Annotated in this window: 100 protein-coding genes and 1 tRNA gene; 56 read left to right on the top strand and 45 right to left on the bottom strand. The window is 72.1% G+C overall.

The features are described 5' to 3' along the window. Positions 1–171: 171 nt before the first annotated feature. The gene (locus JJI54_RS28615) at positions 172–1,689 is read right to left on the bottom strand and encodes an ABC transporter substrate-binding protein (RefSeq protein WP_318987604.1); all 1,518 of its coding nucleotides are present in this window, start codon (positions 1,687–1,689) and stop codon (positions 172–174) included. A 41-nt stretch (positions 1,690–1,730) separates the two neighbouring features. Here JJI54_RS28615 and JJI54_RS28610 point away from each other — a divergent pair, with 41 nt between their 5' ends. The 14 genes from JJI54_RS28610 (at position 1,731) to JJI54_RS28545 (ending at position 15,515) form a co-directional block, all read left to right on the top strand. Further along, positions 1,731–2,879: an NAD(P)/FAD-dependent oxidoreductase gene (locus tag JJI54_RS28610; RefSeq protein WP_226382200.1), complete on the top strand. Its 1,149-nt coding sequence runs from the start codon at positions 1,731–1,733 to the stop codon at positions 2,877–2,879. Next, the gene (locus JJI54_RS28605) at positions 2,863–3,165 is read left to right on the top strand and encodes a (2Fe-2S)-binding protein (RefSeq protein WP_203076839.1); all 303 of its coding nucleotides are present in this window, start codon (positions 2,863–2,865) and stop codon (positions 3,163–3,165) included. Before JJI54_RS28610 ends, JJI54_RS28605 begins: the two co-directional genes overlap by 17 nt. Next, the gene (locus JJI54_RS28600; RefSeq protein WP_318987603.1) at positions 3,162–4,538 is read left to right on the top strand and encodes an FAD/NAD(P)-dependent oxidoreductase; all 1,377 of its coding nucleotides are present in this window, start codon (positions 3,162–3,164) and stop codon (positions 4,536–4,538) included. The genes JJI54_RS28605 and JJI54_RS28600 overlap by 4 nt, the downstream gene beginning before the upstream one ends. Then, a complete protein-coding gene (locus tag JJI54_RS28595) occupies positions 4,535–5,650 on the top strand; it encodes an NAD(P)/FAD-dependent oxidoreductase (RefSeq protein ID WP_203076838.1) in 1,116 nt (371 codons plus the stop codon). Before JJI54_RS28600 ends, JJI54_RS28595 begins: the two co-directional genes overlap by 4 nt. Positions 5,651–5,790: 140 nt before the next feature. Beyond that, positions 5,791–8,151: a DUF3141 domain-containing protein gene (locus JJI54_RS28590; RefSeq protein ID WP_203076837.1), complete on the top strand. Its 2,361-nt coding sequence runs from the start codon at positions 5,791–5,793 to the stop codon at positions 8,149–8,151. Between the two features lie 116 nt (positions 8,152–8,267). Next, the gene (locus tag JJI54_RS28585) at positions 8,268–8,480 is read left to right on the top strand and encodes a hypothetical protein (RefSeq protein ID WP_203076836.1); all 213 of its coding nucleotides are present in this window, start codon (positions 8,268–8,270) and stop codon (positions 8,478–8,480) included. 107 nt (positions 8,481–8,587) lie between these two features. Beyond that, a complete protein-coding gene (locus tag JJI54_RS28580) occupies positions 8,588–9,505 on the top strand; it encodes an ABC transporter substrate-binding protein (protein ID WP_203076835.1) in 918 nt (305 codons plus the stop codon). Beyond that, a complete protein-coding gene (locus JJI54_RS28575) occupies positions 9,502–10,584 on the top strand; it encodes an ABC transporter permease subunit (RefSeq protein ID WP_203076834.1) in 1,083 nt (360 codons plus the stop codon). Before JJI54_RS28580 ends, JJI54_RS28575 begins: the two co-directional genes overlap by 4 nt. Continuing rightward, positions 10,581–11,516 (top strand): ABC transporter ATP-binding protein, encoded by a 936-nt coding sequence (locus JJI54_RS28570; RefSeq protein ID WP_203076833.1) that lies wholly within the window; start codon positions 10,581–10,583, stop codon positions 11,514–11,516. Before JJI54_RS28575 ends, JJI54_RS28570 begins: the two co-directional genes overlap by 4 nt. After that, the gene (locus tag JJI54_RS28565) at positions 11,513–12,220 is read left to right on the top strand and encodes an ABC transporter permease (RefSeq protein ID WP_318987602.1); all 708 of its coding nucleotides are present in this window, start codon (positions 11,513–11,515) and stop codon (positions 12,218–12,220) included. The genes JJI54_RS28570 and JJI54_RS28565 overlap by 4 nt, the downstream gene beginning before the upstream one ends. A gap of 58 nt (positions 12,221–12,278) precedes the next feature. Beyond that, complete coding sequence (locus JJI54_RS28560) at positions 12,279–13,217, top strand: 3-hydroxyacyl-CoA dehydrogenase (RefSeq protein WP_203076832.1); 939 nt, start codon at positions 12,279–12,281, stop codon at positions 13,215–13,217. Between the two features lie 181 nt (positions 13,218–13,398). Continuing rightward, positions 13,399–14,322: a BKACE family enzyme gene (locus JJI54_RS28555; protein WP_203076831.1), complete on the top strand. Its 924-nt coding sequence runs from the start codon at positions 13,399–13,401 to the stop codon at positions 14,320–14,322. 9 nt (positions 14,323–14,331) lie between these two features. After that, a complete protein-coding gene (locus JJI54_RS28550) occupies positions 14,332–14,724 on the top strand; it encodes a hypothetical protein (protein WP_203076830.1) in 393 nt (130 codons plus the stop codon). Next, positions 14,721–15,515, top strand: coding sequence for a hypothetical protein (locus JJI54_RS28545; protein WP_203076829.1), 795 nt, complete (start codon positions 14,721–14,723; stop codon positions 15,513–15,515). The genes JJI54_RS28550 and JJI54_RS28545 overlap by 4 nt, the downstream gene beginning before the upstream one ends. Before the next feature lie 6 nt (positions 15,516–15,521). On the opposite strand, the gene JJI54_RS28540 is transcribed toward JJI54_RS28545, so the two are convergent. The 5 genes from JJI54_RS28540 to JJI54_RS28520 form a co-directional block, all read right to left on the bottom strand. Then, a complete protein-coding gene (locus JJI54_RS28540) occupies positions 15,522–15,986 on the bottom strand; it encodes a GNAT family N-acetyltransferase (protein ID WP_203076828.1) in 465 nt (154 codons plus the stop codon). Positions 15,987–16,058: 72 nt separating this feature from the next. Beyond that, on the bottom strand, positions 16,059–17,036 hold the full coding sequence (locus tag JJI54_RS28535) for an ABC transporter ATP-binding protein (RefSeq protein WP_203076827.1): 978 nt from the start codon (positions 17,034–17,036) through the stop codon (positions 16,059–16,061). Next, entirely contained in the window at positions 17,033–17,995 is a 963-nt protein-coding gene (locus JJI54_RS28530) for an ABC transporter ATP-binding protein (RefSeq protein WP_203076826.1), read from the bottom strand. The genes JJI54_RS28535 and JJI54_RS28530 overlap by 4 nt, the downstream gene beginning before the upstream one ends. Continuing rightward, positions 17,992–18,852 carry an ABC transporter permease gene (locus JJI54_RS28525; RefSeq protein WP_203076825.1) on the bottom strand — a complete coding sequence of 287 codons (861 nt, stop codon included), beginning with the start codon at positions 18,850–18,852 and terminating at the stop codon, positions 17,992–17,994. The genes JJI54_RS28530 and JJI54_RS28525 overlap by 4 nt, the downstream gene beginning before the upstream one ends. Then, positions 18,849–19,826, bottom strand: a complete 978-nt coding sequence (locus tag JJI54_RS28520; protein WP_203076824.1) for an ABC transporter permease — start codon at positions 19,824–19,826, stop codon at positions 18,849–18,851. The genes JJI54_RS28525 and JJI54_RS28520 overlap by 4 nt, the downstream gene beginning before the upstream one ends. 83 nt (positions 19,827–19,909) lie before the next feature. Here JJI54_RS28520 and JJI54_RS28515 point away from each other — a divergent pair, with 83 nt between their 5' ends. The 4 genes from JJI54_RS28515 to JJI54_RS28500 are packed head-to-tail and all read left to right on the top strand — an operon-like array spanning position 19,910 to position 24,577. Further along, a complete protein-coding gene (locus JJI54_RS28515; protein WP_203076823.1) occupies positions 19,910–21,499 on the top strand; it encodes an ABC transporter substrate-binding protein in 1,590 nt (529 codons plus the stop codon). Next, positions 21,496–22,203: a creatininase family protein gene (locus JJI54_RS28510; protein WP_203076822.1), complete on the top strand. Its 708-nt coding sequence runs from the start codon at positions 21,496–21,498 to the stop codon at positions 22,201–22,203. Before JJI54_RS28515 ends, JJI54_RS28510 begins: the two co-directional genes overlap by 4 nt. Continuing rightward, positions 22,188–23,207 carry a ketopantoate reductase family protein gene (locus JJI54_RS28505; RefSeq protein ID WP_203076821.1) on the top strand — a complete coding sequence of 340 codons (1,020 nt, stop codon included), beginning with the start codon at positions 22,188–22,190 and terminating at the stop codon, positions 23,205–23,207. The genes JJI54_RS28510 and JJI54_RS28505 overlap by 16 nt, the downstream gene beginning before the upstream one ends. Next, entirely contained in the window at positions 23,204–24,577 is a 1,374-nt protein-coding gene (locus JJI54_RS28500) for a M20/M25/M40 family metallo-hydrolase (RefSeq protein WP_203076820.1), read from the top strand. The genes JJI54_RS28505 and JJI54_RS28500 overlap by 4 nt, the downstream gene beginning before the upstream one ends. Here JJI54_RS28500 and JJI54_RS28495 read toward each other — a convergent pair. The 11 genes from JJI54_RS28495 to JJI54_RS28445 all read right to left on the bottom strand — a co-directional run bounded on the left by JJI54_RS28495 (position 24,574) and on the right by JJI54_RS28445 (position 40,977). Further along, positions 24,574–25,959, bottom strand: coding sequence for a bifunctional serine/threonine-protein kinase/universal stress protein (locus JJI54_RS28495; RefSeq protein WP_226382199.1), 1,386 nt, complete (start codon positions 25,957–25,959; stop codon positions 24,574–24,576). The genes JJI54_RS28500 and JJI54_RS28495 overlap by 4 nt on opposite strands. 1 nt (position 25,960) lies before the next feature. Next, positions 25,961–26,701 (bottom strand): metallophosphoesterase family protein, encoded by a 741-nt coding sequence (locus JJI54_RS28490; RefSeq protein ID WP_203076819.1) that lies wholly within the window; start codon positions 26,699–26,701, stop codon positions 25,961–25,963. A gap of 83 nt (positions 26,702–26,784) precedes the next feature. Beyond that, entirely contained in the window at positions 26,785–27,684 is a 900-nt protein-coding gene (locus tag JJI54_RS28485; RefSeq protein ID WP_203076818.1) for a dihydrodipicolinate synthase family protein, read from the bottom strand. Next, positions 27,681–28,187 carry a gluconokinase gene (locus tag JJI54_RS28480; RefSeq protein WP_203076817.1) on the bottom strand — a complete coding sequence of 169 codons (507 nt, stop codon included), beginning with the start codon at positions 28,185–28,187 and terminating at the stop codon, positions 27,681–27,683. Before JJI54_RS28480 ends, JJI54_RS28485 begins: the two co-directional genes overlap by 4 nt. Positions 28,188–28,320: 133 nt before the next feature. Further along, positions 28,321–29,298: a phosphogluconate dehydrogenase (NAD(+)-dependent, decarboxylating) gene (gene gnd, locus JJI54_RS28475; protein ID WP_203076816.1), complete on the bottom strand. Its 978-nt coding sequence runs from the start codon at positions 29,296–29,298 to the stop codon at positions 28,321–28,323. Between the two features lie 67 nt (positions 29,299–29,365). Next, positions 29,366–30,286, bottom strand: a complete 921-nt coding sequence (locus JJI54_RS28470; protein ID WP_203076815.1) for an MBL fold metallo-hydrolase — start codon at positions 30,284–30,286, stop codon at positions 29,366–29,368. 54 nt (positions 30,287–30,340) lie between these two features. Beyond that, on the bottom strand, positions 30,341–32,635 hold the full coding sequence (xdhB, locus tag JJI54_RS28465; protein WP_203076814.1) for a xanthine dehydrogenase molybdopterin binding subunit: 2,295 nt from the start codon (positions 32,633–32,635) through the stop codon (positions 30,341–30,343). Further along, positions 32,635–34,032, bottom strand: coding sequence for a xanthine dehydrogenase small subunit (locus tag JJI54_RS28460; RefSeq protein ID WP_226382198.1), 1,398 nt, complete (start codon positions 34,030–34,032; stop codon positions 32,635–32,637). Before JJI54_RS28460 ends, xdhB begins: the two co-directional genes overlap by 1 nt. A gap of 38 nt (positions 34,033–34,070) precedes the next feature. Further along, positions 34,071–36,518, bottom strand: coding sequence for a calcium-binding protein (locus JJI54_RS28455; protein WP_203076813.1), 2,448 nt, complete (start codon positions 36,516–36,518; stop codon positions 34,071–34,073). Positions 36,519–36,645: 127 nt separating this feature from the next. Further along, a complete protein-coding gene (gene treS, locus JJI54_RS28450) occupies positions 36,646–39,930 on the bottom strand; it encodes a maltose alpha-D-glucosyltransferase (RefSeq protein ID WP_203076812.1) in 3,285 nt (1,094 codons plus the stop codon). 336 nt (positions 39,931–40,266) lie between these two features. Continuing rightward, a complete protein-coding gene (locus tag JJI54_RS28445) occupies positions 40,267–40,977 on the bottom strand; it encodes a response regulator transcription factor (RefSeq protein ID WP_203076811.1) in 711 nt (236 codons plus the stop codon). Positions 40,978–41,287: 310 nt separating this feature from the next. Here JJI54_RS28445 and JJI54_RS28440 point away from each other — a divergent pair, with 310 nt between their 5' ends. From JJI54_RS28440 to JJI54_RS28430, 3 genes are all read left to right on the top strand, one after another. Beyond that, positions 41,288–42,487, top strand: coding sequence for a response regulator (locus JJI54_RS28440; protein ID WP_203076810.1), 1,200 nt, complete (start codon positions 41,288–41,290; stop codon positions 42,485–42,487). A gap of 67 nt (positions 42,488–42,554) precedes the next feature. Continuing rightward, complete coding sequence (locus tag JJI54_RS28435) at positions 42,555–43,391, top strand: hypothetical protein (protein WP_203076809.1); 837 nt, start codon at positions 42,555–42,557, stop codon at positions 43,389–43,391. Positions 43,392–43,428: 37 nt separating this feature from the next. Continuing rightward, positions 43,429–44,646: a glycosyl hydrolase family 8 gene (locus JJI54_RS28430; protein WP_203076808.1), complete on the top strand. Its 1,218-nt coding sequence runs from the start codon at positions 43,429–43,431 to the stop codon at positions 44,644–44,646. Between the two features lie 48 nt (positions 44,647–44,694). On the opposite strand, the gene araD is transcribed toward JJI54_RS28430, so the two are convergent. After that, on the bottom strand, positions 44,695–46,425 hold the full coding sequence (gene araD / locus JJI54_RS28425; protein ID WP_203076807.1) for an L-arabinonate dehydratase: 1,731 nt from the start codon (positions 46,423–46,425) through the stop codon (positions 44,695–44,697). Between the two features lie 145 nt (positions 46,426–46,570). Between araD and JJI54_RS28420 the strand changes: the two genes are divergently transcribed. The 21 genes from JJI54_RS28420 (at position 46,571) to hemN (ending at position 76,856) form a co-directional block, all read left to right on the top strand. Next, entirely contained in the window at positions 46,571–47,854 is a 1,284-nt protein-coding gene (locus JJI54_RS28420) for a glycosyltransferase family 4 protein (protein ID WP_203076806.1), read from the top strand. A 246-nt stretch (positions 47,855–48,100) separates the two neighbouring features. Further along, a complete protein-coding gene (gene rfbC, locus JJI54_RS28415) occupies positions 48,101–48,724 on the top strand; it encodes a dTDP-4-dehydrorhamnose 3,5-epimerase (protein WP_226382197.1) in 624 nt (207 codons plus the stop codon). Beyond that, a complete protein-coding gene (gene rfbD, locus JJI54_RS28410; RefSeq protein WP_203076805.1) occupies positions 48,724–49,632 on the top strand; it encodes a dTDP-4-dehydrorhamnose reductase in 909 nt (302 codons plus the stop codon). The genes rfbC and rfbD overlap by 1 nt, the downstream gene beginning before the upstream one ends. Continuing rightward, the gene (gene rfbA, locus JJI54_RS28405) at positions 49,629–50,513 is read left to right on the top strand and encodes a glucose-1-phosphate thymidylyltransferase RfbA (protein WP_203076804.1); all 885 of its coding nucleotides are present in this window, start codon (positions 49,629–49,631) and stop codon (positions 50,511–50,513) included. Before rfbD ends, rfbA begins: the two co-directional genes overlap by 4 nt. After that, the gene (locus tag JJI54_RS28400) at positions 50,513–53,953 is read left to right on the top strand and encodes a glycoside hydrolase family 99-like domain-containing protein (protein ID WP_203076803.1); all 3,441 of its coding nucleotides are present in this window, start codon (positions 50,513–50,515) and stop codon (positions 53,951–53,953) included. The genes rfbA and JJI54_RS28400 overlap by 1 nt, the downstream gene beginning before the upstream one ends. 429 nt (positions 53,954–54,382) lie before the next feature. Continuing rightward, positions 54,383–54,946 carry a calcium-binding protein gene (locus JJI54_RS28395; protein ID WP_203076802.1) on the top strand — a complete coding sequence of 188 codons (564 nt, stop codon included), beginning with the start codon at positions 54,383–54,385 and terminating at the stop codon, positions 54,944–54,946. A gap of 143 nt (positions 54,947–55,089) precedes the next feature. Further along, positions 55,090–57,228 carry a glycosyltransferase gene (locus JJI54_RS28390; RefSeq protein ID WP_203076801.1) on the top strand — a complete coding sequence of 713 codons (2,139 nt, stop codon included), beginning with the start codon at positions 55,090–55,092 and terminating at the stop codon, positions 57,226–57,228. Positions 57,229–57,363: 135 nt separating this feature from the next. Then, a complete protein-coding gene (locus tag JJI54_RS28385; RefSeq protein WP_203076800.1) occupies positions 57,364–58,689 on the top strand; it encodes a glycosyltransferase family 4 protein in 1,326 nt (441 codons plus the stop codon). After that, on the top strand, positions 58,673–59,359 hold the full coding sequence (locus JJI54_RS28380) for a hypothetical protein (RefSeq protein WP_203076799.1): 687 nt from the start codon (positions 58,673–58,675) through the stop codon (positions 59,357–59,359). The genes JJI54_RS28385 and JJI54_RS28380 overlap by 17 nt, the downstream gene beginning before the upstream one ends. Further along, entirely contained in the window at positions 59,359–61,116 is a 1,758-nt protein-coding gene (locus JJI54_RS28375) for an ATP-binding cassette domain-containing protein (RefSeq protein ID WP_203076798.1), read from the top strand. The genes JJI54_RS28380 and JJI54_RS28375 overlap by 1 nt, the downstream gene beginning before the upstream one ends. Then, positions 61,113–62,798 (top strand): ATP-binding cassette domain-containing protein, encoded by a 1,686-nt coding sequence (locus JJI54_RS28370; protein WP_203076797.1) that lies wholly within the window; start codon positions 61,113–61,115, stop codon positions 62,796–62,798. The genes JJI54_RS28375 and JJI54_RS28370 overlap by 4 nt, the downstream gene beginning before the upstream one ends. Continuing rightward, positions 62,795–64,147, top strand: coding sequence for an HlyD family type I secretion periplasmic adaptor subunit (locus JJI54_RS28365; RefSeq protein ID WP_203076796.1), 1,353 nt, complete (start codon positions 62,795–62,797; stop codon positions 64,145–64,147). The genes JJI54_RS28370 and JJI54_RS28365 overlap by 4 nt, the downstream gene beginning before the upstream one ends. A gap of 24 nt (positions 64,148–64,171) precedes the next feature. Continuing rightward, positions 64,172–65,374 carry an FAD-dependent oxidoreductase gene (locus JJI54_RS28360; RefSeq protein ID WP_203076795.1) on the top strand — a complete coding sequence of 401 codons (1,203 nt, stop codon included), beginning with the start codon at positions 64,172–64,174 and terminating at the stop codon, positions 65,372–65,374. 102 nt (positions 65,375–65,476) lie between these two features. Then, complete coding sequence (ugpB, locus tag JJI54_RS28355; protein WP_203076794.1) at positions 65,477–66,823, top strand: sn-glycerol-3-phosphate ABC transporter substrate-binding protein UgpB; 1,347 nt, start codon at positions 65,477–65,479, stop codon at positions 66,821–66,823. Between the two features lie 86 nt (positions 66,824–66,909). Further along, on the top strand, positions 66,910–67,791 hold the full coding sequence (gene ugpA / locus JJI54_RS28350; protein WP_203076793.1) for a sn-glycerol-3-phosphate ABC transporter permease UgpA: 882 nt from the start codon (positions 66,910–66,912) through the stop codon (positions 67,789–67,791). Beyond that, a complete protein-coding gene (gene ugpE / locus JJI54_RS28345) occupies positions 67,791–68,684 on the top strand; it encodes a sn-glycerol-3-phosphate ABC transporter permease UgpE (protein WP_203076792.1) in 894 nt (297 codons plus the stop codon). The genes ugpA and ugpE overlap by 1 nt, the downstream gene beginning before the upstream one ends. Next, a complete protein-coding gene (ugpC, locus tag JJI54_RS28340; protein WP_203076791.1) occupies positions 68,684–69,748 on the top strand; it encodes a sn-glycerol-3-phosphate ABC transporter ATP-binding protein UgpC in 1,065 nt (354 codons plus the stop codon). The genes ugpE and ugpC overlap by 1 nt, the downstream gene beginning before the upstream one ends. Before the next feature lie 37 nt (positions 69,749–69,785). Next, positions 69,786–70,721 carry a bifunctional helix-turn-helix transcriptional regulator/GNAT family N-acetyltransferase gene (locus tag JJI54_RS28335; protein WP_203076790.1) on the top strand — a complete coding sequence of 312 codons (936 nt, stop codon included), beginning with the start codon at positions 69,786–69,788 and terminating at the stop codon, positions 70,719–70,721. A 37-nt stretch (positions 70,722–70,758) separates the two neighbouring features. Continuing rightward, positions 70,759–72,936, top strand: coding sequence for a glycosyltransferase (locus JJI54_RS28330; RefSeq protein WP_203076789.1), 2,178 nt, complete (start codon positions 70,759–70,761; stop codon positions 72,934–72,936). A gap of 258 nt (positions 72,937–73,194) precedes the next feature. After that, positions 73,195–75,207 carry an ATP-binding protein gene (locus JJI54_RS33055; RefSeq protein WP_203076788.1) on the top strand — a complete coding sequence of 671 codons (2,013 nt, stop codon included), beginning with the start codon at positions 73,195–73,197 and terminating at the stop codon, positions 75,205–75,207. A 287-nt stretch (positions 75,208–75,494) separates the two neighbouring features. Continuing rightward, positions 75,495–76,856: an oxygen-independent coproporphyrinogen III oxidase gene (gene hemN / locus JJI54_RS28320; protein ID WP_203076787.1), complete on the top strand. Its 1,362-nt coding sequence runs from the start codon at positions 75,495–75,497 to the stop codon at positions 76,854–76,856. Between the two features lie 79 nt (positions 76,857–76,935). Here hemN and JJI54_RS28315 read toward each other — a convergent pair whose 3' ends face one another. The 10 genes from JJI54_RS28315 to JJI54_RS28270 all read right to left on the bottom strand — a co-directional run bounded on the left by JJI54_RS28315 (position 76,936) and on the right by JJI54_RS28270 (position 87,243). Then, complete coding sequence (locus JJI54_RS28315; RefSeq protein WP_203076786.1) at positions 76,936–77,694, bottom strand: cache domain-containing protein; 759 nt, start codon at positions 77,692–77,694, stop codon at positions 76,936–76,938. A gap of 99 nt (positions 77,695–77,793) precedes the next feature. Beyond that, positions 77,794–78,156 carry a response regulator gene (locus JJI54_RS28310; RefSeq protein WP_203076785.1) on the bottom strand — a complete coding sequence of 121 codons (363 nt, stop codon included), beginning with the start codon at positions 78,154–78,156 and terminating at the stop codon, positions 77,794–77,796. Positions 78,157–78,291: 135 nt separating this feature from the next. After that, positions 78,292–78,666, bottom strand: coding sequence for a gamma-glutamylcyclotransferase family protein (locus JJI54_RS28305; protein ID WP_203076784.1), 375 nt, complete (start codon positions 78,664–78,666; stop codon positions 78,292–78,294). Continuing rightward, positions 78,653–80,065: a phosphoglucomutase/phosphomannomutase PgmG gene (gene pgmG / locus JJI54_RS28300; protein WP_203076783.1), complete on the bottom strand. Its 1,413-nt coding sequence runs from the start codon at positions 80,063–80,065 to the stop codon at positions 78,653–78,655. The genes JJI54_RS28305 and pgmG overlap by 14 nt, the downstream gene beginning before the upstream one ends. Positions 80,066–80,089: 24 nt before the next feature. Continuing rightward, positions 80,090–80,959, bottom strand: a complete 870-nt coding sequence (locus tag JJI54_RS28295) for a UTP--glucose-1-phosphate uridylyltransferase (RefSeq protein ID WP_203076782.1) — start codon at positions 80,957–80,959, stop codon at positions 80,090–80,092. Between the two features lie 66 nt (positions 80,960–81,025). Then, positions 81,026–81,715, bottom strand: a complete 690-nt coding sequence (locus tag JJI54_RS28290; RefSeq protein ID WP_203076781.1) for a J domain-containing protein — start codon at positions 81,713–81,715, stop codon at positions 81,026–81,028. After that, positions 81,715–82,413: a VWA domain-containing protein gene (locus JJI54_RS28285; protein WP_203076780.1), complete on the bottom strand. Its 699-nt coding sequence runs from the start codon at positions 82,411–82,413 to the stop codon at positions 81,715–81,717. Before JJI54_RS28285 ends, JJI54_RS28290 begins: the two co-directional genes overlap by 1 nt. Before the next feature lie 55 nt (positions 82,414–82,468). Further along, the gene (locus JJI54_RS32870) at positions 82,469–85,864 is read right to left on the bottom strand and encodes an autotransporter outer membrane beta-barrel domain-containing protein (protein ID WP_203076779.1); all 3,396 of its coding nucleotides are present in this window, start codon (positions 85,862–85,864) and stop codon (positions 82,469–82,471) included. A gap of 78 nt (positions 85,865–85,942) precedes the next feature. Then, positions 85,943–86,674 carry an endonuclease/exonuclease/phosphatase family protein gene (locus tag JJI54_RS28275; RefSeq protein ID WP_203076778.1) on the bottom strand — a complete coding sequence of 244 codons (732 nt, stop codon included), beginning with the start codon at positions 86,672–86,674 and terminating at the stop codon, positions 85,943–85,945. Next, on the bottom strand, positions 86,674–87,243 hold the full coding sequence (locus JJI54_RS28270; RefSeq protein ID WP_203076777.1) for a hypothetical protein: 570 nt from the start codon (positions 87,241–87,243) through the stop codon (positions 86,674–86,676). The genes JJI54_RS28275 and JJI54_RS28270 overlap by 1 nt, the downstream gene beginning before the upstream one ends. A gap of 78 nt (positions 87,244–87,321) precedes the next feature. Here JJI54_RS28270 and JJI54_RS28265 point away from each other — a divergent pair, with 78 nt between their 5' ends. The 4 genes from JJI54_RS28265 (at position 87,322) to JJI54_RS28250 (ending at position 89,128) form a co-directional block, all read left to right on the top strand. Beyond that, entirely contained in the window at positions 87,322–87,807 is a 486-nt protein-coding gene (locus JJI54_RS28265; protein ID WP_203076776.1) for a hypothetical protein, read from the top strand. After that, positions 87,792–88,520 (top strand): metallophosphoesterase family protein, encoded by a 729-nt coding sequence (locus tag JJI54_RS28260; RefSeq protein ID WP_203076775.1) that lies wholly within the window; start codon positions 87,792–87,794, stop codon positions 88,518–88,520. Before JJI54_RS28265 ends, JJI54_RS28260 begins: the two co-directional genes overlap by 16 nt. A 144-nt stretch (positions 88,521–88,664) precedes the next feature. Continuing rightward, entirely contained in the window at positions 88,665–88,844 is a 180-nt protein-coding gene (locus JJI54_RS28255) for a hypothetical protein (protein WP_203076774.1), read from the top strand. Then, entirely contained in the window at positions 88,841–89,128 is a 288-nt protein-coding gene (locus JJI54_RS28250; protein WP_226382195.1) for a type II toxin-antitoxin system RelE/ParE family toxin, read from the top strand. The genes JJI54_RS28255 and JJI54_RS28250 overlap by 4 nt, the downstream gene beginning before the upstream one ends. 99 nt (positions 89,129–89,227) lie before the next feature. Here the strand turns inward: JJI54_RS28250 and JJI54_RS28245 are convergent, their stop codons facing one another. Both JJI54_RS28245 and JJI54_RS28240 read right to left on the bottom strand, forming a co-directional pair. After that, on the bottom strand, positions 89,228–89,386 hold the full coding sequence (locus JJI54_RS28245; protein ID WP_203076773.1) for a hypothetical protein: 159 nt from the start codon (positions 89,384–89,386) through the stop codon (positions 89,228–89,230). 380 nt (positions 89,387–89,766) lie between these two features. Continuing rightward, entirely contained in the window at positions 89,767–92,046 is a 2,280-nt protein-coding gene (locus JJI54_RS28240) for an NADP-dependent malic enzyme (protein ID WP_203076772.1), read from the bottom strand. Between the two features lie 132 nt (positions 92,047–92,178). Between JJI54_RS28240 and JJI54_RS28235 the strand changes: the two genes are divergently transcribed. Beyond that, complete coding sequence (locus JJI54_RS28235; RefSeq protein WP_203076771.1) at positions 92,179–92,847, top strand: glutathione S-transferase family protein; 669 nt, start codon at positions 92,179–92,181, stop codon at positions 92,845–92,847. Continuing rightward, positions 92,847–93,338: a VOC family protein gene (locus tag JJI54_RS28230; protein ID WP_203076770.1), complete on the top strand. Its 492-nt coding sequence runs from the start codon at positions 92,847–92,849 to the stop codon at positions 93,336–93,338. The genes JJI54_RS28235 and JJI54_RS28230 overlap by 1 nt, the downstream gene beginning before the upstream one ends. Positions 93,339–93,400: 62 nt before the next feature. On the opposite strand, the gene JJI54_RS28225 is transcribed toward JJI54_RS28230, so the two are convergent. Further along, positions 93,401–93,486, bottom strand: a tRNA-Leu gene (locus tag JJI54_RS28225). Between the two features lie 29 nt (positions 93,487–93,515). Here JJI54_RS28225 and lipB point away from each other — a divergent pair. After that, positions 93,516–94,199, top strand: coding sequence for a lipoyl(octanoyl) transferase LipB (lipB, locus tag JJI54_RS28220; RefSeq protein WP_203076769.1), 684 nt, complete (start codon positions 93,516–93,518; stop codon positions 94,197–94,199). Between the two features lie 19 nt (positions 94,200–94,218). On the opposite strand, the gene JJI54_RS28215 is transcribed toward lipB, so the two are convergent. Together JJI54_RS28215 and JJI54_RS28210 are read right to left on the bottom strand one after the other, a co-directional pair. Beyond that, the gene (locus JJI54_RS28215) at positions 94,219–95,121 is read right to left on the bottom strand and encodes an alpha/beta hydrolase (RefSeq protein WP_203076768.1); all 903 of its coding nucleotides are present in this window, start codon (positions 95,119–95,121) and stop codon (positions 94,219–94,221) included. Between the two features lie 17 nt (positions 95,122–95,138). Next, on the bottom strand, positions 95,139–96,107 hold the full coding sequence (locus tag JJI54_RS28210) for a Bug family tripartite tricarboxylate transporter substrate binding protein (protein ID WP_203076767.1): 969 nt from the start codon (positions 96,105–96,107) through the stop codon (positions 95,139–95,141). A 215-nt stretch (positions 96,108–96,322) separates the two neighbouring features. Between JJI54_RS28210 and JJI54_RS28205 the strand changes: the two genes are divergently transcribed. Continuing rightward, positions 96,323–96,832: a toll/interleukin-1 receptor domain-containing protein gene (locus JJI54_RS28205; RefSeq protein WP_203076766.1), complete on the top strand. Its 510-nt coding sequence runs from the start codon at positions 96,323–96,325 to the stop codon at positions 96,830–96,832. A gap of 23 nt (positions 96,833–96,855) precedes the next feature. Then, positions 96,856–98,262 (top strand): leucine-rich repeat domain-containing protein, encoded by a 1,407-nt coding sequence (locus JJI54_RS28200; RefSeq protein ID WP_203076765.1) that lies wholly within the window; start codon positions 96,856–96,858, stop codon positions 98,260–98,262. A gap of 139 nt (positions 98,263–98,401) precedes the next feature. Here JJI54_RS28200 and JJI54_RS28195 read toward each other — a convergent pair whose 3' ends face one another. The 7 genes from JJI54_RS28195 to def form a co-directional block, all read right to left on the bottom strand. Then, positions 98,402–98,584, bottom strand: coding sequence for a hypothetical protein (locus JJI54_RS28195; RefSeq protein ID WP_203076764.1), 183 nt, complete (start codon positions 98,582–98,584; stop codon positions 98,402–98,404). A gap of 372 nt (positions 98,585–98,956) precedes the next feature. Then, positions 98,957–100,378, bottom strand: a complete 1,422-nt coding sequence (locus JJI54_RS28190; RefSeq protein WP_203076763.1) for a DEAD/DEAH box helicase — start codon at positions 100,376–100,378, stop codon at positions 98,957–98,959. A 320-nt stretch (positions 100,379–100,698) separates the two neighbouring features. Beyond that, positions 100,699–100,974, bottom strand: a complete 276-nt coding sequence (locus JJI54_RS28185; protein WP_203076762.1) for an acylphosphatase — start codon at positions 100,972–100,974, stop codon at positions 100,699–100,701. Then, entirely contained in the window at positions 100,971–101,675 is a 705-nt protein-coding gene (locus tag JJI54_RS28180; RefSeq protein WP_203076761.1) for an ATP12 family chaperone protein, read from the bottom strand. The genes JJI54_RS28185 and JJI54_RS28180 overlap by 4 nt, the downstream gene beginning before the upstream one ends. A gap of 19 nt (positions 101,676–101,694) precedes the next feature. Then, the gene (locus JJI54_RS28175; protein ID WP_203076760.1) at positions 101,695–102,228 is read right to left on the bottom strand and encodes a hypothetical protein; all 534 of its coding nucleotides are present in this window, start codon (positions 102,226–102,228) and stop codon (positions 101,695–101,697) included. Positions 102,229–102,514: 286 nt separating this feature from the next. Then, positions 102,515–103,111 carry a COQ9 family protein gene (locus tag JJI54_RS28170; RefSeq protein WP_203076759.1) on the bottom strand — a complete coding sequence of 199 codons (597 nt, stop codon included), beginning with the start codon at positions 103,109–103,111 and terminating at the stop codon, positions 102,515–102,517. Next, positions 103,108–103,638, bottom strand: a complete 531-nt coding sequence (gene def / locus JJI54_RS28165; protein ID WP_203076758.1) for a peptide deformylase — start codon at positions 103,636–103,638, stop codon at positions 103,108–103,110. Before def ends, JJI54_RS28170 begins: the two co-directional genes overlap by 4 nt. Positions 103,639–103,849: 211 nt before the next feature. Between def and rpsU the strand changes: the two genes are divergently transcribed. From rpsU to JJI54_RS33050, 4 genes are all read left to right on the top strand, one after another. Beyond that, positions 103,850–104,053: a 30S ribosomal protein S21 gene (gene rpsU, locus JJI54_RS28160; protein ID WP_007006360.1), complete on the top strand. Its 204-nt coding sequence runs from the start codon at positions 103,850–103,852 to the stop codon at positions 104,051–104,053. A 270-nt stretch (positions 104,054–104,323) separates the two neighbouring features. Next, positions 104,324–105,610 (top strand): aspartate aminotransferase family protein, encoded by a 1,287-nt coding sequence (locus JJI54_RS28155; protein WP_203076757.1) that lies wholly within the window; start codon positions 104,324–104,326, stop codon positions 105,608–105,610. A 90-nt stretch (positions 105,611–105,700) separates the two neighbouring features. Beyond that, a complete protein-coding gene (locus JJI54_RS28150) occupies positions 105,701–106,117 on the top strand; it encodes a BLUF domain-containing protein (RefSeq protein WP_203076756.1) in 417 nt (138 codons plus the stop codon). Positions 106,118–106,210: 93 nt separating this feature from the next. Next, the gene (locus tag JJI54_RS33050; RefSeq protein ID WP_203076755.1) at positions 106,211–106,642 is read left to right on the top strand and encodes a BLUF domain-containing protein; all 432 of its coding nucleotides are present in this window, start codon (positions 106,211–106,213) and stop codon (positions 106,640–106,642) included. Between the two features lie 96 nt (positions 106,643–106,738). On the opposite strand, the gene JJI54_RS28140 is transcribed toward JJI54_RS33050, so the two are convergent. From JJI54_RS28140 to JJI54_RS28130, 3 genes are read right to left on the bottom strand one after another with little or no spacing between them, the layout of a single operon-like run. Then, a complete protein-coding gene (locus JJI54_RS28140) occupies positions 106,739–108,148 on the bottom strand; it encodes an NAD(P)(+) transhydrogenase (Re/Si-specific) subunit beta (protein ID WP_203076754.1) in 1,410 nt (469 codons plus the stop codon). Positions 108,149–108,152: 4 nt separating this feature from the next. Further along, on the bottom strand, positions 108,153–108,548 hold the full coding sequence (locus JJI54_RS28135) for an NAD(P) transhydrogenase subunit alpha (protein WP_203076753.1): 396 nt from the start codon (positions 108,546–108,548) through the stop codon (positions 108,153–108,155). 11 nt (positions 108,549–108,559) lie between these two features. After that, a complete protein-coding gene (locus JJI54_RS28130) occupies positions 108,560–109,690 on the bottom strand; it encodes a Re/Si-specific NAD(P)(+) transhydrogenase subunit alpha (protein ID WP_203076752.1) in 1,131 nt (376 codons plus the stop codon). A gap of 133 nt (positions 109,691–109,823) precedes the next feature. Between JJI54_RS28130 and JJI54_RS28125 the strand changes: the two genes are divergently transcribed. Next, positions 109,824–110,594, top strand: coding sequence for a DUF3891 family protein (locus JJI54_RS28125; protein ID WP_203076751.1), 771 nt, complete (start codon positions 109,824–109,826; stop codon positions 110,592–110,594). 5 nt (positions 110,595–110,599) lie between these two features. Here the strand turns inward: JJI54_RS28125 and JJI54_RS28120 are convergent, their stop codons facing one another. Further along, positions 110,600–111,190: a papain-like cysteine protease family protein gene (locus tag JJI54_RS28120; protein ID WP_203076750.1), complete on the bottom strand. Its 591-nt coding sequence runs from the start codon at positions 111,188–111,190 to the stop codon at positions 110,600–110,602. After that, the gene (locus JJI54_RS28115; protein WP_203076749.1) at positions 111,187–112,077 is read right to left on the bottom strand and encodes a hypothetical protein; all 891 of its coding nucleotides are present in this window, start codon (positions 112,075–112,077) and stop codon (positions 111,187–111,189) included. Before JJI54_RS28115 ends, JJI54_RS28120 begins: the two co-directional genes overlap by 4 nt. Between the last annotated feature and the right edge of the window lie 224 nt (positions 112,078–112,301).

The following is a 112,301-nucleotide window of genomic DNA, read 5'->3' as shown; positions in this document are numbered from 1 at the left end:
TTAGGACCGAAGGGCCGACGGCCTCGAGATCGCGCCGCCGGTGCAGGGCTGCAGCCCTGCACCGGCGGTCACACTATGCATCATCGCCAAGACACAAGGGGCCGCTGCCCCTCGGCGGGGAAGGGGTTCGGGGAAGGGGCGGAGCCCTTTCCCCGAAAGGCCACAAGCCCCTCACTCCACCCGCGTCTGGAACGTCACCGCCGGCCCCAGGTTGAGGGCGCCGGTCAGGGTGTAGCCGAGGTTCACGGTCGCGCGGCGGACCCAGACCTGCTTCAGGTCGAAGAGGGGGATGCTGCAGCCGGCGTCGAGGATCTTGCGTTGCGCGGTGGCCCAGAGGGTCATCTGCCGGGCTTCGTCGGGTTCGGCGCGTGCGGCGTCGATCTCCTCGTCGGCCGCGCTGCAATGCGCGAAGTTCAGCGACATGGTGGGCAGGCCGGGGGCGCTGCGGGAGTGGTAGAACTGGCTCAGGTAGCTGTCCGCCACGGGGTAGCGCGCGGCGCCGTAGAAGGTGAGCTGGGACAGGTTCTCCCGGATGCGGGCGTGGTAGGTCGGGTGTTCGACCACGTCCATCTCCAGCCGGATGTTGGCGCGGCGGAGTTGCGCCTGCACGACTTCCATGATGGGGAGCTGGGAGTTGATGGAGGAGACGACGGCGCGGAGCGTGATGCCGTCGCGGTGGCCGGCTTCGGCCAGCAGGGCGCGGGCGCGGGCGGGATCGGCGGCGAAGCGCGGCACGTCCTGCGTGGCGCCGAGGTAGCCGGGCGGCACGGGGCTGACCCAGGGGGTCGCGACATCGAGGCCGACGAAGCGCGCGATGCCGGGCACGTCGAGCGCGTGCTGCAGGGCGCGGCGCACGCGGGGATCGGTCAGCGGCGCGGAGCGCGTGTTGATCAGCAGGGTGCGGAATTCGCCGGGGGAGAAGACGTCCACCACGGTGTTGGGCTGGGCGCGCATGCGTTCCACCCAGCGCTGTTCGCGCCGGCCGCTGATCAGGTCGAGCTCGCCGGCGGTGAAGGCGAGTTCGCGCGTGGCGTCGGAGTTGATGAAGCGGATGTCGATGGCGCGCAGCGCCGGGCGGCCGCGCCAATGGTCGTCGAAGGCCACCATCCGGGCCTGGGCGCCGCCGTGGCTCGCGAGGCGGAAGGGGCCTGTGCCCTGCTGGTAGCCCGCGGCATCCGCGCGGCGGGAGACGATGAGCCCGCCATGGTAGTTGGCGAAGAGGCCCTGCGCCCCGGCCACGGGTTCGCGCAGCGTGACGCGGATGGTGCGGGCGTCCACGACCTCGACCCCCGTCATCGCGGCGTAGTCGCCGGCGAAGCTGCTGCGGCGCGCATCGGCGGCGCGGCGGAGGGAGAAGGCGACATCCTCCGCCTCCAGCGGCGTGCCGTCATGGAAGCGGACGCCGGGGCGCAGGTGGAAGGTGAAGGTGCGGCCATCGGCGGAGCGTTCGAAGCGCTCGGCCAAATCCGGTTCGATGGCGGCGGGGTCGGCGCTGCCGGGCGGGAAGCGCAGCAGCCCGTCATGCGCCCAGGACATCGGCGCCTTGTCCTGGGATGCGGTGGCGCGGTGCGGGTCCGTGGTGCCCATGGTGTCGGCGATCATGCCGACGCGAAGGGTCTGCGCCTCGACGGGGGTTGTTGCCAGCAATGGCAGTGTTGCCGCCAGCGCCAGCCATGCCTTCGATGTCACCGCGTTCTTCCCCACCCACTGGTGGCTTGCAGGATGGGGCCATGCGGGCCACGCTCGCAACCATGGAGCGCTTCGACGTCGCGGTGATCGGTGGCGGCATGGTCGGCACGGCCATCGCCTATGGCTGCGCGGTCCAGGGCGCGCGCGTGGCGCTGCTGGATGAGGGTGATGTCGCGCTGCGGGCGGCGCGCGGCAATTTCGGCCTGGTCTGGGGCCAGTCCAAGGGCGATGGCATGCCCGCCTATGGCGACTGGACGCGGCAGAGCATCCGGCTGTGGCCCGACCTGGCGGAGCGCGTATCGGGCCTGGCGGGGCGGGACGTGCATTACCGCGCGACGGGCGGGCTCGGCTTCTGCCTGGATGAGCGGGAGCTGGAGGCCAAGGCCGCCTTCGTCAGGCGCCGGCACAATGACGGCCACGCGACGCTGCGGATGCTGGACCGGCGGGAATTGCTGGACCTGATGCCGGGCTGCCCGCTGGGGCCGGAGGTGCTGGGCGCGAGCTTCGATCCCTCCGACGGGCATGCCGATCCGCTGGTGCTGCTGCAGGGCATGCAGGCGGGGCTGCTGCGGGCGGGCGGGCAGCACCGGCCGGGGGCGCGGGTGACGGGGATCGACGGCGCCGCGGGGGCCTGGCGGATCGCGCGGGCGGATGGCAGCGCGGTGGAGGCTTCGCGCGTGGTCGTCGCGGCGGGGGTGGCGACGACGCCGATCGCGGCGATGGTCGGGATCGACGTGCCGGTGCGGCCCGTGCGCGGACAGAACATCGTGACGGAAAGGCTGGACCCGATCCTGCCTTTGCCCGCCAGCGCGCTGCGCCAGACCGGGGATGGCACCATCCAGATCGGCGTGACCAACGAGGATGACGGCAGCTTCGAGATCGCGACGACGACCGCGGCGCTCGCGCGCATGGCCGCGCGGGCGATCCGCGTGCTGCCCGCCATCCGGGGTGCGCGCATGAACCGCGCCTGGGCGGCGCTGAGGCCGATGACGCCGGATGGCTTCCCGGCCTATGCGGAAAGTGCGACGCATCCCGGCTGCTTCGTCGCCACCTGCCATTCCGGCGTCACGCTGGCCGCCGTGCATGCGGGGCCGCTGGCGGCGGGGATCCTGGCTGGGCGGCTGCCCGACTTCGCCATAGACCTGCATCCGGAGCGCTTCCGGGGGATGACCCATGTTTCGTCGCACTGAGCCCACCGACTGCACCATCCGATGGGAGGGGCGGGAGATTCCCGCCCGCGCGGGGGAAAGCCTGGCGGTGGCGCTGCTCGCCGCCGGTGTCGCCGCCTTCCGGCAGACGCCGGTGACGGGGGCGGAGCGCGGGCCGCTCTGCCTGATGGGGGCCTGCTTCGATTGCCTGGTGGAACTCGACGGGCAGCAGAACGTGCAGGCCTGCCTGGCGCCGGTGCGGCCGGGGATGGTGGCGGCGATGCAGCGCGGCGCGCGCCATTTTCATGAGTCGGAGGATGCGGCGTGACGCAGGTGGATATCCTGGTCCTCGGCGCCGGCCCGGCGGGCATGGCGGCGGCGACGGAGGCGCGGGCGCGTGGCTTTTCCGTGCTGGTGCTGGACGAGAATGCGCAGCCGGGCGGGCAGGTGCATCGCGCCGTCGAGGCGCGTCTGAAGAAGAGCGCGGTGGAAGCGCGGCCCGCGAAGGATGGGCAGGACCGGGATGGGGCGAGGCTGGCCGCGGCGTTCCGGGCCTCCGGTGCGGATTACCGGCCGGATGCTACGCTCTGGGCGGTGGAGCCGGAGGGGAAGGTCTTCTGGTCCGAGGGCGGCGCGGCGCGCAGCGCCAGCGCCAGGCGGCTGATCCTCTGCGCCGGCGCGACGGAACGGCCGGTGCCGATCCCGGGCTGGACGCTGCCGGGGGTGATGACGGTCGGCGCCGCGCAGATCGCGCTGAAGACGGCGGGGCTGCTGCCGGAGGGCAAGGCGTGGATCGCGGGCCAGGGGCCGCTGCTGTGGCTCTATGCCAACCAGGTGGTGGCGAAGGGCGGCCGGGTGGAGGGGATCATCGACCTCTCCCCGCCCGGCGGTCTGGCGCGGGCGGCCTGGCACCTGCCGAATGCGCTGCGGGCGCCGGAATACCTGGCGAAGGGGCTGGCCTGGCAGCAGCGCATCCGCAATGCCGGCATCCCGATCCGCCGCGCGACCAGGCTGGTGGCGGAAGGCGATGGGCGGCTGGAGCGCATCGTCATCGATGGCTGGTCGCGCCCCGCCGAGCTTCTGCTGCTGCATGACGGCGTGGTGCCGAACACGCAGGTGACGCGCGCCATCCCGGGCTGCGCGCATGACTGGGATGCGGGCCAGCGCTGCTGGAAGCCGCGCCTCGACGACTGGGGCAACACGACGGTCGAGGGCGTGATGGTCGCGGGCGATTCCGGCGGCATCGGCGGCGCCAGGGTGGCGGCGCTGGCCGGGCGGCTGGCGGCGATCGAGGCGGCGCGGGCGCTGGGCAGGCTGACGGCGGACCAGCGCAACGCGGAAGCCGGGCGCATCCGGCTGGAATGGAAGCGGCAGCGCGCGCCGCGGCGCTTCCTGGACGCGCTGTTCCCGCCCTTGCCGGAAGCGGCGATCGAGGACGGCACCATCGTCTGCCGCTGCGAGGAAGTGACGGCGGGCAAGCTCCGCGGCGCCGTCGCGCTGGGCTGCCTCGGCGCCAACCAGACCAAGGCCTTTACCAGGGCCGGCATGGGCGCGTGCCAGGGGCGCATCTGTGGGCCCGCCGTGCATGGGGTGATCGCGCAGGCGCGGGGCGTCGATCCCGCCACCGTCGATCCCTTCCGCACGCGCTTCCCGACCAAGCCACTGACGCTCGGCGAACTCGCGGCGCTGGCGGAGGCGTGAGACAGGCCGTCGTCATCGGGGGCGGGCTGCACGGGCTCTCCACCGCGCTGCACCTGCAACGCACGCCCGGCTGGCAGGTCACGCTGCTGGAGCGCCGGCATGTCGGGCGGCATTCCTCCGGCGTGAATGCGGGGGGCGTGCGCCGGCTGGGGCGGGACCTCAGGGAGATCGCGCTCTCCGTCGTCTCCGCGGAGATGTGGGCCGGGATCGGGAAGATCGTCGGCGATGATTGCGGCTTCCGCGCCACCGGGCAGGTGAAGGTCGCGGAAAGCCCCGCCGACATGGCGAAGAACGAGGCGCGGGTCGCCGCCGTGCGGGCGCTGGGCTGGACGCATGAGGAGGTGGTGGACCAGGCGGAGGCGCGCCGCCTGCTGCCGGCCGTGGCGCCGCATGTCGTCGGCGCGCTGGTGGTGCGGGATGACGGGTCGGCGGACCCGATGCGCACCGTCATGGCCTTCCGCCGCGCGGCGGAACAGGCGGGGGTCACGATCCTGGAGGGCGTGGCCGTGACCGGCCTGCGCGCCACCGCCGCCGGCACCATCATCGTCGAGACCGACCAGGGCGCGCATGAGGCCGAGCGCGTGGCCAATTGCGCCGGCGCCTGGGCGACGCGGATCGCCCGGATGGTGGGGGAGGAGATCCCCTGCGGCGTGAAGGCCAGCATGATGATCGTGACGGAACGCCTGCCGCGCTTCTGCGAGCCGACGGTCGGCGCGACCTCCCGCTCCCTCTCCTTCAAGCAGGTGGCGAACGGGACGGTGGTGATCGGCGGCGGGCACCAGGGGCGGAACGACGTGGTGGCGGAGACCTCCACCGTGCTGTTCGGCAGCCTGGCGCATGCGGCGCGGATATCCTGCGAGCTGTTCCCGATGATGCGGGGCGCGCGGATGGTGCGGAGCTGGGCGGGGATCGAGGCCCGGACGCCCGACGAGGTGCCGGTCATCGGGGAAAGCCGCGCCCTGCCCGGGCTGTTCCATTCCTTCGGCTTCTCCGGCCACGGCTTCCAGCTGAGCCCGGCCGCGGGGGCGGCGGTGGCGGAATTGCTGGCGCGGGGCGCGACCAACCTGCCGATCGCGGCCTTCCATCAGGATCGGTTCACACTCGCGGCCTAAGGCTTTCACGGAATTATGTTGCGGCGCAGCAAGTTGCACGGCAGAAGCCCGGAGGCTGGCGAACCGGCGGCCTGCCCGCCCCGTTGGGGCGGCACCACGCCCGGGCAAGACCGGACGCCACACGGCAAGGAAAAGCACGGATGAGCACGTCCACCACGCGCCCCGGGATGCCCCCCGGCCCTGACCTCCTGTCCCGGGGCGTGGAGACCATGGCCCGCTTCCTGGACCAGGCGCGGCAGATGGGCGACGTGGCGGCGCGGCAGATGGCGGCGCTGGCCCCCGTGATGCGGCCGAGCTTTTCCGCCCCCGGGGACCGCAACCCGGCCGCGGCGCTGGCCGGCAAGTCCCCGGCGGCGCTGGCGCAGGATGCCATGGCCTATGCGGTGGATGCGACGCAGCGCTCCATCCTGTTCTGGGACACGATGCGCCAGGCCGGCAATGCCTTCGTGGAGCATGAGAAGGCGGGCTGCCCGCCGGTGCTGGTCTTCGACTGGGACATGGTGGTGGATGGCCGCACCCTGCCGCGGCGCTGCAACTACGCCCTGGTGCGGATCAGGCCGCCGGAGGGCTTCAAGCCCACCGACCCCACCATGCGCCCCTTCGTCATCATCGACCCGCGCGCGGGCCACGGGGCGGGGATCGGCGGCTTCAAGTCCGACAGCCAGGTGGGCGTCGCGCTGCGGCGCGGCCACCCCGTCTATTTCGTCATCTTCTTCCGGGACCCGGAGCCGGGGCAGACCATCCTCGACATCACCAGCGCGGAGGCGACCTTCCTCCGCACCATCCATGAGCGCCACCCGGAGGCGCAGAAGCCGGTCGTGATCGGCAATTGCCAGGGCGGCTGGGCGGTGATGATGCTGGGCGCCAGCGAGCCCGACCTGACCGGGCCCCTGGTGCTGAACGGCGCGCCGCTGTCCTACTGGGCGGGGGAGAAGGGGCGGAACCCGATGCGCTACACCGGCGGCCTCGCCGGCGGGTCCTGGCCCGCGGCGCTGCTGGCCGACCTCGGCAACGGGACCTTCGACGGCGCCAACCTGGTGGCCAACTTCGAGAGCCTGTCGCCGGGCAACACCTGGTTCCGCAAGTACTACAACCTCTACGAGAAGGCGGACACCGAGGCCGAACGCTTCCTGGAATTCGAGAAGTGGTGGGGCGGCTACTTCCTGATGACGCGGGACGAGATCCGCTGGATCGTCGAGAACCTGTTCATCGGCGACCGCTTCGCGCGCGGCGAGATCAGCGCGGGCAAGGGCGCCAGCTTCAACATGCGGTCGGTGAAGTCGCCGATCGTGGTCTTCGCCTCCGCCGGCGACAACATCACGCCGCCCGGCCAGGCGCTGCGCTGGATCGCCGACGTCTATCGCGACGAGCAGGAGATCAAGACGCTCGGCCAGACCATCGTCTATCTCGTGCATGACGATATCGGCCATCTCGGCATCTTCGTCTCCGGCAAGATCGCCAACAAGGAACACACGGAGATCGCCAATACCCTCGACCTGATCGAGAGCGTGGCGCCAGGCCTCTATGAGATGCGGATCACGGGGGCGGAAGGCTCCGGGCTGAATGCCGGCTACCAGGTGGAGCTGGTGGAGCGGACGGTCGCCGATATCCGCGCCGTGAGCGGCGAGGCGGCGAACGAGGCCTTCCCGGCGGTGGCGCGCATCTCCGCCATGAACCAGATGGCCTACGACACCTTCGCGAGCCCGGTGATCCGGCAATTCGCGACGGAGAAGACGGCCGAGGCGCGGCGGCAGATGAACCCGATGCGGGCGCGGCGCTACATGGTCAGCGACCAGAACCCGCTGATGGCGCCGCTGGCCGGGCTGGCGGCGCAGGTGAAGGAACACCGCGCGCCGGTCGCGCCGGACAATCCCTTCATCGCGCTGGAACGCGCCTGGGCCGACACGGTGGAGCAATCGATCGACCGGTGGCGCGACATGCGCGACGCCTGGCAGGAAAGCGCCTTCCACGCGGTCTATGGCAGCCTGGCGGCCTTCGGCGTCGCCTCCACGCCGGATGTGGCGGTGCAGGATGGCGTGACGGGCATGCTGGACGACACGCCCGATGTGCGTGCCGCCCTGTCCCGCATCGCGGAGGGCGGCTACGCCGAGGCGGTGGTGCGGATGATGATCCTGCTGGCCAAGGCCCGCGGCGGCGTGCGGCGCAACCGGCTGGAACGGTCCAACGCGCTGCTGACGGGGGAGGAGCCCTTCGCCTCCCTCTCCTCCGCCGCGCGGCAGGCGCTGATCCGGGAGCAGACGGTGGTGGTGGAGATGGCGCCGGAGGAAGCGCTGGCGACGCTGCCGGCGCTGCTGCCCGATCCCGCCGACCGCACCCGCGCGCTGGCGACGGTGGGCGACGTGGCGGGGCCGGAGGAGGAGATGGGGGAACGCGCCCAGGCCATGCTGGCGCGGCTGCGCCAGGTGCTGGCGGCGCCCCCTGCCCTGCCCGCGCCCGAGGCACCGGCCGCGCCGCGCCGCAACGGCCGCGCGAAGCGGTAACGCGGCGGCGGAACATTGTCGGGTTGCGTCGGCGATTCACGAAGGCGCAACCGAGACAGGCCAAGCTGTTGCCAGAGGCCGCGAAAATCACGGCGAGACGGCAAGAGGGCCACCCCATGACGCCGAAAAACACCGGCCACGCACGCGCGCCGGCACGCCGCGAGTCCCCCGCCCCCGAATTGATCGCGGCATCGCTGCTCACCTCCGACCAGGGTTCCGAAATCCACCTGATGTCCCGCGACGGCCGGCTGCTGCGCCTGACCGCGGATGCGGAAACGGCACGCTCCGCCATCATCGGGCTGTGGAAGGCACTCGACAGCCGGCGATAGGGCGCGCGCCGCGGCGCGCTTCGGCCCGGGCCATCCGCAAAGGATCGTGTGGAGGGTAACCGCCAGCGGGTTCCGCACGATGTTCCCCGCGAATGGGAGCATCGGCGATGGCGGGCATGCGGAACTGGGGACGGCGCGGGTTGGGGCTGGCGGCGGCGGGCGTGCTGGCCGCGCCCCGCATCGGCGCGGCGCAGGGGCGGGACCAGCGGATCACCGTCTCCTCCAAGATCGATACCGAGGGCGCGCTGCTGGGCCACCTGATCGTGCAGGCGCTGCGCCGCGCCGGGCTGACGGTGGAGCCGCGCCTCTCGCTCGGCCCGACACGCATCGTGCGCGGCGCGCTGCTGGCCGGGGAGATCGACCTCTATCCCGAATACACGGGCAATGGCGCCTATTTCTTCGAACGGCTGGAGGACCCGGCCTGGCGCGATGGCGACCAGGGCGCGGCGCTGGTGGCGCGGCTGGACCTGGCGGCGAACCGGCTGGTCTGGCTGGATCGCGCGCGGGCCAACAACACCTGGGCCATCGCCGTGCGGCGGGACGTGGCGCAGCGGGAAGGGCTGACGACGCTGGAGCAGTTCTTCGCCAAGGCGGGGCAGCTGCGGCTCGCGGCCTCGGCCGAATTCGTGGAAAGCCCGGTGGCGCTGCCGGCCTTCGAACGCGCCTATGGCGCCACCTTCCCGCGCGAGCGCATCACCATCCTGCCCGGCGGCGACACGGCGGTGACGATGCGCGCGGCGGCGCAGGGGCTTTCGGGCGTCAATGCCGCGATGGTCTATGGCACGGATGGCGCGATCCAGCCGCTGGGGCTGGTGGTGATGCAGGACAACAAGCAGGCGCAGATCGTCTATGAGCCCGCCCCCGTGGTGCGGCAGGCGGTGCTGGAACGTTTTCCCCAGATTCGCAACGCGCTGGCGCCGGTCTTCGCTGGCCTGACGCAGGAGGTGCTGCAGCGCCTCAACGGCCAGGTGGCGGTGGAGGGGCGGACGCCGGAGGCAGTAGCGCGGGCGCATCTCGGCACGTGATCCCCGCGCTGGTTGCGATCGCGGCGCTGCTGCTGCCCCTGCCCTTCCTGGGCGTGGCGCCGAACCGGCTGCTGCCGGGGGAAGGCGTTTCGGCCATCGCGGCGCTGGGCGCCTGGGTCGCGGTGCCGGTGGCGCTGCTGGCGCTGGGTGCCTGGCGGCGACTGCCGGGCTGGGCGGGTGCCGCGAGCGCCGGGCTGGCGGTTCTGGCGCTGCTGGCGCTGGCGGGGATGGCGGCAGGCGAACGGCTGGCGGGGCTTGCCCCCGCCGCGCGGGCGAGCCTCGGCGCGGGGTTCTGGCTGGCCATGGCGGGGGCGCTGGCGCTGCTGGCGATGCGCGGTGCCTGGATGGGCGTGGCGGTCGCGGCCGGCGCGGCGCTGCTGCTGGCGGGCGGGTGGCTCGACCATCTCTCGCTGGTGGTGGAAGGGCATGCGCGGGCGGAGGCGCTGCGCGGCGCGGTGCTGACGCATCTGGCGCTGGCGGGCGCGGCGCTGGGGCTCGCCCTGCTGGTGGCGGTGCCGCTGGCCTGGGCGGGGTTCCGGCGGCCGCGGCTCCGCGCCGCGCTCGGCGCCGCGCTGGCGGGGGTGCAGGTGGTGCCGGCCATCGCGCTCTTCGCCCTGCTGATCCCGCTGCTGGCGGCGCTGCTGCGGGCGGTGCCGGCGCTGCGGGACCTGGGACTGGGCGCGGTCGGCTGGCTGCCGGCGGTGCTGGCGACCGCGGCCTACCTGGCGCTGCCGCTCTGGCGCAGCGTCTCCGGCGGCCTCGCTTCCGCCGATCCGGCTGCGGTGCAGGCGGCGGAGGCGATGGGCATGACGGAAGGCCGCATCCTGGCCGAGGTGCGGCTGCCCCTCGCGCTGCCGGTCTTCGCCGGCGGACTGCGCGTCGCGGTGGTGCAGGCGATCGGGCTGGTGACGCTCGGCGGCCTGGTCGGCGCGGGCGGGCTCGGCGCGCTGGTCTTCGAAGGCCTGGCGCAATTCGCGACGGACCTGATGCTGCTGGGCGCGCTGCCCATCATGGCCCTGGCGCTGGCGGCGGATACGCTGGCGCGGGCGGCGGAAACCCGGCTGGGGAGGCCCGCATGATCGCGCAGCCCGTCATCGCGATCGAGGGCGTGACCGTCCGCTTCGGCGCGACCGAGGCGCTGCGGGATGTGACGCTGCATGTGAATGCCGGCGAGTTCTGCGCGCTGGTCGGGCCCTCGGGCTCCGGCAAATCGACGCTGATGAAGCTGGTGAACCGCCTGGTGGTGCCGAGCGCAGGCGCGGTGCGGGTGCGCGGGCGCGATGTGGGGCAGGAAGCCGCGCCGGTGCTGCGGCGGTCCATCGGCTACGCCATGCAATCCGTGGGGCTGTTTCCGCACCGGACGGTGGCGGAGAATATCGGCACGGTCCCGCGGCTGCTGGGCTGGGACGCTGCGCGGATCGCGCGCCGCGTGGAGGAGTTGCTCGCGCTGCTGCGGCTCGACCCCGGCATGGCCACGCGGCTGCCGCGGGCGCTGTCGGGCGGCCAGGCGCAGCGGGTCGGCATCGCCCGCGCGCTGGCGGCGGACCCCGACATCCTGCTGATGGACGAGCCCTTCGGCGCCGTCGATCCCATCACGCGGCGGGAATTGCGGGCCGAGATGCGGCGCATCCATGCGGAGACCGGCAAGACCATCCTGCTGGTGACGCATGACCCGGAGGAGGCGCTGGAACTCGCCACACATGTCGTGGTGCTGCGCGATGGCCGGATCGAGGCCGATGGGCCGCCGGCGGAGCTGGTGGCGCCGGATGCCGCGCCCTTCGTGCGGGAATTGCTGGGCGGCGGGCAGCCCGGGCTGCGCTGGCTGTCGCTGCGGCCGGCGCGGGGGGCGCTGGACCCTCGCCCGGCACCGCCGGGCGCGCCGGTGCTGGCGCGGGATGCGAGCCTGGCGGATGCGCTCTCCCGCCTCGCGGAATCCGGCGACGAGGCGCTGGGCCTGGAGGGGGAGCGGGGTTCCCTCCGCGCCGAGGGCATCCTGGGCGCGCGGCGGTGATCCGGCTGCGGCGGGGCCTGCCAGCGCTACTGCTGGCGCTGGCGCTGGCCGTGCTGGCGCTGCCCGGCGTCGCGGCCTGGCTGATGGGCGGCACGCAGGGCCCCTACCCGATGGCGCGGCTGCGGGACCTGGCGCTGGACCATGCGGCGCTGTCCCTGGCCGGCGTGCTGCCGGCGGCGCTGATCGGCCTGGCACTCGGCGTCATGGTCACGCGGCCGGGCGGGCGCGGGCTGCGCGGCGCGGCGGATGCGGCGGCGGCGGTGGCGCAGGCGGTGCCGCCGGTGGTGGTGGTGGCGCTGGCGGTGCCGGCCTTCGGCTTCGGCTGGGCGCCGACCGTGCTGGCGCTGATGCTCTACGGCATCATGCCGGTGATGCGGGCGACGGTGGGCGCGCTGGAGGCGGTGCCGCCGGAAACGCGCCTGGCCGCGGAGGCGGTCGGGCTTTCGCCGCGCCAGGTGCTGGCGGAGGTGGAACTCGCCCTCGCCTGGCCGCTGGTGCTGGACGGGTTGCGGGTGGCGCTGGTGCTGGCGGTCGCGACCACCGCCGTGGGGGCGCTGGCCGGAGCCTCGACGCTCGGCACGCCCATCGTCATCGGGCTGCAGAACCAGAACCAGGCGCTGGTGCTGCAGGGCGCGGCCGCCACGGCGGCGCTGGCCTTCCTGGCGGATGCCATCCTGCTGATGGCGGCGCCGGCCCGGGACTGAGGTTGCGGCTCGCCCCGTGCGGGGTATCGTGACCCCAAGCAGTGGGGGGACTGGCCGCATGGCGCGGAAGATGGCGGTGGTGGGGGCGGGGCTGATCGGCCGCGCCTGGGCGATGGTCTTTGCCCGCGCGGGCTGGGAGGTTGCGCTCTACGACCCCGTGGCCGCGGCGCTGGAGGCCGCGCCGGCGCTCTGCGCCGAGGGGCTGGCGGAGCAGCATCGCCAGGGGCTGTGCGAGGACCCCGCCGGCGCCGCCGCGCGTATCCGCGTGGCGCCCGACCTGGCCGAGGCCCTGGCAGGCGCCGACTACGTGCAGGAGAACGGGCCGGAACGCCTGCCGGAGAAGATCGCGATCTTCGCGGAGTTGGACAGGCTGGCGGCGCCCGATTGCATCCTGGCGTCCTCCACCAGCGGCATCCCCTGCTCCGCCTTCACGGAAAAGCTCGCGGGCCGGGCCCGCTGCCTGGTCGCCCATCCGGTGAACCCGCCGCATCTGGTGCCCGTGGTGGAGTTGTCCGGGGCGCCCTGGACCTCCGCCGGCACGATCGCCGCGGCGCGCGCGATCCATGACAGCGTGGACCAGGCGCCGATCACGGTGCTGAAGGAGATCGAGGGCTTCATCCTCAACCGTCTGCAGGGCGCGCTGCTGGCGGAGGCCTTCCGGCTGGTGCAGGAGGGCTATGTGACGCCGCGAGACCTCGACGTGACGGTGGCGGAGGGGCTCGGGCTGCGCTGGTCCTTCCTCGGCCCCTTCGCGACCATCGAGCTGAATGCGCCGGGCGGCATGGCCGATTACTGTTCGCGCTATGCCGGGCTGTTCCAGCGCATGATCGAGAAGCCGCCCTCCCCGGCCGTCTTCGGGGCGGAGGGATGTGCCAAGGTGGTGGAGGCGTGGGGCGAGACGCCGTCGCGCGAGGAGATCGCGGCGCGGAGCGCGCGGCGCGACAAGCGGCTGGCGGCGCTGGCCGCGCATAAGCGGAAGCAGGAGAAGTCGCTGTGACCGTCGACGTTCAGTACAGCATGCGGATTGCGCTCTCGCGCAATCCGAGCGGCCGAATGGCCGCCGCCGCCTATGCGTCACGCCGGAGGCGTGCCTTCGGCACGACGAAGCCAAGCCGGCGGAGCCGGCGCGTCACGCCGCAGGCGTGCCTTCGGCACGACGCGTTTGAGGGAATGAAGCTATGAGCCGCAAAGTCATCATCACCTGCGCGGTGACGGGTGCGATCCACACGCCCTCCATGTCGCCGCACCTGCCCGTGACGGCGCAGGAGATCGCCGATGCCGCGATCGGCGCGGCGGAGGCGGGCGCGGCCATCGTCCACCTGCATGCGCGCGATCCCGTGGATGGCCGCCCGGACCAGACGCCGGAGGCCTTCGCGCCCTTCCTCCGCGTCATCAAGCAGCGCACCGACGCCGTGCTGAACCTGACGACGGGCGGCGCGCCGACCATGACGATCCAGCAGCGCGTCTCCCCCGCCGCGACCTTCCGGCCAGAGGTGGCGTCGCTGAACATGGGGTCGATGAATTTCGGCCTGTTCGGGATGCTCAACCGCTTCAAGAGCTTCAAGCACCAGTGGGAGGCCGACTACCTCGCCAACAAGGACATCGTCTTCCGCAACAGCTTCGCGGATATCGAGTACATCCTGACCACCTGCGCGGAGAACGACACGCGCTTCGAGTTCGAGTGCTACGACACCGCGCACCTCTACAATCTGAAGTACTTCCTGGACCAGGGCCTGGTGAAGGCCCCGCTCTTCATCCAGACGGTCTTCGGCATCCAGGGCGGCATCGGCGCGCATCCCGAGGATGTGCTGCACATGAAGCGCACCGCGGACCGGCTGTTCGGCGACCAGTATCGCTGGAGTGTGCTGGGCGCGGGCGCCTCGCAGCTGCGCATCGCGGCGATGGCGGCGGCGATGGGGGGCAATGTGCGCGTGGGCCTGGAGGACAGCCTCTGGGCCGGGCCGGGCAAGCTCGCGGAGAGCAACGCGCAGCAGGTGCGGCTGGCGCGGCAGATCATCGAGGGCCTGGGCATGCAGGTCGCGACCCCCGATGAGGCGCGGGAGATCCTGAGCCTCAAGGGCGGGGACAAGGTGGCGTTCTGAGGAGGCGCCGTGCCGATCGAGCCCGAGCCCTTTCCCTGGGCGTGGCGCGCGGCCTTCGCCGCGATCCAGGTCGCGATCGCGGCGGTGGCGCTGCTGGGATGGCGCAGGGGCGGCGCGCTCGATCCCCGGCATGGGGCGGGGCTGCGGCTGGTTCTGTGGTTGTGCAGCCTGCATGGCCTGGCCATCCTGGTGCTGGTCGCGGGCCATGCCGTCGCGCCCGCGAGCCCCGGCATCTGGCGCATGCCCGTCTATCTCGGGGTCTGGACGCTGGTGGTTGCATCCTTCCTGCCGCAGATCGCCCTGACACGGGATGAGGCCGCGCGGGTGCAGAGCTTCGGCAAGGTCCTTCCGCTGCATCCCGTGGGGTGCCTGATCCTGGCCGTGGCGGCGGTGGCGCTGTGAGGCCGGCGGGGCTCGGTTCCGCCCGCCTGTGGCTCGCGGCGCTGGCGGCCTTGCTGGCGGCCTTCGCGCTGCTGATCCCCTTGCGGATGGCGACGCACGCCATCCTGCCCGCGGTGCTGCCGGAGGTCTTCGCGGGCCCCTGGCTGGACGCGGCCTATCTGCTGGAAGTCGCGCTGGTGGAAGGCTGCAAGCTGGCCGCGCTGTGGTGGCTGCTGCGGCGGGACACCGGGCGCTGGTTCGCACTCGGCATCGCCTGCGGCACGCTCACCGGCGGATGGGACCTCTGGCTGGGGATCGCGAATGCGTTCCGCTTCCCGGGCTTCGTCACGCCGTCCCTCGGCTGGGGCGTCACCTTCGCCGCGACCGTCCTGCTGCATGGCACGCTGGGATTGCTGGCGCAGGGCCTGGCGCGCGAAAGGGCCTGGTGGGGCTGGGCGGGGGCCAGCGTGATGGCCTTCCTGCTCGTCGCATGGCGTTCCATCGCGATGCAGATCGTGCCCGTGCCGGGCATGGAAGGGCTGGACGAACGGCACCTCACCTGGCTGGCCTTCGGCATCGCGACCTGGGCGGTGTACCGCTATGGCCCTCGGCACCTGGCGGTGCTGTGCCTCGGCGTCGTCTGCAGCGCGGTGGCGCTGCTGGCGGTGGCGCACCAGCTGGTGCCGGTCGCGGGCGTGCGGCGCGGCGATCCCGTCGCGGTCGCGGTGGTGGTGCTGGGGATCGGCTTCCTGGCGGCGATGGTGGCGCAGCGCAGCGTGCTGCCCTGGATGCGGGGCAACCCGTCCGCCTGACGGCGGCTACGCCGCGCCCCGCGCCAGCGCCTTGGCGAAGATGACCTTGGCCTCGCCTGCCTTGTAGTAGTCGCGGATGCGGCCTTCCTCCGCGAAGCCGAGCGCGCGGTAGAAGCCGCGCGTCGGCTCGAACTCATCGAGGCCGGAGGTCTCGACCAGCAGCAGGCGCGCGCCTGCCTCCCGCAGCCGCGCCTCGACCGCCGCGACCAGGGCCGCGCCGATACCCTGGCGCTGGCGGTCGGGATGGACCGCGATCAGCAGCAGGTTCCAGGTGCCTTCCGTCATACGCTCCGCCGCCCCATAGGCGAGGGCCGTGGTGTCATGGGTGGTGAGCCAGATCTCGCCGGGCGCCTCGCCGGCCAGGAAGGGCCGGGCCATCTCGTCCAGGAGGTCGCCGGGGAAGAGGCCCGTGGCATCGATCACGGCCCGCAGCGGTGCCAGGTCGGCGGGGGATAGCAGGCGGATGGTCATCGGTGGTGTCGCATCGCGGTGGTGGAGCGGGTGCTTCGTCCCGGCGCGCGCCAGGGTTACGCGGGCCCGTCTTCAGGCGTGATGGCAGGCCACCAGCGTGCCGTCATCCCGCGCCGTCAGCGCCGGGCGTTCCGCGCGGCACAGCGCCGTGGCCTTCGGGCAGCGCGGGTGGAAGGCGCAGCCGCTCGGCGGTGACAGCGGCGAGGGCAATTCACCGGCGATGGGCTTGAAGCTGGCCACGTCATCGATGGAGAGCCGCAGCTTCGGGACACTGTCGAGCAGGCCCTGGGTGTAGGGATGGCGCGGGCGCGCATAGACCTTGGCGGCGCTGCCGGCCTCCACGATCCGGCCGAGATACATGATGGCCACGCGGTCGCTGACATGGCGGACCACGCTGAGGTCGTGGGAGATGAAGAGGCAGGTCAGGCCGAGGTCGCGCCGCAACTCGAGAAACAGGTTCAGGATCTGCGCCTGGATCGACACATCCAGCGAGGCGACGGGTTCGTCGCAGACCAGCACATCCGGCTGCATGGCGAGTGCGCGGGCGATGGCGACGCGCTGGCGCTGGCCGCCGGAGAACTGGTGCGGGAAGCGCGTGGCGAAGGCGGGGTCGAGCCCGACACGCGCCAGCCAATCGGCCACCATGCGCGGCGCCTCCGCGCGGGTCACCAGGCCATGGGTGACCGGGCCCTCCGCGATGCTCTCGCCGATGCGCATGCGCGGGTTCAGGCTGGCGAAGGGGTCCTGGAAGACGGTCTGGATGCGCGTCGTCGCCTTGTGGCGCCCGCGCATCGGCGCGGCGCCGGCAACCAGCACGCGGCCCTCGGTCGGCGGCATGATGCCGGCCAGCATGCGGCCGAGCGTGGACTTGCCGCAGCCGCTTTCGCCGACCAGGCCCAGCGTCTCCCCGGCCGTGACGCTGAGGGAAACATCCGTCACGGCGTGCACGGCGCGGCGATCCACCTTGGCGCCGAGCGCGCCGGCGATGCGGTCACCGAGCGAGAGGCGCGGGGCGAAGCGCTTGGTGACGCCTTCGGCCTGAAGGATCATGCTTCCTCCAGCGGATGGTGGCAGCGCACCAGGCGGCCCGCGGTGACGACATCCGGCGGATCGGTCGCGCAGGTGGCGTCAGCGCGCGGGCAGCGGGGCGCGAAGGGGCAGCCTGGCGGCAGCGAGAGCAGGGAGGGCGTGGTGCCGGGAATCTGGTTCAGCTTCTCGCCCGGCCGCGCCATGGCGGGCAGGCTGTCCAGCAGCCCGCGTGTGTAGGGGTGGCGGGGGGCGCGCAGCGTTTCCCCGACCGCGCCGGCCTCCACGATGCGGCCGGCATACATGACCAGCACGCGGTCCGCGAGGGAGGAGACGGTGGCGAGGTCGTGGCTGATCCAGACCAGCGCGGTGCCCGTCTCCTTCGCCAGGGACTTCATCTCCGCCAGGATCTGCGCCTGGATGGAGACGTCGAGCGCGGTCGTCGGCTCATCCGCGATGATGAGGTCGGGGCCGTGCAGCAGCGCCGTCGCGATGGCGACGCGCTGGCGCATGCCGCCGGAGAATTCGTGGGGATAGGCGTCGAGCCGCGCGGCGGCGTCGGGGATGCCGACGCGCGTCAGCGTCCGCGCCGCCAGGTCCCGCGCCGCGGCTTCGCTGGCCCGGCCATGGGCGCGCACGGCGAGGACCATCTGCTGGCCGATGGAGAGCACGGGGTTCAGCGTCGCGGCCGGGTCCTGGAAGACCATGGCGATGCGCTTGCCGCGCAGGGCCCGCATCTCCTGCGGTGGCAGGCCGACAAGCTCGCGGCCCTCGAACTTGATCGACCCCGACGCGATGCGGCCGGGGGGATCGACCAGGCCGATGAGGGAGAAGCCGGTGACCGACTTGCCGGAGCCGCTTTCGCCGACCAGGCCCAGGATCTCGCCCTTCTCGAGCGAGAAGGAGACGCCTTCCACCGCCTTCACCACGCCGGCGCGGGTGAAGAAATGGGTGCGGAGGTCGCGGACCTCGAGCAGGCTCATCTTCTCAGCCTGGGATTGAACTGGTCCCTGATCTGGTCGCCGACGATGTTGATGGCGACGATCAGCAGGATCAGCGCGATGCCGGGATAGACGGAAATCCAGGTGCGGCCGCTCATCATGTACTGGAAGCCATTGGCGATGAGCATGCCGAGGCTGGGCTCCGTCGGCGGCAGGCCGAGGCCGAGGAAGGAGAGCGTTGCCTCCAGCGCGATGGCATTGGCGACCTGCACGGTGCCGACGACGATCAGCGGCGGCAGGCAGTTCGGCAGGATGTGGCGCAGCACCACGCGCCAGGACGGCAGCGGCGTCGCATGCGCGGCCTCCACATAGTCCTTCTGCCGCTCCGCCGTCGCGGCGCCATAGGCGGTGCGGGCGAAATAGGCGTATTGCGCGGCGACCAGGGCGATGACGAGTTGCGACTTCCCCTGCCCCAGCACAGCCACCAGCACCAGCGCCAGCAGGATGGCGGGGAAGCTCAGCTGCAGGTCCACCACGCGCATGATCGCGGCCTCCACCCAGCCGCCGGCATGGGCGGAGAGGATGCCGAGGGTCGCGCCGATGGTCATGGCGACCAGCCCCGCCGCGATGCCCATCTGGAGCGAGATTCGCAGCCCGTGGATGATGGCGGAGAGCAGGTCCCGCCCCTGCGCATCCGTGCCCAGCCAATGCACATAGCCGTTGGAGCCGACGAAGCCCGGCGGCTTGCGCGCATCCATCAGGTCGAGCGAGGCGAGGTCGTACGGGTCCTGCGGCGTGATCCAGGGCGCGAGCAGCGCCGCCAGCACGACCAGCACCACCACCGCCAGCGCGATCACTGCGATCCAGTTCTCCCGGTATTCCCGCCAGAACGCCTTCATGCCCCGCGCCCCCCGCGCCGCAGCCGCGGATCGAGCAGGGCGTAGGAGAGATCGACGACGAGGTTGATCGTGACGAAGAGGAAGGCCACCAGCACCAGGTAGGCGACCATGACGGGGCGGTCGAGCGAGGTGATGCTGTCGATGATCAGCTTGCCGACGCCAGGCCAGGAGAAGATCGTCTCCGTCACCACGGCGAAGGCGAGCGTCGAGCCGAATTCCAGGCCGAAGACCGTCACCAGCGGGATGGAGATCAGCCGCAGCACGTGGCGGCGAAGGATGGTGAGTTCCGACAGGCCGGCGGCGCGGGCGAACTTCACGGTATCCGTCAGCATCACCTCCCGCGTCCCGGCCCGCGCCAGGCGGATCATCATGGCGAGCTTGAAGAGGCTGAGGTTGAGCGCGGGGAGGATCAGGAAGCTCAGCCCCTCCCGCGTCAGGAAGGACCATTGCACGCCGACGAATTCGGCCGTCGGCCCGCGATTGCCGGCGGGCAGCCAATCCAGATGCACGGCGAAGAACAGGATCAGGATCAGGCCGACCCAGAAGGTGGGGACGGAGAAGCCGAGCACGGAGACCGCCATGATGCCCCGCGCCACCGGGCTCTCCGGCTTGTAGCCCGCATAGATGCCGAGCGGGATGCCGATGAAGGCGCCGATCAGCACGGAAGCCAGCGCCAGTTCCAGCGTCGCCGGCAGGCGCGCCAGCACCAGGTCGATCACCGGCGTGCCGAAGACGAAGGATCGCCCGAAATCGCCGGAGAGCAGCCGGCCGAGGAAGGCCAGGTATTGCTGCCACAGCGGCAGGTCGAGCCCGAAGGATCGGATGGCCGCGGCGCGGATGTCCTGCGTCGCGTCCGGGGAGATCAGGACGTCGATCGGGTTGCCGATGGCGTATACGCCAAGGAAGACCAGCGCGGACATCGCCAGCATGACGAGTCCCGCCTGGAGCAGCCGCTGGATGATGAAGCCGAGCATTCGCGTGAGTATCGGGGCATGGACAGCGGACGCAAGCCGTTCCTAGCATGGTCCCGCAGGAAGCTTCCCCCGGAGACACGCCAATGAGCCGCAAATTCGTCCATCTTGCCCTCTCCGCGACCATGGGCGCGATGCTGGCCGGCGCGGCCGGCGCGCAGACGCTGACCATGGGCGTGCGCGCCGGGCCGGAATCGGTGGATCCGCATTTCACCGCGACCGGCACGCATAGCGAGGCGCTGAAGCATGTCTTCGACACGCTGACGCATTCCGGCCCGCAGCTGCAGATCGAGCCGGGGCTGGCGGAATCCTGGCGGCCCATCGATGCCACGACCTGGGAATTCAAGCTGCGCCGCGGCGTGAAGTTCCATGACGGCAGCGACATGACGGCGGAGGATGTCGTCGCCTCCATCCGGCGGATGCAGACGCTGTCGGGCCCGAACCCGACGCGCATCTATGTCCGCCGCATCACCGATGTGCGCATCGTCGATCCGCACACGCTGCACATCATCACGGGCGGACCCTCCCCCACCCTGCCCAATGACTTCATCCGCCTCTTCGTCGTCTCCGCCCGCGCCACCGCGGGGCTGACGCCGGAGAACAGCAACGAGGCCTTCAACAGCGGCCGCGCCGCCATCGGCACCGGCCCCTACCGCTTCGGCAGCTGGACGCCGCGGGAGCAGTTCGTGGTGGACCGCTTCGATGACCATTGGGGCGGCCGCCCGGCCTGGGCGCGGCATGTGCGCCGCGAGATCCCGAACGACGCCAATCGCGTGGCGCAGCTGCGCACCGGCCAGGTGGACATGATCGTCCGCGTGCCCGCCGCCGATGTCGCGACGCTGGAGCGCGACCGCACGCTGTCCGTCGTGAAGGCCGATACCGTCTATGTCTTCAACTTCCAGTTCGACTTCCGCGAGAACACGCCGCAGGTGACGGCCCGCGACGGATCGCGCCTGGCCGCCAACCCCTATCGCGACCCGCGGGTGCGGGAGGCGATCGACCTCTCGATCGACCGTCGCGCGCTGGCGGAGATCGCGATGGAGGGCATGGGCACGCCGCAGGGGCAGATGGTCACGCCCAACATCTTCGGCTTCAACCCGGCCCTGCCCATCCCGACGCCGAACCTGCCGCGTGCCCGCCAGCTGCTGGCGGAAGCGGGCTTCCCCAACGGCTTCCGCATGGTGCTGAACTTCAGCAATGACCGCCTGCCGGGCGACCGCGGCGTCGGCACCGCCATGGCGCAGATGCTGGCGCGCATCGGGATCGAGGTGCAGGCGGCGGGGCAGCCCGCCGCGGTGATCTTCCCCGCCCGTGCGCGCGGCGAGCTCTCCAACATCATGGCGGGCTGGGGCACGCTGACGGGGGAGGCCAGCTACACCTACTCCTCCAACGCCCATACCAACGACCCGCAGCGGCGCCTCGGCGCCTTCAACTGGCATGGCTATTCGAACCCGGAGATGGACCGCCTGATCCAGGCTTCGGAGTTCGAGCTGGATGACGCCAAGCGGCGGGAGCTGCTGCAGCAGATCGGTGCGCTGTTCAATCGCGAACGCGTCTCCCTGCCGCTGGCCTCGGTCGGCTCGGCCTGGGCGATGCGGCGCGACCGCGTCTCCATGCCGTCGGGCCGCGCCGATGAGGAAACCTACGCCTGGGACGTGACGCCGGCCGCGCGATGAGGATCGCCGACAGCCACTGGCAGGAGATCGAGGCGTATCTGCGCCTCGATGACCGCGTCGTGCTGCCCTTCGGCAGCACGGAGCAGCATGCGCAGCTCTCGCTCTGCACGGATGCGATCCTGGCGGAGCGGGTGGCGGTGGAGGCGGCCGCGCCGCTCGGCGTGCCGGTCTATCCGGCCATGCCCTTCGGCCTGGCGCCCTATTTCGCGGCCTTCCCGGGCAGCGTGAGCCTGCGCGTGGAGACGCTGCTGGCGGTGGCGCGGGACCTGATCGAGAGCGTCGCGCGGGTCGGCTTCCGGCGCATCCTGCTGGTCAACGGGCATGGCGGGAATGCGCCTGTCGGCGCGCTGGCGCAGGAGATGATGACGGAGCGGCCCGAGCTCTCCATCAAGTTCCATAACTGGTACAACGCGCCACGCACCTGGGCGGCGGCGATGGCGGCCGATCCCTCCGCCAGCCATGGCAACTGGTTCGAGAATTTTCCCTGGACGCGGCTGGCGCAGGTGAAGGCGCCCGAAGGCGTGAAGCCGCGCCCGGACCTGGCGCTGATGAAGGCGAGCAGCCCCGCGAAGGTGCGGGAGATCCTGGGCGACGGTGCCTTCGGCGGCCCGTGGCAACTGCCGGATGACGTGACGCAGCGCATCTGGGACGAGGGCGTGGCTGAGACTCGCGAAGCGCTGGAGGGACCATGGGCGACCAGATAGTCATCTGGGGCGCGGGCGCCATCGGCGGCACGCTCGGCGCCTATTGGGCGCGGGCGGGGCATGAGGTGCTGCTGGTCGATACCGTCGCCGAGCATGTCGATGCCTGCCGCACGCGCGGCCTGCATATCTTCGGCCCCGTCGAGGATTTCACGCAGGTCATCCCCGCCGTGACTCCGGCCGAGCTGACAGGCACCTATTCCCGCATCGTGCTGGCGGTGAAGGCGCAGGCGACGAAGGACGCACTACCGATGCTGGCGCCGCATCTGGAGCCCGATGGCTATGTCTTCTCCGCGCAGAACGGGCTGAACGAGGTGGAGATCGCGGAGGCCGTGGGCGCGGAGCGCACCATGGGCTGCTTCGTCAATTTCTCCGCCGATTGGCACGGGCCGGGCGAGATCCTCTACGGCAGCCGCGGCTCCGTCGTGGTCGGCGAGATCGATGGCAGCATCCGCGACCGCACGCGGGCGATGTTCGATCTGTGCAAGCTGTTCGAGCCGGATGCGATCCTGACCGAGGACATCTGGGCCTATCTCTGGGGCAAGATGGGCTATGGCGCGATGCTCTTCGCAACCGCGCTCAACCACGACAGCATGACCGGGAACTTCGCCGATCCCGCCCGCATGAAGGCCTGGCTCGCGCTGGGGCGGGAGGTGGTGGCGGTGGCGCTGGCGCGTGGCGTCACGCCACGCGGCTTCGGCGGCTATGATCCCATGGCCTTCGCGCCGGGGCGACCCGATGCGGATGGCATCGCGGTGGTGCGATGGCTGCGAGAATTCACGTCGCAGTCCGCCAAGACGCATAGCGGCATCTGGCGGGACCTCGCGGTGCGCAAGCGCAAGACGGAGGCCGCGTCGCAGCTCAACATCACGCCGCGGCTGGCCGCCGAACTCGGCATCCCGACACCGGCGCTCTCCGCCGTCGGCCGCCTGATCGCGGATATCGAGGATGGCCGGCGGGAGCAGTCGCGGGAGACCTTCCAGGCGCTGCTGGACGCGATCCCGTGACCGATGCGGTATTGGCCCGGCTGCTGGCCGGGCAGGACGGGTTCGTCGCGCGTCTGGCGGAACTCGTCGCCTGCCAGTCGGTCTCCACCGATCCCGCCTATGCCGCCGGGATGGCGCAGGCGCGCGCCTGGTGGATCGCGCGGCTGACGGCGATGGGGTTCGAGGGCGCGCGGGAGCTGGCCGCCGGCGGCCACCCCGCCGTGACGGCGCGCTGGCACGGCGCGGCGGGCGCGCCGACGCTGCTGGTCTATGGCCATTACGACGTGCAGCCGCCCGATCCGGTGGAGGCCTGGAGTTCCGAGCCCTTCATGCTCGTATCGCGCAACGGGCGCCTCTACGGGCGCGGCGTCTCCGACGACAAGGGGCCGTCGCTGCTGGCGATGGAGACACTCGGCGCCTTCCTGGCGGAGGAAGGGCGGCTGCCCTTCAACGTGACGGTGCTGCTGGAGGGCGAGGAGGAATGCGGATCGGCCTCGCTGCCCCGCATCCTGGAGGAGAATCGCGACTGGCTGACGGCGGATGCCGTGCTGTCGGCCGATGGCGCGCGCTGGCGGGCCGACCTGCCGACCATGACGGTAGCCACGCGCGGCAACATGGCGATGGAGATCAGCCTTCGTACCGCCGCCAAGGACCTGCATAGCGGGCGCTATGGGGGCGTGGCGCCGAACGCGCTGCATGCGATGGCGCGGCTGGTCGCGACGCTGCATGACGAGCAAGGCAACATCCTCGTCGAGGGCTTCGAGGAAGGCGCCGCACCGGTCACGGATGAAGATCGTGCGGCACTGGCGAACATCCCGTATGACGTGGCGGCGCATGATGCCTCCATTGGCATCGCGCCAAGCGGGCGCGATGTCGCGGGGTTTCTCGAACGGCTCTGGCTGAAGCCCACGCTCGACGTGAACGGGCTCTGGGGCGGCTATACGGGCGCGGGCGGCAAGACGGTGATCCCCGCGGAGGCGCATGCGAAGCTCTCCATGCGCATCGTGCCGGGGCAGCAGCCGAAGCGCGTCGTGGCGGCGGTGGAGGCGCATCTGCGCCGCCACTGCCCGCCCGGCGCCACGCTGACGGTGAAGGCGGCGCGGGACGGATCGATCGCCACCGCCGTGCCGGGCGATCATCCCCTGCTGCTGGCGGCGGAAGCGGCGCTGGAAGTGACGACGGGGCGCAGGCCGCTCCGCGTGCGCATGGGCGCGACCCTGCCGCTGACCGACATCGTCAGCCGGGTGCTCGGCATCCACACCGTCATGTTCTCCTTCGCCACGGCGGATGAGGATTTCCACGCGCCGGACGAGAACTGGCGGGAGAGCGCCATGCCGGAGGGCTTCGCGGCCTGGGTGGCGCTGGTGCGGCGGTACGGCGCGCGGGGCTAACCCCGCGCCCGCACCACCGTCACGCTGCAGGGCGCCTCGGCCGCCAGCTCCGCGCTGACGCTGCCCAGCACCTTGCGCTTCAGCGAGGCCCCGCGCGCGCCCATCACCAGATGGTCCACGCCATTCATGCGGACATAGTCCAGCAGCGCCTGGGCGGGGTTCACGGCCTCCAGCACATGGAAGGTGATGCGGCCTTCCGGCAGGGCGAGCGGCGCGGCCCAGTGCTTCAGCTCCACCAGGCGCTGCACATGCTTGTTGCGGCCGAGATCATCCAGCGTGGTGTCCAGCGCGATGCGGTTCTGGCGCAGCACGTTGAGGCAGGCGAGCCGCGCGCCCGGCATGGTGGCCAGCAGTTTCCCGACCGTGCCGCGGAGCGTCGTGGCCAGCGCCTCGTCCTGCTCCGTCACATCCACCGCGACGGCGAGGATCGGCGCATCCTCCACCGTCGCGGCCACGGCGCGGTCGAAGCGCACGCGGTGGTCCGGGTGGAACCGGCGGCGGAGCGTGGCGGCCCAGCCATCCTGCTGCAGCTTCGCGGCCCGCGCCGTCAGCGCCACCTGGCCGGGGTGGCGCAGGTCGAAGGCCAGTTGCGCGGCGGTGGGGTGGCGGCGTTCGGGGCGCACTTCCAGGCAGCGCAGGATGATCTCCTGCAGCCAGTCCGGGCAATCGGCGCGGCGGCCGCGGGGCGGCACCGGGTCCCGCCACAGCCGCCGCTGCAACCCCTTCAGCCGCTGCGGATCGCCGAAGGGTCGCGTGCCGGTCACCAGGAAATACAGCATGGCGCCGAGGGCGAAGAGGTCGCTGCGCTTGTCGGACCGGATGCCCATCACCTGTTCCGGCGCCATGTAGGGCGCGGTGCCATAGGGCAGGCGGAACTCCTCCTCCATCAGGTCGGGCAGTTGCGCGTGGCGGGAGAGGCCGAAATCCACCAGCACCGCCTCCCCCGTCTCCCGCACCAGGATGTTGGAGGGCTTCACGTCGAGGTGGACGACATGCTGGCGGTGCAGCGCGTCCAGCGCCTCCGCCACCCGGGCGCCGAGGTCGGCCACTTCCTCGACAGGGCGCGGCAGGTCGTCGATCAGCGGCAGCAGGCTGCGGCCGGCGATGCGTTCCATCACCAGATAGGGCTGCCGGTCGAAGCCGCCGCTGGCGACGAAGCGCGGCACATGCGGGCCGGAGAGGCGTGGCAGGATCATCTGCTCCATCTCGAAGCTGACGATGGCGGCGGGGTCCTCGCCCTCCGCCAGGCGCGGCACCTTCATCAGCAGCTCGGCGCCGTGGTCGGGATGCGTCACCTGCCAGAGTGCCGCCATGCCGCCGACATGCAGCAGGCGCCCGATGGCGAAGCCATCGAGGACCTCGCCCTCCTGCAGCCGGATCATGTCAGCGCCCCCGCAGCAGGCGGGTGGCGAGGCTCTCGGGCAGGCCGGCCTGGCGCACCTTCTCGCTGGCGGCCAGCACGTCATAAGGCACGCGGTGCAGCGTGACATCGCTGGTCGTGCTGTCGAACAGGTGCCAGGCGGCGGCGGGGTCGCCATCCCGCGGCTGGCCGATGGCGCCGCAGACCACCTGCCAGCGGCGCGGCCGCAGCAGCGGCACGGCGACGCCGGTGACGGGCTTGAAGGGCACCAGCTTCGCCGTGGCGGTCAGGCCATAGATGGCGGGCGCATGCACATGGCCGCAGAAGACGAGGCGCGCCGTGCAGCCCTCCAGGCTGCGCCGCGCATCCTCGGCATCCCGCACATAGACCCAGCGATCGGGGGCGGAGGCATCGGCATGGACATAGAGGCGATCCTCCTCCTCCACCTCCATCGGCAGGGCGTCGAGGAAGGCGCGGTCCTCGGGCGCCAGGGCGTTGCGCGTCCAGGCGATGGCGGCGGTCGCGTCGTCATTCATGCCGCCGCGGGGATGGGCGGCGGCCTCGTCATGGTTGCCGCGGATGAGGATGGCGCCCTGCCCGGCCAGCTCCCGCGCCTTGGCGATCACCCAGCCGGGGTCGGCGCCGTAGCCGACGAGGTCGCCGAGCAGCACCAGCCGATCCGCGCCCTTGCGGGCGATGTCGTCGAGGCAGGCCTCCAAGGCCTCCCGGTTGGCATGGATGTCGGCGAGCAGGGCGATGCGCATGGGTCGTTCCTCCGGCCCCGGGGGACATTCCCGCGGCGGACGCCCTGGCAGCCTGCTTCCTCCGGGCCGATCAGATCATGCCTTCACGCGCCGGGATAGGGGCCGAGGGCATCGGCGAAGCGGCGGGCGCAGGCCAGGCCGAAGGGGGTGGGGGCGAGGGAGGGCGTGCGCTCGATCACCTCCGGGAGCCCCATCCGCCAGGCGGTGACGCGCTTGCCGTAGCAGAGGAACATGGCGACGCCCTGCATGGCGAAGGCGATCAGCGGCAGGATGCGCTGGTAGTCCCGCTCCGCCGCCGCCTCCTCGCCCGCGACGAAGTGGTTGTAGATGGCGGCCTGGATATCGGCGCATTCGGGGGCCGGGATCAGCCCCGCGCAGCCCGCGCGGAGGCAGTCCACCAGTTCCATCCCGGCGCGGCCGTTGAAGACGGTGATGGCCCCCTTCGTCACCTCGATCAGGCGCTGGACATCGACGGCGCTGTCCTCCGCCTTGATGAGCGTGACGTTGCCGTGGTTGCGCGCCAGCGTCGCGACGCCATTGGCGGAGAGGCCCACGCCGATATAGGCGGCGGCATTCTGGATGCCGATCGGGATGGCGCTGCGGCGGGCGACGAGGTCGGCCACCTCCCCATACCACGCGATGTATTCGGCTTCCGGCAGGCCACGCACCGGCGGGGGCTGGAGGATGCACCAGGCGGCGCCGAGGGCCGCGGCCTCCACCACGAAATCCGCGGCCTCCCGCGCCGTGGCTTCGGCGACCGTGACGGCGAGGGGCACGCGGCCCGCGATCTCCTCCGCCGACCAGCGGACGACGTCGCGCTTCTCCGCGGGGGAGAGCTTGTTGACCTCGGTGGCGAGGCCCAGCACCGCGATGCCATGCGCGCCGCCGGCCAGGCAGCAGCGCACCTGCTTGCGCATCGCGGCCTCGTCCAGCCGGCCATCGGCGCCGAAATAGGCGTAGAGGATGGGGTAGATGCCGTTCATGGCGTCGTGGCCTCTTGCAGGGCGTTGATGGCGGCGGTGGCGAGCGTGGCGGGGGCGGGGCCGACATCGAGGGTGATGGCGGCTTCCTCGGGCGCCGGCGGCTCCAGCGTCGCGAACTGGCTGGCGACCAGGCTGGCCGGCATGAAGTGGTTCTGGCGCGCGGCCTGGCGGGCGGCGACGAGCGCGGGATCGCCGGTCAGGAAGACCAGGCGGAGATCGGGCGCCGCCTGGCGCAGCGCATCGCGATAGGCGCGCTTCAGCGCGGAACAGGTGACGACGCAGCCGCGGCCGCGATGCGCTGCCAGATGGGCGCCGATGGCGGCCAGCCAGGGCCAGCGATCGTCGTCGTCCAGCGCCTCCCCCCGGCTCATCTTCGCGATGTTGGCTTCGGGGTGGAAATCATCGGCATCGGCGAAGGGCAGCCCGAGCGCGGTGGCGATGGCCTGGCCGATGGTGGACTTGCCCGCGCCGGAGACGCCCATGACGACGACGAGCGGCGTCATTGTGCCTGCGCGAAGGCTTCGCCTTCACGCCCCTCAGACGCCGGCGCTGCGCTTGGCTTCGCCGCATGAGCGGCGGCGCCCGTTCGGGCGCTCGGCCCTTCGGGCCGCAGGGCGGGCCAGTGACGGGGCCTGTTCATTTCGGCTCCAGATGCCCGCCGAAGGCGTTGCGCATGGCGGAAAGCGCGCGGTCCGCGAAGGGGCCGGATTGCCGGCTGCGGAAGCGCGCATAGAGCGCGGCGGAAAGCACGGGCGCGGGCACGGCCGATTCGATCGCGGCCTGCACGGCCCAGCGGCCCTCCCCGCTGTCGCCGACACGGCCGGAATAGGTCGAAAGCTCCCCATCCGCGGCCAGGGCCTGCGCCGTGAGGTCGAGCAGCCAGGAGGCGACGACGGAGCCGCGGCGCCAGGCTTCCGTGATCTCCGGCACGTCGAGCGCCAGGCGGTGCTCGGGCGGCAGGGTCTCGCTGCCCGCCTGTTCCAGCAGTTCCAGGCCCTCCGCCATGGCCTGCATCATCCCGTATTCGATGGCGTTGTGGACCATTTTCACGAAATGCCCGGCGCCGTTGGGTCCGGCATGGACGTAGCCGTTGGGCGCGCGCGGATCGGCGTCGGGGGCACGGCCCGGCGTTGGGGGGGCAGCGGCCTCCCCCGGGGCCAGCGCGGCGAAGATGGGGTCGAGGCGTCGCACCGGCGCCTCCGGCCCGCCGATCATCAGGCAGTAGCCGCGCGCCAGGCCCCAGACACCGCCGGAGGTGCCGATATCCAGCATGTCGATCCCGCGCTCACGCAGCAGCGCCGCGCGGCGGATGGCGTCCTTCCACATCCCGTTGCCGCCATCGATGGCGACATCGCCGGGGGAGAGCAGCGTGGAGAGTTGCGCGATCGCGTCCTCGGTCGCGGCGCCGGCCGGGAGCATCACCCAGACGGCGCGGGGCGCATCGAGGCGGCGGACGAGGTCGGCAAGGTCGGTGGCAGCCTCCGCGCCCTCCGCCGCCAGGGTCGCGACGGCGGCGGGGTCCCGGTCCCAGACCACGGACGAAATGCCCGCGCGGGCCAGGCGGCGAACGAGGTTGGCGCCCATGCGGCCGAGGCCGACCATGCCGAGACGCATTCTGGGGTGTCCTCCCTGGGTGTCGCGGTGGAGGATGCGGGGGCGGCGCAGGCGGGGCAAGCCGCCCCTACGCCAGGCTGGCCCCCCGCTTCGCCGTCACGGGGATCTTCAGGTACCGCACGCCATTCGCCTCCGCCGCCGGGAAGCGGCCGGCGCGGATGTTCACCTGGATGGAGGGCAGCAGCAGCGTGGGCGCGGAGAGGGTCGCGTCGCGGGCGGTGCGGAAGGCGATGAAATCCTCCTCCGTCATGCCGTCCTTCACATGCGGGTTCTGCGCGCGCTGCGCGGCGACGCTGGACTGCCAGGCGAAGGCATCCCGCCCCGGCGCCTTGTAGTCATGGCAGATCCAGAGGCGCGTTTCCGGCGGCAGCGCCAGGATGCGACGGATGGAGCGATAGAGCGTGCGGGCATCGCCACCCGGGAAGTCGGCGCGCGCCGTCCCGGCATCATGCATGAACAGCGTGTCGCCCACGAAGACATCGGCGGGCTGGTTGGACCGGGCTTCCGGCGCGGCGCCGATCTTGTAGGCGACGCAGGCGGGCGTGTGGCCGGGCACATGGAGCACCTCCACCTGCAACGTCCCCAGCGCGAAACTCTCGCCATCGGCGAAGAGATGGTCGAAATCGCCGCCCTCCGGCAGCACGTCCTGCAGGGCGAAGACGGGGCGGAAGATGGTCTGCACCTGCTTCACCCCGGCGCCGATGCCGATCCGCGCGCCGGTGCGGGCCTTGATCCAGGGGGCGGCGGTCAGGTGGTCCGCATGGACATGCGTTTCCAGCACCCAGTCGATGGTGACGCCCTCGGCCTCCGCGGCGGCCAGCACCGCGGCGGCGGAGGCGGTATCGGCCTCCCCGCTCCGGTTGTCCCAGTCCAGCACCGGGTCCACCACCGCGCCGCGCCGGGTGGCGGGGTCCCAGACCAGGTAGGTGACGGTGTTGGTCGCGCCGTCGAAGAAGGGACGGATGGCGGTTGCCGTGTTGTCAGCCATGGCTTGCTCCCCGCACTCGGACGGGGAGCATAAACCTCTCCGGGGTGGCGCGCGCTACCCCTTCGCGCGGATCGCCATCAGCACGCGCTCCGGCGTCGCGGGCAAATCGAGGCCCTCCACCCCGATCGCGTCCTTGATGGCGTTGGCGACGCTGATCGCCAGCAGCAGCGGCGGCTCCCCCACGGCCTTGGAGCGGAAGATCGTCTCGCTGCGCGCCGGCGCGCCTTCCAGCAGGCGGACGGAGAAGGCGGGGGGCACGTCGCGGCTGCCCGGGATCTTGTAGGTGGAGGGTCCCACGGTGCGCAGCCGCCCGCCCTGGTCCCACCACAGCTCCTCGCAGGTCAGCCAGCCCATTCCCTGGACGAAGGCGCCCTCGATCTGGCCGCGATCGACGGCGGGGTTCAGGCTGCGGCCGCAATCCTGGACGATGTCGGTGCGGAGGCACCGGTGCTCGCCCGTCAGCGTATCGACGATCACTTCCGACACGGCGGCGCCATAGGAGAAGTAGAAGAACGGGTTGCCCCGCATCGCCTTCGGGTCCCAGTGGATGTCGGGCGTGCGGTAATAGCCGGTGGAGGAGAGCGAGACCCGTTCCAGGAAGCAGATTTTTGCCAACTCCCCGAATTCGAGGAAGCGGTTCGCGCCGGCGCGTTCGGCCCAGACGCGGTTGTCCGCGAAGACCACATCGGCGGGCGCGATGCCCCAGCGCGCGGCGGCGACATGGGCCATGCGGTCGCGGATGGTCATGGCGGCGTTATGCGCGGCCCAGCCATTCAGGTCGCTGCCGGTGCTGGCGGCCGTCGGCGCGGTGTTCGGCACCTCCGCCGTGCTGGTCGCGGTGATGGCGACGCGATCGAGATCCGTGCCGAAGACGTCGCTGACGACCTGGGCGATCTTGATGAAGAGCCCCTGCCCCATCTCCGTCCCGCCATGGTTCAGGCGGATGGAGCCATCGGTATAGACATGCACCAGCGCGCCGGCCTGGTTCAGGTGCATGATGCCGAAGGAGATGCCGAAGCTCAGCACCATGCTGCCGAGGCCGCGCCGCAAGGTCGGGTGCCGCGCGTTGAAGGCCGCGATCTCGCCGCGGCGGCGATCCCATTCGCTGTCGCGCTTCGCCTCCGCCCAGACACGGGCGATCAGGTCGCCCTCCACCTTCTGGCCATAGGGTAGTTCGTCGCTGTTGCCGCCGCTGCCGAGGAAGTTGCGCGCGCGCACCACATCGGGCGGCAGCCCGCAGGCGGCGGCCACGCGGTGCACCACATCCTCCATCAGCAGCGCGCCCTGCGGGCCGCCGAATCCGCGGAAGGCGGTGTGGGAGACGGTGTTGGTCTTCACCGCGCAGCCCGTGATCTCCACGTCAGGGACGTCGCAGCAATTCACGGCATGGGTGATGGCGCGGAACACCACGCCGCCGGACATGTCGAGGCTCCAGCCCCCATCGGCGGCCAGCAGCGCGCGCAGCGCGGTGATGCGGCCCGTGCCGTCGAAGCCCGCGGTCCAGCGATAGAGGAAGGGGTGGCGCTTGCCCGTCGCGATCATGTCCGCGCGCCGCGCCAGGCGCAGCTTCACGGGGCGGCCGGTGAGGCGCGCGCCCAGCGCCGCGGCGGCCGCGACCCAGCTCGCATTGCTCTCCTTGCCGCCAAAACCGCCGCCCATGCGCCGGCAGGTGATCGTCACGCGGTTGTAGTCGCAGCCCAGCACCCGGGCGACGACGTGCTGGCCCTCCGACGGATGCTGGGTGGAGGAGACCACCGCGATGTCGCCATCCTCGCCGGGCGTCGCGACGGCGATCTGGCCCTCGAGGTAGAAATGCTCCTGCCCGCCGGCGCGGAACTCCGCCTCCATCCGGCGCGGCGCGGCGGCGAGGGCTGCGGCGACGTCGCCGCGCCGCATGGTCTGCGGCGCCACCACATATTGCTGGCGCTCCAGCCCGGCCTCGATGGACAGCACGTGGTCCAGCGGCGCGATCTCCGCCCGCACGGCGGCGGCGGCGCGCAGCGCCTGGTCGCGCGTGGTGGCCAGCACCATCGCCAGCGGCTGGCCGGCGAATTCCACCAGCGGATCGGCGAAGAGCGGTTCGCCCGATCCGGCCGCGGCGATGTCGTTCTTCCCCGGGATGTCGCGCGGGCCGAGGATGGCGACGACGCCCTCCATCGCGCGGGCTTCGTCGATATGCAGCGCGGTGACGGTGCCGTGGGGGATGGTGGAGAGCACCAGCGCGCCATGCAGCGTGCCCGGCGCTTCCGCCGCGTCATCGGCGAAGCGGGCCTCGCCGGTGGTGTGCTTCAGCGCGCTGTCGTGGCGCAGCGCGGCGCCGGCGCCGCGGCGGGGAAGCGAGCCGTCCATCACACCACCTCCATGATGTCGGCGGGCATGTCCGGTTGCGTGGCGCGGAGGTGCAGGCGATGCAGCAGCCCCTGCGCGACCAGGCGGCGATACGCCGCGGTGCCGCGCCAATCCGACAGCGGCGCGATGTCCTGCATCAGCGCCTCCGCGGCATCGTTGACGGCCGCCGCGTCGAAGGGCCGGCCCGTCAGCGCCGCCTCGGCCCGCGGCGCGCGGGCGGCCGCGGGCCCGACGCCGCCGAAGGCGAGCCGCGCTTCCGCCACCACGCCGCCGTCCAGCCGCAGCAGCAGCGCGGCGCCGACCGTCGCGATGTCCTGGTCATGGCGCTTGCTGATCTTCTCGCAGGCGAAGAGGGCATCGGCCGCCGGGCGCGGCAGGGTGACGGAGAGGATCACCTCCCCCGGCGCCAGCGCGTTCTTCCGATAGCCCAGCAGGAAATCCTGCACCGGCAGGGTCCGCGTGCCGGCCTGCGAGGCCAGCGTGACGGTGGCGCCGAGGGCCAGCAGCGGCGGCAGCGCATCGCCGATGGGGGACGCCGTGCCGAGATTGCCGCCCAGCGTGCCGAGGCCCCGGATCTGCCGCGACCCCAGCCGCGCCAGCAGGGCGGCATAGGGGCCGAAGCCTGCCTCACGCCGGAACAGCGCCAGCAGGCGGCCATAGGGGACCGCGGCGCCGGCCTCGATGGCCTCGGGCCGCGCCTCCAGCCGGTGCAATTCCGGCACGTTCAGCAGGCAGATGATGGCGGGCGGGCGCTCCCGATGGTCCGACACGCGCAGCCCGAGGTCGGTGCCGCCGGCCAGCAGCCAGGCCTCCGGATGGGCGGCGCGCAGCGCCAGCAGGTCGGGCAGCGTGGCGGGCAGGTGGAAGACCTGGCCCGGCGCCTCGAACCGCGCCGGGGCGGGGTCCGGCAGGGCGGGCGCGGCCAGGCCGTCATCCGCCAGGGTCGCGAAGACGTCGAGGATGGGGCGGTAGCCGGTGCACCGGCAGAGGTTGCCGGCCAGCGCCTCATGCACCTCGCCCCCTTCGCGGGCATGCGCCCAGGCGGTCATGACGATGCCGGGGGTGCAGAAGCCGCATTGCGTGCCGTCGCTTTCGGCCATGGCGCGCTGGATGGGATGGGGGCCGCCATCCGGGGCGCGCAGCCCCTCCACGGTGCGGATGGCGCGGCCCTGCATCTGGCCGAGCATGGCCAGGCAGGCATTGATGGGGGTGCGGGCGCCGCCCGCTTCCTCCAGCACCACGGTGCAGGCGCCGCAATCGCCCTCCGCGCAGCCCTCCTTCGTCCCGGTCAGGCCGCTGGCGCGCAGCCAGTCCAGCACGGAGGTGGTGGGCGAGGTCCCGGCCGGCAGGGTCACCGGCCGGCCATTGAGGGTGAAGGCGATGGAGGTCCCGATCATGGCCTGCAGTTAAGCAAACCCCGGGCCGGGCGTAAGGGTCAGGTGAAGACCAGATCGTTCGGCCCCAGCGCCGTGGTGACGCCCTGGAGGAACAGCTCCTCCCCCGCCGTGCCCAGATGCACCGCGAGCCCGGCCATGCCCCAGCGGGTCTCGACCGCCTGGGTCACCTCCGCGGTGCCATAGCCTTCCAGCCAGAGCCGGTCCGTGCCGCGGGTGAAATCCACCACCCAGTCATGCCCGTCCCCCTTGGCGAAGACGAAGACATCCGCCCCCGCGCCGCCCGTCAGCCCGTCATCGCCGAGGCCGCCGCGCAGCACGTCATTGCCGCCCAGGCCCTGGAGGTCGTCCGAGCCCGCGGCCCCCTGCAGGTAGTCCGCGCCGCTGCCGCCCTTCAGCCAGTCATCCCCCGCCGTGCCCGCCACCGATGCCGTCGTCGCCGGCAGCGCCACCGCCACGACGCTTCCGGTCGCGAAGCTGCCGGAGAGGCCGAGCTGCTTCGCCGTCACCGCGCCCACGCCATCCAGGAACAGGGAGGTGCCGTCCGCCACCGAGAGCAGCAGGCCGGAGACGCCGGAGACCACCGCGACCTTCGCCGTGATCTCCGCCGTCGTGATGCCGGACAGCACGACCTTGTCCACGCCCGGCGTGAAATCCGTGACGCGGTCCTGGCCCTCGCCCCGCACGACATAGATGCGGTCCGCCCCCGCGCCGCTGGTCATGACGTCATTGCCCGCCTGGCCGCGCAGCTGGTCGTCGCCATCGCCGCCGATCAGCACGTCATTGCCTACCCCGCCATAGAGCAGGTCATTGCCCGCGCCGCCGGCCAGCGTGTCGTCGCCCGTGCCGCCCTGCAGGTAGTCATTGCCGGCGCCGCCGGAGAGGCTGTCCGCCAGGCTGCCGCCGCGCAGCGTGTCATCGGCCGCGGTGCCCGCCAGCACCAGGCCCGAGGGTGCGGCCACCGGCACGTCCTTCAGCACCATGTCATTGGCGCCGAGCGCGGTGACGCCCTGCAGGAACAGCTTCTCCCCGTTCGGCAGCAGCACGTCGAGCCCGGCCATGCCCCAGTAGCTGGCCGCCTTGATGGTGACCTGCGCGGCGGTGAAGCCGTGCAGTTCCAGCCTGTCCGTGCCCGGGGTGAAATCCACCACCCAGTCCACGCCATCGCCCTTGGTGAAGACGACGGTATCCGCGCCGCTGCCGAGCGTCAGGCCATCATCGCCGCGGCCGCCCTCCATCCGGTCATTGCCCGCGGCGCCCTGCAGATCGTCATGGCCCGCGCCGCCGGTGATGGTGTCCGCGCCCGCGCCGCCCGCCAGCGCATCATCCCCGGCCGTGCCGGTGAGCGTCTGGTTGGTGACCGCGGGGGTGGGCGTGGGCGTGGTGAGGGTGGTGCCGATCTTCAGCCCATCCGCCGCCACCCAGACCGGCAGGCCCTGGTCGTCATAGACGGCATTGCCGCGCCCCGCGCCATCGGCGCCGGCCAGCCGGCCATAGCCATGGCCGTAGAACAGCGTGCCGCCCGCCGGCACGGGGCCGGAGAAGGTGGCCAGCAGCGTATCGCCATCCACCAGCGCCGCCGCGGCGCCCCAGACCGTGCCGCCGGCACCCTGCACCGACCAGCCCACCCCCTTCGCCGCATCGGCATCCAGCGCCTGGAAGCCCGCGGCATGGTCATGCGCGACATCGATGCGCAGCTGGTTCGTGCCCACCAGCGCCGCGCGGATCACCTGCGGTCCCTTATCCGCGATGTCGCCGCCGGATTGCGCCACGATGGAGCCCGCCTTGGCGTAGTCCGCCAGGCTTTCCGCGATGCCGCGTGCCGCGCGCGCCACGGTCTGCGCGGCATCGCCGCCATCGATGTGGCCGCCGCCATATTCGATGGTGTTCGGGTTGCCGTCCCAGTCATCCGTCGTCGCGTTGATGTCCTGCATCCGCGCCACGATGCTGGCATTGAAGGAGGCATCGGCGGCCAGCTGCTCCATGCCCCGGCGGATCGCCTGGTGGCCTTCCTCCGTGCCCCAATAGGGCATGGCGGAGACGAAGTTGTAGGAGACGGTGGCCGCGGACTGCCCCAGCGCCGCGCGCACCAGCGCCGCATCGTAGCGGACGGCGGAGACCCATTGCTCCGTCGTCAGGGACGCATTGGCGCTGTCGTATTCGCTGTGCAGCCACAGCACCGCGGTCGGGTCGTCCCGCTGCGTCGCGGGCAGGGACGCGATCTCGTTCAGCAGGGCCTGTTCCTGGGACCCCGGCTGCCAGCCGGCGCCGTTCGGGCGCAGCCAGTCCCCGACCAGCGAGGTGCCGCCGAAGGCGGTGCTGCTGTTCGCATCGAAGCGGTCATAGACCAGCGTCACCGTGTCCTTCACGCCGTCGAAGCCCAGCAGGCGCTCGACCTCCTTCGTGATGGTCCCGGCGCCGGACCAGCCATTGCTTTCCATCAGCAGGATCGCGTTGGACTGGCCGCGGACGAGCAGGTTGATGTTCATGGCGGGCTCCCTGGCCGGATGCAGGGGCGCCGCGAGACGGAGGGCGGCGCCAGCGCCTCACGGGAAGGGGCGGCGCCGCGCTCACGTCTAAGTGTATACTTTAATCACGTCAAGGTGATTTCTCTCGTCAGGGTTGCAAACCCTCCGCCGCGGGAACCAGCCGGTCCAGCACCGCCGCCAGGCCGAGCACCGGCACCGGCAGCCAGGCGGGCCGGTTCGCCATCTCGTACCCCACCTCATAGGCCGCCTTCTCCACCAGGAAGAGGTCGAGCAGCGTCCCCGCCCCCGCCGGCGCCGGCCCGGCCTCCGCCTCCCAGGCCGTGCGATAGGCGGCGAGGAAGGCGGCCTCCGCGGCGCCGCGCCAGCGGGCGATCAGTGCCTCCCGCCGGGGGGAGGAAGCGGCGGTGGCGGTGCCGCTTTCCTCCGTCGCGGTCGCCACGGCGGCGGCGTAGTCCAGGCTCCGCAGCAGGCCGGCCACGTCCTTCCAGGGGCTGGACCGGGCCCGGCGCGCAGCCAGCGGGCGGGCGGGCTCGCCCTCGAAATCCAGGATCACCGCATCGCCGGTCGCGACCAGCACCTGGCCCAGGTGGAAATCGCCATGGCAGCGCGTGGCGGACAGGCCGGCCGGATCGGGCGCGAGCGCGCGGATCGCCTCCACCAGCCGGGCGCGATCGGCGACGAGCCGCCGCGCCGACTCCGCCGCCGGGCCGGGCGGCAGCAGGCCCGGGCGATCGAGCCGCGCCAGCGCGCGGTCGAGCCCCGTGGCCGCTTCCTCCGCGAAGCCGCGCGCCATCGCGGCGTCCATCGGCAGGGGCGCGAAGTCCGGATCCGCCGATGGCCGGGCCAGCACCAGGTGCAGCTGCGCCAGGCGGCGGCCGATCGCCTCCGCCACCGGCAGGTAGCCCGCCAGCGGCTCCTCCGGCTCCGCCTCCGTCAGCGCGGCCTCGTCCACCGTGCGGGCCAGCCAGTCCAGCGTCCAGGCCCAGGCATCCCCCTGGTTGCGGGCGAAGGCCTGCAGCAGCATCAGCGTATGCGGCGTGCCATCCGGCGCCACGCGCACCACCTGGCCGAGCAGCGCGGGCGTGCCGGGATAGGCGGCATCGGTCAGGTAGCGCGCCATCTCCGCTTCCGGATGCAGCCCGGGCAGCACCCGGCGCAGCAGCTTCAGCACCACCGCCTCCCCCAGGATGACGGTGGTGTTGGACTGCTCCACGCCAAGGCGCCGCACTTCCGGCGCTTCCGGCAGGGCGAGGTCGGCCAGGGCGGGCATCGGCAGGAAGCGGAGTTCCCCCAGCGGCGTCGGCAGCACGCGGCCGGCCTGGCAGGCGGCCAGCACGGCGCGGGCGAAGCCATCCGTCGCGACGCCATCCGTCAGCAGGCCGATCCGCGACCCGTGCCGCAGCCGCGCCAGCGCCAGCTGGCCGGCGGACTTCGCGGCCTCCTCCTCCCCCACCCGCGCCAGGGGCAGGGCCCAGTTCTCGCCCGCGGCCTCGATCTCCGCCAGCAGCAGCGGCTCCGGCCCGGCCTGGAGGGGGACGGCATAGGCGAAGCGGGCCGCGAGGCCGCCGGCGGGCGCATCCTTGGACCCGAACCAGCGCCGGCGCGGCAGCCAGGCGGGCAGCACCTCCCGCTCCAGCACCTGGCGGGCCTCGGCGGGCAGCCAGTCCCCGCCCGGGCGGCCGACCAGGGTGCGGAGTTCGGGCAGCGGTTCCGGCGGCGGCACGTGCCAGGATGGCAGCGCGGCGCCTTCCGCCAGCAGGAACCAGTGGAAGGCATAGGGTGGCAGCGTCAGGACGTAGGGCAGCGGGCCGATCGGCGGGAAGGGCGTGCCGCCCAGCATCTCCACCGGCACGCGGCCGGGATGGGCGGAGAGGTCCAGCTCCACCGCCTGCGCGGCGCGGGAGAGGTTGAAGACGCAGAGCACCACCTCCCCCTCCCATTCCCGCAGATAGGCCAGCACCTTGCGGTTGCCGGGATAGAGCAGGCGCATGGCGCCGCGGCCGAAGGCGCGGGTGCGGCGGCGCACCGCCAGCATCCGCCGCGTCCAGTTCAGCAGGCTGTGGCTGTCCCGCGCCTGCGTCTCCACATTGACGGCCTGGAAGCCATAGGTCGCGTCCTGGATGACGGGCAGCACCAGCGCCGCGGGATCGGCGCGGGAGAAGCCGCCATTGCGGTCGGGCGACCATTGCATCGGCGTCCGCACGCCGTCGCGGTCCCGCAGATAGACGTTGTCGCCCATCCCGATCTCGTCGCCGTAGTAGATGACGGGCGTGCCGGGCATGGAAAGCAGCAGGCCGTTCATCAGCTCGATCCGCCGCCGGTCGCGCTCCATCAGCGGCGCCAGGCGCCGGCGGATGCCGAGGTTGATGCGCGCGCGCCGGTCGGCCGCATAGACGGACCAGAGCGTGTCGCGCTCCGCATCCGTCACCATCTCCAGCGTCAGCTCGTCATGGTTGCGCAGGAAGACGGCCCATTGGCAGCCCTCCGGGATGTCGGGCGTCTGGCGCAGGATGTCGGTGATGGGGAAGCGGTCTTCCTGCGCGACGCCCATGTACATGCGCGGCATCAGCGGGAAGTGGAAGCACATGTGGCATTCGTCGCCGGTGCCGAAATAGGCCTGGACGTCCTCCGGCCACTGGTTCGCCTCCGCCAGCAGCATGCGGTTCGGGTAGTCCGCATCCAGCGCCGCGCGGATGCGCTTCAGGATGTCATGCGTCTCCGGCAGGTTCTCGTTGTTCGTGCCGTCGCGCTCCACCAGGTAGGGGACGGCATCGAGGCGCAGCCCATCCACGCCGAGGTCGAGCCAGAAGCGCATGACGCGCAGCACCGCTTCCAGCACGCGCGGGTTGTCGAAGTTCAGGTCGGGCTGGTGGCTGTAGAAGCGGTGCCAGAAATAGGCCTTCGCGACGGGGTCCCAGGTCCAGTTCGACTTCTCGGTATCCAGGAAGATGATGCGCGTGCCGTCGTAGCGCTTGTCGTCGTCGGACCAGACATAGAAGTCCCGCTGCCAGGACCCCGGCGGCGCGCGCCGCGCGCGGCGGAACCACGGGTGTTCGTCGCTGGTGTGGTTGATGACGAGTTCGGTGATGACCTTGAGGCCGCGCGCATGCGCTTCCTCCACCAGGCGCCTGAAGTCGCGCAGCGTGCCGTAGTCCGGGTGCACGGCGCGGTAGTCGCTGATGTCGTAGCCATCGTCGCGCCGGGGGGACGGGTAGAAGGGCAGCAGCCAGATCGCATCCACGCCGAGCCCGGCGGCATGGTCCAGCCGCGCGATCAGGCCGGCGAAGTCGCCGACGCCGTCATCATTCCCGTCCATGAAGGATTTGGGGTGGAGCTGGTAGATGACGGCGTCGCGCCACCAGAACGGCTCCCGCGCCGCATCCCCGCCCTGCTTCCTGCGTCGCCCCGGCATCCAGATCCCCCTTCGGTCGCGGGGGCCAACGCCGCTGGCGTGCCACCGTTCCGGCTGCGGGGGCGCCGGCGGCACCGGGCGGGGCGGGAATCATCACCGGATTCATCACCGGGATGTTGCCCGGATTGTCGCCGCGGCCCGCGATTGTCGCCGCGGGCGCGGGATGCGGGGGCTGGCGGGGGGATTTGTCGTCCGGCGGCGCCAGGCAGGCGCTTTGTCGCCGCCCGCCGCGCCCGCCCGCCGCGAATTAGGCGCCTTTGTCGTGCCGTGTCGCCGGCAGGGCGACGCCACGCAACCCGGCGGCGAGCATCAACTTATTGAGTTGACGGCGAAAAATCAGGAATTCGGGAAGCCGATGAAGACGTAGCCGACCTGACGGATGGTGACGATGCACCGCTCCCCCAGCTCCGGCGCCAGCTTCTGGCGCAGGTGCAGCACGGCGTTGTCCACCGCCCGGTCGCCCGGCCGCCAGGGGCGGCGGAAGACCAGCTGCGTCAGCGCCTCCCGCGTCTGCACCTCCCCGGGTTGGGAGGCCATGACGGCCAGCAGGTCGAATTCCGCCGTCGTCAGTTCCAGCACGGTGCCGTCGGGGCGCAGCAGGCGGCGTTCCACCGGCTGAAGCCGCCAGCGATCCCGCCGCGGCGCCGGCGCGGCGGCATTGCCGGGGCGGCGGATCCGGGCGCGCAGGCGGGCCACCAGTTCGCGGCCCGAGACCGGCTTCACCAGGAAGTCGTCGGCGCCGAGTTCGAGGCCCAGCACACGGTCCGTCTCCTCCCGGTTGCCGGTGACGATCAGGATCGGCGCATCGGTCCGCGCGCGCAGCTCGGGCAGGTGCGGCAGCGTGTCCACCGGCCCCAGCCGCTGGTCCAGGATGATCGCGTCCGGTCGCTGCGTGTCGAGGATGGCGAGCGCCGCCTGGAAGGAATTGGCGACCAGCGTGCGCAACCCGTAGCGCTGCAGATAGGCCGCCATCTCATCCGTGAGTTCACGCTCGTCATCGGCCAGCAGCACCAGCGGCGTCAGCGCCGCGCCCGGCACTTCCGTCATGGCGGGCGACGATTCCGCAAAGCCGGCCTGGCCTTCGGCAAAGCCCCGGCCCGGCGCGCCGCGCGCTGGCCCCCCTGTCCGCGATGTCATCCTTCGTCTCCCCAGACGCAGGATGTCTCCGCCGATGGAGACCCTCCTCGACAATCAGCTTTACCGGAAGACGCCGGATGACGTCGAGAGTCCGTCTCAGTCACTGCGAGAATAGTTAACACGAAAGGCGACAACACGACGACGCGTCTCCGTCTCATTCATCGGCCCGTCACCACGGGGCACCGCCGCCCCGCCACCGGATCGAGGACGGAGCCGCACCATGACCATGCCGATCGGACCAGCCAGCCTTGCCGGGCACCGGGGCCACGGGCCGCAGGCGCGGGAGGTGCCGGACCAGGCGGCGCGGGCCTTCGCGCCGGGCCTGAGCCTGCGCTTCCCCGCCCTTGCCGCCACGCGGGACCCGATGTCGGTGCTGGTGGTGGATGACGAGGCGGAGGTGCTGGAGGAGCTGACGGTCGCGCTCGGGCGGCGCGGGCTTTCGGTGCTCTCGGCCGGCTCGGCGCGGATGGCGCTCTCCATCCTCGCCAGCCGGCCGGATATCGGCGCGCTGGTCACGGATATCCGCATGCCCGGCATGGACGGGATCGCGCTGGCGGAAGCCGCGCTGGCCGGGCGGCGGGAGGCCGAGGCGCTGGAGGTGCTGCTGGTGACGGGCTACGCCTCCGTCGCGCAGGGGCTGTCGGCCAGCCGGATCGGCGCCTTCGGGGTGCTCCGCAAGCCCATGCGGGGCGTGGACCTGGCGCAGATGGTGGAGGATGCGCTGGGCAGCGCCGCGCGGCGGCGCGGCAAGGCGGAGGCCTGGCCGCCGCGGCCGGCCGCCGATGCCGCCCCGGGCGGGGCCACGCGGGCGCCGGCGGGCCTGCCGCTGGTGCACCGGGCGGCGGCGGCGTGGCCTTCCCCCGTGCCGGAGCCGGCCTGGGCCGGCCGCCCCGTGGAACGCCGCGCCACCCCCCGCTTCCCCGAGGACGGCGGCGGGGCCGACCGGCTCGTGCAGGGCCTGGTCGATGACCTCGCCGATGCCCGGGCGCTGGAGGAGGGCGAGGCCGTGCCGCAGCGCGACCCGGTTTCCGCCCATGCGCTGATGGGCGCGGTGGCGGCGCAGCTGCGCAGCCAGGGCGCCAGCTGTTCGCGCCGCATCACCCTGCAGCCCGATGCCGACCCGGCCTTCGAGATCGACTGCGCCCGGCTGCTGCGGGTGATCGCCCTGCTGGGCCACCGCGCCTTCGGCGGCGCGCCCGGCACGGCGGAGCTGTCGCTGGATGCCGGGGCGGGGCAGGCGCGGCTCGACCTGCTGCTGCGGCCCGGCCTGCCGGAACCCGTGGCGCCGGAACCGCTGGCGGAACGCGGCCTGCCCATCGCCGTGGCGCGCCGCATCGTCGCCGCGCTCGGCGGGCGCCTGGATGCCTGGCCCATCCCGACCGGCGGCCTGCGCGCCCGGCTGGTGATCCAGGACGCCTGACCGAGGGCCCCGCCCGGGGCCGCCCCACCGCCCATCACCGCATCGATGACGACGAGGGAGAACACCCATGTTCGCCGACGCCCTTTCCATGTCCGCCGCCCAGGCCCCGGCCGCCGCCCCGGCGCCCCTGCCGATCGCCGCGCCGCCCGCCGCCCCGCTGGCGGAGGCCCCGCGCCAGGCGCTGCATCCCAGCCGCCCGACCTATGGGCGCCGGCGGTCGGATGGCCCGCGCCTCGGCTGGGCGGAACCGCCGCCGGGCGACCGCCGCGTGCAGCTGCCCATGCCCCGGGCGGGGTCGGAGGCCGGGCTGCAGGCCATGATGCAGCGCCTGCGCGGTGAGATGGCGGCGGTGCTGGACGCGGCGGGGCGGGAGGAAGCCGCGCCGCTCTCCATGACGGAATGGGACCGGGAGGAGCCGCAGCCCAGCCTCTTCTCCCTGGTCGAGGGCCTGCTCGGCGCCGCCGTCGCCGCCGCGGCGGAAACGCCGCCGGCCGTGGCGCCCAGCCTGATGCGGGTGCTGGCCTGGGACGCGGTGGCCGCGCTGGCGGACCAGGGCATCCGCTGCGGCCTGCGCAACCTGGCGCCGGCGGAACAGCGCTGCCTGCTGGATCCCCCCCGGCTGCTGCGGGCGCTGGAGCTGCTGGCCCTGCACGGCCAGGCGAATTGCGCCGGCCCCGCGCGGGCCGAGCTGTCGCTGACGGCGGGGGCCGGGGAGACGGTGATGGACCTCGTCGTCCAGCGCGTCTCGGTCGGCACGCTGCAGCCCGGGGCGCGCTCCCGCCTCGTCCGCGAATTGCCGATGGCGATCGCCCGCCGCCTGGTCCAGGCGCAGGGCCACCGCATCGACATCTGGGCCCCGCCCGGCACCGGGCTCCGCGCCCGCATCAGCTTCCGCGCCGCCTGACGCGCGCCCCCTGCACGCCATCCCGAGGATCGATGCCATGCTCAGCGAAGCCCTGACCCTGCCTGCCCAGGAAGCGGCGCCCAAGGCGCCACCCTCCCGCATCACCCGCCGGCTGATCCTGGCCGGCGCCACCACCGCCCTGGTGCTGACGCCCGCCTGCGGCGCCGCCACCAGCGGGGGGGAGGAGGCGACGGGCCCAGACGACCCCGCGGCGCAGTACCGCGCCTTCCGCGACCGCTACATCCTGGGCGACGGGCGCGTCGTGGATACCGGCAACCAGGGCATCAGCCACAGCGAGGGCCAGGGCTACGCCATGCTCTTCGCCGAGGCCTTCGACGACCGGCCGACCTTCGACCGCGTCTATCAATGGGCGCGGCGGACGCTGCGGCGCCCCGATGGCCTGCATTCCTGGCGCTTCCGCCCGGACCAGCGGGTGCGGGTGGATGACCCGAACAATGCGACGGACGGGGACCTCTACATCGCCTGGGCGCTGCTGCGCGCGGCCGATCGCTGGCGGGACGCGGAATACCGGCGCGACGGGATCGCGATCGGCCAGGCGGTGCTCTCGCGACTGGTCATGGAGGTGAACGGCCGGATGGTGCTGCTGCCCGCGGCGCAGGGCTTCCAGCATGCCGACCGCGTGGTGGTGAACCCGTCCTACTACGCCTTCCCCGCCCTGTTCGCGCTGAGCCGCACGGTGCCCGACCGGGCCTGGCAGCGGGTGATGGGCGATGGCGTGCAGATGCTGCGCGGCATGCGCTACGGCCGCTGGGGCCTGCCGGCGGATTGGGTGGAGATCGGCCGCGGCGGCAGCGGCCAGGCGCGCCCGGCGGCGGGCTGGCCCACGCGCTTCAGCTATGACGCGGTGCGCGTGCCGCTCCACATGGCCTGGGCGGGCATGACGGACGAACCCGCGGTGCGTGCCGCCAACAATTTCTGGAACGACCCCGGCTTCTCCGTCCGCCCGGCCTGGACGGATTTGCGCACCGGCCAGGTCGCGCCCTATTCCGCCCCCTCCGGCATCAATGCGGTGGCGGAGGTGACGACGGCGACGGGCTGGCACCGCGGCATCGCCAAGCCGCTGCCGAGCGTGGCGCGCAGCCCCGACTACTACAGCGCGGCGCTCGCGATCCTGTCGCGCATCGCGCTGCGCGAGAATCCGCGCAACCTGATGGCCGGCGGCCCGCCGCCGGCGGCGCCGCCCCCGCGCAACGCGGTGGCCGGCGGGCTGCGCCGGCTGTGGAACGGGGCATGAGGCGCGGCGGGATCCCGGGCGCCGGCCGTGGCGCCCGGGCGCGGCCCTTCAGTAGATGTCGGGCTCCGGCGTCGGCGCCCCGGCTTCCAGGAAGCGGAGGTCGCACCCTTCATCGGCCTGGGTGACCTGGTCGAGATACATCGACGTCCAGCCGCGTTCGTAGCGGCGCAGGGGCGGCGTCCAGGCGGCGCGGCGGCGCTCCATCTCCGCCTCATCGACCAGCAGGTCGAGCTTGCGGTTGGGGACGTCGAGGCGAATGAGGTCGCCATCCCGCACCAGCGCCAGCGGCCCGCCGACATGCGATTCGGGCGCCACATGCAGCACGCAGGTGCCGTAGCTGGTGCCGGACATCCGGGCATCGGACAGGCGCACCATGTCCCGCACCCCCTGCTTCAGCAGCTTCTGCGGGATCGGCATCATCCCCCATTCGGGCATGCCCGGTCCGCCCTGCGGCCCCGACGACCGCAGCACCAGCACGCTGTCCGCCGTGACATCGAGGTCCGGGTCATCCAGCCGCTTCTTGAGGTCCGCGTAGTTGTCGAAGACCACCGCCGGCCCGGTATGGGTCAGCAGCCGCGGATCGGCGGCGGAGGTCTTGATGACCGCCCCCTTCGGCGCCAGCGTGCCCTTCACCACCGCGAGCCCGCCTTCCGCCTGGATCGGCCGGTCGAGCGGGCGGATGACCTCGTCGTTGAAGACCTCCGCATCCGCGATGTCCTCGCCCATGGTGCGACCGCTGACCGTCTTCGCCGTCAGGTCGAGATGCGGCGAGAGGCGCTTGAGGAAGGCGCGGCTGCCGCCAGCGTAGAAGAAATCCTCCATCAGCGCCTCGCCCGCATTGGGGCGGAGATTGGCGATCAGCGGCACGCGGCGGCTGATGGTGTCGAAGCGCTCCAGGTCCAGCTCCAGCCCGGCGCGGCGGGCCATGGCGATGATGTGGATGATGGCGTTGGTCGATCCGCCGAAGGCCATGGTGGCGGCGACCGCATTGTCCACGCTGCCCTGCGTCAGCATCGCGGCCGGGGTCAGGTCCTCCCACACCATCTCCACGATGCGGCGGCCGGAATCGGTGGCCATGCGGGGGTGGTTGGCATCCGGCGCCGGGATGGAGGAGGCGCCGGGCAAGGTCAGGCCCATCGCCTCGCAGGCCAGCATCATGGTGGCCGCCGTGCCGGCCGTCATGCAGGTGCCGAAGGACCGGGCGATGCCCGTCTCCATGTCCTTCCACTGGGCTTCGGTGATGTTCCCGGCGCGCAGTTCGGCATTGTACTTCCAGACGTCGGAGCCCGAGCCCAGCGTCTTGCCCCGCCAATTGCCGCGCAGCATCGGCCCGGCGGGGACGAAGATGAAGGGCAGGCCCATGGACAGCGCGCCCATCACCAGGCCCGGCGGCGTCTTGTCGCAGCCGCCCAGCAGCACCAGGCCGTCACAGGGCTGGCTGCGCGCCAGTTCCTCCGTCTCCATCGCCAGCATGTTCCGGTAGAGCATGCTGGTGGGCTTCATGTACTGCTCGGTCACCGGATGCGCCGGCAGTTCCACCGGGAAGCCGCCGGCCTGCCAGACGCCGCGCTTCACCTCCTCCGCCCGCGTGCGGAAGTGGAAGTGGCAGGGGCTCAGCTCCGACCAGGTGTTGATGATGCCGATCACCGGCTTGCCGCGGAAATCGGCCTCCGAGAAGCCCATCTGGAGCATGCGCGACCGGTGGCCGAAGGCGCGGAGGTCATCCACCCCGTACCAGCGATGGCTGCGAAGTTCCTCCGGCCGCTTGCGAGTGCCCATGATGCGGTGATCCCCCCTTGGTCGAGCGGGCCGCAGCCTGCCACCCGTCGCCCGGCCCGACCAGCCCGGCAGGCCCCGGCGGGGTGCGCCGCTTGACCGGCGCCGGCAGGTCCCCCACCGTCCCGCCGTTTCCGCCGGAGACATGATGGCCGCGCTACCGCTGAAACGCCCGCTCCGGGTGATGTTCATCCACCAGAACTTCCCGGGCCAATACGCCCACCTCGCCCCCGCCATGGCGCAGCGGGAGGGGGTGCAGGTCTGGTGCGTGGGCGAGAAGCCGGGCTACGAGGCGCCGGGCATCACCTACATCCCCTACGGCCCCCCCAAGGGCGCCGGGGAACAGACGCATCGCTACCTCCGCCCCTTCGAGGGCTCGCTCCGCCGCGGGCAGCACCTGACGAATGCGCTGGTGAAGGCGCGGGACCAGGGGCTGCGGCCGGACCTCATCGTCTGCCATCCCGGCTGGGGCGAGGGGCTGTTCCTGAAGGATGTCTTCCCGCAGGCGCGCACCCTGTTCTACTGGGAGTTCTTCTACAACGCGGCCGGCCAGGACCTGGGCTTCGACCCCGCCCAGCCGGTGACGCTGGACGATGCCGCGCGGGTGCGGGTGCTGAACTCGGCGCAGCTCGTCTCCCTCCAGGTCGCGGATTGGGGCGTCTCCCCCACCCGCTGGCAATGGAGCCGCTACCCCGCCTGGGCGCGCCGGCGCATCACCGTGCTGCATGAGGGCGTGGACACCGACCGCTGCGCGCCGCGCCCCGGCGCCGTCTTCCGCACGCCGGAGGGGCGGGAATTCCGGCGCGGCGATCCCGTCATCTCCTATGTCGCGCGGAACCTGGAGCCCTATCGCGGCTTCCCGAGCTTCATGCGCGCCCTGCCCCGCCTGCAGCGCGAAAGGCCCGACCTGCACACGGTGATCGTGGGGGGGAACGAGGTCTCCTACGGCAAGAAGCCGCCGGGGGCGGAAAGCTGGAAGGACCGGATGCTGGAGGAGGTCGGCGGGGAACTCGACCTCGGCCGCATCCACTTCACCGGTCGCGTGCCGCATGACGCGCTGCACGACCTGTTCCGCGTGACGCGCGCGCATGTGTACCTGACCTACCCCTTCGTCCTGTCCTGGTCGATGCTGGAGGCGATGGCCTGCGGCGCGCTGGTGGTGGGCAGCGACACGCCGCCGGTGAGCGAGGCGATTCGCCACGGCCATAACGGCCTGCTGGTGCCCTTCTTCGACCCGGACGCGCTGGCGCGCACGGTGCTGTCCGTGCTGGCGGACCCCGATGCCCATGCGCCCCTCGCCGCCGCCGGGCGGCGCAGCGTGATCGAGCGCTTCGACCTGAAGACCATCTGCCTGCCCCGGCAGATCGAGCTGCTGGAGACGATCGCGGCCGGGGGGGAGCCGGCGCCGGAGCCCGACGCCGCCCGCTGGTAGCGGCCAGGCCCGGCCAACGGCCCGCCACCGGAATTGCCCGCTGACGAAATTGAAAGAGTTTCTTGTCATTGACGGGGGCAGCGCCCGCGGCTTGCGGCCTTTCGCGGGGCTCTACCTTGGATTATGCAAGGCCCCCGGGTTTAAGCTCAGGGTTCAACCCCAGGGTTCCAGGCCCCCGGGGATCTCGGCCCGGGTGGTCAGGCCCCAGGGTCGCAGCGCCAGGAATATCGGTGGGAAGTCGGCAGGATGACGGCGGGGATGACGGCGATGCTGGATGAGCTGCGCGCGCCCGCCACGGGCATCCGCTGCGCCGGCAATGTGGAAGCGCAGGGCTTCGGCATCGACGGGCCGCTGCTGCTTTCCGTCCGCCGCTTCGAGGATTCCCGCGGCGTCTTCATCGAGACCTACAACCGCCGGGACTTCACCGCCGTCGGCATCGCGGAGGAGTTCGTCCAGGACAACCAGTCCCTCTCGGTCCATCCCGGCACGGTGCGCGGCCTGCACTTCCAGGTGCCGCCGGCGCCGCAGGCCAAGCTGGTGCGGGTGCTGCGGGGGCGGATCCTGGACATCGCGGTGGATCTGCGCGCCGGCTCCCCCACCTTCGGCCAGCATGTGGCGGCGGAGCTGTCGGCGGAGAACGGGCTGATGTTCTACATCCCCGTGGGCTTCGCCCATGGCTTCGCGACGCGGGAGCCGGAGACGGAGGTCGCCTACAAGGTCTCCGCCCTCTACGCGCCGGGCTGCGACCGCGGCATCGCCTGGGACGACCCCGCCCTCGGCATCGACTGGGGCATCGCGCCGGGGCAGGCGCGGCTGTCCGACAAGGACCGGGTGCTGCCGAAGCTCGCCGATCTCGGACCCTGCTTCTGATGCGCCTGCTGGTCGCGGGGCGGGAAGGCCAGGTGGCGCGGGCGCTGGCGGCGCGCTTTGCCGGCCACGCCCTCACCGCGCTGGAACCGCCGGCGCTCGACCTGACCGACAGGGCCTCGATCGAGGCCGCCATGGCCGCCGCGTCGCCCGACGCGGTGGTGAACGCCGCCGCCTATACGGCGGTGGACCGGGCGGAGGACGACGCGGCGCTGGCGGAGGCGGTGAACCGGGACGGCGCGGCGAACCTGGCCGCGGCCGCGGCCGCGCGGGGCCTGCCCTTCATCCACTTCTCCACCGACTACGTCTTCGACGGCCGCAAGGGCGCGCCCTATGTCGAGACGGATGCGCCCTCCCCCCTCGGCGTCTATGGCCGCAGCAAGGAGGAAGGGGAAAGGGCGGTGCTGGCCGCCAATCCGCGCAGCGCCATCCTCCGCACCGCCTGGGTCTGCAGCCCGGTCGGCGGCAATTTCGTGAAGACCATGCTGCGCCTGGCGGCGGAGCGGGACGAGTTGCGCGTGGTGGCGGACCAGCACGGCGCGCCGACCTTCGCCGCCGACCTGGCGGAAGCGGTCTTCGCCATGGCGCCCCGGCTGCTGGCGGCACCGGCGGGGGACGAGGCCTTCGGCCTGTTCCACCTCTCCGGCGCGCCGCACACCACCTGGCACGGCTTCGCGACGGAGATCCTGGCGCAGGCGGCGATGCGCGGCCATCGCCGCCCGGCGGTGACGCCCATCGCCACCAGCGACTATCCGACGCGCGCGACGCGGCCGGCGGATGGGCGGCTGGACTGCACGAAGATCGGGCGGGTGCATGGCATCGCGCCCGCGGATTGGCGCGCCTCGCTCGCGCGCTGCCTGGATGAACTGATCGGCCCGCCCAGCGCGGGGTTGAAGGAAGGCGCGCCATGAAGGGCATCGTCCTGGCCGGAGGATCCGGCACGCGGCTGCATCCCGCGACGCTCGCGGTCTCGAAGCAGCTGCTGCCCGTCTTCGACAAGCCGATGATCTACTATCCGCTCTCGGTCCTGATGCTGGCGGGCATCCAGGAGATCATGATCATCTCCACGCCGCACGACATGCCGCTGTTCCAGCGGCTGCTCGGCGATGGCGCGCGCTGGGGGCTGCGCTTCGACTACACGGTGCAGGAGAAGCCGGACGGCATCGCCCGCGCGCTGACGCTGTCCGAGGATTTCCTCGCGGGCGCGCCGAGCACGCTGGTGCTGGGCGACAACCTGTTCCACGGCCACGACCTGGAGACGCGGCTGAAGGAGGCGCGGGAGGCCGCGAGCCAGGGGGCTGGCGCCGGCGTCTTCGCCTATCGCGTCGCCGATCCCGAACGCTACGGCGTGGTGGAGTTCGACGGCGAGGGCACGGCGCTGAGCCTGGAGGAGAAGCCGAAGGCGCCCAAGTCCAACTGGGCGGTCACCGGCCTCTATGTCTATGACGGGCGGGCACCCGCCATCGCGCGCGGGCTCAAGCCCTCCGCGCGCGGGGAGCTGGAGATCACCGACCTCAACCGCGCCTATCTGGACGAAGGGTCGCTGCGCGTCACGCGGCTCGGCCGCGGCTATGCCTGGCTCGACACCGGCACGCATGACAGCCTGCTGGAAGCCGGCGAATTCGTCCGCGCGATCGAGAAGCGGACGGGGCAGAAGGTGGCCTCGCCGGAGGAGATCGCCTGGCGCATGGGCTTCATCGATGCCGACCAGCTGCGGGCGCTGGCGAAGCCGCTGCGCAACAGCGGCTATGGCACCTACCTCGAAGGCCTGCTGGCGCGCGAGGACCAGTGATGGACGGCGCGCCGGCTGGGGATGGGCTGGCGCCGGACCTGCAGGCGCTGGCGGATAGCGGCATCCTCGATGCCGAATGGTATGTCGCGAACAACGCCGATGTCGCCCATGCCGGCGAGGATCCGACGCTGCATTTCCTGACGCGCGGATGGCGCGAGGGACGGCGGCCCAACTACTACCTCGACCCCGCCTGGTACCTGGCGCAGCACCCCGATGTGCGCGACGCCGGCTTCGACCCCGTGCTGCACTATGTCATGCACGGGGACCTGGAAAGCCGCCAGCCGGGCCCGCATTTCGACACGGCCTGGTACCGCGTGCGCAACGGGCTGGACCCCGCGGAGCCCGCGCTGGCGCATTACCTGCGCAGCCGCGCCTATGGCGCCGCGCCGATCCCGGAATTCGACGCGGAATTCTACCTCGCGACCTATCGCGACGTGGCGCGCGCCGGCGCCGATCCCTTCGAGCACTACGTCACGATCGGCTGGCAGGAAGGGCGCGAACCCTCGCCCGATTTCGAAAGCCGCTACTACGTCAAGCGCCACATGGGCGGGCAGGCGGAGATGCCGCCGCTGCTGCACTGGCTGGCCCACCGGCACGAACCCGGCGTGCATCCGCGCATGCCGCAGGAAACGCCGACCATCCCGCGCATGGTCAAGCGCAACACCCGCGCCGGCGAGGATTTCGAGGAGGCGAAGCCCCTGCCCGATGGCGCCCGCCCGCGCGCCAAGGTGCTGACCTACTACCTGCCGCAGTTCCACGCGATCGCGGAGAACGATGCCTGGTGGGGCAAGGGCTTCACCGAATGGACCAACCTGCCGCGCGCCCTGCCGCGCTTCGCCGGCCACTACCAGCCGCGCATCCCGCGCGACCTCGGCCCCTATGCGCTGACGGACATGAACGTCATGCGCCGCCAGATCGAGATGGCGAAGCGCGGCGGCGTCTTCGGCTGGGTCTTCTACTGGTACTGGTTCAACGGCCACCGGCTGCTGGAAAAGCCGGTCGATGCCTTCCTGGCGGACCGCAGCCTCGACATGCCCTTCGCCCTGATGTGGGCGAACGAGAACTGGACGCGGCGCTGGGACGGCGCCGAGAACGACGTGCTGATGAGCCAGGACTACCGGCCGGAGGAGGAGGCCGCGCTGATGGCCGAACTCGCCCGGCACTTCCGCGATCCGCGCTACATCCGCGTCAATGGCCGCCCGCTGCTGATGATGTACCGCGCCGGGCTGATGCCGGAGCCGAAGGAGATCGTGGCGGGCTGGCGCAAGCGCTTCCGCGACGACCACGGGGAGGACCCCGTCTTCGTCATGGCGCAGAGCTTCGACGACATCGACCCGCGGGAGGTCGGCTTCGACGCCGCCATCGAATTCCCGCCGCACAAGGTGACGAAGCGCGCGATGCCGATCAGCGCGTCGCTCGACTACCTCGACCCCGACTTCACCGGCACCGTCTTCAGCTATGACGACATCGCCCGCGTGTCGCTGGAGGAGCCGGAGCCCGAATACCCGCTGATCAAATGCGCGGTGCCGGGCTGGGACAACGACCCGCGCAAGCAGGGCACCAACACCGTCATCATCCACGGATCGACGCCCGCCACCTACGAGGCCTGGCTGGGGGAGCTGGTGGAGCGCGCGGCGGCCAGGCCCTTCATGGGCGCGGAGCCCTTCGTCTGCGTCAATGCCTGGAACGAATGGTGCGAGGGCGCCTATCTGGAGCCCGACCTGCATTACGGCCACGCCTTCCTGAACGCGACGGCGCGCGCCGTCATCGGCCGCGCGGCGCAGGAAGTGCCCTGCCTGCTGGTGGTGGCCGGCGATGCGGAGGAGCGGGAGGCGACGCGTCGCCTGCTCGCCGCCGTGCAGGCCATCGCCCGGCGCAGCGGGCTGCGGGTGGAGGTGCTGCTGCTGGCGGGCGGGCCGCTGGAGCCCGATTTCGCCCGGCTCGGCCCGGTGACGGTGGCGACGGCGGCGGAGGCCGCGCTGGCCAATGCCCGCGCCAGCGGCATCCGCCACGCCGTGATGGATGCCGCCGCGGCCGCCCGCCTGGCGCGCGCCGCCATTCGCGCCGGCATCCGCACCACCCTGCTGCTGGAGGAGATGCCGGCCATGCTGCGCGCGCGCGGCCTGACCGGCGCGCTGCGGGCGGCCCTCGGCCAGGTGGATGCCTGCCTGGTGCCCGCCGTGGCGGTCAGGGACGCGCTGGCGGAGGAGCTGCGCGGCAGCGCGGTGCCGGAGGTGCTGGAGCCGGGGCTGCCGGCCGCCCCTGCCCCCGACCCGGCGGCCGCGCTGGCGGCGCGGGAGGCACTGGGCATCGCGCCCGGCGACCCCCTGCTGCTGGGCGCCGGGCCGGGCGACCTGCGCCATGGGATAGACCTGTTCATCCAGCTCTTCCGGCGCCTGCGCGCCCGGCATCCGCGGCTTGCCGCCGCCTGGGTCGGGCCGCTGGACCCCGCCATCCGCGCCTGGATGGGCAGCGAGATCGCGGCCGCGACGCGGGAGGGGTTCCACCTGGTGGAGCACCTGGCGCATCCCGGCGCCCTGCTGCCGGCCGCGGACCTGCTGGCGCTGACCGCGCGCGAGGCCCCCTTCCCGCTGCTGGCGCAGGAAGCCGCCTCCGCCGGTCTGCCGATCCTGGCCTTCGAGCAAGCGGGCGGCGCCGCGGCGCTGGCGGTGGAATTCGGCGGCGCCGCCGTCGCCCTCGGCGATGTGGAGGCGATGGCCCAGGAGGCGACGAGGCTGCTGGACCCGCCGGCGACCCCGGCGGCCCGCCAGGCGCGCCACGCCGCGGCGCGGGCGCGCTTCGACGAGGCCCGCCACGCCCGCGCCCTGCTGGCGCGGCTGGTGCCGGGGCTGCCGGGCATCGCCGCCGTGGTGGCGGGCCAGGGGCGCGGCCGCATGCTCGCCAGCCGGCTCGATGCCGTCTTCCGGCAGGACCAGCCGGTGGCCGACCTGCTGGTGGCGGAGGATGGGGCGGACCCGCTGGTGGCGCAGGGCGCGGCGGAGGCCGCGCTGCGCTGGCACCGCCACTGGCGCCGCGTGGTGGCGCCCGTGCCGGGCTGGCGCGCCCTGGCCGCCCTGGCGCTGGCGGAAAGCGATGCCGCGCTGATCTGGCTGGCCGATCCGGACCTGGCCCCGGGCGGCCCCTTCCTGCGCCGCGCCGCGGCGGCGCTGGAGGCCGAGCCCGGCGCCGCCTTCGCCGCCATCCGCGAAGCCGGCGGGGATCCCGTGCCCGGCGCCGTGCTGTGGCGCCGCGCCGCGCTGGCGGCGGCGCTCGCCGGCCCCACGCCGCCCGAATCCGAGGCCGCGGCGATGCGGGGCCTGGCCGGTGCCGCGGTGTCGCAGGTGGCGCTGCTGCGCCTGCCCGCCCCCCCGGCACCGCCCGCGCCGGAGCCGCTGGCCGAAGCCCCAGCGGCGCGGCGACGGCGCGGCCGGGGCCGCTGATCCCGGGCGCGCGCCACGAATACTGTGGCGACGATTCGGTTGATCACGAAATCGCGATCAATTACTGAATAGCGGGCAAGAACTCGCGGAGGCCCGCCGCGGGGTGCCCGGCCCGCCGGCCCGCGGGGCCGGGCGGGGACTCGGGGCCCGCGAAAGCGTGGCCGAAGCTGGCTTCGGCCGTGGCCGGGCCGCATCGGGCCGTATCGTGCCCCTGGGGCCGCGCCAGCGCAGATGGATACGTTGTAATATTTTGTATTGAGTGTCCAAAATTCTGTTAATGATTGAATATCAGCGAGTTGCGCCGCCAGCGCCCTGCCCGGCCAAGGATGGCCTTTTGCTGCTTTTCGTTGACTTTGGTGGTGAATGGTTTCATTCCTGAGATGGTAGAAAACGCGACGGCCTGGGCCGGCCGGGCGCGTGGAGGCACCGATGTCAGGGTTCGCGTCGATCTATGGCGGCGGCAGCGACGAAATCGAAACCGCGAGCGGTGACGACACCATCGTCTCCGGCGGTGGCGATGACACCGTCGATTCCAGCTCTGGCGACGACGTCGTCCTGGCCGGCACGGGCGACGACGACGTCGCGCTGCGCAGCGGCGACGACACCGCCTATGGCGAGAATGGCGACGATACGCTGAGCGGCGGGTCGGGGGACGACTACCTCGATGGCGGCCGCGGCGATGACCTGCTGGTCGGCGGCGGCGGCGACGATACCGCGCTGGGCGGCACGGGCGACGATGTCTTCGCCTTCGACAGCGGCTTCGGCCATGACCTGATCATCGGCTTCTCGATCGGCACGGACACGCTGCAGATCGCCAGCGGCATCAACGGCTCGGGCGTCAACGCCGCGGCCGACCTGGTGACGGGCGGCCATGTCAGCGCGGACAGCTTCGGCAATGCCGTCATCACCCTCGGCAGCGATACCATCACGCTGCACGGCATCTCCCCCACCGACCTGACGAACAACATCGACACCATCGTCCAGGTCGTCTGACGCCGGGCCCTTCGGTGCCCGGCGCGGCGTAGGCATCGGGTGGCGCGGCGGCGGGCCATGGCCGGCATCGTTCCCCCGGTGGCTTTCCGCTTGCGCCCGATCACATCCGCGTCATTGATGCCGCCCAGCAAAAGGGCCGATCCGTGACCAGCACCCCCGCCGACATGCCCGCGACCGGACCGGCCATCGATGCCTGGTGGGTGCGCCTCGGCACGGATGTGGCCATGGTCGTGCTGCGCGGCGCGGCGGAGGCCCAGGGCGCCGAATGCCGCCTCGATGAGGGTGCGCCCTTCCGCCCCCTCTCCCAGATGCCCCTGCCGGAGGAGGCGGGCGGCGGCACCATCCTGCTGCTCAAGGCGCGGGGCGGCGCGGGCATCGGCCTCCGCCTCGCGGGCGGGCCCTGGTCGGCGCTCGGCCCGGCGCGCGCGCCCGACCAGCTGCAACCCCTCCTCGCCGCCGCGCCGCGGCTGCTGGCGCTGCTCGCCGGCAAGGCGGCCGGGCCGCTGCGCGCCGCCGCCGATGGCGCGCTGGCGCGGGACCTGGTCGCCCTGGCGCGGCCCCTGCTGCGCCCGGCGCCGGATACCGCCCGCCCGCTGGTCATGCTCGGCCAGGGGCGCTGCCTGTGGCGGATCGAGGCCGGCGGCTGGCTGGTGACGCCCCAGGGCCTGGGCCGGGTGCCGGATCCGGAGGCCGGCCTCTCCCCCCTGCCCGCGGGCGCGGCCGGCGCGGTGCTGCTGCAGGGCGACGGCACCGCGCTGCAACTGCCCGCCCCGGCCGCCCCCCCGCCCTCGCTGGTCGAACTCGCCCGGCAGCCCAACGGGCCGCAGCGCGGCCTGCTGCGCCAGGCCTTCATCGCGCTGCGGCGCCATGTGCAGGAACCCTGGTGCCGCGATGCGGTGCGGGATGCGCAGGTGCTGGCCCTGGCGCCGCCCCGCGCGGCGGCGGAAACCGCGAACGCCGTCGGCGCCGCGGTGGACCGCGCGATCTCCGACCATGGCGGCGGCGTCTTCCTGCTGGGCTGGCTGCATGACCCGCTGCGCCTGACCCGCGGCCTGCTGCTGCGCGGCCCCTTCGGCCCCATCCCCGTGCCGCCCGAATCCATCTTCCGCGTCAGCCGCCCCGACGTGGTGAAGAAGTTCGAACAGGCCCCCTTCGGCGATGCCGATCCGCGGCCCGGCTTCGTCGTGCATGTGCCCGATGCCGGCCCCGGCCCGGTGGCGCAATGGCGGGTGGAGGTCGCGCTCGGCTCCGGCGATGCCATCGAGCTGATCGCCGGCCCCGCCCTGATCCCCGCCGCCCAGGCGCGGGAGGTGGTGCTGCGCAGCGTCAACCCGCTGGATGTCGGCCCGGCCCTGCTGGACCAGGTCCTGGCCCCCGCCGCCGCAAGGCTGCATGCCGCCGCCTCCGCCGATCCGGTGGGGCAGGAGGTGGTGCGCATCGGCCCGGCGCCGGCCGCGCCCGCCATCTCCTTCGTCATCCCGCTCTACCGGAACCTCCGCTTCATCCGCCACCAGCTCGCCGCCTTCGCGCGGGACCCGATGCTGCGGCAGGCGGAGATCATCTACGTGCTGGACAGCCCCGAGCAGCGCGGGGAGGCCGAGCACCTGCTGCGCGGCACCTGCGGCCTGGCGGGCATCGGCGTCACGCTGGTGCTGCATGGGCGCAATGCCGGCTACGCCACCGCCTGCAACAGCGGCGCCGCCGTGGCCACCGCGCCGCTGCTGCTGATGCTGAACTCGGACGTGGTGCCGGACCGGCCGGGCTGGCTGGCGCCGCTCCTCGCGCGGCTGGAATCCGACCGGCGCATCGCCTGCGTCGGGCCGAAGCTGATGTTCGATGACGGGTCGCTGCAGCATGCCGGCCTGTATTTCGCCCGCGGCCCGGGGGATGACTGGTTCAACTGCCACTACTTCAAGGGATTCCCCCGCCACTACCCCGAAGCCAACCGGCCGCGGGACGTGCCGGGCGTGACCGGCGCGGCGATGCTGATCCGCCGCAAGGCCTGGGACGAGGTCGGCGGCTTCCATGCCGGCTACATCGTCGGCGACTACGAGGACAGCGACCTCTGCCTGCGGCTGCGCGAGGCCGGCGGGACCATCTTCTACGAACCGGCGGCGGAGCTGTTCCACTTCGAGCGCCAGTCGATCGCCCAGCATGGCGGCTACGCCGGCACCGTCGCGGCCGCCTACAATCGCCGATTGCACCACCATCGCTGGGACCGCACGATCGCCACGCTGATGGACGGATTTTCACGGGCCGGGGAGACCTTCGCGGCGGCGTGAAGCGGCATCACCGGCGCCGGAACAACCCGGACGGGCGAGGATTGTCGTATCCCCCTTCCCGCGGACATGTTTTTGCGGCATCGGGGCGAAGAGCCTCGCCCGCTGATCCACTCAAGGTGCTAGCGTCACCGAACCATGCGCCTTCTCGTCTTCTGCCATAACCACCCCGACCTGCAGCCCGGCGGCACCGAGGTGGTGGCGCGTGGCCTGTTCCGCGAATTGCGCGACCGGCATGGGGTGGAAGGGCTGTTCCTCGGCGCCGTCACCGGGCAGCACCGCGAACGCCGCCCGGGCACGCTGTTCCAGGCCGCGGGCCGCCATGCGGATGAGATGCTGGTCTGGCTCAGCCATTTCGACCGCTTCCACCTGGCGCAGCTGGATACCTGGGGGCTGCAGGAACTCGGCCCCTTCGTCGCGGCCTTCCAGCCCGACGTGATCCATTTCCACCACCTGCTTTATTTCGGGCTGGAGACGCTGGACCTGGTGCGGCGCGTCGCGCCCAGGGCGCGCATCGTCGTCACGCTGCACGACTTCTTCGCGATCTGCCCGCAGGAAGGCCAGCTGCTGACGGTGGATGGCCGGCTCTGCCCCGGCCCCTCCCCCGATGGCTGCCGGCGCTGCTTCCCCGGGCGCGGCGGCACGGACCTCGTGCTGCGGGACCTCGGCATCCGCGGCGCCTTCGCGGGGGTGGACCTGATCCTCTCGCCCTCCGACTTCCTGCGCGACCGCTTCGTGGAAGCCGGCTGGGACGCCTCGCGGATCGAGGTGCTGCGCAACGGCATCGCGCTCGGCCCCACCGCGCCGCCGCGGCCCGCGCCGGATGGGCGGCGGGACCGCTTCGGCTTCTTCGGCCACATCAACCGCTTCAAGGGCGCGATGGTGGCGCTCGGCGCCTCCGCGCGGCTGGCGAAGCAGGGCGTGGCGCATGACCTGGCGCTGCATGGCGGCACCGCCTGGCAGCCGGACGAATTCCTCGGCGAATTCAAGGCGGCGCTGGAAGCCGCGCCCGATGCGCGGCACCACGGCCTCTACACCGCGCGCGACATGCCGGCGCGCATGGCGGCGGTGGATTGGGTGGTGATGCCCTCGATCTGGTGGGAGAACGCGCCCCTGGTGGCGATGGAGGCCTTCCGCCACGGCCGGCCGGTGATCTGCGGCAATGCGGGCGGCATGGCGGAAGCGGTGCGCGACGACATCGATGGCCTGCATTTCCCGATCGGCGATGCCGCCGGCCTTGCCGCCACGATGCGGCGCGCGGTGGAGGAGAAGGGGCTGTGGGAGAGGCTCGCCGCCGGCATCCGCCCGCCGCGGCTGATCGACCAGGCGGCGGTCGAGCACCTGGCGCTGTATCGCCGCCTGCTGGCGCCGCCGGCCGCCGCGGCGGAGACGGCGGAGGACGCCGCGATCGCCACCGCGCCGCGGCGCATGGCGGGGGGAGAGGCGCGTGTCCGGGTCGGCTGACGCCAGCGCGGCGCCGGAAATCCGCGGCTTCATCGATGGGCTGAGCGGCAACCAGATCGATGGCTGGGCCTTCGAGCCCGCCCATCCGACGGAACGCGTGATCGTGGAGCTGCGGCTGGACGGCCAGGCGGTCGCCACCACGGTCGCGGACCGGCACCGCACGGACCTGGTGCGCGCCGGCATCGGCGATGCCTTCCACGGCTTCCGCTTCCCGCTGAAGCCCGCCTGGGCCGAACGCCGGTCGGACCTCGTCGTGGTGGCGCGCGGGGCGGAGGGCGGGGAGGCACCGCTCCAGCTCTTCCGGCGCCCGGCGGCGGAGGCCCGCCCCCCCGCCCCCGCCGCCGCACCCGCCACCAGCCCGCAGGTCATCAAGGCGATCGAGCAGCTGGTGGCCGGCCAGCGCGCGCTGGAACAGCGGCTGCAGGAAGTGGCCGCCCGCGCCCCCGCGGAATCCGCCATGGCCCCGGCGGAGGAGGCGGAGCAGCGGATCGCGGTGCTGGAAGCCTGGGTGGCCCGGCTGGATGAACGCCTGGCGGCGATGCAGGCGGAAGCCTCGCCGCCCCGCGCCGGGCGGGGCGGGCCGGATACCTGGCAGGTGGTGCTGATGGCGCTGCTCGGGCTGACCAGCTTCGGCGCGCTGACCGCCTTCGCCCTGATCCTGGCCCTCTGATGGCCGCGCGCCGCCTGCCCGCCCCGCAGGGCTCCGCCCGCATGGGGGGCAAGCCGGTCAGGGCGGAGGGCGTGATGGACATCGCGCGGGGGGAGATCGGCGTCGCCGCGCGCTTCACCCTCTGGCTCGGCATCGTGCTGGCCCTGGCGGGCTTCTGGCTCACCGTCAGCAAGATGATGATCTGGCACATGGTGCTGCCCACCGGGAATGGCTGGACGCTGGCGGGGCTCGCCGTGCTGCTGGGCTTCGCCATCGGGCTGAACGTGGCGCTGGACCAGCTGCGGGAAGTGGGGCTGCTGGCCGTGTCGCACCGGCTGGCGCGGCGCATGGCGGCGCCGCTGGTCATCGCCGCGGCCCGGCAGGCGGGGCGGTCCGACATCAGCGCCGGCCAGGCGCTGCGGGATGTGGAGGATCTGCGCCGCAGCCTGGCGGGCCCGGTGCTGACCGCCGTGGTGGATGCGGTGATCGTGCCGCTGCTGGTCCTGCTGCTGCTGTATTTCCACTGGGCCTTCGCCGCCTTCGCGCTCGCCTGCTGCCTGATGGCCGCGATCCTCTCCGTGGTGGGGGAGAGGCTGACGCGCCGCGCGCTCGTCGCCTCCAACGACGCGCATGCGCAGACCAGCGCCCTGGTCGCGGATGCGATGCGCTGCGCGGAGGCGGTGGAGGCGATGGGCATGCGCCACAACCTCGCCACCCAGTGGGAGGCGCGGATGGAGGAGAGCGCCACGGCGCTGCGCGGCGCGCAGAATGCCGGGCGCTGGATCAGCGCCGCGCTGACCACGGTGTCGGGCATCGGCACCGGCGGCGCGCTGGTGCTGGGCACGGTGCTGGCGGCGAACGGCGCCAATGTCGGCATCGGCGCGCTGGTGACGATGCTGCTGATGTCGCAGATCGTGGGCCCCTTCACCCGGCTGGGCGGCGCCGCCACGGATTGGGCCGGCGCGCTGGCATCCTGGCGGCGGCTGCAGGCGCTGTCGCAGGGCGATCGCGGCCCGGATGGCGCCATCGCCTTCCCCTGCCGGGATGCGCGGCTGGTGATGGACCGCGTCAGCTTCGCCCATCGCGGCGCGCCGCGCGCCCTGCTGCATGACGTGCAGCTGGTGGTGGAACCGGGCCGCGCCGTGGCCATCGCCGGCACCGCGGGCGCGGGAAAGACCACGCTGCTGCGCATCGCCGTCGGCATGGTGCGGCCTTCCGCCGGCGGCTGCTTCCTGGACGGCCAGTCCACCAGCCAGTGGCAGCGGGAGGATTTCGCCCGCCATGTCGGCTACCTGCCGCAGGACCCGCTGCTGACCGACGGCACGGTGGCGGAGGCGATTGCGCGGCTCGGCCCGCCCGACATGCAGGCGGTGATGGAAGCCGCCCGGCTGGCGGACGCGGCCTCGATCATCACCGCGCTGCCCATGGGCTACGCCACGCCGATCCGGGCGGAGGGCCCGCTTTCCGCCGGCCAGCGGCAGCGCGTGGCGCTGGCCCGCGCGCTGTATGGCCGGCCCCGGCTGCTGGTCATGGACGAACCCGCCGCCTTCCTGGATGCGGAGGGCGAGCAGCGCCTGGTCCGCCTGATCCGCCGCCTGGCGGCGGAGGGGATGGGCATCCTCTTCACCTCCCACCGCCCGGCGCTGCTGGCCGCCGCCGATCGCGTGCTGGTGCTGCGGGGCGGCCAGCTGGCGCCGGCGCCACTCACGCCCGCCATCGCCGGGCCCGGCCCCAACCCTGGCCCGGGCCCGCGCCGCCGGGCGGGGGAAGCCGCGTGATCCGCGCCGGCACCGCGGCCGCGGAGGTGGCGCAGGCCCTGGCCCGCGCCCCCGCCTTCAGCGGCGTGCTGGCGACGGCCTTCGGCCTGTCGGTCGCGCGCCAGGCCTGCCTGCTCGGCATGCCGCTGCTGACCATGCACATCTTCGATGGCGTGATCGAGGGCAACAACCTCGATACCCTGACGGTGCTGGCCCTGGCCTTCTTCGTCGCCCTGGTGATGGGCGGCGTGATGCGCGCGATGCGCGCGACGCTGATGGCGGCGCTGGCGGAAAGCCTGGCGCGGCGCCTCACCATCGATGCGCTGGAAGCCGCGGTCCGCAGCGCGCTGGCCGGCAGCCGGCGCCCGGGCCTGGCGGCGCTGCAGGATACGTCGGAGCTGCGCCGCTTCCTCGGCGGCGGGACCATCGCCGACCTGTTCGACATGACGGCGACGCCGATCGGCCTCTTCGTGCTGTACCTGCTGCACCCCGTCTATGCCGTCATCGCGCTGTCCGCCTGCATCGCCATCGGCGCGCTGGGCGTGGTGCTGGACCGCACCACGCGGGGCATGATGCGCAGCGCCTCCGACCGCCAGGTGAAGACCTCGGCGGAGCTGCAGGGGCGGCTGCGGCAGGCCGACCTGCTGGAAGGGCTCGGCATGCTCAACGCCGTGGTGCGGCGCTGGGAACCGGCGCAGGCCGCGGCGCTGGCCGAGGGCGACGAGGCGCAGGCCCGCGCGCGGGCGGTGCGCGGCATCACCGAATACAGCTCCTACATCGCGCAGGGGACGATCGTGGTGGCGGGCGTCATCCTGGCGACGCATCACCAGGTCTCCCCGGGCAGCATCATCGCGGCGACCATGCTGGCGAATTCCGCCACCTCCCCCATCGCGCGCGTCGTGCTGTCCTGGCGCGACTGGGCGCTGGCGGCGCTGGCCTGGCGCCGGCTGCAGGAACTGTTCACCGACCATGCGGCGCCGGAGCCCGTGCCGCCGGCCGCGGAGGCGCATCCCGGCCTCTGGATCCGCGACCTCAGCTGGACGCCGCCGGGCGCCACGCGCCCGGTGCTGGATGGCACCAGCGTCTATTGCCCGCCGGGCAGCATCACGCTGGTGCTGGGGCCGAACGGCACGGGCAAGTCCACCCTGCTGCGCCTGGCGCTGGGGCTGGCGGCGCCCGATTCCGGTACCGCCCTGCTGGAAGGCCAGGACACGCACCGGGTGGCGCGGGACGCGATCGGCCCGCGCATCGGCTACCTGCCGCAGGATGTGCAGCTGCTGGATGGCAGCGTGCTGCAGAACATCGGCCGCTTCGGGCCGGAGGATGCGGAAGGCGTGGTGGCCGCGGCGCGGATGGCGGGCGCGCATGACATGATCGGGCGCCTGCCCCAGGGCTACGCCACGGAAGCCGGCCCCACCGCCGGCCTGTCCATGGGCCAGAAGCGCATGATCGGCCTGGCCCGCGCGCTGCATGGCGCGCCCGGCCTGCTGGTGCTGGACGAACCGGAAGCCGGGCTGGATCAGGATGGGCGGCAGGCGGTGCTGGCCGCGGTGCTGGCGGCGCGGGCGGCCGGCGCGGCCTGCCTGATCGTCAGCCATGATCCCGGCCTGTGGCACGGGCAGGTGGACCAGCTGCTGCGCCTCGGTGCCCGGGGTGCCTGGAAGACGGAGGCGCCGGACAGGCCGGCGATGCGCGGCGCATGACCACGGCACGCCTCACCGGCCCGAAATCCATCCCCCTGAGCTTCGCGGAAGCCGATGCGGCCGCGCGGATGCCGAGCGTGCGGCGGATCGGCGTCGCGGCGCTGCTGCTGCTCTTCGTGGGCTTCGGCGGCGTGCTGACCTGGGCCGCCATCACGCCGATCGAGCGCGCCGTCGTCTCCCGCGGGTCGCTGGTGGCGGAGGGCCGGCGCAAGTCGATCCTGCTGAGCGAGCCCGGCATCCTGCAGCAATTGCTGGTGCGGGAGGGGGAGCGCGTGCAGGCGGGCACCGTGCTCATGCGCCTCGACCCCACCACGGCGGAAGCCGCCGCCGCCCAGGCCCGCGCGCAGGCCCGCGCGCTGGCGGTGCGCGTGGCGCGGCTGCGCGCCGAACAGCAGGATGAACGCCGCTTCGTAGCGCCGGCGGAGATCCTGCGTGCGGCGGAACGCGATCCGGGGCTGGCCACCATCGTGGTGTCGGAACAGCGCCTCTTCTCCGCGCGCTGGCAGGCCTATGACAGCAACATGGCGGTCTATGAACGCCGCGTGGCGGTGCAGCGGGAACAGCTGCAGGCGACGACGGCGCAGCGCGGCTCCGTCGCCAGCCGCATCGCCTCCGTCCGCACCGACCTCGCGGGCCAGCGGCCGCTCGCGCAGCAGGGCTTCGCGCTGATGAGCCGGGTGCGGGAGCTGGAGCGGATGGAGGCGGAGCTCGTGGGCAGCGCCGGGTCCCTGGCCGCGCAGGAAGCGCAGTACCGCCAGGCCATCGCCCAGGCGGAGGCCGAGATGGCGACCTTCCGCCTGACCCGCGCGCAGGACATCGCCCGCGAATTGCAGGACAACCAGCAGCAGCTGCTGGATGCCGAACAGCGCGTGCTGGCGGCCGAGAACATCCGCAGCCGGCGGGACCTGGTGGCGCCGGAAGCCGGCATCGTCACCGATATCCGCTTCGTCACGCCCGGCAGCAGCATCAGCGACGGCGTGCCGGTGCTGGACCTGCTGCCGCTGGACGACCGGCTGGTGATCGAGGCGAAGATCGCGCCGGCGGATGTCGAGCAGCTGCATGTCGGCAGCCGCGTGAACATCCGCCTCTCGGCCTTCCGCCAGCGCACCACGCCGCTGCTGGCCGGGCGCCTCACCTACGTCTCCGCCGACCAGCAATCGGACCAGCAGGGCAACCTGTTCTTCCTGGCGCGGGCGGAGATCGACGCGAGCGAGCTGGCCGCCATCCCGGGGCTGCAACTGCAGGCGGGCATGCCGGTCGAGATGTTCGTGCTGGGGGAGACGCGCAGCGCGCTGGCCTACATGGTCTCGCCGATCCGCGACTCGCTGCGCCGCGCGTTGCGGGATTGAAGGCCGCGGGGCAGTCTGCGCCCCATGAATGACCGCATTGCCATCGTCGGCGCCGGGCCGGTCGGCCTCGTCCTCGCCCTTCGCCTCGCCACATCAGGCATCCCCTCCGTCGTGCTGGAAGCGGAGGCCGACATCAGCGAGGCGCTGCGCGCCAGCACCTTCCACCCGCCCTCCCTCGACATGCTGGACGAACTCGGCCTGGCGCGGCCGCTGATCGCGCAGGGGCTGGTGACGCCGACCTGGCAGATCCGCCGCCATGCCGATGGCGCGCGGGCGGTCTTCGACCTCTCCGTGCTGAAGGACGACACCGCCCACCCCTACCGGCTGCAGGCGGAACAGTGGAAGCTCTCCCGCCTCATCCTCGCGAAGCTGGCCGCGGAGCATGCCGGGGCGGTCGAGATCCGCTTCGGCTGCAAGGTGGAGGGGGTGGCGCAGGACGGGGATGGCGTGACCCTGACAGGCACGGGATTCGATCCGCTGCGCGTGCCCTATGCGGTCGGCTGCGACGGCGCGCGCAGCGCGGTGCGCCAGGCCATGGGCATCGACTTCCCCGGCGACACCTATCCCGAGACCACCATCCTCGCCACCACCACCTTCCCCTTCCACGAGGCCTTCGAGGGCCTGTCCAACGTCAACTACATCTGGACGGAGCACGCGGCCTTCAGCGGCACCTTCAGCCTGCTGCGCGTGCCGGGGAAGTGGCGCGCCAGCCTCTACCCCGCGCCGGGGGAGACGATCGAGCAGGCGCTGGAGCCCGGGGCGATCCAGCGCAAGCTCCAGGCCATCCACCCGAAGGATGGCGCCTATGACGTGCCGGACCTCCGCCCCTACCGCATCCACCAGCGGATCGTGGAGACCTACCGGGTGGGGCGCCTGCTGCTGGCCGGCGACGCCGCGCATCTCAACAGCCCCTCCGGCGGCATGGGCATGAATGGCGGCATCCATGACGCGATGGAACTGGCCGCGACGCTGCTGCCCGTGCTGCGGGGGGAGGCGCCGGAGTCGCTGCTGGACCGCTACACCCGCCGCCGCCAGCCCATCGCGAAGCGGGAGATCATCGCCCAGGCCGACCGCAACCGCGCCCGGATGCGGGAGACGGATCCGGCGAAGCGCGCCGCGCTGCTGGCCGACCTCCAGGCCGTGGCGGGGGACCCCGCCAGGGCGCGGGACCACCTGCTCAAATCCTCGATGATCGCGGGGTTGCGGGCGGCGGCCGCGGTCGAGTAGCACGCGGAGCCCCTTCACCGGGCTGTCATATAACTGTAAAACAGGTGCAACGCGGGCCGGTTACGTGCCCGCCACCAACGCTTCATGGGGAGAGGTCACATCATGTTCCGCCGTACCATCATGGCGGGCGCCGTTGCGCTCGCAGCCGGCTTCGGGATGCCGGCCCAGGCGCAGGCGCCGACCGAGATCCAGTTCTGGCACGGCCTGACCCAGCCGCTGGGCGGGATGCTCGAGCAGATCGCGGCGGACTTCAACGCCAGCCAGAACCGCTACCGCATCCAGGCGACCTTCCGCGGTTCCTACCCCGAGACGATGGTGGCCGCGATCGCCGCCTTCCGCGCCGGCCAGGCGCCGGGCATCGTGCAGATGTTCGAGGTGGGCACGGGCACGATGATGGCCGCCGGCCGCGCCATCAAGCCGCTGCACGAACTGCTGGCCGAGACCAATACCCGCATCGACTTCCAGGACTACCTGCCCGGCGTGCGCGGCTACTACAGCCTGCCCGACGGCCGCATGATGTCGATGCCCTTCAACAGCTCGACCTCCGTCGTCTTCTACAACAAGGACGCCTTCCGCCGCGCCAACCTGAACCCGGATGTCTTCCCGGAGACCTGGGAGGGTGTGGAGGCCGCGGCCCGCGCGCTCAAGGCCTCGGGCCATGCCTGCCCGATGACGACCGCCTGGCCGACCTGGCTGATGGTCGAGCAGTTCAGCGCCATCCACAACATCCCGCTGGCCACGCAGGGCAACGGCATGGGCGGGCTGAATGCGGAGCTGCGCATCAACAACCCGCTGCTGGTCCGCCACTTCAACAACCTGGTCGCCTGGCAGCGCGAAGGCCTGTTCCGCTACGGCGGTCGTGACGGCGCGGCGGATGCGCTGTTCCCGAACGGCGAATGCGCGATGATCTTCGCCTCCTCCGGCCTGCGCGCGCGCATCATGCGGGAAGCGCAGTTCCAGTGGGGCGTCGGCATGCTGCCCGTGTACCAGGGCACCACGCCGATCAACTCCATCATCGGCGGCGCCAGCTTCTGGGTGATGAACCGCGGCCCCAACGCCGCGCGCAGCGCGGAGGAGCTGCAGGGCATCGCGCAGTTCTTCGCCTGGATCGCGCGGCCGGAAGTGGCGGCCAAGTGGCACACGGATACGGGCTTCCTGCCGGTGACGCGCGCGGCCTTCGAACGGGTGCGCGCCACGGGCTTCTACAACCAGCCCGCCAATGCCGGCGCCGACGTCCCCATCCAGCAGATGCTGCGCGGCGGCGGGCAGATGACGGAGAATTCCATGGGCATCCGCCTCGGCGGCTTCGTGGAGATCCGCACCATCATCCAGGAGGAGCTGGAGCGCGCCTTCCAGGGCCAGCAGACCGGCGAGCAGGCGCTGGCCAATGCGACCACGCGCGGCAACGTGGTGCTGCGCAACTTCGAACGCCAGAACGCCGCCCGCTGATCCGGGCTGCGTGATCGCGGGGGGCGGGCCGCGCGCCCGCCCCCCGCTTCGTTTGTGACGACCCATCGGGCGGCGGGAGGCCGGGCTTGCGCAAGAAGGTGATCTTCAAGGGCGTCGCCCTGCCGTGGCTGCTGCTGCTGCCGCAGCTCGTCATCACCGGCATCTTCTTCTTCTGGCCGGCCGGCCAGGCGATCTACGGGTCCTTCCTGCGGGAGGACGCCTTCGGCCTGTCCCGGGACTTCGTGGGCCTCGAGAATTTCCGCGACGTGCTGGCGGACCCCAACTACCTGGCCGCGGGGTGGAACACGGTGGTGTTCTCCTCCTCCGTCGCCGTCGGCGCGCTGGGTGTCGCGCTGTTCCTGGCCGTGCAGGCGGACAAGGCGATCCGCGGCGCGGATGCCTACAAGACCATGCTGATCTGGCCCTATGCCGTGGCGCCGGCGGTGGCCGCCGTGCTGTGGCTGTTCATGTTCCACCCGCAGATCGGGCTGTTCGGCCGCGCGCTGAACGGCATCGGCATCCGCTGGGACTACAAGGTGAATGGCGACCAGGCGATGCTGCTGGTCATCCTGGCGGCGGCGTGGAAGCAGGTTTCCTACAACTTCATCTTCTTCCTGGCCGGGCTGCAATCCATCCCGCGCGCCGTGCTGGAAGCCGCCGCGATCGACGGCGCGCGCCCCTTCCGCCGCTTCTGGACCATCATCTTCCCTCTCCTCGCCCCCACCTCCTTCTTCCTGCTGGTGGTGAACATCGTCTACGCCTTCTTCGACACCTTCGGCACCATCCATGCGCTGACGCAGGGCGGGCCGGGCCAGGCCACCTCGACCCTGATCTACAAGGTCTATGTGGACGGCGTGCAGAACCTGAATTTCGGCGCCTCCGCCGCGCAGAGCGTCATCCTGATGGCGATCGTGATCGCGCTGACCGCCGTGCAGTTCCGCTTCGTCGAGCGGAAGGTGCATTACTGATGGCCGGGTTCGACGACGCCGCCCTGGCCCGCGCCACCGCCCGCCGCCAGGCGCGGTCGCGCTACATCGCCCATGCCGTCCTCGCCATGGGCGTGCTGGTCTTCGCCTTCCCCATCTGGCTGACCCTGGTGGGGTCGAGCCATGACGCCAACACCATCGGCCGTGGCGACGTTCCGCTATGGTTCGGCGCGCAGGCCATCACCAACTACATCAGCGCCTGGACCACCGGCGGCAGCGCCGTGCGCACCACCGGCCAGGTGCCGGCCTGGCTGATGCTGTGGAACAGCCTGAACATGGCGGTGATGATCGCGGTCGGGAAGATCGCGATCTCCCTGCTCTCGGCCTATGCCGTGGTGTTCTTCAGCTTCCCCGGCCGCATGATCGCCTTCTGGCTGATCTTCATCACCCTCATGCTGCCGGTCGAGGTGCGCATCATCCCGACCTTCGAGGTCATGGTGAATCTCGGCCTCATCAACACCATGGCGGGGCTCGTCGTGCCCCTCGTCGCCTCCGCCACCGCCACGCTGCTGTTCCGCCAGTTCTTCCTGACCATCCCCGACGAATACGTGGAGGCCGCGAAGATCGACGGCGCCGGGCCGCTCCGCTTCGTCAAGGACGTGGTGATGCCGCTGTCGGTGACGAACATCGCGGCGCTCTTCGTCATCCTCTTCATCTATGGCTGGAACCAGTACCTCTGGCCCCTGCTGATCGTCTCCGACAAGGACCTGGAGACGGTGGTGGTCGGCATGTCGAAGATGATCGGCACCTCCGACAGCCAGAACGAATGGAACATCATCATGGCGACCGCGGTGCTGGCGATGCTGCCGCCCGTGGCCGTCGTGGTCTTCATGCAACGCTGGTTCGTCAAGGGCCTGACGGAGACGGAAAAGTAATGGCCACCCTCACCCTTTCCGCCGTCCGCAAGCAGTTCGGCGCGACGCAGGTCCTGCACGGCATCGACCTCGAGGTCGCGGATGGCGAGATGATCGTCGTCGTCGGCGCCTCCGGCTGCGGCAAATCGACGCTGCTGCGCATCGTGGCGGGGCTGGAGACACCCTCCTCCGGCATCGTGCGCATCGATGGCCGGGACGTGACGGCGCTGGAACCGGCGGACCGCGACATCGCCATGGTGTTCCAGAACTACGCGCTCTACCCGCACATGTCGGTCTTCGAGAACATGGCCTATGGCCTGAAGATCCGCGGCATGCCGATGCCGGAGATCAGGAAGCGCGTGGCGGAGGCGGCGGAGATGCTGGAGATCGGCCCGCTGCTGGACCGCAAGCCGCGCCAGCTCTCCGGCGGCCAGCGCCAGCGCGTCGCCATGGGCCGCGCGGTGGTGCGGGAGCCCAAGCTCTTCCTCTTCGACGAACCGCTCTCCAACCTCGACGCCAAGCTGCGCGTGCAGATGCGCGCCGAGATCCGGCGCCTGCAGAAGCGCCTCGGCGTCACCAGCCTCTTCGTCACGCATGACCAGGTGGAGGCGATGACGCTGGGCGATCGCCTCGTCGTCATGCACAAGGGCCGCGCCGCGCAGGTGGCCTCCCCCATGGAGGTCTGGGGCCGGCCCGCCGATACCTATGTCGCGGGCTTCATCGGATCGCCTGCGATGAATTTCCTCGGCGCCACCCTGGCCGCGGGCGGCACCGCCGCGGCGCTGAAGGCCGGGCCCACCATCGCCTTCGCCGATGGCGCGCGGCCCGGCGCGGATGGCACACCGATCACCATCGGCATCCGGCCGGAGCATGTGGCGGTGAGCCCGGACGGCCTGCCGCTGACGGTGGACCTGGTGGAGCCGCTGGGCTCCGAGACCGTCATCCATGGCCGCCTGCCGGGGAACGAGGTGCTGGTGGCCCGCCTGCCCATCGCCGCCGGCGACATCGGCGCGGTGCTGCCCCTCGCCCTGCCGGCCGAGGCCTTCCACGTCTTCGACGGGGCCGGGGTCAGGATGGGCGGCTGATACTTGCTTTTGGCAAGCATCGCGCTAGCCTCGGGGCATGTCCGATGCCCCGCAGGCCGACCCGGTCGCCGCCATCCGCCGCTTCAGCCGCTTCTACACGCGGCGGATCGGCCTGTTGCATGAACGCTATCTCGGCACCGCGCTGACGCTGCCGGAGGGCCGGCTGGTCTGGGAACTCGCGGATCGCGGCGCCACGCCGCCGGGCCGGCTGGCGGCGGAACTCGGGCTCGACGCCGGCTATCTCAGCCGCCTGGTGAAGGGGCTGGAGGCGCGCGGCCTGATCGCCCGCCGCCCGGACCCCGCCGATGCCCGGTCCAGCCTGCTGTCCCTGACCGAGGCCGGCCGGGACGCCTTCGCGACCATCGATGGCCAGTCGCGGGCGGAGGTCGGCGCGCTGGTCGCGGGCCTGCCGGCCGTGGAGCAGGATCGCCTGGTCGCCGCCCTCGGCACGGCGGAACAGCTGCTGGGCGGCGGCGCCCCCGCCTTCATCCTGCGCCCGCCGCGGCCCGGCGACATCGGCCATGTCGTCAGCCGCCACGGCGCGCTCTACGCCGCCGAATATGGCTGGGACAGCGGGTTCGAGGCGCTGGTGGCGGAGATCGCCGCCGCCTTCATCCGGGACTTCGACCCGGCGCGGGAAGCCTGCTGGATCGCGGAACGCGGCGGCGCCGTCGCCGGCTCCGCCTTCCTGGTCCGGCATGGGGAGGACACGGCCAAGATCCGCCTGGTCTATGTGGAGCCCTCCGCCCGCGGGCTCGGCATCGGCGCGGCGATGGTGGAGGCCTGCATCGCCTTCGCCCGGGCGCGCGGCTACCGCCGCGTCACGCTCTGGACCCATTCCATCCTGGCCGCGGCGCGGCGGCTCTATGCCCGCGCGGGCTTCCGCCTGGTGGCGGCGGAGCCCCATCGCAGCTTCGGCCATGACCTGGTGGCGGAGACCTGGGAACTGCCGCTGGAGGATGCGGCGCGGTGATGGCCGCTCAACCCTTCGCGCGGTAGCATCGGTGCCGATGGACACCCCGAAGCCCACGCCGGACGCGATCCGCGCCGAAGCCGATGCGGCGCGCGACCAGCGCCGCTGGGCGGAGGCCGAGCACGCCTATCGCGCCTACCTTGCCGAACGCCCGCGGCACTGGGAGATCGTCGTCCAGCTCGGCCATTGCGTGAAGGAACGCGGCGACCTCGAAGGCGCGCTCGCGCTCTACCGGCAGGCGGAGGCGCTGGAGCCGCGGGACTTCGACCCGCCGCTGCAGGTCAGCCAGGCGCTGCGCATGCTGGGAAGGGGGCGGGAAGCCGCGGAGGCGATCGGCCGCGCCCTGGCCTGCGCCCCCCACAACCCGGTGCTGCGCCGCGCCGATGCGCTGGTCCGCCACCGGCGGCACGACCCCGGCGACGGGCCGGTGGAGGCCCCGCCCCCCCGCCCGGGCGGCCTGCCGACGCAGCTTGCCTTCGATGTCAGCGACCTGCTGGCCTATCTGCGGGAGGCCCGGACGCCGACCGGCATCCAGCGCGTGCAGATGGGCATGCTGGGCGCCCTGCTGGCCGCGCCGCGCGGCCCGGGGCGGCCGGAGCTGCTGCTGATGGCCTATGAGCCCTCCACCTGGCGCTGGTGGCATGTGGAGGAAGCGGCCTTCCGCCAGGTGCTGGGCCTGGCGCGGCTGGAGGCGCGGGCGGATGACCCGGCCTGGCGCGCCGCGACCGCCAAGCTCTGCGAGGCCGATGCCAGGCCCGATGCGCCGCTGCGGGCGGGGGCGACGCTCGCGACGCTCGGCAATGCCTGGGGGGTGGAGGACTACTTCCGCGGCCTTCGCGCCCTGCGCGCGCAGGTGCCCTTCCGCTACGTCGCCTTCGTGCATGACTGCGTGCCGCTGGTGATGCCGGAACACTGCCTCGGCCTCACGGTCCGGCTCTATGCGCGCTGGTTCGCCTCCCTCGCGCTGCACGCCGACGGGCTGCTGGCGAATTCGGAGAGCACGCTCCGCGACGTGCGGCAATTCGCCGCCCCCCTCGGCCCCGAATTGCCCGCCACGGTGGTGCGCCTGGCGGCGGAGGGGCTCGGCCCGCCGGCGGAGGCCGGGGCGGCGCGCGCGGCGGCGGAGGCCCTGCCCGCCCCCCTGCCGGGCGAGCGCTTCGTGCTGTTCGTCGCCACGCTCGAGTCCCGGAAGAACCACCTGATGGTGTTCCAGGCCTGGCTGGCGCTGATCCGCCGGCTCGGCGCCGCCGCCGTGCCGCGGCTGGTCTGCGTGGGCAAGCCCGGCTGGCATGCGGAAGCCGCGCTCGGCCTGCGCGAACGCTCGCCGGAGCTGCGCCGCCGCGTCTCCGTCCTGCATGACGTGTCGGACCTGGCGCTGGCCGGGCTCTACGCGCGCTGCGACTTCACCATCTACAACTCCTTCCACGAGGGCTGGGGCCTGCCGGTGAGCGAGAGCCTGGCGGCGGGCAAGCTGGCGGTGGTGCCGGCGCAGTCCGGGCTGCTGGAATCGGGCGCGCCCGGCGCGGTGTTCTTCCCGCCGCAGGATGAGCCGGCGCTGGTGGAGGCGCTGGCCCGGCTGGTGACGGACCCGGCGCATCGCGCCGCGCTGGAAGCCGCGATCGACCGCAAGGCCGCCGGGCGCGGCTGGCACCAGGCGGCGGCGGAGGCCCTGGCCGCGCTGATGCAGCCGGCGGAGGAGCAGGCGGAGCCCGCCCTGCCGCTCGGCCAGCGGCTGGCGATCGGCACCGGCGGCCCGCCGGCGGCCACGCTTCCGGCCGCCTGGGCGGAACGGGTGCGCCAGGGCTTCGGCTGGTGGTGGCAGGAAGCCTGGGGCTGCTGGACGCGGGACGGGGTGGCGACGCTCGGCCTGCCGGCCGCGGTGCCGGCGGGCACGGCGATGCGCGTGATGCTGGAGCTGCGCGGCCCGCCCGGGGGCATCACGGTCCGGCTGCGCCTGCGCGGCGCCGGGGGGGAGGGCTGGCGTCGCCTGGCCATCGGGCCCGACCAGCGCCTGGCCTGCGTGCTGCAGGCCAAGGCCGGCCCCGGCGGGCTGGTGGCGGAGATCGACGCCGGCGATGGCGTGAAGCTCGGCGACCGCGGGAACCGGGTGGTCGGCGTCGGCATCGTCGCCGTGATGACCTGCCGGGAGGACGACCTGGCCGCCCGGCTGGCGGCGCTGGAGCATGCCGAGGGCGTGCTGGAAGGCACCGCCTGACCTTTCCCGTCGCTTGTCGTGATGCAGGAAAGACACGGCAGGACTGACGTGATCGTAACGTTCGGCCGTTTTGCCCGGCATACGATGCCACTCCGTGACGCCTGCCGTAAGTTTATTTCCGAATCGGCGGCTTCTGCTTGCGGGGTGCGGCGGGGCCTGCCGGTTCACCAGCCTCGGGGGCTTCCCCCATCGAGAGGCGGCGGTCCCATCAAGCGCGAAAGGCAGCCCGCAACGACAGGACCTCGCGGCTACGGCTTCGTGGCGGGCGTGGTCGTGGCCGGCCTCGCCCTTGGCGCGGCGTGGATGCAGGCGGAGCAGCAGGCCGCCACGCGCGACGCCGCGGCGATGACGACGGCGGAGCGCGCGGCGCGCGGCGCGCGGGCGCTGCTCGCCCCGCCGATCGAGGCGCTGGCCGAGGCGATGGGCGCGGCGGAGCAGCGGCAGCAGGCCATCGCGCGCGGCGACCGGGCGGCGCAGGCGGTGGCGGAGCGGCAGCTGGCGGAGGCGACGCGGCGCGATTCGCTGCAGTTCGCCGCCGTGACCGATGCGCAGGGGCGGATCCTCTGGGCGACGCATGCGGCGCTGGTCGGCGCCTCGCTGGCGGACCGGGAGAGCTTCGCGCTGCATCGCGGCGGGCGGACGGAGGCGCTGCTGGCGCCCGCGCTGCTGGACCTGCCGGGCGGCCCGCGCAGCCTGCTGGCGACGCGGCCGCTGGCCGATCCGCGCGGCTTCACCGGCATCGCGGTGGCCGCGATCGACCCCAGGCGCCTCGACCGCGCGCTGGGTGACGCGGCGGTGCTGCCGGGGCTGCGGCTGGCGCTGCTGCGGGCGGATGGCATGCCGCTGGCGACCGGCGGCACGCCCCTGCCCGTCCCGCTCTGGCCCCTGCCCGCCCCCGCGACCACGGTATCCCGCCGCGCGGCGGCGGACGGCCTGCCGGCGCTGACCCTGGCCGCCGCGCCGGCCGGCGGCGAGCTGCTGCTGGTCGCGGCGCTGGAGGATGCGCCGGCGGAAGGCGCCTGGCTCGGCTATGGGCTGGCGGCGCTGCTCGCGCTCTGGGCCATCGGGCTGCCGCTGCTGGCGGGGCGCCGGGCGCCGGCGGCACCGGCCGGGCGGCTCGAGGATTCGCTGCCCGCCATCGCCTATCGCGCCGTGATCGAGCCGGGCGGCGGCATGCGGCTGGTCGATATCGGGCCGGGGGTGGAGCGGCTGACGGGCTGGACCATCGAGGCCGCGCTGCGCCCGGGCTGGCGGCAGCGCGGGCTGGATGCGCAGACCCTGCCGCTGGGGCCGGACCTGCCGGACCGGCTGCGCCGCGACACCCAGGCCACCGCCGAATACCGCTTCCGCCGCGCCGATGGCGCCTGGATGTGGCTGCGGGAGACCGCGCGCGTCACCGCCCGCGGCGCCGCGGGGACCGAGGTGGCCGGCGTGCTGGAGGACATCACGGCGGAGCGGGAGCTGGCGCTGCAGGCCGCGACCGCCGCCAAGTTCGCGACGCTGGGCGAGATGGCGGCCGGGCTCGCCCATGAGCTGAACCAGCCCATCGCCATCATGTCCCTGGCCGCGGAGAACGCGGCGGAGGCGCTGGAAGCCGGCGAGGACGGGGTGGAGGAGGCGCTGGCGCGGCTCCGCCGGATCATGGCCCAGGCGGATCGCGCCAAGGCCATCGTGACGCAGCTGCGCGCCTTCTCCCGCGTCGATGTCGCGGCGCTGGAGGCGATCGACCTGGGCGGCGCGGTGCATGGCATGATGGTGCTGGCCGGGCAGGCGCTGCGCGATGCGGGGGTGCAGGTGCAGCTGCGCCTGCCCGACGTGCTGCCCCCCGTCATCGGCCAGGTGATCCTGGTGGAGCAGGTGCTGCTGAACCTGGTGCTGAACGCCCGCGACGCGCTGCTGGAACGCCCGCCGGAGCGGCGGCGCCTGCGGATCGAGGCCGAGATCGGCCCGCTGCCGGACGAGGTGACGCTGCGGGTGCGCGACAGCGGCCCGGGCCTGGCGCCGGAGGTGCGGGACAAGCTGTTCGAGCCCTTCTACACGACCAAGCCGCCAGGGCTCGGCACCGGGCTCGGCCTGTCCATCTCCCGCACCATCATGCGCGGCATCGGCGGGCGCATCACGGCGGAGAATGCGCCGGAGAGCACGGAGGCGGGGGCGGAGTTCACGCTGGTGTTCCGGCGCGCCCTGCTGCCGGCGACGGAGGAGGAGCCGGTGGCGGCCGCCCCCGCCCGCGGCCCGGCCCCCGCCCCCCGCTGGCCGGCGGCGACCTGATCCGCGGCGACCTGATCCGGCGGGGGGCCTGCCGCCGCGGCCGTGACTTTTAGGCCACTAACCCGTTTAGCCCGTTTATGCCGATTTAGCCCTTTTAGTCGCGATTCACGGGGGTCCTTGGACAAATTCCCGCCCCCCGGACGCAGGCCGCCCGGGGACGACCAGAACTTATCAGGAACACAAGCCCTGGGGCAAGGGCGAAGGGGCCGCGCGCGGCGCGTGGCGAAATCGCCGGGAACTTGATCCTCCGCAAGGCGCCGACGCTGCCCGAGGGGGAAGGATGGGGCATGGACGCGCTCCCCCCCTCCGGCTTCCACCCCTCCCGCGCCGTGCTGGCCCGCTATGCGCGCCAGAACCTGCCGCGCTACACCTCCTACCCCACCGCGCCGCATTTCCGGGCGCTGGCGGAGGCGGAGTACCGCCAATGGCTCGGCGCCGTCGCGCCGGGGGACCGGCTTTCCCTCTACCTCCATATCCCCTTCTGCAAGTCGCTCTGCTGGTATTGCGGCTGCCACACCAGCGTGACGCGATCCGTCGCGCGGACCAGCCGCTACGCGAGCGGCCTGGTGGCGGAGGCGACGCTGCTGGCCGCCGCGCTGCCCGAGGGGATGCCGGTGGAATCGCTGCATCTCGGCGGGGGCACGCCCTCCGCCCTGGGGGCGGAGGCGCTGGAGGGCGTGATGGAGGGGCTGCGCCGGCGCTTCGCCTTCCTGGAGGAGGCCGAGCTTTCCGTCGAGCTGGACCCGCGGCTGCTGGACGATGCCATCGTGGGCGTGCTGGCGCGGCAGGGCTTCGGGCGCGCCAGCCTCGGCGTGCAGGACATGGCGGCGGAGGTGCAGACGCTGATCGGCCGCATCCAGCCGCCGGCGCTGGTGCGGGGGGCGGTGGCGAAGCTGCGCGCCGCGGGCATCAAGGGCATCAATTTCGACCTGATGTACGGGCTGCCCGGCCAGACGGCGGCGCATGTGGAAGCCAGCGCCCGCTTCGCGGCGGAAGCCGGGGCGGACCGCGTGGCGGTCTTCGGCTACGCCCATGTGCCCTGGATGAAGCCGCACCAGAAGGCGATCCCGGAGGCGATGCTGCCGGACGCCATGGCGCGGATGGACCAGGCGGAGGCGGCGGAGCGCGCGCTGCTGGCGGCGGGCTATGTGGCGATCGGGCTCGACCATTTCGCGCGGCCGGAGGACCCGATGGCGGTGGCCGCGCGGGCGGGCGCGCTGCGGCGGAACTTCCAGGGCTACACCACGGACCGGGCGCCGGTGCTGCTCGGCCTCGGCGCCTCCGCCATCGGGTCCCTGGCGCAGGGCTATGCGCAGAACCTGGCGGATGAGCGGGGCTGGCTGGCGGCGGTGGAGGAGGGCCACCTGCCCATCGCGCGCGGCCTGGCGCTGACGCGGGACGACCGGCTGCGGCGCGGGATCATCGAGGCGGTGATGTGCGACCTCTCGCTCGACCTGCGCCGCGTGCCGCTGAAGGTGTGGCGGGATGCGGAGGCGCGGCTGGAGCCGCTGGTGGCGGACGGGCTGGCGGCGGTGCAGGAAGGAAGGCTGGTGGCGACGGAAGCCGGGCGGCGCTTCGTGCGCCACATCGCGGCGGCCTTCGACGCCTATCTCGGCGGCGGGCCGGCGCGGCACAGCGCGGCGGTGTGAGGCGGCCGTTCGCTGAACGCCCGGTCAGGCTATTCCGGGGGGTGCGGGGCGGCGCCGGCCGGATTGCCTGAACGCGCGTTCAGCCACGCCCGCGCATGGTGCTGGCGGGCAGGCCGACCACGCGCCAGCCGAGGCTCGGTGCCTCCGGCGCCTGGTGGACCAGGGAGAGCGGCGGGCGGGGGCTGACGGACAGCCACTGGCCTTCCGGGCCGAACAGCACGGCGCCCTGCTGCGACAGCAGCGCCACCTGGGCGCCCGGCGGGATGGGGGCATTGGCGATGATCGCCGTGACCCAGCGCCAATCGACATGGGAACCCAGCACGCCCACCACCTGGCCGGCGGCGTTGCGGATGGGCGTGGTGAAATCGATCAGCCGCAGCGGTTCGTCCCGCGGGTCCCGCCGCAGCGCCGTGACCAGCAGCTGCGCGCCATGCACGTCCCCCACGAAATGGCGCTGCAGCCCCGCCTGGAACCAGGGCCGGGCGGAGACATCGGCGCCTTCCAGCACGCCGGAGGAGGCGGCGATGACCTTGCCGTCCCGCGCATTGGCGACGCCGATCCAGACGGTGTGCGGCGCCGCCTGCTGGGCGGTGTTCATCATGCGGCGGAGTTCCGCGACGGGCTGCGCCGCCTGGCCGCGCTCCACCTCCACCGCCAGGGCGCGCAGCCGCGCCCATTGGCGGTCCAGCTCCCGCGCCAGCGCCGTGGCAGTCAGCCGCGCCGCCGCCTGCAGCGAATCCTGTTCGGAGGCCATGGCGCTGCCGCTGGCCGTGCAGGCCAGCGCCGCGGCGCCCGCCATCCGCCACGCCGCCCGCCGCGTGAGCCCTTCTGTCGCCATGCCTGCCGCCAATCTTCCAACGATGGGCAGGTTAGCGGGAGAGCGCCTGGCCCGCCACCGGCAAGAGCCGGCGGCCCCGGGCGGCGCGGCGGCCGGGCTTCAGACCGGCGCGCAGATGCGGCCGAGCATGGCCGTCAGCTCACTGGGATCATAGGGCTTGGCCAGCACCATGGCGTGCTGGTGGCCGGCCGGCAGGCCGGAGGCGCCATAGCCGGTGGCGATGACATAGGGGATGCCGCGGGAGGCCAGCGCATCGGCCACGGGGGTCGAGGTCTCCCCGGCCAGGTTGAGGTCGAGCACCACGGCATCCGGGCGTTCGGCGGCGAGGAAGTTCATCGCCTCCTCCACCGTGGCGGCGGGGCCGATCACGGCGAAGCCGGCGTCGATCAGCGCATCCTCGACCAGCATGGCGACGAGCGCCTCATCCTCCACGACCAGGACCCGTCGTCCATCCGCTGGCATCGCCTGACCCTCCATCCCCGCAGTCACCTTTGCCAACGCATATCCAACACCACCGTTTCACCATGCACGCGAAGGGCAGCGTGACGCCAGCACCGAGGGGGTGGGCAAGCCGCTCACTATTTCGCGTGTTTCGCGTTACGAGGATGGGAAGGTCTGCCACGGCCTCGCGGCATTCGCCAGGGCGGGACGCGCGATCCAGGCAAGGGCCCGGAGGCGCCCGCGCGGCGCGAGGACGAGCACCGGCCGCAGCCGGTAGCAGGCGCCTTCATAGGCGTGGAGGCGACGGAGCGGCGCGCCCGCCAGCGTGACAAGGCGCCCGCGCACCGCCTGGCGGCGGGCGCGGATCAGCGTCGGGTAGGGCTGGCCGCGCAGCGCCACGCGGCCCCAGCCCGGCAGCGTGGCCGGCACGCCACGCAGGCCGCGGCGGCCGGCGCGGGCGGCGAGGATCGCGGGGTCCAGCAGCGTGCCGTAGAGGAAGACCGGCACGAGGCCGGCGTCAGTGGCCCGCATTCTCCCCGGTGAAGTCGGGCGCGGCGAGGCCGGAGGCCTGGAGCTGCGCGGCGATGCCGGCCTTGAGGCGTTCCAGCCCGGCTTCGCTCTTGGCCTCCGCGCGGGCCACCAGCACGGCCTGGGTGTTGGAGGCGCGGAGCAGCCACCAGCCATCCTCGGTCAGCACGCGGACGCCGTCCACGTCCTGCACCTTGGCGCCTTCGGCGGCCAGGCGGGACTTCACTTCCGCCACCACCTGGAACTTGCGGGTGTCCGGGCAATCGAAGCGGAGTTCCGGCGTGTTGATGACCTGCGGCAGCGCGGCGCGGACTTCCGAGAGCTTGCCCGCCATGCGGGCGACGATGCCGAGCAGGCGCACGGCGGAATAGGGCGCGTCGTCGAAGCCGTACCACTTGTCCGCGAAGAAGATGTGGCCCGACATCTCGCCGGCCAGCGGGCTGCCGGTCTCCGCCATCTTGGACTTGATGAGGCTGTGGCCGGTCTTCCACATCAGCGGATTGCCGCCGGCCTTCGCGACCTCATCGAACAGGACCTGGCTGGCCTTGACGTCGGCGATGATGGTGCCGCCGGGCTTGGACTTCAGCACATCGCGGGCGAGCACGATCAGCAGCTGGTCGCCGAAGAGGATGTGGCCCTCATTGTCCACCACGCCGATGCGGTCCGCGTCGCCATCGAAGGCGATGCCGAGGTCTGCGCCGTTCTTCGCGACCTCCGCGATGATCTGCTCGAGGTTCTTGGCGACGGTCGGATCCGGGTGGTGGGCCGGGAAGGTGCCGTCGATGGTGCCGTTGATGACGTAATGCGTGCCGGGCAGCTTCGCGGCCAGGCGCTTGGTGATCTCGGCGCCGGAGCCGTTGCCGGGGTCCCACACCACCTTGAGCGCGCGGTCGCCGCCATCCCAGTCCTGCAGCATGCGGGCGATGTAGTCGTCGGAGACATCGACGGCGCGGTCGGTGCCGACGGCGGCGGGGACGACATCGCCTTCCGCCGCCATGCGGCCGATTTCCTGGATCTGCGGGCCGAAGAAGGGCTTCTTGCCCAGCATCATCTTGAAGCCGTTGTAGTTGGGCGGGTTGTGGCTGCCCGTCACCATGATCGCGCCATCGGCCTTCAGCGCGTAGGAGGCGAAGTAGAGCATCGGCGTCGGCCCGCAGCCGATGCGCAGCACCTCCAGCCCGCAGGCGCGGAGCCCGGCGACGAGCTGGGCTTCCAGTTCCGGGGAGGAGAGGCGGCCATCATAGCCCACCGCGACCTTCGTTCCCTGCGCGCGGGAGACGATGGAGCCGAAGCAGCGGCCGATGGCGAAGGCGTCCTCCGGCTTCAGGGTTTCGCCGACGATGCCGCGGATGTCGTATTCGCGGAGCGAGGTGGGGTCGAAGCGGTGGTTGAAGGCCGTCATGGTCTGCGTCGTCTCCGCTTCCGCTCAGCTATACTTCTTGATGATGCTCTGCATCGCCGGCGCCATGTCGGGCCGCGACAGCGCGAAGGCGACCTGGGCTTCCAGGTAGCCGGCCTTGTCGCCGCAATCGAAGCGGCGGCCTTCGTAGCGCAGCCCGTGGAAGGGCTGGGTGCCGATCAGCTTGGCCATGCTGTCCGTCAGCTGGATCTCGCCGCCGGCGCCCTTTTCCATTTTGGAGAGGTGGCCGATCACCTCCGGCATCAGCACGTAGCGGCCGATGACGGTGAGGTTGGAGGGCGCCTTCTCGACCGGCGGCTTCTCCACCAGGCCCTTCACCTCGACCAGCTTGCCGCTCGTCTCGCCGGGGGCGATGACGCCGTAGGAGGAGACGCGCGCCATCGGCACCTCCTCGATCGCCACGACGTTGCCGCCGGTCTCGTTGTAGGCATCCGCCAGCTGCTTCGTGCAGGAGACGTCGCAGAGCATGAGGTCGTCCGGCAGCAGGATGGCGAAGGGGTCGTCGGCGATGAAGGAGCGCGCGCACCAGATGGCGTGGCCGAGGCCGAGCGCGGCCTGCTGGCGCGTGGAGACGATGGAGCCCGGCGGCAGCGCCTGGGCGCGGAGCATGTCGAGCTCCTTCGTCTTGTTGCGCTCCGTCAGGGTGCGCTCCAGCTCATAGGCCACGTCGAACTGGTCCACGAGCATGGTCTTGCCGCGGCCGGTGACGAAGCAGAACTGCTCGATCCCCGCGGCGCGGGCTTCCTCCACCGCGTACTGGATCAGCGGCTTGTCCACGACGGGCAGCATCTCCTTCGCCATCTGCTTGGTGGCGGGCAGGAAACGGGTACCGAGGCCGGCGACGGGGAGGACAGCCTTGCGGAGCGGCTTGCGCACGGGTGGACATTCCCTTGGCGGTGAGGGCGCAAGCCATGCCATGGACGGCGGATAGCGTCCACCGTCTCACTCCGCGAGGAGGAGATCCCGCGCTTCGTTCAACCGGGCGGCGAGCCAGTCGGAGCCGCCCTGGTCGGGATGGGCGGTGCGCATCAGGCGGCGATGGGCGGCCTTGATCGCCTCCGGCGTCGCGCCTTCCGACAGGCCGAGGATGGCGAGCGCCTCCGCCCGCGTCAGCGGACCGGCGGTGGCGGGGCGGGGCGCGTCGCGCCAGTCGGGATGGGCGCGGTCCAGCCAGGCTTCCAGCAGGGGCACGGCATCGGGATCCGCGGCGGCGAGTTCCGCCATCAGGTCGAGCAGCGCGGGCAGGTCGAGGTCGGCGAGGTCCGCGCCGGCATGGCGGCCGGCCTTCACCCGGCCGGTCATGCGGCCGCTGTCATGGTCGAGCGCCATGGCGAGGTGCGAGGTCTCGACATCCGAGGCGAGGCCGGGCGCGGCGGCGCCGCCGCGGGCGAAGGTGGCGGCGGCGGCCCTGCCCTTCCACCACCGCCAGATGGCCGGGCCGAACAGCGCCAGCGCCCAGAAGGCCTGGCCGCCGCGGCCGGTGGCGAGCAGCAGCGCGAAGAGGCCGAGGCCGAGCGCGCCGCCGCCCCAGACAAGGGCGGCCTTCACCTGGCCGGGCTTCGCCGCGACGAAGAGCTGCAGCAGGCCGAGGAGGAGGACGAGCGCCAGCGCGCCGAGGGCGAGTGCGGCCATCAGCCGGGCGCGGGCAGCTGGCCCGCGATGCCGCGCGCGGCGGGGCTGGTGAGCCGCGCCAGCGCCCGGCGGCCGCCGGCGGCATAGACGGCGACGGCGCGCAGCAGGTCCCGCAGCGCGGTGGCGCTGGCGCCGTCGAAGGGCGCGAAGGCGCCGCCGGAGAGCTTCGCCATCTGCCGGAAGGCGGTGGCGGCGACGGGGTGCTGGCCTTCCAGGAAGCAGAACAGCGGCAGGCCGCGCAGGCCGCATTCGCCGGCCAGGTGGCAGGCCTCGTCCACCTCCTCCTCGAAGGCATCGCCGATGAGGATGAGGGCGTTCACGCGCTCCGCCTTCGTCTGGGCCAGGGCGTGGCGCAGCGTGCGGATGACCTGCGTGTGGCCGCCGAGGCAGGTGACGCCGGCCATGCGGCGGGCAAGGTCCGGCGCGGAGGTCAGGAAGGGGGTGGCGGCGAATTCCCCATGGCCGCGGAAATAGGCGAGGCTGACGGCGAGCCCGCCGGTATCGCGCACGGCGGCGAACATCTCCGCCTGCAGGTGGCAGGCGCGGTCCCAGCTGGGCTGGCGGCTGGCGGTGGCGTCGATGGCGAAGATCAGCCGGCCGGCGCGGCCCGGCGCGGTGGCGACCGCCGGCATCGCCGCCACCTTGTCGAGGAAGGCGGCGACGGCGGCGTTGCCGGGTTTCGCGGGCAGGTTCGGCATGGCGGGAAGATGGCCCCGCGCCCGGCCCGCCGGAAGGGGCCCGCGCGCCGCCCGCTCAGAAGCTGTAGCGGAGCTGCAGGGTCCCGCCGGCGATCCGCGTCTCCCGCGCGAATTCACCCTCGAACCGCGCGCCGAGGCTGAGCCGGGGCGTGAGCTGGGCGTCGATCCCCGCGCCGACCAGGATGGCGTCCGGGTCCGGCCGCGCGCCCTGGACCTGGAAGCTGGTGCCGGGGAGGCTGGAGAAGCCGACGGTGGCCGCCGCGTCCCGCGCCAGGTAATGCGCCCAGCCGAGCCGCGCCGTGCCGCGGATGCTGGCGCCGGCGACGCGGCCGCCCAGCACATCCATCGCGACGCCGAGTTCCGTGCGCGCCACGTCGTTCGACCCGCCGGCGACGCGCAGCCCGGCGGAGGCGCCGCCGGTCACGGCCCGTTCCGTGTAGCTGTCGGTGCTGACGCGCGTGGCCTGGACGGCGGCGAAGGGGCCGAGGGAGAGCGGGCCTTCGCGAACCACGTCGTAGCGGGCCTGGAGGCGGCCGCTCCAGACCTTCGCATCGGCTTCCCCGGCCAGGCGCTGGCCGAGCGCCTGGACGGTGCGGGTGGTGTCCGTCTCCATCAGGCCGAAGGCGCCGGCGGCGGAGAGCTGCAGCGCGCCGAGGCGCGCCAGGCCGTAGAGGCCGGCCTGGGCCAGGGTGGAGTCCGCCTTGCCGAGCCCGCCGGCGAGGCTGGCCGCGCCGCCCTGCCCCGCGATGCCGAAGCCCAGGATCAGGTTGGGCGCGACCCGGGCATCGAGGCCGGCGGCGATGCCCTGGACGGAGCCGGTGCTGGCGGCGGAGCCGCGGGCGGTATCGCCGCCGATCCGGCCGAACTGGCCGGTGGCGGTGCCCCAGACGGTGAAGCGGGGCTCGGGCTGGGGGTCATCCTCCGCGCCGCTCTCCCCGGCGCCGGGCAGGATGCGGCCGCCGGCGCCGAAATCCAGCATGGCCGTCGTGAACTGGGCGCCCGCGAGGGCACCGATCATGACGGGGGCGGTCGCGACCTCGCCGCTCAGCTGGTTGGCGGCGGCGCCGATCAGGGCGGCGGGCTGGTTCAGCACGCCGAAGAAGGCGTTCATGTCCTGGCCATTGGCGATGGCCTGGTTCAGCGCGCCGATGACGTTGACGAGGTTACCGGGCCCGCCGCCGGCGACGCTGCCGGGGGTGGTGGCGGGGGGCGTCGTGGCGGTCGTGTCGGTGGGGGTGGTGCTGGTGTCGGTGGTCGGCGTCGTGTCGCCGCCGGCCGATGGGGGCGGGATCTGCTGCGGCACCAGCGTGACCTGCACGGCGGTGCCGCTGGTGGTGACCTGGGGCGACACGCCGGCGCCGAAGCTGCCGGAGGTCGTCACCTGGGCGAAGCTGCCGGTGACGCTCGGCGCCTGGAGCACGGTATAGGGCGTGTTGAAGGTGAAGCTGCCGCCGACCGGCACCAGGCGCAGCGTGCCGCCCAGCGTCGCCTCCCCCGCCGCCACCACGCGGTCCGCGCTGGACTGCCCGATCTCGATCACCAGGACGGTGTTGCCCGTCAGGCGCAGGATGCCGCCGATGGTGAGCGTGGCGATGTCGCCGGCCGCGCCACCGGGGCTCAGCGTGCCGCTGACCATGGCGCGGCCCGCCGTGCCGCTGCCGCCCAGCGTCGCGCCGGGCTGCACCACCATGGCGGCGCTGCCGAAATCGCCGTTCACCAGCAGGGTGGCGCCCGGGTAGATGGTGACCGAGCCGGTGTAGCTGGCGGGCAGGTTGCGGCCGGCGCCATCGCCGTTCAGCGTGTTGACGCCGCGATAGACGCCGATGCTGCCGGTGCCCGAGATGTCGTTGCCGAGCACGAGGCCGTCGCTGCGATAGAGGTTCAGGGCGGTATTGGCGCCGATCGTGACGGCGCCCGTGCCGAGCGTGCCGGTGAGGCCCGTGCCCTCACCCACCAGCAGGGTGCCCCGGGTGATGCTGGTGGTGCCGGTGTAGGTGTTGGTGCCGGTCAGCGTCAGCGTGCCGGTGCCGGTCTTCGTGATCCCGCCGGCGCCCGAGATCGCGCCCGCGAAGGTGGTGGAGGTGTTGAGGCCGCCGATCGCGAGCGTGCCGCCACCCAGCAGCACCCGCCCCTCGCCCGCCAGGCTGCCGACGAATTGCGCGTAGCCGTTCACGTCGAGCGTCGTGCCGGCATCGAGCGTATAGGCGCTGCGGGAGGTGAAGGCGCTCAGCGAGCCCGCGCGCAGCGTGCTGCCATTGGTCACATGCGTCGTGCCGTAATAGGCGGTGGGGGCGCCGAGCGTCAGCACATGGCCACCATCCAGCACGACGCCGCCGGAGCCGATGATCGCGCCCGTCAGCGTCTGGTCCCCGACCGGGCGGATGGTGAGGACGGTGTCGCTTTCCAGCAGGTTGATGCTGCCGGACATCGCCGCATTGCCGAGGATCAGCGTGCTGTCGCCCGCCAGCGCCATGGCCACGGCGGCGCTGCCGGTGCCGCCCCGCAGGCCGCCCGTGACGGTCGCGCCATCGGCCAGGGTGATCGCGAGCGAACGGCCCTGGATGGCCGCGCCGGAGCCGCCATCATTCGCGCCGCTGCCGCCGAGCCCGCCATTGCCGCCGATCAGCGTGCCGTTGACGATGAGCGTATTGCCCGTGCCGGCGTTGAGCGCGACGCCGCCGGCGCCGCCGATCCCGCCCTGCGAGGTGGTGGTCGATGCCCCGCCATTGCCGCCATCGCCGCCGCGAATGGTGCCATCCACGGTCAGGGTCCAGCCGGTCTCCAGCAGCACGAGGCCGCTGCCGCCCGTGCCGCCATTGCCGCCGCCCGGCCCGCCATAGCCGCCCGCCCCGCCGGCGCCACCCGAGATGGTGGCGGTCGTCGTCGCCGTGGTCCCGGTGCTGGTGATGACGGCGCCCGCACCGCCGCCACCGCCGCCGCCGCCGCCCAGCGCGGTGAAGGGGCCGCTGCCCCCGCCCGCGCCCCCGGCGCCGCCGGCCACGGTCCCGGCCGGCAGCGCGCCGACCCAGCCATGCGCGCCGCCACCGCCGCCGCTGCCCGAGCCGAGCCCGGAGGCCACGCCATCCCCGCCATTCGCCCCGGCGGTCGCGCCCCCCGCGCCGCCGGGGGTGGCCAGGCCGCCCACCGCATCCGCGCCCGCGCCGCCGGCGCCGCCGGTGACGCCGCCGCCGCCGCCACCGCCGCCGAGGATCGAGAAGATGGTGAAGGGAAGCCCGTTGCCGCCATCGCCGCCCGCGCCCGTGGCGCTGACGGCGCCCCCCTGCACCACGATGATGCCCAGCCGCGGCCCCGCCTGGCCGCCATCCCCCGACAGCGTCTGCGCCAGCGCCGGCCCGATGGCCCCGGCCGAGACGGCGCCGCAGAGCGCGGTGCCGGCCATCCAGGCGGCGCGCCGCCGGCTTGCGGCGGGGATCATGGCGGGTCCGGGCATGCGGCCTCCAGGCTTCGACCAGTTCCTGGAAGGTCTATGCGCGTGGGAAGCTTTGTCTCAACAAACCGGGAGTGACCATCACGACTCCGTCATGCCCGTTCCGGTTGCAATCCGGGGTGCGGCCGGGGTGGGGTGGAGCCGCAGCCTCGCCACCAGCGGTAGGTGGTCCGAGGCCCGGCGCGCGGCCCTGGTCCCATGCGCCGCCACCGCCGCGACGAGGCCCGGCGGGTGGGAGAGGATGTGGTCCAGCGCCAGGATCGGGCGCAGCGCGGGGAAGGTGGCCACCAGGGCGGGATGGCCGAAGGCGGGGGCGAGGACGGCGAGCGCGCTGCCGCCCGGGCGCCATTCATTCAGGTCCCCCATCAGCAGCGTGGGCAGGCCGGGCTTCATCGCCGCCATCAGCAGCGCCGCCTGGGCGCGGCGGCGCGGGGCGCCGAGGCTGAGATGGGCGCAGAGCAGCCGGAAGGGCCCCTGCCCCAGGTCCAGATCCACCTGGATGCCGCCGCGGGGTTCCCAGCCGCCGAGGCGAAGGCCGCGCGGGCCGGAGAGCAGCACCGCGTCCCGCCGCACCAGCACCACATTACCCCGGAAGCCCTGCTGCCGGGGATCGACGCGCAGCGGCACCAGGCCGGTGGCGTGCTCGATCGCCGCCGTATCGAGCATGGGGGCGCCGCGGCGCAGATGGTGCTGCGCCTCCTGCAGGGCCACCAGGTCCGGCCGCATCTCCGCCAGCACGGCGGTGATGCGGTCCGGCCGGAAGCGGCCGAAGGCGGCGCGGCCGCGATGGATGTTCCAGGTGGCGACGCGCATCAGGCCCGGCCCCGCCAGGGCGCCGCGCCCATGGCCGCGCCCAGCACCGCGCCGCCGGCGGTCAGCGCGATGTCGGAGAGGGTGTCGGCGGTGTTGCCGATGATGCCGAGCAGGGCCTCGAACCCCTCCCACCCGCAGGCCAGGGCCAGGCCGAAGGGCAGGCCGAGCGCGGCCAGGCGGCGGCGGCCGCGGGGCCTGCCATCCGCCAGGACGAGGCCCGCGAAGACGGCGCCGGCGAGCAGGCCGGAGACGAGGTGGACGACCTCGTCATAGGGATTCGCGCCGTGGAACCAGTTGAGGCCGTAGCCCGGCGTGCTGAGCAGCGTCGCCAGCACCGGCGCGGCATCCAGCGCGCGGGGCAGGCGGCGCAGGCGCATCGACAGGTGGGGCATGCGTTCCCGCGGCGGCAGGATGATGCCGAGCAGCCCGAGGATGCCGGCGGCGGTGCCGAGGGCGGCGCTGCGCTTGTCCAGCCCCCAGAGCAGCAGCGCCACGCCGGCCAGCGCGGCCAGGCATGCCCAGGCGAAGGGGGAATGGCGGCGGAGGTCGTCACGCGTCAGCAGGGCCATGCGCCGTCAACGCCGGTGCTTCCGCCGGGCTTCATGCGCCGGTAGGAACGAAAGCGTTGAAGGAGACGCGTCGGGGGCATGGGGGCCGTGGCGGGCTGGGTGCGGGTGAGCGGGGCGGAGGCGGAGGCGCACCGGCTGTACGGCCTGGGCGGCTGGCTGCGCGTCATCTCCGCGCTGATGGTGCTGTCCGTGCCGGGCGGCGTGGTGCTGACCTGGCAGCAATGGGTGGACTCCGCGCTGGGGGCCGCGGCGGTGGCGTCCAACCTGCTGGGCCTGCTGGTGCTGGGGGCGCAGATCGGCATGGCGGTGCTGTGGTTCCGGCTCTGGCCGGGCTTCCGGCCCGGCTATGCCGTGCTCGCCGTGGTCGGCACGGCGGGGCTGGCCCTGGCCGATGCGGTGATCGGGCCGCCCGGCGGGCCGGCCAGCGCGGACCCGGTGGGCGACCTGGTGCTGGAGGTCGCGTTCCACCTGGCCTTCCTGGCCTATATGCAGACCAGCCGGCGCTTCCGCGTGACCTTCGAGCATCGGGTGAAGGCAGGAGAGGGTGCATGCGGCTCGGCGTGATCGCGGATATCCACGGCAATGCGGTGGCGCTGGAGGCGGTGCTGGGCGCGCTGCGGCAGCGGGGGGTGGCGGAGGTGGTGAACCTCGGCGACCTGGTGTCCGGGCCGCTCTGGCCGGCGGAGACGCTGGCGCTGCTGCGCGGGGCGGGCATTCCCTCGCTCCGCGGCAACCATGACCGCTGGGTGGCGGAGGGCGTCGGCGGGGCTTCCGACCATTTCGCGGGCGCGGCGCTGACGGCCGGGGAGCGGGCCGGGCTGGGCGGGCTGCCGGTGCATCTGCGCCCCCTGCCCGGCGTGCTGGCCTTCCATGCGCGGCCCGACGATGACGATGCCTATCTGCTGGAGGATGTGGCCGGCGGGCGGCTGGTGCCGGCTTCGGGTGCCGCGGTGGCGGCGCGGCTCGGCCCGACGGCGGAGGGGCTGATCCTCTGCGCGCACAGCCACCAGGCGGCGATCCGGCAATTGCCGGATGGGCGCGTGGTGGTGAACCCCGGCAGCGTCGGCATGCCGGCCTATGACGACCCGACGCCGCCCGCCCATGCGAGCGTGACGGGCGCGCCGCATGCGCGCTTCGCGGTGCTGGAGGTGGAGGAAGGGCGGCTGGTTGCCGCCGAACTGGTGGCGATCGCCTATGACCACCAGGCGGCGGTGGCGCGGGCGGCGGCGAATGGGCGGGCGGATTGGGCGGGGTGGCTGGGGACGGGGGAGGCGTAGCTCCCCACCAAACCGCTTCGCGGCTTTGCGGGGGCCCCGGATGGGTGCGGGTTCTCGGCGGCGGGGCTGGGGGCTATCGGGTCCGGCGTTGCATCGGCTCCGGGTCGCCCCCATCCTCTGTTCCTGGGCGGCATCGAGGAGCGCATGGGCGACTTCCCCCCCGCGAGGGACGAGACCGAGCGGCTTCTGCTGGAAGCCGCGGTCGCCGAGGCGCGCGCCGATGGCGAGACGATCCCGCAAGAGGTCATGCGACAGCGGATGATGGACATGATCGCGGAGGCGCGGCGCCGGACGACCGAACTGACGAAGGCGCGGCGGGATTGAGGAATGGCGGGCTGCCGGTCCGATGGTCCCGCGCGGCGGCCGCCGATCTCGACAGCATCTTCGCCTATCTCGCCGAGGAACGGCCCGACCTGGCGGAGGAATTCGTCCAGGAACTGGTTCTGGCGGCCGACAGCCTGGAGGCCTTCCCCTACCGGGGCCGTCCCGGCCGCGTTCCGGGGACGCGCGAATTGGTGGCGCTGTCCCCTTATATCGTTGTCTACGAGGTGACACGGGGCGGGGTGCTGATCCTGCCCCTCTGGCACGGAAGGCAGGACCGGGGGTGACGATGGGGCGCCGCGTCGCGGCCTGTCACGGGCCTCGATCAGGTTCCCTGGCAGACATCCCGCTTGCCGCAGCGCGCCACGCGCTGCCGGGACGGTCGGTCACCGGCGTGAGCAGGTGTTGTCGTCGCCGGGATGCGGGTCGATCACGAGGCGGCTGACGACGACCGGCGCCGCCCCCGGCGCGCCTGGCCGGATATCGACGTGCTGCACACCGGACCGCCATGGGCCGTAATTGATCACCGGGATCACCGGGACCATCGGTTGGAGCCCGCATCGCATCCGCGCTGCAAACCGCCGTTGGCATGACCAAGCGCCGGCTGGCGCCGCCGATGCGCAATCGAGGCCGAACTCGCGACGGAGACGCCCCGCATCCATGGCGCCTGTCCCAAGACGAGCCGTCAACTCGCTCGTCAGGCCCCGCTGGACAGTCTGCACGAAGCAGGGCTCCATTGTTTCCAGATCGCGAAACCAGCAGCCCCATTCGCGTGGTGCCACACCCTCTGCCCGCGCAGCCCTTTGGCCGCTGGCGAAAAGGTCCAGCAGGTAGTCGGCATCACCAGTGGCGCAGCCGGCGAGGGCGTGCATGGCGAGCAGCAGCGCGAAGCGCTTCGCCCTCCCGCGCCGCCCGCCCGCCCCCCCTACCCCACCACCAGCATCCCGTTCGCCTGCGCCGCCGCGAGCGCCGTCATGTTGACGATGCCGCGGGCGGTCACGCTTGGCACCAGAACATGGATGGGCTTGGCCATGCCGAGCAGCATGGGGCCGACCTGAAGCCCCTCCCCGGCCGCCTTCAGCAGGTTGAAGGCGATGTTGGCGGCATCGAGGCTCGGCATCACCAGCAGATTCGCGGCATCGGTCAGCGTGCTGTCGGCCACGGCGCGGTCCCGGATGGCGGGGACGAGGGCGGCGTCGGCGTGCATCTCGCCATCCACCTCGAAATCCGGGGCGCGTTCGCGCAGCAGGCGCAGCGCTTCCCGCATCTTGCGGGCGGAGGGCGCGCCGGAGGCGCCGAAGCTGGAATGCGACAGCAGCGCGGCCTTGGGGGCCAGGCCAAAGGCGCGGATCTGCTCGGCGGCCAGCAGCGTCATGTCCACGATCTGCTTGGCGGTCGGATCCACCGTGAGGTGGGTGTCCACGAAGAAGAGGTGGCCGTTCGGGACGATGAGGGCGGAGAGGGCATAGACGCGGTCCACCTCCGCCCGCTTGCCGATCACGTCGAAGGCGTGGTGCCAGTGGCGGAACCAGTCGCCGGTGCCGCCACAGAGGCAGGCATCCGCAAGGCCGGCTTCCAGCAGCAGCGCGGCGGCGACGGTCGGGCGGTTGCCCACGCGGCGCCCCGCGGCATCGGGCGGGATCCCCCGCCTTCCCACCTTCTCCTGGTACAGCTTCACCAGTGGCGCGAAGGTCGCCTCATCCGCCGCCGGGTCCATGATGCGGACGGACTCCGAAAAATCCATGCGCAGGCCCATGGCGCGGGCCTTGGCGGCGATGACGTCGCGGCGGCCGATGACGATGGGCTCGGCGAGCCCTTCGTCCAGCACGGTCTGCACGGCGCGCAGCGTCCGCTCATCCTCGCCCTCGGCATAGACGACGCGGGAGAGGCGCTTGCGCGCGGCCTCGAAGACCGGGCGCATGAGGTTGCCGGAGCGGAAGACGAAGCGCTCCAGCTCATGCCGGTATTTCTGCATGTCGGCGATGGGGCGGCGGGCGACGCCGGTATCCATCGCCGCCTTGGCGACCGCGGGGGCGATCTCCAGGATCAGGCGGGGGTCGAAGGGCTTCGGGATGATGTAGTCCGGCCCGAAGGTGGGGGCGCTGCCGCCATAGGCCGCGGCCACGACCTCGCTCGCCTCCATCCGGGCGAGCGCCGCGATGGCGTCGGCGGCGGCGACCTTCATCGCCTCGTTGATCGTGGTGGCGCCGGCATCCAGCGCGCCGCGGAAGATGAAGGGGAAGCAGAGGACGTTGTTGACCTGGTTCGGGTAGTCCGTCCGGCCCGTCGCCACGATGGCGTCCGGGCGGGCGGCGCGGACGGCCTCCGGCAGGATCTCGGGCTCGGGATTGGCGAGCGCCAGGACCAGCGGCTTCGGCGCCAGCAGGGGCAGCCATTCCGCCTTCAGGATGCGGGGCGCGGAGAGGCCGAGGAAGACATCGGCGCCGGGAAGCGCATCCTGCAGGGTGCGGGCGTTGGTGTCCTGCGCATAGGCGGCCTTGTAGGGGTCCGTGTTCGGGCGCCCCTTCCAGACCACGCCATCGATGTCGCAGATCGTCACGTTCTCCCGCCGCAGCCCCATGGCCACCAGCAGGTCGAGGCAGGCAATGGCGGCGGCGCCGCCGCCGGTATTGACCAGGCGCACATCCTCCAGCCGCTTGCCCTGCAGCAGCAGGCCGTTGCGGACCGCGGCGGCGACGATGATGGCCGTGCCGTGCTGGTCGTCATGGAAGACGGGGATCTTCATCCGCTCCCGCAGCGTGCGCTCGATCTCGAAGCACTCGGGGGCCTTGATGTCCTCGAGGTTGATGGCGCCGAAGCTGGGTTCGAGGACGGCGACGGCGTCGATGAATTTCTGCGGGTCGCGCTGCTCGATCTCGAGGTCGATGGAATCGATGCCGGCGAACTTCTTGAAGAGGACGGCCTTGCCCTCCATCACCGGCTTGGAGGCGAGCGCCCCGATGGAGCCCAGGCCCAGCACCGCCGTGCCGTTGGTGATGACGGCGACCATGTTGCCGCGGGAGGTGTATTCGAAGGCGGTGTCGGGGTCCTTCGCGATCTCCTCGCAAGCCGCGGCGACGCCGGGCGAATAGGCGAGCCCCAGGTCACGCTGGGTGGCCATGCGCTTGGTCGGCTCGACGCTCAGCTTCCCCGGCCTTGGCAGGCGGTGATAGTCCAGCGCGGCCTTGCGGAAATCCTCGTCCATCAATTCACCTCCACCTTTACCTTAGGGGAGATGCTCGCGGGGCGCGACCGGGGTTCGCGGGGCAATCGGTTGCGCTTGGCAGGGGACGCGCCGGCGGGCGATACAGGGCCGGGGCGGAGAGAAGGAAATTCCATGCGGCTGTATCATTTCAGTGGCTCCACCACCTGCCGGCCGGTGGAGATGTTCGCCGCCGAGGCGGGAATCGCGCTGGAGCTGGTGCCGGTGGACCTGCTGACCGGGGAGCATGTGGGGCCCGGCTATACCCGGAAGAACCCGACGCAGCAGGTGCCGACGCTGGAGGATGGCGACTTCATCCTGACGGAGAATGCGGCGATCCTGCGCTACTTGGCCACGCTGGCGGAGAGCCCGGCCTATCCGAGGGACGCCCGCGCGCGGGCGCGCGTCGATGAGCAGCTGGACTGGTTCAACACCGGCTTCTCCCGCGAATTCTGCTACGGCGCGATGTATCCGCGGATCATGCCGCACATGGCCTTCGAGGATCCGGCGGTGCAGGCGGTGGTGAATGCCCGCTGCACGGCGAAGGGGGAGCGGTTCATGCGCATCCTGGATGCCGACATGCTGAAGGATCCGGGGCCCTACCTCGGCGGGGCGGAGCCCAACCTGGCGGACTACATGGGCGTGGCCTATGCGACGCTGGGGGAGATGGCGCGCTTCGACTACGCCCCCTACCCCCGGGTGCAGCGCTGGATCGCGGCGATGAAGGCCAGGCCCGGCTGGAAGGCGGGGCACGCGGCCTGGGAAGGCTGGCGGGACCATGTGCTGTCGAAGGCGGCCGCGTGATGGGCGCGATCCTGGGCTACCACCACATCGCCTATCGCTGCCGGGATTCCGAGGAGACCCGGAAATTCTACGAGGAGTTCCTGGGCCTGGAGCTGGCGGAGGCGATGCCGATCGGCACCACCGCCACCGGCCGCACGGCGCAGGTGCTGCACACCTTCTACCGGCTGGCGGATGGCAGCTACCTCGCCTTCTTCGAGGTGCCCGACAGCCCCTTCGACTTCCACGACCAGCACGATTTCGACCTGCACCTGGCCATGGAAGTCTCCATGGAGACGCTGGAGGCGATGCTGGCGAAGGGCCGGGCCTCCGGCGTGGAGACGCGGGGGCCGTCCGACCATGGGGTCATCAAGTCCATCTACTTCCGCGACCCCAATGGCTATGTGATCGAGCTGACGGCGAAGACGCCGGCGCATGACGCGGCGATGGACCCGCGGACCAATGGCGCGCGGGCGAAGCTGGCGGCCTGGCAGGCGGCGAAGGCGGCCCGTTGAGAACCACAAAGGCCCCGTCCGGCATGCCGGCGGGGCCTTTGGCGTGAGAACCATCGCGAGGATGGTGCGGTCGAGAAGATTCGAACTTCCACGGGGTTGCCCCCACCAGCACCTCAAGCTGGCGCGTCTACCATTCCGCCACGACCGCATATCGGGTAGAGGCCCGCGCTATAACCGATGACAGCGCCCCCGACAACGCCCCCCCCGCCCGGTTCCGCACTGGAATGGCGGATCAGCCCCGGCCAGCTTCCCTATACCGAGGCGCTGGCCGCCATGGAGGCGCGTGTCGCCGCCATCCGCGCGGGCGAGCAGCCGGAGGCGGTGTGGCTGGTGGAGCATGAGGCCACCTACACGGCCGGCACCTCCGCCAGGCCGGAGGATCTGCTGGAGACGCGCTTCCCGGCGGTCGCCGCCGGGCGCGGGGGGCAATGGACCTATCACGGGCCGGGGCAGCGGACGGGCTATGTCATGCTCGACCTCAACCGGGACCACGGCACGGTGCGGGCGCGGGATGTGCGGGCCTTCGTCCATGGGCTGGAGGAATGGATGATCCGCGCCCTCGACCGCTTCGGCGTGAAGGGGGAGCGGCGGGAGGGGCGCGTCGGCATCTGGGTGGTCGATCGCGCGCGGGGGACCGAGGACAAGATCGGCGCCATCGGCGTGCGCGTCACGCGCTGGGTGTCCTGGCACGGCGTCGCGCTGAACGTGGACCCGGAGCTGAGCCATTTCGGCGGCATCGTGCCCTGCGGGATCGCAGAGCAGGGGCTGGGGGTGACGAGCCTGCACCGGCTCGGCGTGCTGGCCACGATGGAGGAGGCGGACAGCGCCCTGATGGCGGCCTGGGGAGAGGTGTTCGGCTGAACCCCCCTCCCCCACCAGGTCAGTGGGTGTCGGTGCGGGACGGGGCGGTCAGGAAGCTGTGGACCGCGTGGTGGAAGATGGCGCGGTTCTTCCCGAGGTAGCTGACATGCGCCATGCCCGGCAGCACCGCGAACTGACGGTCCGTGGTGCCGAGGCCGCTGTAGAATTCGAGAAGATCCTTCTCGGTCGCGATGCCGTCATGCTCCCCGCGGAGGATCAGCGTGGGGCAGGTGATCTTGGCGGGGTCGTTCACCGGCAGGATGGAGCACATGTCGAGATAGGTGCCGTTCGGCACGGTGTTGCCATCGGCCAGCTCCGCCGCGGCCAGGGCATCGGCGACACCTTCCTCCGACGTGCCGGGATGGTCGCGGTTGAAGATGGTGTGGAAGAAGGCCTGGTTGATCGGGCGGCAATTCGTGTCCCGCCACTTCGCGATGTTCCGCCGCCGCGCGATCAAGGTCGGCGCCTGCCAGCCGGTCCAGACATAGGCATCCAGGATGAGGCGGCTGACGCGATCGGGCTTCGCCTCCGCGTACAAGGCCGCGCGGATGGCGCCGGAGGAGCTGCCATAGAAGGCGACGCGGGACTGGCCGGTGACCCTGGTCACGACCTCCATCGCCGCATGCGTATCGGCCACCGCGGTGTCGAAGCCGGAATAGCCCGGGGTGCGGGCGGAGCGGCCATAACCCTCGAAGTCGAAGGTCCAGACATCGAAGCCGCGCTGCGCGAATTCATCCATGAAGGAATAGCCGGGCTTGCCGGGGACCTGCAGGTCGAAGCCGTTCTTGCCGCCGAAGCTGCTGCCATGGACCAGCATGAAGACGGGCGCATCGGCGGGGGCCGAGGCCAGGCGCTTGCGATAGACGGACAGCTTGATGCCATCCCGCTGCGTCCAATGATCCTCGGCAATGATCTCGGGCATGTCTCGCATTCTCTCCTTCATTCCGCGCGCATGTTGGCGGCGCGCACCAGGGTGGCCCAGCGGGGGACACTCTCCCGGATCAGGGTGCCCAGGACCTCCGGCGGGCCGCCCACGATCTCGAACCCATTGTCGAGCAGCGTGGCGCGGACGCGAGGCTCCGTGAGCGCATCGTTGATGATCGTGTTGAGCCTGGCGACGATGGGCGCGGGCGTACCGGCCGGCGCCAGCATGCCGTACCAGTTCGGGACATCGTAGCCAGGCAGCGCAACCTCCGCGACCGTCGGCACATCCGGCAACAGCGGAAAACGGTTCGGCGTGGTGATGGCGAGCGCACGCAGCCGCCCGCCGCGAACATGGCCGATGACCGCACCCAGCGTGACGAAGGCGGCATCGACATTGCCGGCGATGAGGTCGTTGATCGGCGTCGCACCGCCGCGATACGGCACGATGGTCCAGCGCGCGCGCGTCTGGTGCTGGATGACGGCGCCGCTCAGATGCCCGCCGGAGCCGATGCCGGAGACCGCGACATTCAGCCGGTCCGGCTCCGCCGTCGCGATGCGCATGAACTCCGCGAAGTCATTGATGGGGCTGCGGAGATGCGTGACCAGGATATGCGGGATGCGCGCCATCAAGGTGACCGGCGCGAAGGAGGCGACGGGGTCGTACTCCACCCGGTTGTAGAGCGTCGGGTTCACCGTGAGGCTGTCCAGCCCGATCAGCAGCGTGTGGCCATCCGCCGGCTGCGTCGCGACATGGGCATAGGCCAGGTTGGAACCGGCACCGGGGCGATTCTCCACGAAGAATTGCCCCAGTGAGCGGCGGTTCAGTTCCTCCGCCAGGACACGCCCGATGAGGTCCGTGGACCCGCCCGGCGCGACGGGGGCGACGATGCGGACAGGGCGCGAAGGGTAGTCCTGGGCGCGGGCGATGGCCGGCGTGATCAGCGCCGCGAGCGCGAGGGCGCGACGCGTGATGCGAGGGGGCATGGACGAACTCCCGTTGGCGCGGGTCTTTGCCCGCGTAGCGTTGCGAAAGACGTGGCAGCGGGGGGGCGGGGCGTCAACGGGCTAGGGTGGGATGACACAGGGGAGAGCAGGCCAGGGGCGCTGCCCCTGGACCCCGCCGGGGGCCGTGGCGGCCCCCGGGCCCCGCCATCAATGGGGCGGTTGTTGAGCGGGCGCGTGGCTGGCATGGTCGGGGCATGTCGGGGCCGGAACAATGCTTCCTCTCGTATTCGCATGCGGACCACGCCGCCTTTGAACGGTTGCGCGTGCACCTCACGGGCTACACGCATCTGCTCAATCTTCGGGTGTGGCATGACCGGCGCATCCAAGCGGGGGACTATTGGAACCACCGGATCGAAGCAGAAATCGAGCGGTCTCAGGTCTTCGTCCTACTGGCGACGGCCGACTTCTTTGCCTCCGACTACATCCTGACAAAGGAATGGCCCGCCATTCAGGCGAGACACCGCGGCAGCGGGGCGCTTGTCATGCCGGTGATCTATCGCCGTTGCGGCTGGATGGGCTTCTTCGGCAGCTACATCCAGGTGGTGCCGACCACCCATGACGGTCGCCTCAAGCCCGTTGCCGACTGGCCAAAGCCCGAGAATGGATTCGCGGAGGCGGCGAAGGCAATCTCCGATGGCATCCAGGACTGGTTCGGCATCAAGCCCCGTTCGCCCTTCGCGGCCACCGCAAGGCCAACGCCATGACGCGGCCAGAGCGAATCCAGGCGATGCGCGACCGCCTGGGCGAAATCGGGCGGGCATCGAAGCGCTTCCGCGCCGCCCTGGCGCTGAGCAACGACCCGGCGCATCAGCGCTACTTCAAGGAGTTACTCGATCGGATCGACCTGATCATCGCGAATGAGGCGCTGGGCGCGACCAGGGAACTCGGCGGGGATCTGTCGAAGGCGAGGCAGGACCTGCGCCGCCTTCAACTGCCGGAACTGGACCCGGAACTCGAGGCGCCAACACCCGCCCTGACGGCGCTGCGCGGCGAACGCGGCAACCTGGTGGAAGCGCTGGAGAACGGCGTGGATGCGGCGAAAGCCCTTGGCCTCGAACCCCGCATGTCCGAGTTCGGCGAACTGCAGATACCGCGCGCGGCGTTCGAATCCATTCTGGACCGCCTGGATGAAAGGCTGCGCAACGTCGAGGACAATGTGCGAGGATTGGCCAAAGCCACCGCGGAACCGGCAAAGCCGCAGACAAACATGGCCGTGGATCAGCGTGGTCTTCTCAATCTGCAATTAGCTTCGCTGACTGTGCAGGTCGGTGCAGCACGACTGGAGACGCGCACGGGGCACGATGCGGCCATCCCGCCCGAAAGCGACATCGCCGCCCTCGCGCGCGCGACGGAGGCGATTCGCGACATCGCGAACGATGTGAAGGCAACGGTTGAGGCACTAACGGACTGGCTAACGCCCACGGTTCGATACTTTAGCCACGCTGTAGTTAAGGCTGCAGACTGGGCAACTAACGGTGTAAAGACGGCTGTTTGGCTCGTACGCAGAAGAATGCGCCACATGACGGAGCGGGTGCACGCTACAAGCAGGCCATTTGATCTCGATGAAGCTCACTCCATACTTTTGGCGGGCAACCAGCTTCCGAAGCACTGGCAGCCACTTGTTGTCAGCCTCACCTTTACAGGTAAACTGGAATTTTCTGATTTAACCATGGTAGGCCAATGCTCAAATCTTGAAAATATTGGCTTAAGTCGGACTGGGGTCGTCCATATCGATGCGTTGTCGAAGCTGCATCGCCTACGAAGGCTCGACCTCAGCGGCACGGCGGTTGAAGATCTGCGACCACTTCAAAACCTTATCCAGATGAACCGCCTGCACCTAAACGGAACGACGATTTCCGATATCACAATGCTCGCAAGACTTGAAAATCTAGAAACATTAGGCCTGAATGGTACAAAAATATCAAATCTTGACGCATTGAGAGGCATGCGACGCCTCAAAACTTTGGCCATTGAGGGCACCAACGTAGCGAGCGTCGAAGTGCTGCGCGACCTTCCGAACCTTCAGAATCTCTACCTGGATGGATCGAGAGTTACAGAAATTGATTCCATACGACACTTAAGCGGATTGACGATTCATTGGAAGGGCGAAAAACATATAGCCCACCAAAAATGATTTATAATAATCGATTAAGATTGCGCGGTTCCGCCTTCCGCAAATATTAAAACAGGCGACGAGCGAAAAATTCGCTCGCTTTAGCGTCGTGCCTCATCCGCAACGGCGCAGATCGGTTCCAAAGTCCCGTTTAGTTTGACTACGGCCCGTCTTCCTCGATCGCCCAGCCCTGCGCGAGGTACCGCGCCAGGATCGCCTCGTGGCGATCGTCCTTGTGGCTTTCGATCACTTCATCCTCGCCGTCCAGGACTTCGGTCTGGCCGTTGGCTGTGACGATGACGAGGGTGGCGGTTTCGCCTTTCATCAGGACGGTTTCGCGCATGGGGGGCCTCAGCTGGGTGCGGTGAGGCGGGCCGTACCCCCACCCTGCCCTCCCCCGCAAGGACGGGGGAGGGTTCTTGCGCGCCTCGGTGGCACAGACACCCCCCCAGCCTTCGGCGTTCGGCGACATGCGCCGAACCCCCCGCAAGCGCGGGGGAGGGTTCTTGGGCGCGTTGGCGGCGCAGGCACCCTGCCAGCCTTCTGCGTTCGGCGACGTGCGCCGAACCCCCCGCAAGCGCGGGGGAGGGTTCTCGGTAGCGCGGGGTTTCGAGGCGGTTCGCGTTCCCCGTCCGGGCGCCAAACTGCCGACCGTCCAGGGGCGTCTCGCCCCTGGCGGATGGGGTTTGGGGAAGGCGGCGCCTTCCCCAAGGTCTCACCGCTTGCGCAGGAACGCAGGCGCCGCGTCGCGGAAGTCGCCGTCGCGCCAGGCGCGGTCCTTGGACGCGGCCGTCGCGGGGGCGGTCGGGCGGCGGACGGGGGCGTCGCCGCCGCGGGGCGTGCTCGGCTTGGCCGGGCGGGCCTGCTGGGGCGGGCGCTGGCCACCGCCGCCACCACCGCCGGAGCGGCCTCGGCCGCCGGGCTGGCCGCGGCTGCGGCCGGCGCCGGCGCCGGGGGCGGGCTTGATGGCGTCGGGGCGGCCCTGGGTGCGGTACATGGGCACGGAGACGTCCTGGCGTTCATCGGTCGCCGGGATGGGCATGCGGATCAGCTTCTCCACCTGCCACAGCTTCTCCCGCTCATCGGGGGCGCACATGGCCACCGCGATGCCGGAGGCGCCGGCGCGGGCGGTGCGGCCGATGCGGTGGACATAGGCTTCGGGGGTGTCCGGCATGTCGTACTGGATCACGTGGGTCACGCCGTCCACGTCGATGCCGCGGGCGGCGATGTCGGTGGCGACGAGAACGGGGGCGCGGCCGGACTTGAAGTCGGCGAGGGCGCGTTCGCGCTGGCCCTGGCTCTTGTTGCCGTGGATGGCGTTGGCGGCGATGCCGTCGGCGTCCAGGTTCTTCACGATGCGGTCGGCGCCGTGCTTGGTGCGGGAGAAGACGAGCGCGCGGCCGACGCCGTCCATCCGCAGTAGCTCCGCCAGCTTGGCGCGCTTGCGGCCCTGCTCGATGACGACGAGCTTCTGGGTCACGCGCTCGGCGGTGGAGGAGACGGGCGCGACCTCGACGCGGATGGGGTCGCGCAGGATCTCGCCGGCCAGCTTGGCGACTTCCGTCGGCATGGTGGCGGAGAAGAACATGGTGTGCCGGGGCTGGGGCAGCTTCGGCAGGATGCGGCGGATGGCGGGCCAGAAGCCCTTGTCCAGCATCTGGTCGGCCTCATCGAGGACGAGGGCGTTCACCATGTCGAGGCGCGCGGAGCCCTCATCCATGTGGTCCTGCAGGCGGCCCGGCGTGGCGACGAGGATGTCGATGCCGTGCGCCAGCGCCCGGCGCTGCGGGCCGTGGGGCACGCCGCCGAAGATGACGGCGACGGAGAGGCCCATGTGGCGCCCATAGGCCTTCAGGCTGTCGGCGATCTGGCTGGCCAGTTCGCGCGTCGGCGAGAGGATGAGCGCGCGGCAGCCGCCGCGGGGCGGGCGGCCCTTCGATTCGGCCAGGTTGTGCAGCAGCGGCAGGCCGAAGGCGGCGGTCTTGCCGGTGCCGGTCTGGGCGATGCCCAGGATGTCCTTGCCCTTCAGGGCGTGGGGGATGCTGTCACGCTGGATCGGGGTGGGGGTGGTGTAGCCCTCCTCCTCCAGCGCCTGGAGGATGCGGGGGGCGAGGCCGAGTTCGGCGAAGGTCGTCATGAAGTGCGATCAAATCCGGTCATCCCGCGCGGCGCGATGCCGGGCGGGCGGGTGGTGGAAGGGCCTGCCCGCGTGCCGGGGCCGGTCCGATGTTGTCCACTGAGGCGCGGCTGCCCGGGGCTTTGGTCCCCTTCGGCAAGTGCCGCGTGCTGCGCCCCGGTCCGGGCCTCCGTCTGCGCCTGGTCCCCTTGGTGGGGCGTGGCGCCAGGCCCGCTCACGCGGCCGGGGCGCGGCGGGACATCGCCCGCCGACGGGGCGGTAGATAGGACAGTATGGTTAACCGGACAAGAACTATCGGCGGATGGGTGACCGATGGGCCATCAACCCGTGGGCAGGCGGTGGAAGCCGGGCTCGCCCGGGGGCTCGGCCAGGCTTTCCCGGATGAGGTCCACGCGCGCCAGCATGGGGCCGCGGCGGCAGGCGGAGAGAAGGGTGAGGACGGCGCCTTCCTCCCCGGCGACCAGGGCCTGCACGCTGCCATCGGGCCGGTTGCGCACCCAGCCCTGCAGGCCGAGGCGGTTGGCCTGCTTCACCATCCAGTCGCGGTAGCCGACGCCCTGCACCCGCCCCTCGATCCGGAGGAGCCGGGCCTTCATGCGCGGGAGAGGGCGACGAGGCGGGCGGCGATCGCGACATCGGCCGCGGCGCCTTCCCGGCGGGCGGCCGATTCGGGGTCCGTGCCCCAGCGTTCCTCCTGGAACGCCTCGTCGAGGGTGGCGAGGCGATGCGCCTCCGCCGGCGCCAGGTGGCCGCCGGCGACGGCGAGGCCGAGCACCAGGCTGCCGAGCGCGGGCACGGCGACGCCGAGGGCCGCGAGGGCGAGGGGCGTCTGGCGTTCCACCGCGCGGGTCAGGGCACGGCGGGCCTGGTCCGTCTGCGCGACGGGCATGATGCCGGTGGTGACGCGCAGCGGCGCGTCCAGCGCCTGGGCGGACCAGGACAGCCAGGGGTCCCAGGCCTCCGCCTGGCGGGCGGCCAGGCGCTGCTCGGTGGCGCGGTAGCAGAGCAGGTCGCTGTCGCCGTAGCGGGCGATGGCGGCGACGGTGGCGGCGGGATCGGGGGCGATCCGCTCCTCCGCCGTGCCGACCAGGCGGGTCAGCGGCACCTGTTCGGGGCGCATCTCCCCCCCCTTGGTGCCGCCGGCCTGGCGCCATTCCTCGGCGATCGCCTCCGCCAGGGGCGCGGTGGCGACGCGGAGCGGCGCGCCGGAGGGCAGGCGCACCGGGCGGCCATCGAGCAGGATGGCGAAGCCCCCCGCCGCCGCCTCCGCCCGCGCGTCGTCCCAGAAGCGCTTCATGCGCCGGCCTGGCCCTGGCTCAGCGGGCCTGGGCGGCGGCGCGGGTGTTGGCGGCCGGGCGGGCCGGGCTGCGCGTCGGCGTCGGGCGTTCCGGGCAGGCGGGCGTGACCATCGGGTTCAGGATGTTGCGGTCGGAGGCGAGGGTCGCGAGGGAGTTCAGGTCGGTCTGCGCGAGCGCGACCTGGAACAGCGCGACGGCGTTCGGGCAGAAGGCGGTGCCCTGGCGCAGCCCGTCCTGCGAATGGTCGTTGGCGAGCTGGGTGATGAAGCCGTCGCGGGCGCGGGCGAAGTTGCCGCCGCCGGTGCGGCGGAAATGCGTCTCGATGGAGGAATAGGCGGTGCCGAGTTCGCGGCGGAACTTGGTGACGAAGGCGTTGTAGTCCTGGTCGCGGCTGCAGGTCAGGGCGGTGACCATCAGCTGGCTCTGCAGGGCGCGGACCTCGAAGGCCGAACGCTCGGCGGGCTGCACGCAGGCCTGGGCGAAGGCGGGGCCGGCGATGCCGGCGGCGAGGACGCCGGCGAGAAGGCGATAGGCAAACGTGGCGCGACGCATGGCGCGGGAACTCCCCCTTGAGGACGCCATGCCTGCCGCATCGGCCCGGGCCGTGCAACCATCGTTGCGCGACCCGAGCCAAGGGTGGGGCCCCCCGGCCCCCTTGGCATCCCCGGAATGCGGGAAGTCTAGCCTATTCCGGGGCCTGACGCACGCGGCTGAAGCATCATCCGAGCACGCCGAAGAGCCAGAGCAGGATGATGATCGGGATGGGGATACCGATCAGCCACAACAGGATGCCGCGCATGCCATGCCTCCACTGGGGTTACAGCGAGGCAACGCGGCGTCAGGCGGCCCGTTTCGCGCCCGCCCCCGGCTTCGGCCGTTGCAATCTCGCGAGCCCGGCCAGGCGGCGGTCGAGGAAGGCCAGCGTCCGGGGGAAGCCATCCTCCCCGTCCTGCAGCCAGAAGGCGAGCGTCGCGCCATAGACGCCGGCGAGCGTCGCGCGGCGGGTGTACCAGGAGAAATCGGCGGAGGTGTCGCCGGCCGCGGCCCACATGGCATCCGCCGTGCGCGCCACCGTCCGCATGGCGGAGGGCACGTTCCAGGGCAGCGACTGGTGGCCGAGCGCGAGGCGGATCGCTTCCCGGTGCGGCGCGGCCTGTTCCAGGCGGATCACGATGACGCGGCGGATGCGGGCGGGGATGCGCAGCGCGGAGAGGTCCTCCGCCGCCGCGGCCGCCTCCATCTCCCGGTCCGCCAGGTCGCACCAGGCCTCGATCGCCTCCACCGGGCCGCGGGGGAAGAGCCAGTCCTGTTCCAGCGAATCGCGGCCGAGATCGGCGAGGCCCGCGGCGATGGCCGCGCGGGTCCAGCCGAGGCGGGGGACATGCGGCAGGGTGGCGCGGAGCGCGCTGTCCCGTTCCTCGCTGCGTTCGATCATCGGCTGGCCTCCTTCGTGGCGGCGTCGCGGGCCTGGACGGCGGCGCGGGAGAGTTCCTCGGTGAAGCCCAGCAGCGCCAGGTCGGGCATGCGCATGGGGTAGAGCACGCCGTCGAGGTGGTCGGCCTCATGCTGCATGACGCGGGCGGCGAGGCCCGCGGCCTCGCCCTCCACCGCCTGGCCATCGATGTCGAAGCCGCGGAAGCGGATGCGCCTGGCGCGGGGGACGCAGCCGCGCAGGCCGGGGATGGAGAGGCAGCCCTCCCACGCATCCTCCGTCTCCTCCCCCACCGCCTCCAGCTCCGGATTGATGAGGGCGAGGATGTTGCCGGCGCCGCCGCGCCAGACGAAGAGGCGGAGGCCGACATGGACCTGGGGGGCGGCGAGGCCGAGCCCCTGGGCATCCTCCATCGTCTCCGCCATGTCGGCGACCAGGCGGCGGATCTCGGGCGCCGAGGGGTCTTCCACCGGCAAGGCGGGCTTGATGAGGACGGGATGGCCCATGCGGGCGATCTTCAGGATGGCCATGGCGGCGGGTATTCCGGATGCTGCGGGCGCTGGCGATGCGCCTGGTTAAGGTAATGCGCGCGGCGCGGTGCGGGAGGGTCTTTCGCATCGCCGCCGCGGCATGCTATGGCAGCCGCCTTCGCGTCGGAGGGTCCCGGCCAGTCCGGAACCTGTCGGCGCGCATCCGCGTTTCTTGCCATCAACCCCCAGTGAACCAAGGAGGTTCCACCGCGTGCAGGTCGTCGTCCGCGACAATAACATCGACCAGGCCCTGAAGGCGCTGAAGAAGAAGCTCCAGCGCGAGGGCGTGTTCCGTGAAATGAAGCTCCGCCGCCACTACGAGAAGCCGTCCGAGCGCCGCGCCCGCGAGGCCGCGGAAGCCGTTCGTCGCGCCCGCAAGGTGGAGCGCAAGCGCCTGGAGCGCGAAGGCTTCTGAGCCGCCCTTCCCGAGTCCCGGCCGCCGTGCCGGGTTCCGGGAGGTAGCGCCAGGGGCGCGAGGGCTTCCCCTCGCCACGACCCGCCCTCCCCGGCGGGACATCAGCTGAACACCGAATGCGTGACCCCCGGTCACGAGCGGGTCCGGTGCCGGAAGGCCGCGGTGCGATGGCGCATGCCCTCGCAAGCCGCGGCTTTCGGCGTTCCGGGCCCCGCCCTTGTCCGCCGCCCGTCTCCCGGCCTCTACTGGCGGCGCAGCAGGGAGAGGCCGATGGACTCGATGGATCGCGAGGAATCGCTGCGGGCGCGCGCCCGGCGCGTGCTGCCGGGCGGGACCTTCGGCAACTTCCCGGGCGACGTCATCATCAGCCATGGCCAGGGCGGCCGGGTGTGGGACGTGGCGGGGCGGGAATACGTGGATTTCCTGCTGGGCTCCGGCCCCCTGTTCATCGGCCACGGGCATCCGGAGGTGCTGGAGGCGGTGCGCGAGCAGATCGGCCGTGGCACCACCTTCTTCGCCAACAACGAGGCGGGGATCGCCCTGGCCGAGGCGATCGTGGAGGCCGTGCCCTGCGCGGAGCAGCTGCGCTACGTCTCCTCCGGCTCCGAGGCCGATCTCTATGCCATGCGACTCGCCCGCGCCTTCCGCGGCCGCGACCGGATCGTGAAGTTCGAGGGCGGCTACCACGGCATGAGCGACTACGGGCTGATGTCGCTCGCGCCGAAGCAGCTGGCGAATTTCCCGCAGGCGGTGCCGGACAGCGCGGGCATCCCGCGGTCGGTGCGCGACGAGGTGCTGGTCTCGCCCTTCAACGACCTCGAGGCCGTGACGCGGCTGGTGGAGGCGCGGCATGAGGAGATCGCGGGCATCATCGTGGAGCCGCTGCAGCGGCTGATCCCGCCGGCGCCGGGCTTTCTCCAGGGGCTGCGCGACCTCTGCACCCGCTTCGGGATCGTGCTGATCTTCGACGAGGTCGTGACGGGCTTCCGCTTCGCCTATGGCGGCGCGCAGGCATACTACGGCGTGACGCCGGATCTCTGCACGCTGGGCAAGGTGATCGGCGGCGGCTTCCCGCTGGCGGCGGTAGTGGGCAGGGCGGAGATCATGGCGCTGTTCGACCGCGCGGCGGTGGGCGAGGACCGCTTCCTGATGCAGGTGGGCACGCTGTCCGGCAACCCCGTGGCGGCGGTGGCGGGGCTGAAGACGCTGGAGGTGCTGCGCCGGCCCGGCACCTATGAGGCCGTCTTCGCCACCGGGCGGCGGCTGATGGCGGGGCTGGAGGCCGCGGTGGCGCGCGCCGGCATCCCGGCGCAGGTGGTGGGCGAGCCGCCGCTCTTCGACCTGGTCTTCGCCGGCGGCACGGTGGGCGACTATCGCGCCACCTTGCGGGCGGACCGGGCCATGGCGGCGCATGTGAACCAGGCCATGCGCGCCGGCGGCATCCTGAAGGGCGACAGCAAATACTACATCAGCACGGCGCATGAGGGCCGCGACATCGACCAGGCGCTGGAGGCCTTCGCGGCCGCGATGCGCAGCCTGCCCGCCCGCGCGGGGTAGCGGCGCGGCGCAAACCGCGCCCCTGGGCAATCCGCCATTCACAAACGCCGACGACACCGGCAGCCGACGGAGAATGCCGGGGTTGGAAGCATGGATTCAAGCGATCGGCGGCTGCACCGGGTGGTCTATACCAGCCGCCTGCACGGCGAGGCGCTGGCCGCCGAGGACGCGACGGTGGCGCGCATCGTGGAGTCCGCGCGGCGCAACAACCCGCGCCGCGGCGTCACCGGCGTGCTGGTGCATGGCAAGGGCGCCTTCGCCCAGGTACTGGAAGGCCGGCCCCTGGTGGTGCGCGGCCTGCTGACGGTGATCCAGCGCGACCCCCGCCATACCGACATGCGGATCGTGAAGGTGGATGTGGTGGAGGACCGGATCTTCCCGGCCTGGAGCATGGCCCTGCTGCGGGACCTGGACGAGGTGCCGGCGGAATTCGCGGATGGGAATGCCTCGCTCCTCATGCTCATGCGGCTGCGGACGCTGCTGCATACGGGGGTCATGGGGGCGTGATCGCGGCGGTAACGCCGCGGAAGGATTGTCCAATATATGATACCCGCATCAGTTCACGCGAGGTATCCCATGCACGCCACGCCTTCTCCGCTGATGCGAGTCATCTACACCAGCCGCCGCGCGGCCGGGACCATGCACCTGGAGGAGGAAGCGCTGGTGGAGCAGATCCTCGGCGTATCCCGCCCCAAGAACGCGACCTGGCGGCTTTCGGGGCTGCTGGTGTCCGGCCATGGGCGCTTCGCGCAGACGCTGGAGGGGCCGCCGGACATGGTGACGGCGATGTTCGACCTGATCCGGCAGGATGAGCGGCACCACGATGTGCGGCTGCTGCACCAGGCGCCGACGCCGGCGCGCTGCTTCGCCACCTGGACCATGGCCTATCTGTCGGACCTGGACCTGATCCCGCCGGAGATGGGCCGGGGCCATGATGCGATGGCGCTGGTGATGGCGCTGCGGGGGGTGGTGCGGGGCGGCCCCGCGGCCTTCGCGGCGACGCCCTTCAGCGCCCTGGCCGCGGCGGCCTGAACGAAAAAGGGGGGCCGCCCTGGCGACCCCCCTTCCCGTTGTTCCTGCCCTCAGGCACAGGCCGCCTTCCGGCGGCCGCCGCGTGACGGGCCGGCGCTACTTCTGCAGGCTCTGCACGATCTGCTGCGTGACCTTCTTGGCGTCGCCGAACAGCATCATCGTGTTGGGGCGGAAGAACAGCTCGTTCTCCACGCCGGCATAGCCGGACGCCATGCCGCGCTTGACGAAGAACACGGTCTTGGCGCGCTCCACATCCAGGATCGGCATGCCGTAGATGGCGCTGGACTTGTCGGTCTTCGCGGCGGGGTTCGTCACGTCATTCGCGCCGATGACGTAGGCGACGTCGGCGTCGGCGAATTCCGCGTTGATCTCCTCCAGCTCATGCACCTCGTCATAGGGGACGTTGGCTTCGGCCAGCAGCACGTTCATGTGGCCGGGCATGCGGCCCGCGACGGGGTGGATGGCGTAGGAGATCTCGGCGCCTTCCTTCTTCAGCAGGTCGGCCATTTCGCGGACCACCTGCTGCGCCTGGGCCACCGCCATGCCGTAGCCCGGCACGATGATGATCTTCTGCGCGTTCTTCATGATGTAGGCGGCATCCTCCGGGGAGCCCGCCTTCACCGGCGCGCGGTCCGCGGCCGCGCCGCCGCCCGCCGCCGCCGCGCCGCCATCACCGCCGAAGCCGCCCAGCAGCACGTTGACGATGCTGCGGTTCATGCCCTTGCACATGATGTAGGACAGGATGGCGCCGGAGGCACCGACCAGCGCGCCGGTCACGATCAGCAGCAGATTGCCGATGGTGAAGCCGATGCCCGCCGCCGCCCAGCCGGAATAGCTGTTCAGCATGGAGACGACGACCGGCATGTCCGCGCCGCCGATCGGGATGATCAGCAGGAAGCCGAGCGCGAAGGACAGGATCGCGATGATCCAGAACAGGACCGGGCTGCCGGTGATGACGAAGGCGATGACGAGGATGAGCAGCAGCGCGCCCAGCGCCGCGTTCAGCAGGTGCTGGCCCTTGAAGATGATGGGCGAGCCGGACATGCGGCCATCGAGCTTCGCGAAGGCGATGACGGAGCCCGAGAAGGTGATGGCGCCGATGGCGAGGCCGAGCGACATCTCCACCAGGGACGCGCCCTTGATGTTGCCGGGCGTGCCGATGCCGAAGCTCTCCGGCGCGTAGAAGGCGGCCGCCGCCACGAAGACCGCCGCCATGCCGACCAGGCTGTGGAAGGCGGCGACGAGCTGGGGCAGCGACGTCATCTGGATGCGCTGCGCCAGCACCGTGCCGATGGTGCCGCCGATGGCGAGGCCCGCGAGGACGATGACGATGCCGCCCGCGCCCATGCCGGGCTTCAGCAGCGTGGCGACCACGGCGATCGCCATGCCGACCATGCCGAAGAGGTTGCCCTGGCGGCTGGTCTCGGGGTTCGAGAGGCCGCGCAGCGCCAGGATGAAGAGGACGGAGGCGACGAGATACGCCAGCGTCGAGAGCGTCTGGGCCATCGGCTCAGCTCCCCTTCTTCTTGAACATGGCGAGCATGCGCCGCGTGACCATGAAGCCGCCGAAGATATTCACCGCGGCGAGCGTCACGGCGAGGAAGCCGAAGACCTTGGCGGCGATGCTGTCGGACAGGCCGGTCGCCAGGATGGCGCCGACCACGATGACGGAGGAGATGGCGTTGGTGACGCCCATCAGCGGCGAATGCAGCGCCGGCGTCACGTTCCAGACCACATGGTAGCCGACGAAGCAGGCCAGCAGGAAGATCGTCAGCAGCAGCAGGAAGGGCTCGGCCGCGGCGGCGACGGGGGCCGCGGCCTCCGCCAGGCGGCGCGCCTGCTCGGCGAGCGTGAGCGCTTCCTGCGCGCGGGCGCTGGCCTGGTTGGCGATGTCGATGGGGTTCATGGAGACGCTCCTCAGGCCGAGGCCAGCGAGGGGTGGACCACGGCGCCGCCGCGGGTGAGCGTGACGCCCTTCACGATGTCATCCTCGGCCGGCATGGCGGGCTTCTTCGCTTCCTTGTCCCAGAAGGTGGTCAGGAAGGTCAGCAGGTTGCGCGCATAGAGGGCGGAGGCGGCGGCGGGGATGCGGCCGGGCCAGTTGGTGAAGCCCAGCACCTTCACGCCATTCGCGGTCAGCGTCTCCTCGCCCGGCTTCGTCACGGCGACGTTGCCGCCGGCATCGGCGGCGATATCGACGATCACGCTGCCCGGCTTCATGGAGGCGACCATCGCCTCCGTCACCAGGGTCGGCGCCTTGCGGCCCTGCACCAGCGCCGTGCAGATGACGATGTCCTGCTTGGCGATGTGGGCGGCGACGACCTTGGCCTGCTCGGCGTAGAAATTGGCGGAGAGCTGCTTGGCGTAGCCGCCCGCGGTCTGGGCCGCCTTGCTCTCCTCATCCTCATAGCCGACGAAGCTGGCGCCCAGCGACTTGATCTCCTCCTTCGCCGCGGGGCGGACGTCGGTGGCGGAGACGCGGCCGCCGAGGCGGCGCGCCGTCGCGATGGCCTGCAGCCCCGCGACGCCGGCGCCCATGACGAAGACATTGGCGGCGCTGATCGTGCCGGCCGCCGTCATCAGCATCGGGAAGGCCTTGTCGAAGGCGCCCGCGGCCTCGACCACCGCGCGGTAGCCGGCCAGGTTCGCCTGGCTGGACAGCACGTCCATGGACTGGGCGCGAGTGATGCGCGGCGCCAGTTCCATGGCGCAGGCATCGATGCCGGCGCTGGCATAGGCGCTGGCCGCATCCTTGTCGGCCTGCAGCGTGCCGATCAGGATGGCGCCGCGCGGGATCAGCGCCTGTTCCGCCGCTTCCGGCGCGCGCACCGCCAGCACGATCCCCGCGCCGGCCAGGGCGGCGGCCGGATCGGCCGCGACCTCGGCGCCCGCCTCGGCATACTGGGCGTCAGGGATGCCGGAGGAGAGGCCGGCGCCGGCCTCCACCGCCACGGTGCATCCCATGCCGATGAGTTTCTTCACCGTCTCCGGCGTGGCGGCCACCCGTGTCTCCGCCGCGCGCCGTTCGCGCAAAACCGCAACGCGCATCAATCCGACCCCCGTGCTCGGCCAAAGTGGCGGGCCATATGAACGGCTGTTTCACCGATGGCAAGCGCGCTGGCCCTGGCGAGGTGCGACTTCACGCGGCATTCTGCAAACCTTTGCGGAAAAGGGCGGGCGAATGCTGTTCCGGGAAGCGGCGGATGGCAGCTGGATGGCGGTGAGCCAGCCCATGCATGCCCTTGTTTCCGGCCAGATGCTGCGCGCCTGGGGGGCGCCGGGCTTCGCGGTGCCGGAGCCCTTCGAGGATGTGGCCACGGCCTGCGCGCACCATGATGTCGGCTGGATGGGGTGGGAGGCGGCGCCGACGCTCGACCCCGCCACCAGGCGCCCGCATGTCTTCCGCGCGGTCGGCGCCCGATTCCATGCGCCGATGTGGGCCGAGGGCGTGGCGCGCGCGACGGCGAGCTGGGGGCCCTGGGTGGGGCTGCTGGTCAGCCGCCATGGCAGCCTGATCTATTCCCACTACGACGACCGCCACCAGGACCATCCGGAGGATGGCCCCGCCGCGCGCCATTACCGGGAAAGCCAGGCCGCGGTGCAGGCGGCGCTGATGGCGCAGGTCGGCGCGACGGAGGAGCAGGTCGCGACCGCCTCCGCCCTGGTCGCGGTGACGGATGCGCTGAGCCTGGCGGTCTGCGGCGGCATCGCCACCATGGGCGGCGTCGGCCAGGCGCCGATGGCCGATGGGACCCGCACGCCCCTGACACTGACCGAGGGCGACGGCGTGCTGGCCATCGCCCCCTGGCCCTTCCGGGTGCCGGAGGTGCGGCTGGCCTGGCGCGGCCGGCGCTTCGGCGCGGGCCAGGTCTGGATGACGGAGGCCGCGATGCGCGCCAGCCTGGCCGCCGCGCCGGTGGAGGAGGTGACGGCGCGGCTGGTGCCGGGTTAGACGGATCAGCCGACGACAATCGCCGCCTGCCAGAAGCCCGCGATGCGAGAGAACGGTACGGGTTGTCCGAACCCCGGCCAACCCATCGGATCGTTGATGATGAGGAGGGGATCTGGGGCAGGCACTAACCCCCGCAAGACGACTACATGGCCGCTGAAGGGCGTGCTGCGCACGGCGAGTATGATGGGTGCGCCGCGCCGGAGGGTGTCGTAGAGGATGCCCGGATGGGCGGGCGGCGCGAGTTGGCTGAAGCCGCCTCCGAAGGCCGAGATCAGGCGCTGAATTTCCACAAGGTGCCCGGTCCGCAGGCAGGCCTGCATGACCATCGGGTTGGGCGGCTGCAAGCAGGCGAAGGGCGGGAAGCCGTTGGCGATGGCGACCAATTCCGCTTGGCTAGGACCGGCGCCGCCGTTGCGCCAGCGAATGATCTGTTCGGCCACTGCAACCCAGCACCAGACAGGGGTCTGCTGAGGTATGTTCGGGATGCCGAGGTCGATTGGCGGCCACTGAGCGTCCGCCCGACGCGCGGCCAGCCAGGAAGCTGCCGCGAGCGCGAGGCAGTGGCGGCGCCCCGCTTGGCCCTTTACCGTCTTCATGCCCGCACCATGGCGGGCGGAATGACGCCGTCCGGACAGACGGGCGGCAGGGTGGCGGGCCGGATTAGTTGGGAGAAGCGCTCCTCCGCCATCTCGAGCAGCGAGGCCGCCTGCGGTACGGCCGGCGCCAGGACCGTGAGCACGCGCAGCGCCCAGGCTTGGAGGATCGTACCGCAGGCCCAGTTACCCTGCGGGGCGAACTTCTCCACGAAGGCCCATTCCAGCGCACTCACGGCCGCCTGCTGCTGCACAAGCGGACCGGTGCTTACCAACAGCGCGGCAAGGTTTCGCGCGTAGTGCATACGCACGGCAGCGATGTTCGGACCGTCAACTAGGTTGCTGTGGAGCATGGCGAGTTGTCGGTCCACTTCCGCGCGCATTGGCAGTGGCGAACCCTGCGCCGTCGCCGCGCGGGCCGTGGCCTCGAAGATCCCAATGGCCCGTTCGGTGCGGCCAGCCTGGGCCAGATTGTAACCGAGCAACATGAGTTCCGGCACCGTGAGACTGTCGCGATGTCCGTCGATCAGCGGCTCCACGCGCGCCAGCAAGGCGGCGCGCTGCGCACCGACGGCACCGAGGAAGATGATGCGGGCCTGATGATCGTTTATCTGCGCGAAGCCCTGGGCCTGGCGGCTTTCCAGGTCAGCGACTTGGATCAGAGCGCTGCGCAGCGCCTCCCGCCCCCTGGCTTCCGGCGATGTCACCCAGGTATCCCAGACGCCGAGAGGGATAGTGTAGAGCAGGGCGATGAGCGCGGTTGCCACGCCCGCCCATTCCTTGACGCGATCGACTACCGACTTCGGCTTCGGCTTGGAGCGCTCCTCCAGAACCGCGAGCCTTTCGAGCAGCCCGGGGTCAACGGGCCCCGATGCCAAGGCGCCATCCATGACGCGATACTCCCCGCCCGGGGGTATCGGACAACATCATGCCGCACTGCGCAACTTATTTGTTTCGATATCGGTCGCACCGCGCCGCGGGCCGGGGGTTGCCGCTAGAGCGTGATCGGCTTACACTGAAGCGTATCCGGCATGGGCGAAGTAATTGGCGCACTCGGTTGGTGAGAACTCGCCAAGCAACGAGCCAATGCGATGCCAGACGGCAGCGATGGAGC

This window comes from Falsiroseomonas ponticola, from assembly GCF_016805305.1.
Classification (GTDB): Bacteria; Pseudomonadota; Alphaproteobacteria; order Acetobacterales; family Acetobacteraceae; genus Falsiroseomonas; species Falsiroseomonas ponticola.
Note: the sequence above shows the minus strand (reverse complement) of the source record. Positions and strands in the feature narration are given on the sequence as shown.

Coding starts and splice junctions, on each gene's coding strand:
- pgmG (WP_203076783.1), bottom strand. CDS start 80,065: ATGACGGCCTTCAACCACCGCTTCGACCCCACCTCGCTCCGCGAATAC.
- rfbD (WP_203076805.1), top strand. CDS start 48,724: ATGCGCCTGCTGGTCGCGGGGCGGGAAGGCCAGGTGGCGCGGGCGCTG.
- JJI54_RS28195 (WP_203076764.1), bottom strand. CDS start 98,584: ATGCGCGAAACCGTCCTGATGAAAGGCGAAACCGCCACCCTCGTCATC.
- JJI54_RS28315 (WP_203076786.1), bottom strand. CDS start 77,694: ATGGCGACAGAAGGGCTCACGCGGCGGGCGGCGTGGCGGATGGCGGGC.
- JJI54_RS28115 (WP_203076749.1), bottom strand. CDS start 112,077: ATGGATGGCGCCTTGGCATCGGGGCCCGTTGACCCCGGGCTGCTCGAA.
- JJI54_RS28310 (WP_203076785.1), bottom strand. CDS start 78,156: ATGCCAGCGGATGGACGACGGGTCCTGGTCGTGGAGGATGAGGCGCTC.
- JJI54_RS28175 (WP_203076760.1), bottom strand. CDS start 102,228: ATGCGTCGCGCCACGTTTGCCTATCGCCTTCTCGCCGGCGTCCTCGCC.
- JJI54_RS28270 (WP_203076777.1), bottom strand. CDS start 87,243: ATGGCCCTGCTGACGCGTGACGACCTCCGCCGCCATTCCCCCTTCGCC.
- hemN (WP_203076787.1), top strand. CDS start 75,495: ATGGACGCGCTCCCCCCCTCCGGCTTCCACCCCTCCCGCGCCGTGCTG.
- def (WP_203076758.1), bottom strand. CDS start 103,638: ATGGCCATCCTGAAGATCGCCCGCATGGGCCATCCCGTCCTCATCAAG.
- JJI54_RS28540 (WP_203076828.1), bottom strand. CDS start 15,986: ATGACCATCCGCCTGCTATCCCCCGCCGACCTGGCACCGCTGCGGGCC.
- JJI54_RS28275 (WP_203076778.1), bottom strand. CDS start 86,674: ATGCGCGTCGCCACCTGGAACATCCATCGCGGCCGCGCCGCCTTCGGC.
- JJI54_RS28330 (WP_203076789.1), top strand. CDS start 70,759: ATGGACACCCCGAAGCCCACGCCGGACGCGATCCGCGCCGAAGCCGAT.
- JJI54_RS28560 (WP_203076832.1), top strand. CDS start 12,279: ATGGCGCGGAAGATGGCGGTGGTGGGGGCGGGGCTGATCGGCCGCGCC.
- JJI54_RS32870 (WP_203076779.1), bottom strand. CDS start 85,864: ATGCCCGGACCCGCCATGATCCCCGCCGCAAGCCGGCGGCGCGCCGCC.
- JJI54_RS28490 (WP_203076819.1), bottom strand. CDS start 26,701: ATGCGCATCGCCCTGCTCGCCGACATCCATGCCAACCGGGAGGCCTTG.
- xdhB (WP_203076814.1), bottom strand. CDS start 32,635: ATGGACGGCTCGCTTCCCCGCCGCGGCGCCGGCGCCGCGCTGCGCCAC.
- JJI54_RS28530 (WP_203076826.1), bottom strand. CDS start 17,995: ATGAGCCTGCTCGAGGTCCGCGACCTCCGCACCCATTTCTTCACCCGC.
- JJI54_RS28430 (WP_203076808.1), top strand. CDS start 43,429: ATGCTCAGCGAAGCCCTGACCCTGCCTGCCCAGGAAGCGGCGCCCAAG.
- JJI54_RS28185 (WP_203076762.1), bottom strand. CDS start 100,974: ATGAAGGCCCGGCTCCTCCGGATCGAGGGGCGGGTGCAGGGCGTCGGC.
- JJI54_RS28305 (WP_203076784.1), bottom strand. CDS start 78,666: ATGCGGGCCACTGACGCCGGCCTCGTGCCGGTCTTCCTCTACGGCACG.
- JJI54_RS28215 (WP_203076768.1), bottom strand. CDS start 95,121: ATGCCCGAGATCATTGCCGAGGATCATTGGACGCAGCGGGATGGCATC.
- rfbA (WP_203076804.1), top strand. CDS start 49,629: ATGAAGGGCATCGTCCTGGCCGGAGGATCCGGCACGCGGCTGCATCCC.
- JJI54_RS28200 (WP_203076765.1), top strand. CDS start 96,856: ATGCGCGACCGCCTGGGCGAAATCGGGCGGGCATCGAAGCGCTTCCGC.
- JJI54_RS28230 (WP_203076770.1), top strand. CDS start 92,847: ATGGGCGCGATCCTGGGCTACCACCACATCGCCTATCGCTGCCGGGAT.
- ugpB (WP_203076794.1), top strand. CDS start 65,477: ATGTTCCGCCGTACCATCATGGCGGGCGCCGTTGCGCTCGCAGCCGGC.
- JJI54_RS28190 (WP_203076763.1), bottom strand. CDS start 100,378: ATGACGACCTTCGCCGAACTCGGCCTCGCCCCCCGCATCCTCCAGGCG.
- JJI54_RS28235 (WP_203076771.1), top strand. CDS start 92,179: ATGCGGCTGTATCATTTCAGTGGCTCCACCACCTGCCGGCCGGTGGAG.
- JJI54_RS28260 (WP_203076775.1), top strand. CDS start 87,792: ATGCGGCTCGGCGTGATCGCGGATATCCACGGCAATGCGGTGGCGCTG.
- JJI54_RS28155 (WP_203076757.1), top strand. CDS start 104,324: ATGGACTCGATGGATCGCGAGGAATCGCTGCGGGCGCGCGCCCGGCGC.
- JJI54_RS28445 (WP_203076811.1), bottom strand. CDS start 40,977: ATGACGGAAGTGCCGGGCGCGGCGCTGACGCCGCTGGTGCTGCTGGCC.
- ugpE (WP_203076792.1), top strand. CDS start 67,791: ATGGCCGGGTTCGACGACGCCGCCCTGGCCCGCGCCACCGCCCGCCGC.
- JJI54_RS28610 (WP_226382200.1), top strand. CDS start 1,731: ATGCGGGCCACGCTCGCAACCATGGAGCGCTTCGACGTCGCGGTGATC.
- JJI54_RS28480 (WP_203076817.1), bottom strand. CDS start 28,187: ATGACGCCGCTCGTCGTCGTCATGGGCGTCTCCGGCGCGGGCAAGTCC.
- JJI54_RS33050 (WP_203076755.1), top strand. CDS start 106,211: ATGCGAGTCATCTACACCAGCCGCCGCGCGGCCGGGACCATGCACCTG.
- JJI54_RS28130 (WP_203076752.1), bottom strand. CDS start 109,690: ATGCGCGTTGCGGTTTTGCGCGAACGGCGCGCGGCGGAGACACGGGTG.
- JJI54_RS28240 (WP_203076772.1), bottom strand. CDS start 92,046: ATGGACGAGGATTTCCGCAAGGCCGCGCTGGACTATCACCGCCTGCCA.
- JJI54_RS28435 (WP_203076809.1), top strand. CDS start 42,555: ATGTTCGCCGACGCCCTTTCCATGTCCGCCGCCCAGGCCCCGGCCGCC.
- JJI54_RS28555 (WP_203076831.1), top strand. CDS start 13,399: ATGAGCCGCAAAGTCATCATCACCTGCGCGGTGACGGGTGCGATCCAC.
- JJI54_RS28140 (WP_203076754.1), bottom strand. CDS start 108,148: ATGGCCCAGACGCTCTCGACGCTGGCGTATCTCGTCGCCTCCGTCCTC.
- JJI54_RS28265 (WP_203076776.1), top strand. CDS start 87,322: ATGGGGGCCGTGGCGGGCTGGGTGCGGGTGAGCGGGGCGGAGGCGGAG.
- JJI54_RS28460 (WP_226382198.1), bottom strand. CDS start 34,032: ATGATCGGGACCTCCATCGCCTTCACCCTCAATGGCCGGCCGGTGACC.
- JJI54_RS28585 (WP_203076836.1), top strand. CDS start 8,268: ATGACGCCGAAAAACACCGGCCACGCACGCGCGCCGGCACGCCGCGAG.
- JJI54_RS28485 (WP_203076818.1), bottom strand. CDS start 27,684: ATGAACGGCATCTACCCCATCCTCTACGCCTATTTCGGCGCCGATGGC.
- JJI54_RS28420 (WP_203076806.1), top strand. CDS start 46,571: ATGGCCGCGCTACCGCTGAAACGCCCGCTCCGGGTGATGTTCATCCAC.
- JJI54_RS28205 (WP_203076766.1), top strand. CDS start 96,323: ATGTCGGGGCCGGAACAATGCTTCCTCTCGTATTCGCATGCGGACCAC.
- JJI54_RS28455 (WP_203076813.1), bottom strand. CDS start 36,518: ATGAACATCAACCTGCTCGTCCGCGGCCAGTCCAACGCGATCCTGCTG.
- JJI54_RS28495 (WP_226382199.1), bottom strand. CDS start 25,959: ATGATCCGGCTGCAGGAGGGCGAGGTCCTCGATGGCTTCGCCATCGGG.
- JJI54_RS28510 (WP_203076822.1), top strand. CDS start 21,496: ATGAGGATCGCCGACAGCCACTGGCAGGAGATCGAGGCGTATCTGCGC.
- araD (WP_203076807.1), bottom strand. CDS start 46,425: ATGGGCACTCGCAAGCGGCCGGAGGAACTTCGCAGCCATCGCTGGTAC.
- JJI54_RS28285 (WP_203076780.1), bottom strand. CDS start 82,413: ATGCCGAACCTGCCCGCGAAACCCGGCAACGCCGCCGTCGCCGCCTTC.
- JJI54_RS28400 (WP_203076803.1), top strand. CDS start 50,513: ATGGACGGCGCGCCGGCTGGGGATGGGCTGGCGCCGGACCTGCAGGCG.
- JJI54_RS28170 (WP_203076759.1), bottom strand. CDS start 103,111: ATGATCGAACGCAGCGAGGAACGGGACAGCGCGCTCCGCGCCACCCTG.
- JJI54_RS28470 (WP_203076815.1), bottom strand. CDS start 30,286: ATGGCTGACAACACGGCAACCGCCATCCGTCCCTTCTTCGACGGCGCG.
- gnd (WP_203076816.1), bottom strand. CDS start 29,298: ATGCGTCTCGGCATGGTCGGCCTCGGCCGCATGGGCGCCAACCTCGTT.
- JJI54_RS28590 (WP_203076837.1), top strand. CDS start 5,791: ATGAGCACGTCCACCACGCGCCCCGGGATGCCCCCCGGCCCTGACCTC.
- JJI54_RS28125 (WP_203076751.1), top strand. CDS start 109,824: ATGCTGTTCCGGGAAGCGGCGGATGGCAGCTGGATGGCGGTGAGCCAG.
- JJI54_RS28605 (WP_203076839.1), top strand. CDS start 2,863: ATGTTTCGTCGCACTGAGCCCACCGACTGCACCATCCGATGGGAGGGG.
- JJI54_RS28385 (WP_203076800.1), top strand. CDS start 57,364: ATGCGCCTTCTCGTCTTCTGCCATAACCACCCCGACCTGCAGCCCGGC.
- JJI54_RS28580 (WP_203076835.1), top strand. CDS start 8,588: ATGGCGGGCATGCGGAACTGGGGACGGCGCGGGTTGGGGCTGGCGGCG.
- JJI54_RS28335 (WP_203076790.1), top strand. CDS start 69,786: ATGTCCGATGCCCCGCAGGCCGACCCGGTCGCCGCCATCCGCCGCTTC.
- JJI54_RS28395 (WP_203076802.1), top strand. CDS start 54,383: ATGTCAGGGTTCGCGTCGATCTATGGCGGCGGCAGCGACGAAATCGAA.
- JJI54_RS28505 (WP_203076821.1), top strand. CDS start 22,188: ATGGGCGACCAGATAGTCATCTGGGGCGCGGGCGCCATCGGCGGCACG.
- lipB (WP_203076769.1), top strand. CDS start 93,516: ATGACAGCGCCCCCGACAACGCCCCCCCCGCCCGGTTCCGCACTGGAA.
- JJI54_RS28520 (WP_203076824.1), bottom strand. CDS start 19,826: ATGCTCGGCTTCATCATCCAGCGGCTGCTCCAGGCGGGACTCGTCATG.
- JJI54_RS28135 (WP_203076753.1), bottom strand. CDS start 108,548: ATGAACCCCATCGACATCGCCAACCAGGCCAGCGCCCGCGCGCAGGAA.
- JJI54_RS28365 (WP_203076796.1), top strand. CDS start 62,795: ATGACCACGGCACGCCTCACCGGCCCGAAATCCATCCCCCTGAGCTTC.
- JJI54_RS28120 (WP_203076750.1), bottom strand. CDS start 111,190: ATGAAGACGGTAAAGGGCCAAGCGGGGCGCCGCCACTGCCTCGCGCTC.
- JJI54_RS28570 (WP_203076833.1), top strand. CDS start 10,581: ATGATCGCGCAGCCCGTCATCGCGATCGAGGGCGTGACCGTCCGCTTC.
- JJI54_RS28255 (WP_203076774.1), top strand. CDS start 88,665: ATGGGCGACTTCCCCCCCGCGAGGGACGAGACCGAGCGGCTTCTGCTG.
- JJI54_RS28375 (WP_203076798.1), top strand. CDS start 59,359: ATGGCCGCGCGCCGCCTGCCCGCCCCGCAGGGCTCCGCCCGCATGGGG.
- JJI54_RS28515 (WP_203076823.1), top strand. CDS start 19,910: ATGAGCCGCAAATTCGTCCATCTTGCCCTCTCCGCGACCATGGGCGCG.
- JJI54_RS28245 (WP_203076773.1), bottom strand. CDS start 89,386: ATGGTCCCGGTGATCCCGGTGATCAATTACGGCCCATGGCGGTCCGGT.
- ugpC (WP_203076791.1), top strand. CDS start 68,684: ATGGCCACCCTCACCCTTTCCGCCGTCCGCAAGCAGTTCGGCGCGACG.
- JJI54_RS28290 (WP_203076781.1), bottom strand. CDS start 81,715: ATGGCCGCACTCGCCCTCGGCGCGCTGGCGCTCGTCCTCCTCCTCGGC.
- JJI54_RS28535 (WP_203076827.1), bottom strand. CDS start 17,036: ATGATCCTTCAGGCCGAAGGCGTCACCAAGCGCTTCGCCCCGCGCCTC.
- JJI54_RS28210 (WP_203076767.1), bottom strand. CDS start 96,107: ATGCCCCCTCGCATCACGCGTCGCGCCCTCGCGCTCGCGGCGCTGATC.
- treS (WP_203076812.1), bottom strand. CDS start 39,930: ATGCCGGGGCGACGCAGGAAGCAGGGCGGGGATGCGGCGCGGGAGCCG.
- rfbC (WP_226382197.1), top strand. CDS start 48,101: ATGACGGCGGGGATGACGGCGATGCTGGATGAGCTGCGCGCGCCCGCC.
- JJI54_RS28180 (WP_203076761.1), bottom strand. CDS start 101,675: ATGAAGCGCTTCTGGGACGACGCGCGGGCGGAGGCGGCGGCGGGGGGC.
- JJI54_RS28150 (WP_203076756.1), top strand. CDS start 105,701: ATGGATTCAAGCGATCGGCGGCTGCACCGGGTGGTCTATACCAGCCGC.
- JJI54_RS28440 (WP_203076810.1), top strand. CDS start 41,288: ATGACCATGCCGATCGGACCAGCCAGCCTTGCCGGGCACCGGGGCCAC.
- JJI54_RS28525 (WP_203076825.1), bottom strand. CDS start 18,852: ATGAAGGCGTTCTGGCGGGAATACCGGGAGAACTGGATCGCAGTGATC.
- JJI54_RS28360 (WP_203076795.1), top strand. CDS start 64,172: ATGAATGACCGCATTGCCATCGTCGGCGCCGGGCCGGTCGGCCTCGTC.